Below are 102,644 nucleotides of genomic sequence, written 5' to 3' on the forward strand. Positions count from 1 at the left end.
TCGTTCCCCCTTGGTGTATCGTAGACAAGACTCGTTATCGCTCTTAGCGTCTCCCCTTCTCTGCGAGACGTAGTGCAAAGCGAGAAGACTGCTACCCCCTCACCGCTAAATATGTACGCAGTCAGAAAAGTATTGGATTTCCTGAAGTACTTTATATTCCCATATCTGCTTTGTGAATTTTGGGTCGCAATTTGGGAAACATAAGTTTGTAACGATTGATGAACTTTGAAATTATAGAGACGGATATTCAAGATGTTACCAGAAATATTACCTCAGCAGTCAAGGCTTGAGAGTATGCTGACTATGGGTGGCATAACAAATGCTAATGAGTCAAACTTGCGATTAGAGTCAACTTTGCAAGAATTACCCTGTTGGCAGGTTCACATCGAAGTAGAGCGTCCAGGTAATGATTTAGCTATGCTCTTTAAGCAAGAGCCTTTACTGCCGGGAATTATTTTAAATAATAATCAACAGTATGTGGGGATGATTTCGCGGCGGAAATTTTTTGAGCATATGAGTCAAACCTATAGTTTGGCACTATTTTCTATAAGACCAATTAAAATTCTTTACAAGTTTTTCCAGCAAGAGATATTAGCATTGTCTGAAGATATGCTCATTGTCAATGCCACTCAGGCAACTTTGCAACAATCACCTCAAATTGCTTATGAGCCGATTTTAGTGAAAACTTCGTCTGGAAAATATAAGCTCGTCGATTTTCATCAATTACTCTTAGCTTACTCTCAAATTCATGTCTTAACACTTGTTGAATTAAAGGAAGTAGAGGAACAATCTAGAGTCGCTAAAGTAGGTTTTCGTGATCTTCAACAGAACTATACGCAATTAATCCAGAATGAAAAAATGGCTGCCTTAGGACAACTCGTTGCTGGTATTGCACATGAAATCAATAACCCCGTCAACTTTATTGCTGGTAACCTTGTTCACGCCATCGAATACAGTCAAAATCTACTCAATCTTATTAGATTATACCAACAATGTTATCCTGAACCAGAAGCGGATATTAAAACTGCGATCGCACAAATTGAACTGGATTTTTTAAGTACTGATCTCCCCCATCTTCTCACCTCTATGGAGGTTGGCACCAAACGAATCGAGCAAATCATTCTTTCCTTACGAAATTTTTCTCGTCTTGATGAGTCTGAGAAAAAATTAGTTGATATTCATGAAGGTATTGATAGCACACTGTTAATTTTACAAAGTCGTCTCAAAAATAACCAATTCGGTGGAAGCATAAACATAATTAAGGAATACAGTGATATTCCCCAAGTTGAGTGCTACGCTGGATTACTTAATCAGGTGTTTATGAATATTTTGGCGAATGCCATTGATGCGATAGAAGAGTCATTAGCCATTAGCCATAACCTGCGCGAAGGCGAAGCACCTACTTCATCGCTAAGGGATAAAGGCAAAATTTGCATTCATACTCAACTCACTGATGACAAGCAAGTAATGATTCGTATTTCCGATAATGGCCCGGGAATCCCAGAGAGCATCCAAAACCGATTATTTGATCCCTTTTTCACCACTAAACCCGTTGGTAAAGGAACTGGACTAGGTTTATCTATCAGCTATCAAATTGTTGTAGAAAAACACGGTGGTCAGCTACAATGCATGTCAGCTATTGGCAAAGGGACTGAGTTTATTATTAAAATTCCCGTTCCACTTAATTATTAACAAGTTTAAAAAACAAGCCATAAGTAAGGGATAGATATTTTTATAAATAGTCAATATTGCCAGTTTTACTTCACTTAGATATTGAATTTCAACTATAAGTTCCTGCTGTTTCACTAGTCACCTTTACAGGTTCTGACACGATATCATCTATTTTATTAAACTCTCCAGCCCGCCAGCTATCTGTTGTATCTTTGATAAAACTAGCAATAGGGATCGCAATTAACAAGCCCAGCACTCCTCCCAATTTTGCCCCCAACAGCAAAGAAATTACCACCCACACGGGATTTAAACCAGTTAAATTACCGAGAATTCTAGGTGCTATAAAGTTAGAATTAACTTGGTCGATGGCAACAGCTACACCTAAGACTTCAACTCCTAACCAAAAGTTTTGCAGCGCCACCAACAAACTTACTATGGCAATACCTACTCCTGTACCAAAGGGGAAAAGAGAAAATAAACCAATACCGATGCCAAAAAGCAGAGCCAAGGGAACTTGCAGCGCCAAAAATGCCAGTGTAATTGTCACCCCCAACACAGCTCCCAATGTTGCTTGACCAATAAAGTAATTGTGGAAATCCTCTCGCAGTAATTCCCGTACTCTTAACCCAATGTTATGGGGAAACCACTGAAAAATTCCGTCCCAAAGACGTTCGCCGTTCAATATTAGGTAGATGGTCAAAACTACCGCCAGCAAGACGTTGAGGACAATACCAATGGTATCGACGGCAAAACCAAGAATTCTACCAGTGAAGGATTGCAGTTGATTAGATAATCGTTCAAGAACTTGGGTAAATAAACCACTTAAATTAATGGGAAGCTGTTGTTGACTTAACGCCCAATCTTGGAAAGCTTGCAACTGCTGAGTACCAGAATCAATCCAACTAGGCAAGATATTCGCTAGTTCGTTAAGCTGTTGGATAATCAGGGGAACCAAGGTGATGCCTAAAGCTACTAAAACCACTACAGTTAAAAGTAACACTCCCCCGATCGCTAGGTTGCGTTTCACCCCTTGTTCTTGGAGAAACTGGATTGGATAGTTCAAGACAAAAGCTAGTAGAATAGCTGCGGCAATAATGCTGACCAAGGGTTGAAAGTACTGTATAACCTGGAGTAATAGCCAACCGTTGAGAATAGCAATGGGAAATGCCAATCCTATAGTTAACCATCGCGGTAGTTTGTTTGCTGATTGCATTAGTGATTACTCCACAAGAGTTCTAACTTTATTTTGGCTTCAGTTTGGATTTATGAAAAAGCATATCGTCATCTAGGAGATCATGCTGCAATTGCAATATGGGCAAGCAGGGATAAACTGAGTTTATTGGTTTGTCTCTATAAAATCCAACATAATTCGTTGATGCATATTCCCCAAAGGTCGCACTTCACCAGCGTTTTGCGAATAACAGTTACCCTGGTGAATATCTTCTGGGGTCAATAACCCCATATCCCATCCTTCAGTCAAAACCAGTTGATTTAATTCCACTAAGAGTGGTGCATGAAAGACATGACGGACTACTCTTTCGTCGGGATAACAGCCAAATTCCATAAAGGGTGGTAGGTTGTAGCCGATTTCTTCTAAGATTTCTCGCTTCACAGCTACCTCTGGCGTTTCACTAGGTTCGACATGACCGCCAAATAGTGCCCAGTAACCAGGGTAGAGAATACCGGGGATGTTGTCGCGCAGCTGCATGAGAAACTTGTTATTTTGGTAGAGAATTGCGATCGCTACATGCACCGGTTTATTGTTCATATGTTCATTTTTAATTCCTGATTACTCTTCTTCTAGATAAACTTCCCCCAATTCTTTACCAGCTAAGGGGATACTTCGGTAGCGAACTTTACCCTTAATTACCACTTGTGCCCCCTCGACCAGATTCTTTTGATTGGTGACAACCCAAATTTTGCCAGTCGAGTCATTAATTTGATAAGCCCACTGCTTCATCAGAGGAGCTTGCTTTTCCACCTGACCTTGGATGTAAACTATAGCCTGATTGTCTTGTTCTGGTTTAATTTCTCGAATTGGGGTGACATTGCTACCAATTTTGAAATTACTCCTATTCAAGCCAGACGAAGTTAAACTACCACAACTACAAAGTCCTACCATCAATAAACAAATCAGCCCCAAGCGGTAGGGAATCATCCCGTGCCCGTACAAGAACGAAAGGGACAAATTTCTTGTTTGTTGCATGAAAGCCACCGATTGAGCAAATTTTTGCTTCACTGCTTGCTTTGTCGCCAGTTTCATCAGGTCTGTTCCCATCTATACTATTCTCTGCGCTTTCAGAAACACACTCTCAACTGAGCAAAAAATGTTCTGAATTTCATCCTTAATTCTTTATTCTTCAGATAACGCCATTGATCTGAGAAAATAAGCATTATGGATTTACTGTGAGAAAAACGCTACGACATCAAACAGGATCACAAAAGTAGTTAAAAGTCAAGAGTCAAAAATCAATATTTTAACTCTGGATTTTAGACTGTTGACTCCGCCTAGACCAGAAGCGGCTGAATTTTGACAAAATGGCGAATATAGCTGGGAATTCTCATGGAAACAAAAACTGCCAAACTCCTTGATGGTAAAGCAATAGCAGCAAAAATTCAGCAAGAACTTTCTGTTGCCATTACACAATTACAACCAAAAATTGGACGACCCCCTGGTTTAGCAGTGCTGATGGTTGGCGATAATCCAGCGTCAGCAGCTTATGTTCGTAATAAAGAAAAAGCCTGCGCTAAAGTTGGCATCGCCTCCTTTGGTAAGCATTTTCCCGCCCAAACTACCTTTGAGGAGTTAGAAGAGGTAATCGCTGCACTAAACCACGATGAACGGGTGGATGGAATTCTAGTGCAGCTGCCCTTACCTAACCACTTGGATGCTGTGGCTTTGCTACATCAAATTGATCCCGATAAAGATGCTGATGGACTGCACCCAGTTAACTTGGGGCGACTAGTACGGGGAGAAACCGGTTTACGCAGCTGCACCCCTGCTGGTGTGATGCGGCTTTTAGAAGAATATGAAATTCCCTTGCAGGGAAAACAGGCAGTAGTGGTGGGACGCAGTATTTTGGTGGGTAAGCCGATGGCACTGATGCTTCTAGAAGCTGATGCCACAGTTACGATCGCTCACTCGCGATCGCATGACCTCAAAACCATCACCCAAAATGCTGATATTCTAATTGCAGCAGTAGGTCATCCCGGACTGATCACTGCTGATATGGTGAAACCGGGCGCTGTTGTGGTAGATGTGGGAATGAATCGCGTCACCGATCCTAGTGGCAAAAGTCGCTTAATTGGCGATGTCCACTTTGAATCAACAGCTGCTGTAGCAGAATTTATCACCCCCGTTCCTGGTGGTGTTGGCCCTATGACTGTCGCCATATTGTTGCAAAATACATTTGCCAGCTATTCCAGGGCGGTAAGAGAGTGAGGAGTGAGGAGTGATGAGTTAAGAGTTATTAATCTTAATTCCTAACTCCTAACTCCTAACTCTTCATTTTTTCAGCGCCACAGCACCTTAAAATTGTGACGTATAAGACAAAAATCCCAAAATGTCAGGAACTTAAGAATGGTAGCAACTGATAACGTTCAAAAGACACCACCAGAGGAAGCCACGTTTAACTTAGCAGCTTATCTGAAAGAGCGACAAAAGCTTTGTGATAATGCTTTGGATCAGGCTATCCCCATCATTTATCCAGAAAAGATTTATGAGGCGATGCGCTACTCGTTATTAGCTGGAGGCAAGCGTGTACGTCCCATTCTTTGCCTTGCTACCTGTGAAATGATGGGTGGAACCATCGAAATGGCCATGCCAACAGCTTGTGCTGTGGAAATGATCCATACAATGTCGTTGATTCATGACGACCTCCCAGCGATGGATAATGACGATTACCGTCGTGGGAAGCTGACAAATCATAAAGTCTATGGCGATGATGTGGCGATTTTGGCTGGGGATGGCTTGTTGGCTCTCGCTTTTGAGTTTGTTGCCCTTCAAACCCCCCAAAGCGTTCAGAGAGAGCTAGTCTTGCAGGTAGTTGTCCGTCTTGGTCGGGCGCTGGGAGCAGCTGGTTTGGTCGGCGGTCAAGTTGTCGATTTAGAGTCGGAAGGTAAATCAGATATTTCCCTAGAAACGCTAAATTTCATTCATAAACACAAAACGGCCGCTCTTTTGGAAGCTTGCGTAGTTTGTGGTGGGATCATAACTGGGGCATCACCTGAAGATTTACAACGACTGACCCTTTATGCTCAAAATATTGGGCTAGCATTCCAAATCATAGATGATATTCTGGATATCACTTCTACTCAAGAGCAATTAGGCAAAACAGCTGGTAAAGACCAAAAAGCCAAGAAAGTGACCTATCCCAGCCTTTGGGGACTTGAGGAATCGCGCTCAAAAGCCCAAGAGCTAGTTAAAGCAGCTTGTGCGGAATTAGAACCATTTGGGGAGAGAGCCAAGACACTCCAAGCGATCGCTCATTTTATTATCAGCCGCAATAACTAGTACAGCTTTGCGGAATTTGTAATTCCTATACCGCAAGCGTTTTATTGATTTGGAATGGGTGGTTTATTTACACCATACTGTACTACTACCGCCCAGCGGAATTCACTCATTCAAAATTCCAAAAGCTTATTTGATCAGCTTTTAGGCTATTTTGAATCATTGGTCTGTTTCCGCCATGATGTACTAGGTTAATTTTGGATTTTGGGTTGAATCTAAATGTTTCCTCAACCGACAACTGCTGCTAATATTTACTAACCTAACCAAAATCCCATGCAGGACATAGGCAACATTTTAGACAACCGGGTGCTGCTGGTTGCTCTGGTAGCTTGTTTAATTGCTCAAGCACTAAAGCTCGTAGTCGAGATCATCAAACATCGCAAACTGAATGTACGTGTTTTGGTGACAACCGGAGGGATGCCCAGTGCCCATTCAGCTTTAGTTACAGCTCTAGCCGCTGGTGTAGGGCAAACACTGGGTTGGGCATCTCCTGATTTTGCCGTTGCGATCGTTTTTGCCATCATCGTCATGTATGATGCGGCGGGAGTTCGTCAAGCGGCTGGTAAGCAAGCTCGTATCCTCAATCAAATGATTGATGAATTATTTCATGAAAAACCAGACTTTAGTCAAGACCGTCTGAAGGAATTACTAGGACATACACCAGTTCAGGTAATAGCTGGGTCGGCTTTGGGTATAACTATCTATTGGTTAGCTAGGTCTGCTTATTAAGCTAGGGCAATGAATCTTTGTTTGAGCCACTATTTGTAATTGGTAACTGGTAATTTGTCAGCTGACAAATTACCACTCTGGTAGACCGCATCAGTATTTCAGCAAACTTAATATCACTACAACCGAACAGTTGAGCGCAGCAGAATCACCTTACGGCTATCTACTATACTTCCAACAAAACCGCCATTGTTCAGCTTCTGCAATGTGTTGTATGCTTCAGTTTGGTTAGTGGTATAAACTGCCAACAAGTAAGGGCGTTGTCCATAAGAAACAAAACCTACGTTACCTCCCACTACTTGCTGCACACTATTTACTAGTTCAGGACGATTGTAATAATCTACTAGCACTGCATAACCCTCTCCTAATGCTTGAGGATTATAAACTGTCTGCTGAGGTTGCTGTAGCTGTGCCTGTTGCTGTTGCCGCGGCGGCTGCTGTGCTTGTGCTAGTGGCTGCGCATCTGGCGTTGTTGGTCGAGTCGTAATGATGGCAGACAAGCCAACAATATTGCTGACATACCTTGCCCATCGATTGGCATCATCAATTTTGTTAAAGCCCCCAATCCGCGTTACAGTCTCGTTGAGATATTTGCAGGTAATGGTCTTCAATTCAGGCGGTAAGGCACTACGCAACTGCTTTTGATTATCTGCTGTGGGACTAACTACTAATAAAAGATACTCACCCGCATTTGGTGGTTGACAAAGGGGAATAGCTTGTTGGGCAAAGACAGAACTCATGCCACTAATCAAGCCTGCAATCGCTAATCCTAAAACACTTGGTAAAGTCTGAAATCTATGCACAAAAGTTAGATTATGTAAATCAAGGTGTCTTAGAAGATTTTATAAGAAAAAAGCTGAAAACCCAGCTACTTCAGTATGAGGATGAAAGGAATGTCAAAAAAAATATTTTGTTCTTACCAAATAAAATTGGGGAGTGAGGGGTTCAGAAGGGAATAGGCTACAGGTTACAGGGGACAGATTATTTTCTATTACCTGTAACCTCTCTCCTCAAGATTAGGAAACAGCAGCAAGCGATGCCAAGGCATCAGGTATTGTCTCAGAAGGAGCCTGGAATTCACCAGTACTGACGTACTCTAAGCGCAGTTTTAACCAAGTAATAAATTGGGGATTAGTAGAAATAATCGCTACTGCTGGTTGGGGACACTTTGCCTTTAGCTCTGTAAACTGAGGTGTTTCCAAGAAAGCTGGTTGCTGAACCAACCAAAAATCTATTTGTTTTTCTTGTTCGTGGTAGTGACGGGTGCGTTCTTTGAGAACTTCGTGTGTCGGTTCTTCTTCGAGAAGAAAGCGCTGACTGGCCAAAACGTAATAATATGTTTGCATTTTCATCCTTTGGTTGCTATGTGAATAATTTAAGGGCACAGCATTGCACTCTGTACCCTTAAAAACTAACTTTTGTGGGATTTCTTGAACCAAGAACTGAACGGACAAGCACTTCCCTGTTTTTGGGCATTTATCTGTTTGCCACCAGATGTTAGCTTTTCCAGGAACAGATTATTGTCGAAGTAGTGTTCCAAGGAAATAACCTTCAAGTCATCGGTAACTTTTGCAATGCTCATGCCGATAATTTCTACTGTCTCTCCAGTAGGTGCATGGCCTTTGTATTCTCCTTTAAAATGTCCCCAATGCCGCCACTTGAATGTGACGTTTGGTGGTCCTGAGAAAACCTCCAGCACTTCCCAAGGGAATCCTTGGGGAAATGTTGTGTGAAAGACTTTTGCAGATGATTCAAAGCTTTCTTCTGAAGCCTTGTAATGTTCTGAATCAGCCATAAATAGATTGTAAGTACCTTGGGCTGATAAATCTGCTGCTGTGTACTCTACTCCACCATTAGTACTCACGCGGAACTTATCATTCACAATAGATAACCACTGTTGTGGATTAGCTTTGAATGATACCTCCATCTCAAAGGTTCGCACTAAGTTTTGCACGATCGCTTCTAGTGTACCTTCAAGGTGATTATAGATACTTTCTTGAGCGAGATTCTCTTTTGAACGGGAATAATCAGGCGGTGTCTGATAACGCCACTCAACATCTGTGCTTTCTGCTATCACCTTATCCCGATCCTGTACCCAAAGCGGCAGGTTGTTAGACTGTGTTGCGCTCATAGAAGTTTTTGCTGAAGATTTGATCCCAATTTCTAGATTTCGCAGTGACAACCCCTCTAGGTTATAAGTTATAGTTTCTTCCCCTATTCCCTATCCCCTATCACCTGTCCCCTCTTATAGCTTGTTTCATCTCGCGGACTGCCCTTTCCATACCTACTAATGCTGCCCGACTGATGATGGTATGTCCAATGTTCAGTTCTTCCATACCTGGAAGCGCAGCTACTGGATAGACGTTCCAGTAGGTGAGTCCATGACCAGCGTTGACACGCAATCCTCGTTGAATTGCTTGTTCACACCCTTTAGCTAATATGGCTAATTCTCGGTGGCGATTTGTTTCATTCTTAGCCTCAGCATATTGTCCGGTGTGCAATTCAATAAACTGCGCCTGCACCTTGACAGATGCTTCAATTTGTGCTGGCTCTGCGTCGATAAATAAACTAACTGGAATGTTAGCACTTTGCAATTTATCAACTATCTCACCTATTCTAGCAATTTGCCCGATAATATCTAATCCACCTTCTGTTGTGACTTCTTCACGCTTTTCGGGGACTAAAGTCACGTAATCTGGTTTGATATCGAGAGCGATCGCTAGCATTTCATCTGTAGCGGCCATTTCTAAATTAAGATGTGATCGTACTGTTTGCCGCAACAGTCGCACATCCCTATCTTGGATATGCCGCCGATCTTCGCGTAGATGCACCGTAATCCCATCTGCACCCGCTAATTCTGCCAGCACCGCCGCTGCCACGGGGTCTGGTTCCACTGTCCGCCGTGCTTGCCGGATAGTGGCGATGTGGTCAATGTTAACGCCAAGTGTAGGCACCCCAAATTTCTCCCAAATCCACAGTCCTCAGAACTTGATTTTACCGGAAATAGCGGGAATTTTCCTTGAGGAGCTACAGACACATTAAATGCGATCGCAATATTTGTGAAACTTAATTTATTTAAAAATTTTGACCCCCGCCCCAGACTGATCATTGCTGTCGGACTTGCTGTATTAGTTACAGTAATCCTTCCACCTTGGCTGCACTTACCAACTCGCATTCTCTGCGCTTGGAACTCCGGTGCTGACTTTTTCTTAGCCGTAACCTGGTGGAAAATGATCAAGGCTACCCCAGAAAAAATTCGCCGTTATGCTGAAAATGAATATGAAGGACATTTGGCTATATTCATGCTGGTGATAGCTGCGGCTTGTGCTAGTGTTTTAGCGATCGGGTTTTTACTAACTGATAAAAAAGGGTTGTCAACAATTCTGCTTACCCTACATGTCATACTCTCAATTATGACTATTGTTGGTTCCTGGTTGCTAGTACATACAATGTTTGCAGTGCAATATGCACACAGCTATTACAAATATATTAGCCCTAATAATAGAGAAGAAATCGCCGGAGGTTTAGATTTTCCTCATAACGACTATCCAGACTATTGGGAATTTTTATATTATTCTTTTGTAATTGGCATGACTAGTCAAGTTTCAGATGTTGAGACGAGATCGCGCGATATGAGACGCTTGACTCTTTTACATAGTGTATTATCCTTCTTTTTCAATACCACCATTTTAGCTATGAGTATCAATATCATTGCATCCCTGATTTAAAAATCGCTTGACTCAGCCAAAAGTATGATTGTTTACTTCTCTACTTCCAGAAAGAGGAAATTACATTGCAAGTTTTTTTAACATGAAATTAACTTGAGATCCTCGGAGTAAGTTTATGGCTGATAAAACAATAAATGAATTGCCTGATGAAATTAGAGAACAGTTACCTGAACACGCGCAGCAGATTTTTGTAGCAGCATTTAATGCTGCTCAAAGTAATGGTATGAGTGAAGAGGGTGCGCGTGATGTTGCTTGGAATAGTGTAAAGAATGAATACGAACCAGGCAATGAAGGGAAATGGCAGAGAAAGCCTGAAGACACAGCTATACATAATAAAGCTGTTGTGTCTGGTGGTAATTAAGTAAATTTAAGCTTGGCATAGGTTAGAGGTAAGACAAAAATTTAAAGGGAATTCCATTCTTCCGAAGCGGGTATGGAATTCCCTTTCCTGTTTGATGATTTTTGCAAGATGATAGACATTTTGAACCAACTATAATTATTTAAATACTGGACTGGCTAGAAAAATTCACACAGGATATGCTGATTCAACAAGACGAAATAGCTATTCGTCTCATGCAAGATCAAATGCCTGATTATGAGTTGATGGCAAAATGGTTAACTGATGCACAAGTTTTGAAATTTTATGAAGGAAGAGTTGACACTCCCCGCACTAAAGTGACGGGGATTCTTGGTTCCCTGACTCGCCGTTAGACAGCAGGCTTGCGCCAACTGCCCAAGAGGGCAAATCTCCCCAAGCGTAGCTTCCGGTGTGCCCCACCGTAGTTAATCCAAGTTTGAGAATATTGATGCTAGCGTTTACGTCCCTATCTTCTACATAGTTGCAGTGAGGACAAACGTGAGTCCTTGTAGATAGAGATTTTTTGACCTTTTGACCACAGTTAGAACAGTTCTGACTTGTATTATGGGGAGGCACAGCAACCGTTACCTTCCCATATTTGTGCCCAAAATATTCTAACCATTGACGAAAAGTTGACCAACCAGCATCAGATATTGATTTAGCTAGATGTCGGTTCCTGACCATGCCTTTTACATTCAAGTCTTCATAGGCTACCAAATCGTTAGATTGGATGACGGAGTACGCTAATCTCTTGCAATACTCTTTTCGCTGCCTACTTACTCTTAAATGTTTACGAGCATACCTATTTCTAGCTTTGTGGTAGTTGGCTGACTGTTGCTTTTTGTCTTTCTTTTTAGACAAATCGTATTTTTTGGACTTCTTGCGATTAGCACGGTTTAACTGTTTTTCAGACTTACGGTAAAACTGGGGTGATGGCTCTACATTACCTTTGTTATCAGCAATGAAATACTTTAGCCCCAAGTCAATACCTAGCACTTGACCAGTAGGTTGAGTTTCAACTTTCTGGTCAACACTTATCGCAAATTGAGCGTAATACCCATCAGCGCGACGTACTAAACGCACACGTTTAATTTGCTTAATGTCGTAGTGGTTCAGGTCATAAGTTCCTTTTAGTTTCAAGGTTCCTATACCTTTCTTGTCTGAGAAAGTTATAGATTTACGAGTAGTAGAAAGCTTCCATCCAGTTGTTTTGTACTCCACTGAACGACAATGTTTCTTAAACTTTGGAAAGCCTTTTTTACCTTTAACCTTCTTTTTGCAGCTATCGTAAAATCTACTAATTGCGCTCCACGCACGTTCTGCCGCAGATTGCCGAGCCATTGAATTGAGTTCCGATGCAAAGGGAAATAAATCAGCAAGTACAGCACAATATTTATTCAAGTCGTATTTACTCAAGCCTTTAACATCCATCCACTGCCTTAAGCACTTGTTTTGGATGAATTGAGATGTACGGATAGCGTCATCTATCGCCCTATATTGCTTGTCTCTTCCTTTGATTTTAAACTCGTAAATTATCATGAAGGCTCGACCAACCAACTACATTCTTATCTTACCACAATTAGCATAACAATGCTGAATAAATTCAGCAGTTCGCTTATATCCCTCGAATAGAATTCGGGGGTTTTACGCATCACGCTTCATAATCCTTTTGATTTAGAAAGAATCATAGAAACGTACAAACCTATGATCAGGGGAGATGAGCCGGTTGTTCCGTGTCTGTTTTACTATCAAAATATTCCCATTGGTTATTTGCAGTATTGTGCGCTCAATGACTTATCGCAAATCGATAGACAATTGTATCATCTCGACCAAACTGATCATGTCTACGGAATTGACTTGTTCATAGGCGAAACCGACTATTGGAACAAGGGAATTGGTACAGAAATTCTGTCAGCTGTTATCACCTATCTTTTTGAACAGCGGCAAGCTCATAAAATTGTCATAGACCCACACGTTGACAATCCTCGCGCTATCCGCTGCTATGAAAAATGTGGTTTTGTGAAGGTAAAACTATTGCCCGCGCATGAACTGCATGAAGGAGAATACTCAGATTGTTGGCTCATGGCAATAGACCGAAAGAATCCATTGCACGCCTAATTTACGCATCACGACTGGGAAGTTGCTATGAGAGGATGTCACTAAATTAACTCGCGTGCTCCCAGTCACTAAGTAACTCATGCTGTTGTACTATTTTCTTGCATTTGCGGAATGGTACTTTAGGAGTACCAATATTCATGCCAGGAAAACACTGTTTTTTAGTCTTGGTGAGTCTATTTTCTTGTGCCGTTGAACTGATTTGTTGGGTTTTCATTGGTAAATAGATTTTCTGATTAAAACCTGAGCATCAATTTATAACATTAATTTTCAAACGGCAAATTCCACTTTAGGTAGGTTATTTTCTACAAATATTCTGGGACAATCTGATCGCTAGTGACTGTAGATTCCATTCCATGAGTCTTGCTCATGCTTGTTTAGTCATTACTGCTAAATTCACCACACATTCAGGAAATTGGCGTTTTAATGCTGGAAATACAGGACAAGGCGCTTGTTCTTGTAAATTCTCCGGTTTACTCCAAGTAAAGGGGGCTTTCTGCGCTGCTGACATCCATACCAAACGCTTTGCTCGTGTCATTGCAACGTATAGTAAACGGTACTCCTCAGATATTTTCAAGTGCTTTGCTTGTTCCCATGCTTGTGTGACATCTGGTATGGTAGTTTCTCCGTGGAGAGCAGCACGAATTTGGGCGCGGGCTACTTCTGATAAAGTAAAATCCCCTAAGAACTGGCTTTGGGGAGGAACCCAAAATCTACCAGGAATCAAGTTTTCGTGGAGAAAGGGAAGAAACACATAGTCCCAATCTAGCCCTTTGGCTTTGTGCATGGTAATAATGGTCAGTTGACCGCGACGAGTGTAACGTTCTTCCGAATCTTCGGTTTCTACTGGTTCAAACCGTTCGGAACTGACGATTTCACTTAAAGCTGACAGCATTCCCCCCATCGAACTATTGCCAGCTATTTGTTGGTTTACCCGTTCTGCGAGTTTGTCAGCAGTCGCCAATTCTGCTTGGTCGTAATTTAAGGTCAAGGCGAGAAAGGAAATTAGCTGGTACAAGGGCAATTCCAAGCGGGCGCGAAGTAAATTGCGACACAAACGAGCGGCTTTTTGGACTGTATCTGGCTGGGGTGCTGCTAGGGGGCCAGGATACAAAAATTCTTCTGGAAGACTAGCAAGGGCGTTAAGGTCTTGGGTAGGAATTAATTGGCGTTGTACTAATGCTTCTAATGCGGCTTTGAGGTAATCGGGGGAGTGGGGGCGATCGCAAAATTGCAGTAATGCTAAAATTTCTTGGGGCACATGGGAACGGCGATCGCGTTCTCCCACATCGTAAAGTATAATTTTATGCTCTTTGCACACAGATGCCAGAGCCTCTGCCAACCATCTTCCTTGGCGATTTTCTCGCACTAAAACCGCTGCACTATTTTGTGTTGGGTCTTCGCCAAATAACTCGATTACTCTTTGAGATAATAATTCAACGGTGTGATGAATATCACGCGGAGTATAAAGTTCCAGTCCTCGTCCTACTGGTGCTGGGTTAGCGTTATCTTGCGGATCGCCAACTTCAACAGGGCGAATTGTCTGCAAGCGAAATGGTACTTGTCGGTTGTCAGGAATCTGTTGTCCGTTATTCGTTTTTACTAAGGATTGATTATTGATCCATTTGAGGGCAAAGTTAGCGGCTTCAATGATAATTCTAGTACTGCGACCAGCTTGATCCATCGTTGCCAATCGTTCGATGCGATCGCACTCTTCGCAAAATTGCCGAAAATAAATCGGATCGGCTGGGGTAAAGGTAGAGTTAATCGCTTGGTTGGGGTCACCAACTCGTACTAGATTGAGTGAGGAGTGAGGATAGACGCGATTAATCGCGTCTGTACTGGGGAGTGAAGAGTCGCCATCACTGGCCAAAATTTCTAACAGCTGCGTCTGTAGGGGACTAGAATCTTGGGCTTCGTCTTCAAAGACTGCGAATACTTGGTTTTGCTCGATGCGACGGGCACTGTCGTTTACTAAAACGCGCAGGGCGGCTAAAATCATATCGTCGTAGTCGATGAAGTCACGCGATCGCATTAAGTTTTGATATTGCTCGTACAATCCCGCCGCTACGCTCAAAATTGCATATTCGTCTGTGGTTTGTTTACTCCACTCCCGCAATTTTTCTGGCGAGATTCCAGAACTTTTTGCTTCATGAATTACCGTATTAGCCAATTCTGGCAATACTTCTGTTCGCAGCACTGATTGGCGACGCAACCTTTCTGTCTCTTCTCCGTCAAATTGATGACCTTCTAATAACCGCAAATATATTCCTGGATTATTTGCAATCCATTGCTCTACGGCTGTCCTGATAAAGCGGTGACTTTGGGTTGGTGTAATTAATGTGACATTTTCTAGTTGCAAACCTGATAAATCAGGATGGCGGCTGGCAATGTTCAACGCTAAACCATGCAAGGTATAGACAAAAAAGCCCGTCTGAGGTAGCGATAATTTCTTTAGGTCTTTGCGAATCTTCGCTTTAATATTGGCAGCAGCGGAGCGAGTAAAAGTAACAACTACCAACTGACGGCGGGAAGATGAACGCTCATACTGACGGGCGATCGCGATCGCCGCCGCTGCCGCCATCCCAGTAGATTTACCCGCACCAGGAACCGCAGAAATAGCCAGGGGGCCAGATTCCCAGTCAGCCATTTGTTGTTGTCCAGGGCGTAGACTGTTGCGGATTGCTAGAATCTTATCCCGTAGAGAAGGAACAGGCGATCGCTCAGACAATTCTGAGGGGAATGATTCTTGAGCCACAGGAGCAGTAAATTTAGAATCTGACATCTCAAAATTTTATATTTTGAATAAATGTTAAATGTTATTTCCAAACCGCAGATTTAAGCTCATCCCATCCCCTTTTAGGGGATGGGATAACACGAAAGACTGGTAATATATCTATTTTTATAAATTCTTAATCCAAAATTACTATAGCAATCCTGAATCATTCATAAGAAACAAGACCCCCGACAACTTTTACGAAGTCGGGTATCTGTGGGTTGAAATTCTCACAAATTAAATTCCATCAACTTTGATTTTATTGGAACAGCAAATAGAAACCGATGTTCAAACTTTCCGCAAAATCTCAAAATCTAAAATTGAATTATTCGTCAATCTGCCAAGAATCCTTAGTTAATTCTTCATCCAGAATTTTCTTAGGGCGCACGATGATAATAATTTGTCCTAGTAGAGGAATTTCTGGTTCAGTGTCAAACCACTGGAAATCTAATTCACCACCATTTTCAACTACAAAATAGCTGGAGGCATCCCATTCTCGTTGGGCACGATCTACCACAACTACAACGGGGCCCGTTTGGCTTTGGGTTTGGATGGGGAAGCGATCGCTATTCGCTAAAATCACTACTGGATCTTCTGCTGCCAATAGTACTTGCCAACCTGGTAATGGTATCCAAGCTTGTTCTCCAGAAAACTTGACTAACCGAAATGGTTCAATTTCTGTCAATATCGGCACAGCTTGTAAGTCTTGCCGTGACAATGGCAACTCGCCTACCACGGGCAAAATTCGGGGTAATTGTTCTTCAAATTCTAGGCGGTAAAAGGGTAAAATTGGCGCTGGACGCTGGGGAGTAGTAGTAAAATCAGTCAGTAGCTGTTCGATTTTTTGTCTTGCTGCTGGCGTGTGAGCAAAGCGTAAACCTTTGGCTATTAGGCGCGATCGCTGTTGTAAATCTGCATTTTGGCGTGCCAGTTTCCAAACTTGATGAGCAACAGCATCTCCAGGATGGGCAGAAAACCCTTCTGGCAAAGTGCGGTAATAAGAGAACTCTTTAAGTGCTTTTGCTATATCCCGTGCCTCATCAGCATCAACGTTGTGGACGAAGATTAGTTCGGCGGCGGCAGCGCGTTCTTCTTGAGTAAGTAAACGCAGTTCGTATAAAACATCACTGCCGCGTGTGGTATAGTGCGATCGCGTTGCTTCCGATACTCCAAACTTTTCCAAAGAATTGTAAACTTGAGAACCAACAACCACCTGATTTTGTTGAATTGGCTCAAATCCAGTCGCCTCAAAAATGTCTTGGGGATTGTAACCGGTTTTTAGCAACAAGGCGATCGCGGCTCCCCATTCCACCCAGTTACCTTGTTTTTGCCTCAGCTTTCGGAGTAATTCTTGTGCTACATCGTTGGTAGCATTGTCTTCAGGATTCTGAGCGTTGGGTGGTAGATCAGTCATAATCGGAGTGCGAGCTTCAACTTGAGAGGTTGCTTAACACCTCATGAGCAAGTCTTATTCTAATCTATGAACTACCCAGACCTACTGTCTTGAGTTGAACTGTGGAAACTTACCTCGACTTGCCTCTGTCCGGAAACGAGGTTTTAAAGGAGTTTTAGTTTAAGTTGACACCAATGACAGACGTGCGTTGTATCCAAAGGAGTTTTGTTAAGGGACTTCCAGAAATTAAATTATCCAATTTCTGGACTTCACTACGACTATCCCTCCCCCTGCTCCCTGCTCCCTGCCCCCTGCCTCTATAGCGATGGTATATTTTTTTATTTGGAAGTCCCTAAGCTACCTCATCCATAATTAGGCTGATTTAGTTGGTTTTTCTAATGTAATTTTTTCTAATTCAGATATTTAGGCAGGGAGATTTTCTCTGTAGCACTAATTATTAACGTTTTAAAATATGCAAAATAACTCCGTATAAACCCTTGGCATTTTCTCGCTATTCTCAACTAAACTTGGTATGGAATATAACAAGAGAGTGAATATTTAAAGGAAATATCTTATGGATAATCCCAGTGTCGAAATTGATAAAGTCCAGTATCAAGTAATGACTATCGAACGACCAAAAAAGCTCAAAATCTTGGTAGTTGATGATGAGCCAGATAATCTCGATCTACTTTATCGCACATTTCGACGTGACTTTAATGTTCTGAAAGCTGATAGTGGGGTGAACGCCCTACAAGTTTTGGCAGCAGAAGGGGAGGTAGCGGTAATTATCTCCGATCAACGGATGCCAGAAATGAAAGGAACTGAGTTTCTCAGTAAGACTGTACCTCAGTTTCCCGATACAGTTAGAATAATTCTCACTGGATTTACTGATATTGAAGACTTGGTAGAGGCGATTAATGCGGGGCAAGTCTATAAATACATCACCAAGCCTTGGGACCCAGGTGAACTGAAGGCAGTGGTGCAAAGAGCAGCAGAAACCTACGACTTGCTCAAGCAACGTACAGAAGAGTTACGCCGTGCTCATGCTCAAATGGCGCTGCTGAGTGTTTTGGTACAGGTAACTCAAGCTGCTTCTAGCTTAGAGGAAACTCTGGCTCCAATTGCTAAGGCTGTGAGTGAGACTTTTGGAGCAGAAGGCTGTATCCTACAACTTACAGATGGAAATACTCTGATTGCAACTCAAGGAACTTACAGTGATACAGGTATAATAGAGAACTGGCTATCTCAAGACCCACTAACAAGGGAAGCGATCGCCACTGGGCAAATGCAAGTTTCCTTAAATGTACTTAAAGATACGAAATTAGTTGATACTATTCACTACCAGAACACAGGTGTGCAAGCACATTTAGTTATCCCAATTAGCTACCGTAATCAACTTTTGGGTGTATTGTCGCTACAGTGGAAACAACCCTGCACTTTGCGGGAAGATGAATTAATGCTAATTAATTTATCAGCGCAACTGGTGGCGATCGCTCTTACCAGTAGTGGCTGTCATCAAACCCTTGTGTAGTTGTCATTTGTCTTCTCTTACAAAGTTCTGAGCGGAGGAGACCTCCACTCAGACTTTGCGCTTTGTCAATTGTCCTTTATCCTTGGCAAATGACGAATGACCAATGACTAATGACTTATTGACCAATGACTAACGAAATACAGTCCATTTTTAACCGTATTGCTCCAGTTTATGACCAGTTGAACGACTGGTTGAGTCTGGGACAGCATCGGATATGGAAGGAAATGGCAGTGAAATGGAGTGCGGCTAAATCGGGTGATACTGCTTTAGATTTGTGTTGCGGTAGTGGAGATTTAGCCTTACGTTTGGCGCGGCGTGTGGGAGCAACAGGACAGGTCTACGGAGTGGATTTTTCCCGAAACCTATTAGAAACAGCTAAAGAACGCTCACATTGGCAGTACCCCCAACCTGTTGTTACCTGGATAGAAGCCGACGTGCTAAATTTACCCTTTGACGATAACCAATTTGATGCCGCAACAATGGGCTATGGTTTAAGAAATGTTAAAGATATTCCCCGGAGTCTCCAAGAGTTATACCGGGTTTTGAAGCCGGGTGCTAAAGCCGCAATTTTAGACTTTCATCGACCAAGTAATCCTCAGCTACGTGCCTTTCAGCAGTTGTATCTGGACGGTTTCGTAGTGCCAGTTGCCAATTATTTAGGCTTAAAAGAAGAATATGCTTACATCAGTCCTAGCTTAGACCGCTTTCCCATTGGGAGAGAGCAAATAGAGTTAGCGCGTCAAGTTGGTTTTGCTGTTGCCACACACTACCCCATTGCGAACGGTATGATGGGAGTGCTAGTGCTTAGTAAGTTAGGAGTTATTAGTTAAAAGTTATGAATTATGAGTAGTGATAAATTCTCATTTAAGATTTATCATTCCTAACTCCTAACTCCTAACTCCTAACTCCTAACTCCTAACTCTAAGCTCTAAACTCCTAACTTTTTTAATTCTTCCCTTGGACTGGTCTCATCTTTGGCTTTATGTGTCTCCCCCGGTACTGGGTGGAATTATTGGCTATTTCACAAATGATATAGCCATCAAAATGTTGTTCCGTCCTTACCGAGCAATTTACATTGCTGGACGAAGAGTACCCTTCACTCCTGGATTGATTCCCCGCAACCAGGAACGTCTGGCTCTGAACATTTCTAAGACAATCATGGGGTCACTGTTGACACCAAAAGAATTGCAAAATCTGGCGCGACGTTTGTTGCAAACAGAACGTGTACAAGCAGCAATTCTTTGGTTGTTGCGGCTGGCGATTGAACAAATCAAAACAGATAAAAACGAGAAAAGTGCTAAAATCGTCGCTGGAATTTTGCGGGATTTACTAGGGGAATCTTTGCCCCGATTACTCAAAGTTTTAGCGCGACGTGAAGACTTTTTGGAAGCGCAGATAAATCAAATTTTTGACCAGATATTGCTGGAATTTCAATTGAGTGAAGAACAAGCCACGCGGCTTGCTGATTGGTTGTTGCAAGCAGTTTTACCGCCAGATGTGCTGCGGCAGACGATAGTTGATTTTTTGACCGATCGCACAATTCAAATTATTGATGAAGGCTTCCGCGAAAAAACCAGTGGGACTTATTGGGTAGTAGCAAATTTGTTTGGCTTACGTAATACTCTTACACGGCTACGGACTTTTTGCTTAGATGAAAAAGAGGCTACCAATAGTCGCTTGCAGGAATTGACTCAAGATTTGCAAATGCGCGATCGCATTAGAAAATTACTGCAAGATTTATCATTACAAAACTTGCCAATGGGTACGGTGCGCCAACTCCGAAAGACCACCCGCGAAAGTGTCCGCCATTACCTGCAAAACAGTGGCAGCGATTTTTTACAAGGATTAACTGATTCTGTTGATTGGGAAAATATTGCTGTAGTGCTGCTGAATCGTCTTAGTACTTCACCTGTTGTCAGTACTTCTTTAGAAGTCATGAGTCAAGAGTTGGCTTTAATATTAGATAAGTATTTGGAAAAAGATTTAGAAGTAATTGTGGCGCAAGTAATTCCGATTTTATCGATAGATCAAGTAATAGTTGACCGGGTAAAATCAACTTCACCGGCTGATTTAGAAGCTGCTATAGAAGGAATTGTGAAAAATGAATTGCAGGCAATTGTAACTTTAGGTGGTGTTTTGGGTTTTGTTATCGGGTTATTGCAGACAGTGTTTTTAATATTAAGTCAATATTGATTTTGTGATTTTGGCTGTAAATTTTTATCAACTTATAGTTGCAAGTTGTCCAGATTGTGAATTGAGTGAAATTGAGCGATCGCTTCTTACTCGCACCTCTTCTCAAAAGGCGATCGCTCTCGTTTTGATTCAGAGCCACCCAGATTCATCGACAGTGTAATAATTACGAATTATGTTGACTCACCTTCTATCTCTGTTTGCAACAATTGTACATCTTCAATTGATAACCCAGTCAATTTTGCCACTTCCTCTAAAGGCATTTGGCTTTTGAGCAGATTAATCGCAACCCTCCGAATCCCCTCTTGTAAGCCTTCGGCTCTACCTTCGGCTCTACCTTTTGCCTGAGCTTCAGCCTCAATCTCTTGATAAATTACAGATTCGCGCATATTGTCTCTCCGCAATACTCTTTGAATTCACCCTTTCTCTAATACTAGACCAGCTAAAATTGCTGTGGCAGCTGCGACATTATTCTGCAACCGTTGGTCAGGAATCCCGATAATTTCCTGTGCTACTTCCTGTAATATACTTGCACGGTCATCTGTCCCACCCAACACCGCGAATGGAAATAAACCTGGATAGCGCAAAAATACTTCTGTTGGCTGTTCCCATAATCGAACTACCTCGAACTCGTGGCGAGTACCAGCAATGGTAAAAGTATTTTGTTGCACGAGTTCTGAGCTTGTTTCTTTAAGATAGATCACCACTTGACGCATCTGCTTTTGGGGAAAGCGGCGATACACTCGCAGCCGATAGTCAATCATGCGAAATGGCATATTAACATCGGGTTGAGTCTGAAACTCTAGGTGAAGCACTAGTTCTGTCGATTCCAATAAAATTAGTGCATCGGCTCGAATAGGTTCTAACGAGAGTTCAGAAGGACTTACAGCGCTTTTCATATAGATGAAGTACAGCCCGCCCCAACCCTCTCCTTGGCAAGGGGAAGGTGCGCTCTGGGCGCGGGTGGGGTATTTTTGTACCTCACTAAGTTGAAATCTGCTGTAACTCTGTGAGAGAAATTGGTTCTCCCAACAACCAAGTGGCAAAGTCAGTGGAAAAGTTTTCGGCGAGGAATTTGCAGAAGTCACTAAAAAGCTATTTTTAATGACGCAAAACTTGGAATTTTGAAAGAGCGATCGCTTAACTCAAAATCTGCGTCAAATCCAGCACAAACCCTGGTAATACATCCTCTCCAGACAAGCTAGTAGGCGATGTCTCCGACGGGCTACGCCTACGCAAAACCTCAACACACTGTCTTGGGCGGTAAATTTCCACCTGTTGGTTCTGCGGATCAATCAGCCAGCCTAAACGCACACCATTGTCACTGGGTTAACCATCTAACAATTACCATGCTTACTAGAAAGCTATTTTCAATCATGTAGAAATTTGTTTCACTGTTATCTGTCTGATAAGAGCAGATGAGAGTTTATGTTTTTCTCTCAGCTTCTACTAGCAGGACGCTGTATTCAATCACACCCTCTTATTGTTCTATTGACTTAGCGCATTTAGTCTAAATTTCCGACCCTGCCCTCGCCCAAAAGTAAAACAGAGTAAGCGTTATAGCTCTCGTTCAACGCTTATGGCATCATTTTGCTATGCTACTACTCTTTTAGTATTAAATTTTACATAAAATTTAAAATTCTTTGAGTTGAAGGCTTATATTGTAAATTTGATTAATATTTAGAGAGTATATTAAATGAAAGAAAGACAAAAAATCACTAAATTTAACGGAATATCAAAGTGGTTATCTAACTCAGTTAGTGAATCTGAAGATAAGTGGTACACACATCGTCTGCTCAAAGAAGATAAAAGCCAACGAGATATAATTTTCAATGAATTAATATTAATCGTTCAAAAAGCCCATGAAGATGCTCGATATCGTCTTCGTAAATTAGCAGGAAATTCTCTCGCTCCATTTGGAGATTTTTCAGAAAGCGATCCAAGCGATGGCTATCCTGAGCGTCTTCATAATCAGACGCTCAAAGGTTATTTTGGAGAGATATTTGCAGGAATTATTGCTGAAAATTTTGCTCCTTTTGGGCAAGATAACTGGGAAGTTCCCGCTTTTCTCTTTCGATTCCACCCAGTTGCGTTTCAGCATTTAGAATTTCTAAAGCAAACTGGAGAAACTGCAAAGCCACAACCTGGACGTACAGGTGATGATTGTCTTGCTTTTCGGCGTAATAGTAAAGGAGTAATTATTGCTTCTTTAATTTGCGAAGCAAAATGCACAGCCAATCATGACACAAACATGATATCTGAAGCACATATAAAAGCAAATAAATCAAGTGGATATCCAGTTGATATTCCACAACTTATTGATATTTTGCAAGATTATAATGATGATTTTTCTTTAAACTGGAAAAATGCTCTACAAGTTTTACAGCTAAAGGTAAAGCTAAACAAAGTTGATAAAAACTATGAGAGTTGTTATTTAATTAGTTACATATGTGGTCAACATCCTGTCAAAAAGCTAACTTGGCTCTCTCCTAAGAAAGTACACGAAAAATATACAGTAGAAAGAAGACTTGAAGCAGTAGAAATTCATCTTCATGAAGTTGAAAATATTGTTAAAACTGTCTATATCCAGCAGAAAGTTTCTACACTTTCAACGGATATTCCTGCTCAGACAGTTCAACAACCAGATGATACAGAGGTTGCAAAAGCAAACTCTGATGTCATAGTAGAAGAGGAAGTTCTGCAAAATGAGATGACTCAACCAAGTAACGAAGTCATTGCTTTAGCGACAGAACTACAAAATAGTCTGGCAGGTAGCAGGCTAACACCAGCAATTGCAAAACTTTATAGCCAACATACCAGGCTTCGCGCAGGAGAAGATGGGTTAACTGGGTGGCGAGAAGACGAAGCAGGTGAAAGATTAAATGACGCTGTGCGCCTTATTGAGGCTGCATTTATCCAGCGAGAAGCTGAAGATACTAACTGGCGTAATGGAATGCTACGGGCTGGTGAATTATTTGAATGGCTATCTCATCCCCGACTCAAGCTGGATCTTTTACCAATTCGTTTACTTGCAGCAGCTGTGTATGAACTTGCTGGTTATCCTGCTAGGGCTACGGGTTTACTTAATCAAGATGTAAGTGAGGGAATAGAGTCAGAAATTCTACGTTGTTTGCTAAAAGCTGATTTTCCCAGTTTATTGCAACGACTTACAGAATATTGGGCAACTGTAACATCATCAAATTTTCAAACTGAAACAAGTCTTTTTTGGGATGACACTGATACAGCTGCTGACAGATTTAACAAGTTGATTGTTAAAGAAACTGCTAGTTCTTTAGGAATTTTATGTGCAAAAATGCGCTGGGGAAATGAACCAAGATTAGAAAAAGCTATTGAGAAACTTTCTAACATTGCTAAGGTACTTCTTCATGGACATGATACTTATTCTTGGCTTCTAGGAAAATTGTGTGCTGAAGTTACGTCTATATATATACAAACTTCTCTACGGCATCATCTAGAATTAATTTCTCAGATGATTACTCCAAATGGTAGAAATTTCTTGGAGCGTTATTTACGCCAAAGTTATCAAAATCGTAAAGTTTTAGCATGGCGTTCTCAAATTTGTGGAATCGAACGACTAGCAACAGCAGAATCATTTGCGCTTTGTACTCCTACAGGTTCAGGAAAAACAACGATAGCTGAAATTGCCATTCTACAAAGTTTGTTTTTTGAAACTAAAAATTTTAACAACTTGAGTAGCTCTGCTCCCTTAGCAATTTACTTAGTGCCAAGCAAAGCACTTGCAACAGAAGTAGAATCAAATCTTTCTCGTGTTTTAAAACGTAGTACTAATAACAATGTGATAGTTACAGGTTTATACGGAGGTACTGATTGGGGGCCAACAGATGTATGGCTGACATCAGAACAGCCAACAGTTTTAATTTGCACTTATGAAAAAGCAGAAGCTTTGATGAAATTTTTAGGGACTCTATTTATCCGTAGAGTGTCGCTTATTGTACTCGACGAAGCTCATGCAGTTAAATTTGATGGTGCTAAAGATTCTTTGCAAAAAGCTGAAAATAGATCCTTACGTTTAGAGTCATTAGGGGCAAGACTGTTTACTTATGTAGAACAAAACCATAGCCGAATTATTGCACTATCTGCTGTTGCATCGGAAATAGAAGATGCATTAGCCGGATGGATAGAAAATAAAACCAACACTAGCCCAGCAAAGACAAATTACAGGAGTACACGCCAATTGATAGGCAGTCTTGAATGCCTACCAGGAAGAGGATTTAGAATAAGCTATGACTTACTAGATGGTAGAGGGTTAGAATTTCAAGAAGGAGGACAAGCTGACACACCTTTCATTCCACGTCCTTTCCCAGTATATCCCCCTGCTGGTGAATTAGAAACTGAAAAAAGTCCTGGAAAGCGTCTTCGCCCTCATCTTTTCTGGGCTGCTATGCACTTGGCATCTCCAGATGATAAAGAACAAAAAAGAGCAGTACTGATTTCAATAACACAGAAAATTGACGGATATGCTCAAGACTTTCTTGATCTTTTAAATAAAGAATGGGAAAACATATCAAAGCCTTTATTCTTTCAACCACCTTCAGAACCAAAAAAGGTTGAGATTTGGAATAAGTGTTTGCGTTCTTGTGAGGACTATTTTGGTACTAAGTCCCGTGAGTATCAGTTACTAGAAAAAGGAATTGTAGTACATCACGGAAAAATGCCTGGTTTGATGGCTAGATTACTGGTTGATGTAATAAATGCACGGATTGTACATTTAGTATTGGCAACCTCTACTCTTTCCGAAGGTGTCAATTTACCTTTTGAGACTGTGCTAATTCCCAACTTACAACGTTGGTCAAATAATGATAACAGGTATAGAGATATCAATTCTCGTGAATTTGGTAATTTAGTTGGACGGGCTGGAAGACCTGGATTTGGAACAGAAGGGCGTAGCTTAGTTGTTTTACCTGCAATAGAATCTATAGAGCAAATAAAAGATAGAAATGAAAAACAGAAGTTAACCAAAATTCGTAATCAATATCGTTCACTTGTAAATGATTTAACGATCCAAGAGAACCCAAGTAATAAAATTTATAATTCCCAAAGCCCTTTAGCCCAATTGCTGCTTCATTTAGAAGAACAATGGCGGCGTATTTTTATTCCTAATTCAGAAGGTATTTTCCTAACCTGGCTAGAGTTAACAGGAAACAATCGTACTGAAAATAAGCTTTATGACGATAATTTTATAAGCTGGCTGGAACAAACTGCGCCGCTTTCTTATAGCAATAATCTTTCTGAGGCAGAATCATCAGCTATTGAAACTTTAGATTCGCTCGATAGCATTTTACTGTCTGCAATTGTTGAAATTGAACAGCTAGCAGCTAAAGATTTAAACTCTAATGAATTGGAGGAGCATCTGCAAAAAATTTGGCAACGAAGCTTTGCTCATTATGCTAGCCTCGAACAAGAAAGATTAGAAAATTTATTTATTAGGCGAGGTAAGGCACTAAAAAGAGAAATTTATAAAGATTTGTCACAGCGTCGGCGCTTGTATCGTACTAGTTTACCACCACGTGATGGAAATCAGCTTTTAAATCTCTATCCAAGACTTAAAGAACAATTAGCAGTAGGTGGAAATTATGCCATTTGGACGGTAGAAGAACGCTTTAATTATATTCAAAATATAATTAGTAATTTAACCAGTTTATCGAAGTTCAAACTGAGTGACACGTCAGGAAACGTTACTTGGAATGAAATATTATGCTGGTGGCTTGAGCATGATACAGCATCTAAAAAACCTAAAGCAAGCCAAATTTCCAAATGGCATTCATATATTAGTCAAAATTTTGGATATCGATTTAACTGGGGGTTAGGAAGCATTATTGCACTTGCAATCGATGAAGCTTTTGGTGGTGAGTTAGTTGAATCATCATTGGAAAACTGGTCACAAACTGGGCTACCTTGGATTGTTTTCTGGATGAAAGAACTTATTGTATGGGGAACTTTAGACCCAGTAGCCGCATACTTACTTGCTAAAGTAGAAGATGTAACAACTCGTAAACAAGCTGAAGAATTAGCGCAAACTTACTATCACTACATTAGCGAAAGAGAATCGGAACCAAATGAGTATCTTAATGCAGTGAATATCAAAAATTGGGTAGAACAATCATTTTCCAGTGTTGATTTACCAAGTCCCAAACCCCCTAACCGAATTAATGTCAATTTGCTGAAAGATTTCAGTAAGGCTCCAAGTAAAAATTGGAGAGTAGTACCAGTAGAAATTGGGGATGATATTCAATGGTTTGATTTAGCAGGATTTCCACTCGCAATTTGCCAAAAACCTGAAAAGTGGCAGTCTGATTTTCTAAATACCTATGACTTCATGCTAGATGCGGAAAATCGATTTGTTTCATCAAGGGCTTACGTTTGATTCTGCAAAGGATGTTTTATCACCAAAGGCTCAATATATGCTTCTAAAGTATCTTTAACTTTAGAAGGTTGACGAACTGGAGCGATCGCAGAATAATCCGGTTTTACTGTCCAGTCGTAATGGCGAAGCAGTGTGGAAAGCACGATTTTCATTTCCATTTGGGCAAATTCCATGCCTAAACATCTGTGCGAACCATGACCAAAACCCATTAGTGCTAAAGGATGTTTCTTATCTTCTTCACGAGGTGGTGCAAAGCGATCGGGGTCAAAGCGATCGGGATCAGTATACAGTTCTGGTAGACGGTGAGTCAACATCGGCGAGATAGTCACAAACCAACCCGCTGGGATGCGATACCCTGCATACTCAATATCTTTAAGAACGCCACGATTATAGGCATACACCGGGGGATAGAGCCTTTCTGCTTCTTTGAGGACGTTGGTTAAATCTGGAAGTTGTTTGAGATAGGACAGATTAAGGGGATTATTTCCCACAACTGCTAATTGTTCTTGGCGCAGTCGCGATCGCCATTCTGGATGATTACCTAGTTCAAATATTACCCAACTCAGTAAAGAAGCTGTTGTCTCATGTCCAGCAAATAGCAATAGCAATGCTTCGTTGATTATCTGTGCTTCGCTCAATTTATTCCCGTCTTCATCAACAGCTGCTAGCAGTAATCCCAAAACATCTTTTGATTCTTCTAAGTTACCTTGCTCGATACGCTGTGCGATCGCTTCATGCAAGAAAGCCACTAACTTAGCCCTAGCATTTTGACCGCGACCATATAAAGTAAAAGGGACATTCCATTTCAATATCGCCATACTGCTCTCTAGCAGTTGTGTAAACCACTGACTAGTTTGCTCAACTTCGCTCTTATTCTGACTTCCCAGGAAGAGGCGAGTAGCAACCATCAGGGTAAGCTGGCGGAAACTAGAATTTAAGGGAATCGTTCTTTGTCCCCAATCTTTGAGGAAGTCTTGCACAATATTTTGGATGGTGTCGAAATATGTAGCGATCGCTTTTCCGTGAAATGCTGGATACATTAAGCGACGAGTGAGGCGATGTTCTTCCCCATCTTGTAATAAAATATTGTTGCCAAATGTTGGTTCTAAGAAATACCACCCGATCCGTGACGACATGTGTTCCGCCTGTTCCACCAGCACCAGTCGATTAGCATCAGGGCCAATTAAATAAGCACGTTTACGTCCCATGACGCTCGTCTTAAAAACGGAACCATGCTGCTGGAATCGTCGCCATACAAACAGGTCTAAATCCCGAAATATTTCCCAAGTCTCCCCTAAAATGGGCAAGCCATAGCTACCAGGCATTTCTTCGGCTGATTTTAGTTGCCGCATATTTGAGTACCTCCAGCAGGAATTAGCTACAGTATCTACTTAATTGTAAAGCGGAGTTAGGTTTTGCAAATCTAAATTACCAATCGCGGTAGAGTTTTTCTGCGTAGAACATAATCTCTTCATTTGGCAGTCTAATTTTTGGTTTTTGCCGAGGATACAAGCTCTCAACTGCACCTGTATCCTGTTCAATAACTGTGGCTGCTGCTTGTAAAACTGAGTTTTTAAATAGGAATTTCATCAAAGGATTGACGACTTTGGCATACATCAAAATAAACGTCTTAGTTATTTTTTCTGTTTCCGGGTAGAGAATATGAATTTGAGCAATATCACCAATAGGTGTTTTCGCAAAAAAAGCTGTAGTTGAAGGAAAAGCGTATTCTAGTCTGTTAGTAAGAGTTTTAGGGAAGATTCCCAAAACAGGATTTTTGAAAATTTCTCCTAGGGTGTTGTTGTCTCTCTTCAGTTCTTGTTTGACTGTGGCATAGTATCCTTTTTCTTCAAAAGAGCTTACATGACAATATGTAATTTTAAATAATTCTTTATGAGTACCATTTTGGTGGTTATAGTCATAGTTAACCATCAGATTAGTCAAAAAATCACCTTGAATACTTTTATCCCCAGTTACTCCGATGAACTCGTAATCATCGACAATTTTATGATGCAAATCTGGGATGGGCAATCTTGGCTCAAATCCAGCATAAGTCCAGATGCAATCATCGCTAATAATTAACTCTAACGGTTTGGTAATTGGCTGAGTGTCTTTTTTATCTCCTTGCTGTAGTCTGCCTTGTCCATCAAATTCTAGTGCATGAAAAGGGCAAGTAATAGTATCTCTTTCTTGACAAACCCAGCCGTCTGATAAGGGTGCTTGCATATGCGGACAGATGTTATCAAGGGCAAACACTTCGCCTTTTTGGTTTTGCCAAATGACATAATCCTGTCCATTTAATGTGATTTTATTAGGTTTATTCACTTCTAATATAGATTTGTGAGCGATTAACCAAGGCGCACCAGGTAAAATTGGTTCCATTTTTCCTCCAAAATATTGATAATTTCTTGAAAAATCGCTAGATGAGTTAGTAAAAGTCACACAATCTTGAAACTTAAAAGTTGTAGACAAGCTAGTGTCGCCTGTCCTACATCACTCTTTTGAATGCAAATAGGGATAATTAAAGTCTTGTCTGCAATGGATGAACTAACACTACCGGGCATTTGCTCGGCTCACTTTGGTTATTGCATTGCTGAATTGTGTAAATAACTAACTAATTTTTTAGTTAATAGATATTAATTTAATAAATTTCATCTTCTATGTCAACTACTAACCAATTTTTAGTTAATATATTTTCGTTATGATGATGGAGCAACGTGGGTCGTTCAACGCAGTCAAAATTCTCAGCTAAAAAGCCGCGTCAGGTGCGCGATGCAGAAGCGACAAAAAAGCAGATTCTCGATGCGGCGGAAGCGGAGTTTGCCAGAAATGGACTTCAAGGGGCGCGAACAGAAGCGATCGCTAGAGGTGCAGGTGTCACTACAGCGATGATTTACTACTATTTCCAGAGCAAGGAAGGGCTATATGAAGCTGTTCTGCAACGTCCGGCGGTAGAGATGCACGAAGGGTTTGAGCAGCTAAATCTGGATCAGTTCCCACCAGAGGAGGCGTTGAAGGTGCTTGTCAAAGGAGCGATCGCTTATGAAGCTGCTCACCCGCACAGAGGGATGCTTTGGTTTCAAGAAGCCAACCAAAACCAGGGAAAGTATTTTAAACAGGGGAATTGGCAAGAAAATTTTAGCTATCTCATCAAGATTTTAGAGCGGGGGATGGCTGAGGGTTGTTTCCGTCAGATTGATCCATTTCTCACCACTCTGCATATTATTGGGGTTTGTAATTTATACTTCAACGCTTACGAAAATATCAAGCATACTAGACCCGATTTGCAATTACTGAGTCCAGAAATGATTGAGCAGCATACTCAAGCAGCAGTTAATTTTATTTTGGCTGGTGTGCGACGTATTGGGGATTAGAGATTGAATATCGGGAAAATGCGTAGGCGTAGCCCGCCGTAGGTATCGCGTGCCAAAGCGTCATAATAAAAAACTAGAGGAAGTAACTGACTTTCTCTTTCTCTCCATTAAAAATAAGAGTAACAAGATGAATGCTCATAAAGTAGAGGCTGTTTTAAGTGAAGATGGAACTTTAATACTGCGGGGCTTACCTTTTCATGCAGGGGATGCTGTGGAGGTAATTATTCTCGAAGTTAAAACTCCACAGCCTCAAGAAGCACCACCTAGCCAGTTAAAAACCAATCTTTATCCAATGCGCGGGAAACTACTCCGTTATGATGACCCAACAGAACCCGTCGCTTTGTCAGATTGGGAATTCTTGCAATGATTATACTTGATACACATATCTGGATTTGGTGGGTTGACGATAACGAGCGATTAACTAAAAAACATCGGGAATATATAGAAGAATATCAATCTCAGGGTTTAGGAGTAAGTATTGTTTCTTGTTGGGAGGTTGCCAAATTAGTCGAAAAAAATCGACTGGTTTTTTCTTGTTCAGTTAATGAATGGCTGGAAACAGCTTTGGCTTATCCCGGAATACAGCTATTAAATTTGACGCTGCCGATAGTGGTTAATTCAACTCAATTAAGCGGATTTCATAGCGACCCTTTTGACCAAATTATTGTAGCTACAGCTATAAATTATGCGTGTCCTTTGTTAACCGTTGATACGAAAATCCTTAATTATTCTGGTGTGCTAACGCTTTCATAAACACTTTTACCTTGTATTGGCTATTGATGAAGATGAAGCTTGACTTACTAAAAGGGCATTGAGTTCAACTAAGTTGCCCACTGACCAGATATTCGGTACGTCTTCTCGTCGTTCACATAGAATTCACGAAAAGTATAGGAAGAATACTGTTGAATATCAAACCTAGTACTAGATAAGATTAATACGTTAACTTAAGAGTATTACTAATGAGTAACAATAATGACAAGAATCCAGCAGAAGCAGCAGGTTATGCAGCAGCAGGCGCAGCAGCAGGCGCGGGTGTTGCAGCGACAGTAGGGGGCATGGGTTTAGCTGTAGGTGGTACAGCCGTAGCTATTGGTGCTGCTCCTGTTATAGCCGCAGGTGCAGTTGTAGGGCTAGCAGCTTATGGGTTGAAAAAAATCTTCGGTTAATAAGTCTTAAACAGTAGTTAAAATTTGTTAAAAGTAAAACCGCTCAGAGGTATCTGGGCGGTTTTGTTTTTACTATTATCACTTTTCATGTTGTGTTTTTCGTCTGGTAAACGAATAGTTAAAATTGCCATTTTTGTTTAGATCCTAATAACTTATTCGGGTTTTAAGATTGATAAGTTAGGAAATAAAAATTCGGCATTTTGGAAATCTTTAATTACGAATTTCGCGCAGCACCATTAGCCTTCAACTTAGGATAAGCAATCCGTTTATGATGAAATTGTTGCCAAACATCTACAAATATCTGGGCAATTTTTGACATTTCTTCTCGTGTTAGTCCTGAATCAACGAGTTGATTGTCTTGCCATTTGGCACGTAGAATATTATTTAGCATTGTTAAAGCTTGCTCGGTGGAAACATCTTTAACCGATCGCTTTCCCTCTCCAGAGGGAGACGATCCGCGAAGGGGACGCTTACCTGAAGCCGATGCTTCGAGCGATCGCAGCGCCGCTTCGCAAGAATCTGCTAACATCACAATTCCTGTTTCCCGCGATTGGGGAATCGGGCCATCGTAGCGAAAATCTGCGTCGTCTACTGTTAAACTCGGATCTTCCTGAGCCATTTGCTGGGCTTGGTGATGGAAATAAGCAATTAGCATCGTTCCCTGATGCTCTGGAATAAAAGCTTGAATTGCTGTAGGTAAAAGGTGTTTACGCGCCATCACCAACCCTTCAGTTACGTGCTTTTTGATAATTTCTGCACTCTTCCAAGGGTCTTTAATCTCAGTATCATGTTTATTCGGCCCCCCCATTTGATTTTCAATAAAGCCAAGAGGGTCATGCATTTTGCCAATATCGTGATATAATGTGCCAGCCCTTACTAGTTCAACATTGCATCCTAGTTGTTTGGCAGCAGCTTCGGCAAGGGTAGCCACAAGCAACGTATGTTGAAAAGTTCCAGGAGTTTCAGTAGCAAGTCGTTTTAATAAAGGGCGGTTAGGATTTGCCAGTTCTGCTAGGCGGATTGGGGTAACTAAATCAAAAACTTTTTCTAGATAAGGACTCAAGCCTAAGGCGACAACACTCCAGCCTAAACCGGATAAAGCAAACAATCCGGCTTCTCGGAGGACGATATACCAAGTTGAACCAAATGCTTGACCAATTAAGATTTTAACAACCAGATAAATGCCGCCTTGAGTTAAAGCGATCGCAACACCTAATAATGCTAATTCTTCACGCGATCGTAATCGTTGTGCTATGTAACTACCTAATATTCCACCCCCTGCACCAGCTAAAAGCGCAGCCTTGCTCATATCCGAGCTAATAGCCAATATCGGTAACAGCATTCCTACAACTGTTAACCCTAAAGTGGGGCCGTAAAAACTTCCCAATAATAAACCAAGGGCGCTCCAGGTGGTATAAGGCAATCCTAGCGTGATCACTCCTGGAACACTCAGAGTCAGCAGTAACACCAACAAGCGATCGCGTTGTCGCAATTCGTAATCTACATGCCGTTCTACCCAGACAAAAATGCCAATGGCGATCGCAATAACGCCTGCTAACTTCAGCAACGCCTGCCATTTTACCTCCCGGCGAATCAGGTGATAATGCTCCAGCACCTCAAAGTTCCATGCAGTAATTTGCTCTCCTTTTTTGACAATCACCTCACCACGCCGGATCTTCTCCATCACAGGCGGCACTCCAGCAGCAGCCTTTTGAGCGTTTTCTCTTGTTTGTTCTTCATCGTTTTGCAGATTTGGCTTAAGTACAGCTAACAACAGCTTCTTTGCCAAAGGTTCAGCGGATTCTGGCACAAAGGTCTGCAATTGTAAACTCACCGCATCTTGTAAAATATTTTTTGGCAGTCCATGTGGGATGCCTTGTGTGAGAATCCGCTCTGCGCTCTGATGGATTCCCATTTGTGTTCTTTCCCATTCCACATCTGACAAATCCAAAAAAAGAGATTCCTCGTATACTGCTTCTGAGGTAACAGTCTCTAACTGTAAAAGTTTGGTATTGGCCTGGGTGTACCTTTGGCGGACTTGAGAAATTAGGGCAATCAGTAAAGACAAGTTTTTCTCAGAAGTTGTAATGAGGTAAGATTCTAGCTCGGCTTTTGCTTGAGTAAAGTCAGTGTTTTGAGAAAAATCAACTGACTCTGTTTTCTGTGGTGTTGGTGTTGTGCTCGGCTGGCGTTCCTGATTGGGTGCAGCTATTGATGATGGATGGGATGAGGCGGCGGTTCGTCCCGTTATTTTCCTCTGCTGATTTTTAGTATTTTCTATAGCCAACAGCAGTGCTTGCCATTCCGAGTCAGGGCAAGAGCGGAGGTAACGTTGGCTAGAGATGGACAAAACTAAAGGATCAAAAAAAGGAAAAGCTCCAGCAACAGCGCGAATTTCGTTGCCATCATCCAGAAGTTGTTGCAATTTTCCGTTGATTTGTTCATTCATTTGCGAATCAACCATCAACACTTGTAAGGAGCTTTTACTAACGGCTTTGCGCTCGGCTTCTGTTTTTTTCTGATCTTCGATGCTAGCTGTGTAAGGGGCTGTAATCGTTTGGGGTGCGGGATTCCCTACTTGGAGTTGGGTCTGGTTGTATAATTTATGCCCCATAACGCCTGTGAGGGACAGTACAGCGATCGCTAAAATTACCAAGGAACGCTGTTCATGTAACCAATCTAAACCGATTGTATAAATACTACTCTTAGCTTTGAGCGATTTTGCCTTTGACTGGAGCGCTCTTTCTTGTTTTCGGAGATGCTTACGGCGGGCTACACCTACGCTTTTATCATTGGTTTTTGAGAAAAATAAGATTACATTCTTAAGGGCAGTCCTTAAAAGTTCCCTTCTATGGCTTTTGCTTTTGGGATTTCTCATTAACTTTCCCTTACGGCGTAGTCCTTTGTACTGTCGCCGCCAGTAAGTCAATTGCTGGGTTAAGAACTGCAAAAATTGCTGCATTTTCATTATTTCTGCCTGTAATTGCTGACTTTGATAGCTCAAAATGAGACAATCATCAGGGAAGTTTGATCTGCTGCTATTGCAACTACGGTGGTGGAGGCTAGTTAAAGCTGATTTGCCACAATAGCTACCTACAGAATTAGTCCGAGGGTTTGCTGAAAAATTCTAGTATATAAGACTAATACACTATAAGGTGATTCTGCCCCAAGCCTTGTTAATTGAGATGTTAGCTGGATTTGCGCCAAGCTGTACGACTTAGTTTTTTTAGTATATTGGCTAGATTAGTAATTTTCGGCGTTTAATACCCGCACCGTTGTTCGGTGAAATATAGGATTAACGCGACCGAATAACGCGAGGAGCTGCGTAAACTGAAAGCAGAGCCACCTCACATTCCTCCTCTGTTAATTCCCTTGGCTTTAAAGCAATATCATACACTCCTGACCATACCGCCACAAATGCATCGGTCAATTCTAACATTTGGGAAAAGCTAGTTAATCCCCATGTTGGAGAATTTCTCTGTAACAGCAAGACTTGCCAATTTACGGGAATTCCGCTTATACCGTTATATGCTCCTGATAAAGCACCAGTAATTGCACTTATAGCCTGTGACTTTAGAGGCGTAGTATCTTGCACATTAAAATTGCTATTGTGAGTAGCCTGCAAAAGTGACAGGCGAAAGTCTTCCAAGGTACTCAAAAAGCAATAAAATGCCATAGCGATACTGTGACTGAATTTTTCTTCTCTAGCAAACTCAGCTTGCGCTCTTGACAATCCAGCCCCTTGCTCTAACAAACTCTGAACTTTTAATAATTTTTTTGGTATTGATGTCGGCGTTTCTCCGAGAAAAGAAATTATTTGCGGAATAAGGGTTAAGGGGTGGAGTTTTTCAGTTAGAGCAAGAGCGATCGCATATCCTACTGCTAGTGTTCCATCACGTACTACTAGGTCATCCTCCCAAATTTTTAGCACATGCAGCAAGTTTTGCCGGAGCTTAATCGGATTTTCGTGAAAAAAAAGTGCTACTGGTAGTGTGGCAATAATTATTTTTGTTGATATGTCATCAGCTGCGGCTATGTGAAGAGATTCTTGTTGCTGACGCCCTACCCAATCATCTAAATCTAATCTACCCAACTCAATCAAACTCTGGGTACCCAGAACCGCCATTCTGCCCAAATCTGAGTAACTCTGAGACTGTATTTTACCACCAGCGGCTAAACTTCCCCCCAGGAATGCTCCGAGTAAAGTACCTCTAAACCGACTTATAGGAGAATAACGCATATAATTTTGGATTTTGGATTTAATAATTAATCCAACATGAGTTCGATAAAACTCTCAGAAGTCTTTTGATTCAGCCCATTAGGCAAAAACCATATGAGCCGTTGAACTCACATTAATCCAAATTCCGAAACCTTCAACTTTAAAATCGATTCATTTTTCATCTTTTCTTAAAAAAGTTACCAAAGCTTGTAAGCCCAACAAGTAACTTTGGACACCAAAACCACTTATTTGCCCTATCGCTACAGGGGCGATGTATGAATGATGGCGAAAATCTTCCCGACGGTAAATATTACTCAGATGTACTTCTACTGTGGGTAAGTTAACAGCAGCGATCGCATCTCGCAATGCCACACTTGTGTGCGTATATGCCCCTGCATTAATCAAGATTCCCTGATATATTCCTAATGCGCCATGAATAGTATCTACCAATATTCCTTCATGATTTGACTGCACAGAAAAAACTTTCGCCTGTATCTTGAAACCCTCTTCTTCTAACAGGCGGTTAATTTCAGCCAGTGTCAACGAACCATAAATTCCTGGTTCTCGCTGTCCTAGCAAATTTAAGTTAGGCCCATGCAGTGCCAGAATGCTTAAGGGTTGCAAAGTCGAGTTCAGCACTTTTGGTCTAGTGGCGACGACGCGAGCGGTCATTCACAGGAATCGGAATCAATTCCGGTTCCGGTTCAGCCTCTGGCCCTAACAGGCTTTCAATTAACCTACGTGCTAATTCCTTAACCTTTTCCAGCACCTTTTCTATATAGTCCATGAACTGACCGCTCCTGAGATACTACCTCAATTTTTGATTAACAGGTACGCAGAAAATGGCATATTTTCGCACCTCTGGCTTCCAACCGGGCTGATACACAATCCCGTGTTTGGGACATAAGCCACTTCTAAAATTTGGCGTTGTGTTTTCCCTTACTTTTTAGAGTATCACACTTGCAACCTACTGAACTGCATCCTATCAAGGATGAATATAAGGGTCAAGAGTTAAGGATCGGACTTTGGACTCTTGACTTGCAATTAACCTTCTGTCACCTTTTTTTTCGCAGTGGTTGTTGACTTAGCAGTTGACTTAGATTTGGAACTCGTTGATTTACTCGTTTTGCGAGTCGATTTTGCTGTCGATGCTTTAGCTGACAACAAGTTCAGCGCCTCAGCCAGGGTTATATTTTCTACCGTTTGTCCTTCTGGAATACTCACATTAGTTTTGCCATGCTTGATGTAAGGACCATAGGGGCCATCGTAGATGTTAATTGTTTCTCCGTCTTCTGGATGTGTACCCAATTCGCGTAAGGCTGCCTTGGACTTGCTGTTGGTGGAACTGCGTCCCTTTTTTGGCTCAGACAATAATTCCAATGCACGTTCTAAGCTAATTGTCAATACATTGTCAGCAGCTTTAAGGGAACGGTAATCTTTTCCCTCTTTACCCTGGTCATGAACGACATAAGGGCCAAAACGTCCTAAACTTGCTTGGATTTTGCCACTAGTGACTGGATGAACTCCTAATGTCCGGGGTAGTGCCAACAGACCAACAGCCATTTCCAGGGTAACGGTTTCTGGGGTAACACCTTTGAGTAGGGAGGCTTGTTTCGGTTTGGGGTTTTCGTCGGTTTTGTCACCCAATTGAACATAGGGCCCGTAAGCACCAATTTTTACATAAATCGGTTCGCCAGTTTCGGGATGCCGACCTACCTGGTCAGGGCCTGTGGTTTTTTGCCGCAGCAATACTTCTACCTGTTTGGGGTCGAGGTCTGCTGGTGTCAGGTCTTTGGGAATTGAGGCGGTGATAACTCCCTCACCATTTTCGACCTCAATGTAGGGGCCATATTTACCAATGCGGACTTTGGCATCTAGATTCTCCAGTTCTACAGTCCTAGCTTTGGTGGCATCAATTTGACTTTCCCGTTCTTTTACCAGAGTTTCCAGCCCTTTCTCTCCCAGATAGAATTGCTGCAAGTAGGGTAGCCATTTTGCTTCACCTGTGGCAATGTCATCAAGGGTTTGCTCCATCTTCGAGGTGAAGCTGGGATCAACGATGTCCGGGAAATGTTTTTCCAGCAAGTCGGTGACGGCGAAAGCGGTGAAGGTAGGAATGAGAGCGTTACTCACCAAATGGGCATAACCCTTGTCAATGATGGTGCCAATGATGCTGGCGTAGGTACTGGGACGACCGATACCTTCGCTTTCCAAGGTTTTCACCAAAGTCGCTTCGGTATATCTAGCTGGCGGTTGGGTTTCGTGCCCGACGGCTTCCAATTCTGTACAATCCGGATGATCTCCCACTTTCAGATTGGGCAAAATTACTTCCTGATCTTCCAGTGCTGCTTCCGGGTCGTCTGAGCCTTCAACATAGGCACGTAAGTATCCTGGAAATTCAATCCGTTTGCCAGAAGAACGAAATCCAGCATCCTCAACTTGCAATTGCACAGTAATTTGAGTTTGCCGGGAATCAGCCATTTGACAGGCGACAGTCCGCTTCCAAATCAAATCATAAACGGCAAGTTCTCGACCGCCCAAAGCAGTTTCTTGGGGGGTACGGAAGGTGCTACCCGCTGGACGAATTGCTTCGTGCGCCTCTTGTGCGCCTTTGGATTTGGTGGTGTATTGCCGGGGTTGGGGACTAAGGTATTGTTGACCGTAAAGCTTTTCTACACAACTCCGAGCAGCTGCGATCGCTTGATCTGACAAATGCACCGAATCTGTCCGCATATAGGTAATATACCCCTGCTCGTACAAATTCTGGGCAACCCGCATTGTGTCACGCGCTGAGAGGCGCAATTTCCGGTTAGATTCTTGTTGCAGGGTTGAGGTGGTGAACGGTGGCGCAGGTTTGCGCGTCACTGGGCGTTCCTCCATGTCGGTAACACTCCAGGTTTTCCCAGTTAGGCGTTCCTTGAGCGCTACCGCTTGGTCTTCGTTGAGCAGCAAGACATTGCGACCTGCGGTAATTTGTCCGGTTGTTGCGTCAAAATCGCTGCCGTTAGCGATTTTGGTTCCTGCCAATGTGACCAACTGGGAAGCAAAGGGGGTTTTTTCCTTTGACAAACTGGCTTTCAAATCCCAGTATGTACCTTCATGGAAAGCACGGCGTTGGCGTTCCCTAGTGACTAAAAGCCGCACGGCTACAGATTGCACTCGGCCGGCGGATAATCCCCAGGCGATTTTTTTCCATAGCAGTGGAGATAGGGTATAGCCTACCAGTCGATCTAAAATCCGCCGCGTTTCTTGGGCGCGAACCAACTGCTCATCGATATTACGGCAATTTTTCAGAGCTTTTTTGATCGCCTCTTGGGTAATTTCGTGAAACACCATCCGTTTAGTCGGAACTTTCGGCTTCAGCAATTGGTATAAATGCCAACTAATGCTTTCACCTTCCCGGTCTTCGTCCGTTGCCAGAATCAGTTCATCTACATCTTTGAGGGCATCTTTGAGCTGGGTAACAATTTTCTTTTTGTCTTTCGGGACAACATACACCGGTTCAAAGTCGGCGTCCACATTTACCCCTAGCTGCGCCCATGATTCCCCTTTGACGGCAGCGGGAATTTCACTAGCCGACTGGGGGAGGTCACGCACATGACCCATAGACGCCTCCACCCGATAGCCTGATGGCAGGTAGTTGCGAATGGTACGAGCTTTGGTTGGAGATTCGACGATGACGAGAGTTGACATGGAAATTTCAATAAAAAGAATAGCTACTAAGCTAAACAGTCAAATTGAGGTAATTTTTGCAAATTGTCAAGATAAAAGGTCACGCTTAGGGCGGTGATTTAATCCTCACATAAACTGCCTGCTTGGGATAAAATATGCTGAACTTATTGCCCAGTCTATCCCAGAGGTTAAAGGAGGGGAACGCTGGGTGTGAAGTTCCAGCTATTTCAATCTTTAACTTATCTAACGCATAATTGGCGACTACAGTTTTCAAAATACCCCGCAAGAAGTGTAATTTCATTGGGGAATAGGGAATGGCGAGTGGAGACAAGGAAAATAACCAATGCTCAATGCCTAAGAGCTTGTGCCAAAATTAAATCAAATTTGAGAGCAAAAGCGAAGTAGGGTTTGTACCCATGTCAGGAAAGCAAAACCATGCGACCAATTCGTCAAGGTGATGTAATATTACTGCCTGTGCAGCAAATTGAAGGACAAAAAATACCTCACTTAACTTTGGCAGAAGGCAAAGTTACAGGGCACAAGCATCGCATTACTGAGGGAAATACAGAATTATACGAGAAAGATAGCACACTCTATTTACGTGTGTTTTCAGAGTTGGCATTGCTTGCCCATGAGGAGCATAAAGCTATTTCTATTCCCCAAGGTGACTGGATGGTGAATATTCAACGGGAATATGAGCTTGAAGGTTGGCGTTATGTCGCTGATTGAAAAGTTAACGCCTCAGTAAGAGGCTTTAATTCCAGTTTATCGCCAGAAGTGGAGAGCGATCGCGCTTTCAACTGAGCGGATTGATAAAGAAAAGGTAGAGGAAGTTGTTAAAGCTGCATATACAGCTATCGGTAAACAACAGCCGGAAATTATTTTTTGTAACAGTCTTGATGCTGGGTTTAAAATTATTAAAAAACAACATAATAAATTAAATTGGAATAGCATAAACTTAAACAACAAGTTTATTAACACATTTATTCAAATTTAACTAATACGGGTTTAAATTTTTCCTATCAAATAAATACGCAAATAATTAGGCAATTAACTATTTTTGAACGAGGTATTATAGCAGTTATCACTTGGGTGCAGTACAGTTTTGACCTCTCGCCAAACCTATCTCCTACAAGGAGAGAGGCTTTGAGCGTTACTCCCCAACGCTAGTAGGGAAGGGTCTGGGGGTTAGGTCTGTATTCCATGCAATTGGTAACCGCTATATTACAGTAGAATATGTATTATAAGATAAATTAAAGTCTAAAATTAAATCTAAAATCATTTTAGACCTTCTAGCCAGAATTTGCCAATAATTACAAGCTATTGAATTAGATTTTTGGCAAGAATACACGTTATTCAAAATTGATGCTGATGTTGATGAAGAACCAATTTATTTATTAAAAATGACTTGCCCTAGCACAAGTTTTATTCACGCCTTGCGAGTTCCACCGAGTATGAACTCAGCGCGTGAAGCAATTCGCTGGGTAAATTGGGGAATAGAACCAGAAGAATTTGCTGTGCAAACATAATTGCTTAAGGGACTTTCTGCATTTAGAAATTGTTCATCTAGTTAAAAAAATCTCACACATAGCTGTTTTTTATACAAACTAAAATAGAATTATACTGTCATAACCGTGAGTTAAAAACAACAAACCCCTTGAAGTCTAAGGATTTCAAGGGGTTTATTTTGATGCCAGGAACCGGACTTGAACCGGTGACACGAGGATTTTCAGTCCTCTGCTCTACCAACTGAGCTATCCCGGCTGGGGCTTTTGTGAGCCACGATTAATAAATGTAGCAAACATCAAAGAATATAGCAAGGCCTTGGAGAAAAATAATTTATGCAGCTTTCAATCTCAGCTTGAACCAGATGAAAACGGCTACAAATAGTAGAAACTGCACAAGAACAATACTCGGGCCAGAAGCAAGGTTGAAAATACCTGAGACAATGATGCCAGCAATGCTGCTGATGGAACCAACTATCACCGACATGATTAGAAAGCGGCTAAAATGGTGACTCATCAGTTTGGCGGTGGAGGCGGGAATAACCAAAAAGGCATTGACCAGTAAAACACCGACAGCTTTAATCGCTACAGCAACGGCGAGTGAAAGCAAGACCACAAAGACATAGCGGTACAATTGGACAGGAATACCTTGAACTTGAGCTACATCGGGGTTAAGGGTCAATAAAATTTGCTGCCGTAGAGTTGATAGTAAAAATATGCTACCTCCCACAAGTACCAGCAGCGTCAAAATCAAATCTGTGGTATCGATCGCCAGAATATCGCCAAACAGCACAGCCATCAAGCTGCCACGATATCCTTTTATTAGACTGGTAAGAATTATACCGATCGCTAATGCCCCAGATAGCACTATGCTCAATACGCTATCGCTACCTAAGTCGGTTTTGTCGATAAAGTAGAGGACAATAACGCCAAAAACTAAGGTAAAAGGTAACAGCATCCAAGTAGGATTTACTTGTAGCAGCACGCCTAACGCCACACCTACTAATGCTGCATGACCAACTGCGTGGCTGAAAAAGGACAACTGGCGCAAGGTGACAAAACTACCCAACATTCCACCAAGTATTCCCATTAACACAGCACCTACAATCGCACGCTGCATAAAAGGCAATAGGAATAACTCTACCAAGTCATTCCTATTTGCGATCGCAAGCCAAGCTATCTGACAATCATTGAAGAAATCTATAATTACTAGCATCTTTCATTGTTTAATTACGAATTATTTTAATGTTGATGCTGGTAGCGACTAAAACCTGGGCCATAGGTTGCTAACAGGTTTTGCGGTGAAAGGGCAATTTCTGGCTTACCAGTACAAACAATGCTTTGGTTTAGGCAAAGCACGCGATCGCAATGGCGATTTACCATATCAATATCATGAGAAACTTGCAATACTGTCCAACCCTCCTCACGCTTTAATTCATTTAGCAAAGCGTAAAAGTCTGCTGAACCTTGCACATCAACACCAGCAAAGGCTTCATCTAGTACCAACAGTTTCCGAGGCATTACCAGACAATAAGCCAACAAAACCCGCTTGAGTTGACCACCGCTAAGGGTACCAATAGCTTGATGCTGTAAATGATAAGCATCGGTTCGTCGTAAAGCTTCTACCACTGCTGCCGATTTTTCGTGGTCTTGTCTCCACAGCCTGGAAAAAAAAGAATCCCCCCTTTTACCTTGATTTACCCATCCCAGTCCCACTAATTCGCTGACGGAAATAGGAAAGCTGCGGTCAAAGATGAAATTTTGCGGCATATAGCCCAACAAAGGACGTAAACGCCCCAGTTTTGCAATTGGGCGACCCAATATTTCAATCGTACCAGCCCTTCGAGGTATCAAATCTAAAACCGCTTTTACTAGGGTACTTTTACCAGCACCATTGGGGCCAACTATGGCTGTATCTGTTCCTGGCAATAATTCAAAGGAAACATCTCGAACAGCTAGATAGCTGCCTTGATAGACAGTTAATCCTTCTACTTTCAAAATAGCAATGTCATTGGTCATTGGTCATTGGTCATTGGTCATTTGTAAAGGACAACTAGCAAACTTATTTACACGCCGTTTCTAGAGTTTGCAAGTTAGCTTTCATAGCCTTGAAATACTGCTGTGGTTCTGTTGCGCCAGTTTCTAATGAATCTAGCGTCTGCAAAGTTAATTTTAAATCTTGAGAGAGGGTGGTTAGTAATTTGTTATCTACTCCTGGTTCACTAAATAAAGCCTTAACTTTGTACTTTTTTACGGCATTGACTGCATTTTGCACATCCGTTGGTGAAAGTTGATCTTCGGGAATTTGCACCACAGCAACTTGCTTGAGGTTATAGCGTTTAGCTAAATATGGAAACGCGTCATGGAAGGTAATAAAGGTGCAACTAGGAGTTTTCTGCAAAGTCTGCTGAAATTCACTATTTAAACTTTCTAATTCTTTAATATAAGCCGCAGCATTGGCCTCATAAGTACCTTTATTCGCCGGATCGGCAGCAATTAATCCATCTCGAATATTAGTTACCTGCTGTTTTGCCAAAACTGGATCCAACCAAACGTGTGGATTCCCTTGGGCATGTTCATGGTCGTGGTCTTTTTCTTCTTTGGCCGTTTTCACAACGGGTGAAATTTCATTTAAAGGTTTAATACCTTGGCTAGCATCAATTTCAGCTAATTTGGTGTTCTGGGCATTTTTGACAGTATTTTTTAGAAACTCCTCTAAACCTAAACCATTTTTTACTAACACATTCGCAGTTGCGATCGCTTTGACATTTTCTGGTGTCGCTTGGTATTCATGTACCTCCGTACCAGGTGGCACTAGTATTTCTACATCTGCTACATTTCCAGCTACTGCCTTAGTAAATAAATATATCGGCAAAAATGTCGTCACTACTTTCGTTTTTCCCGACTGTGCCTGTGGGGTAGAGACAGCTTCCTGTGCTTGCGGCGACTGTTCGGAAGTTCTTCCCTGATTCGGATTCGATTCGCTACAGCCAGTAGCCATTGACAACATTAGCACAGCAATTATGGGCAAGATGCCGCTTCTTTGCCTGCCTGTTCTAAGCTCTCTGCAATTCACAATCACGGTCTTTTCTCCTCAAAACGGATGCTGACTCTGCCTGTGTCACAATCCCTATTGGCAATGAGACACAATTTTATATTTTAGACTATAATAATTCTCATTCTCATTTAAAATACATAATATCATTCTGAGTTTCCTGTGTAATGAGTAACAACAAAACTGTTTTAGACGGTACATCTTAGTTTTCCCTAAATAATTAGGATCTCTTGACTTTTTTTGTTAAAAAGTTTGCTTACTTCTGATAAGATTACTGACAAATATTTTCATAAAATACACGTTTTTTAAACGTGCTTTGGGTGTGAATTGGAGATCAGTGTGAGGAGAAAAATGCAAAAATTCTGTAGATATCTGCTAGTTAGTCCAGCAGTCTGCGGTGTAATGTTATTTGTAAATACTGCTACATTTGCAGGTGAAATATCCGGTAAATCTGAAATCAATCAACCGCAAGTTTTAGCTAATCCAGACACAGAAGTTCAGAACATAGCGCCAGATCAGACAATAGGGCAAGTTACCTCTGTGTCTCAATTTTCCGACGTACAACCCACCGACTGGGCATTCCAGGCATTGCAGTCCTTGGTTGAGCGTTATGGCTGTATTGCAGGATATCCAAATAGCACTTATCGGGGAAATCGGGCATTAACACGATATGAGTTTGCAGCTGGTTTGAATGCTTGTCTTGATCGCGTCAACGAACTAATTGCTACAGCCACTGGCGATTTAGTTAATAAAGAAGATTTAGCCACATTACAAAAGCTGCAAGAAGATTATTCAGCCGAACTAGCGACACTCCGAGGTCGTGTGGATGCAGTAGAAGCACGCACTGCTGAATTAGAGGCGAATCAGTTCTCAACCACAACCAAACTGCAAGGACAAGTTGTCGCAGTTGTCAGCGATGTTTTGTCAGGAAATACAGTCAACGGTGCGGAAATTACAGATGAAAATACAACTTTAGGGGTACGAGCACGGGTAGAATTTGTGACCAGCTTCACAGGACAAGATACGCTGTTCACCAGAATCCAGGCTAATAATATTCTCAGCCCTAACATTGGTACACCAGAAGGTAACTTATTCTTTGCTGGCGAGGATGGTACTACTAATGCTGCGATAGATGCACTGTTCTACAGATTTCCCTTGGGCGAAAAAACACAGGTTATCGCTATTGCTAACGCAGGTGCAGCAGACGACCTTACCACCACTGTCAATCTCTTTGATGGTGATGGGGCGTTTGGTGCTTTGTCCACCTTTGGTACACGCAACCCAATTTATAGCCAGATAGGTGGCGCGGGGTTGGGAGTAACCCACGAGTTCAGTGACAAATTAGCACTCAGTCTAGGGTATTTGAGTGGTACAGCGAATGACCCTACACCCAATAATGGTTTGTTTAATGGTTCTTACGGTGCGCTGGCACAGTTGACTGTTAAACCAAGCGATCGCATTACTGTTGGTTTAACTTACATTAATTCTTATAATCAACCATTACTCACGGGTAGCAATGCAGCAACTCTCACGCCCTTGGATTTAGATGCCGATGGTACGCTAGATTCCCGATTTTCCAGCAATTCTTATGGTGTGCAAGCATCCATTGGCATCACGGATAACATCGTCTTGGGTGGTTGGGCTGGATACACCAACAGCCGTACCTTGACTGGCAACCGTGGAGAAGTTGATATTTGGAACTATGCCGTTACCCTCGGCTTCCCTGACCTCGGTAAAAAAGGAAGTTTAGCCGGTATTATTGCTGGCGTGGAACCTAGATTAACAAATTCTAACATCGCAGGATTGGATAGCGATCCCGATACATCCTATCATCTTGAAGCGTTCTACCAGTATAAGCTGAGTGACAATATCACCATTACTCCAGGAGTCATCTGGTTAACATCCCCAGACCACAACAATAACAATGATGATGTTGTTATTGGTGCACTACGAACCACATTCAGTTTCTAATTTTTAAAATCTTAAAAGAAGACGCAAAGGATAAATTTGCGTCTTTTCTTTGGTATTTAGTCTCAAAAATAAAACTCAAAGCTAACGCCAAACCTAACTCCCAGCCCCTCAAGACCATGAAAGAGGAATGGAAATGAGGTTATCCAGATAAGAATGAAAAGTCAGTGAAGTTACTAACCATAGATGCTCAAAGTGTTTGTAGTGAGTTATCGGATAACCAATTTATGAGCACTTTAAATACAAAAAGACCAGCCTCCCACAGCTGGTCTATAAAATGTTTTTTTGCGTTGTCTTCTCAAGAGAGTTAAAACCCAATTGCGCGTTCCCAAAATGCAACGGGCAACTTTTCTTAACAATATTGTAACAGTCAACACAGACTTTTCGTGAAATTTCATCAAAAAAAGATACGAGCAAAGCTTAAAAGCTTCTATCTATTAGGATAATTCAGCTAATCACGGGGTATAGATGGGTGAGGTGAGGAGGATAAGGGAGTAGCGGGAGCAAGCGGGAAAAAACCAATGCCTAATGACTAATGACTATTTGTGGTTTTCCCCAGAGGATGCTCTCCTGCTTGTAAATGGCAATTCCTGGTTTTGCTCCTTTGGGTTTGTAGACATGTTTTAGCTGGGTATAAACTACTGGCACTTGCTCACTCTGACGAGCGCGACTGTAGTATGCGGCAAGATTAGCTACAAATTGCAAATCAGCTTCTTCTGCTACAGTACCTGGTTCTAGACGTAGTAATACATGACTCCCTGGAATTTCTTGAGCGTGAAACCATAGGTCATAATCCCCAGCTACACGAAACGTTAATTGGTCATTCTGGCGATTGTTGCGACCGATTAATACTTCAAAGCCGTTAGGGGTAACATAACGATGAAAGTTGGTGCTGGGGGGTTCGTTTGCACTGCGGCTACGGTATTCTGGATCTTCTAGATACTTTTGCCCAATCAACTCTTCGCGGATTTCTTCTAAAGCTCGCAAATCTTCTGCTGTTTGGTAGGTGTCTATTTGAGTGATCGCAGCTTCTACTTGTTCTAAATACTCAATTTCTGTCTGTACTTCCAATAGTAACGGTTCGACAGCAGCACGAGCGCGTTTGAGTTTTTGGTGCTGTTTATAAAGACTTTGGGCATTTTGGACAGCATTTTTATCTGGTTGGAGAGCGATCGCTACTGGCAAATTTGTATCAAAATCAGCAAGGATCATTTCTTTCATCCCCGGTTCCCAGTTTTGCAAGTGAGCCATCAATAAATCAGCTTTCTGTCGATACTCATCGGCTTGATCTGATTGCTGCAAGCGCGTCTTAAAGGTTTGAGCTTTATTCCGTAGTTTCGTGAGAATATTATTCAATTTCTGACTCAACTGATGGCGCAATTGGGAAAATAACTGTTGGTCAATTTGGTTACTGTAGTAGCGGTTGAGTAACTCTTGGATATCTTTGACCTTTTCAACTGCACCCCAACCCATTACGGTGTAGCCATCTTTTGTCCAAGCGGGTTGAAATTTACTGGAATTCAAAGCTTGCAGCCATTCTTGCCAGCGCTCAAACAACCGTCGCCAGTCGTCTGAGTTGAGAGTATCGGTGGATGTTTCTGGTGCGATATTTGCTTCTAGCAGCATTAACTCTAGCAATGCTGCACTCAAGCCACTATAACTTTTCAGCAATTGCCGCTTGATTGCTCCTGGCACTAAACTTACCCGTTCTTGCCAACGTTCTTGTGATTCGTTCAAACTGGGGACAGTCCCAGTCAGTTTTGGCGGTGTTTCATAAGGTTGTCCGGTTTGGATGGGACGGACACTAGATTGTTGCTGACTGACTTGATGAGCAGCAGTGATAATTATATTGTTGGCATCGGTGAGAATGACGTTGCTATACTTGCCCATGATTTCTGCATAGACATGATATAGGGCGCTTTCTCCGGGACGACGGGCAAATTGCAAATCAATAACCCGCTCCCAAGGGGCGATCGCTTCAATAGCTACCAGTGCTAAACCACTCAATTGGTGTATCAGTTGTTGGCTAAAGGTAAAAGTATCTGGCGATCGCGGTGGTGGATCGCCGATACAAATATGTGCAGCTTGGGGATGCCAAGAAATTTGTAGCCAATCTCGCTGTTTCAGGGTGCGTAATGCTATGGCAATAGTGTAGCGATCGCGCTGGTAAACCTGTTCTAAGCGTGATGGTAGCCAGTTAGCGCGGATTTCGCTACAAGCAGCTGTGAGAGTGGTAAAGTCAACTGGTTGCAAAGCGATTAGTTGTTAACATTCAAATGGTAGCGATCGCTATGCTTTTATCTTCGTTTAGTCAAAGCATAGCAGACCTCAACTATCATAGCGGTTACTTGGTTTGGTGATAGCTAATGTACTTCCAAACAAAAAAATATACGATCACTATAGAGGCACGGGGGCAGGGAGCAGGGAGCAGGGGGAGGGAAAGTCGTAGTGAAGTCCAGAAATTAGATAATTTATTTTTGGAGTTCCCTAACGCAAAAATCTATTATTCGGACAGACTCTTAGCATTTAGATGTTAACTTACCTTTTTATACATTTTTTAGTGTCAAGTTTTGTAAGCAAGCCTATAAAATAAACTAGCTAAGTAATTTCCACTAATTAAACTAATAATGGAAATCACTCAGCCTAGAGAAATATTTAGAATAAATGATTGAGTAATGGTGAGTGACGACTAGGAAAATAAAATTATTGCTTACTTCCAAGTTACTCATTCACCATTATCTGTTACGCAAGAGAATTATTTAGCAACCAAAACTGCCTGTTTTGCTGTTGATTGCACTAATTCGACTGTTGACTCCACTAGTTCTTTTGCTGTTGACTGCACTAATTCGGCTGTTGACTGCACTAGTTCTTTTGCTGTTGACGCTACTGGTTGTTGCTGCAACAGTTCGGTGTAAAGTTCACTCAGTTGATGTGCTACGCCATCCCAGCTAAACTTACTTTCGACGCGCTTTCTACCAGCTTTACCTAATTCGTCTCGCCACTCTGAATTTAAGAGAATTCGGTCAATGGCAGAGGCAAAGGCATCTACATCTTGCGGTGGTGCCAATAAACCAGTTTCTTCATTAACTACAGTAAACTGAAGTCCGCCGACATCACTTGCTACCACTGGTGTACCGCTTGCCATCGCTTCGATCGCTACGAGTCCAAAGGGTTCGTAGTGGCTGGGAACAACGCAAACATCAGCAGCCGCGTAATAAGTTGGCAAAATATCTTGACTGAGACGACCAGCAAGGGTGGTAAAGTCGCTCATTCCCAATTCGTTGATAATGCCCTCAATGCGATCGCGCTCAATCCCGTCGCTGTTACCTGGAGTACTACCACCACCAATAATTAACTGGAGATTCTTGGAGTCGCGTAGCCCAGACTCGTTTACTGCCCGCACCAAAGTTTCTATCCCTTTGCGTGGGTCAAAACGCCCTACATATAATACAACTTTGGCTTCTTTGTCAATTCCCAATTCAGCCCTGGCTGCTTCTCGTGCAATCGAACCAAACCGCTGAATATCTGTACCACAGGGAATGATGTCAATATTGCCTTTAGTGGAAACTAGCGATCGCATATGTTGCTGTTCTTGCGGACTTGTCGCTACAATTCGCTCTGCTATTTCCAACACCTCTTTTTCTACTGCTAATCGCTGACTGGCAATCAGAGGGATATCTTCTATAGTGTTGTACTTGACTGCTCCTAATGAGTGGTAGGTGTGAACCTGTTTACTCTCTTGGATTTTCTTTAACTCCATTCCCACCCAACTAGAGAGCCAATAGTTAGTGTGAACTAATTGGTATGTAAAGTCATTTTTTAATTGAAATTTGAGGAAATTATCTACAAATTCAGGCAGATATTCAAAAATATCATCTCGTGGCACAAACTCAAGGGGACCAGCTTTTAAACGAATAGTTCGACAATTCTCGCTATGTTCAACAATCGAGTCTTGCTCCAGACTCACTTTGCGAGTAAACATATCAACTTGCCATCCCAGCTGCGCTAGTGCTTCACCCACATTACGCACATAAACATTTTGTCCCCCAGCTTCTTCTTTCCCTATTTCAATCGCCGGGTCTCCGTGGACGGAAATCAAGGCGATACGTTTTTCGGTGGTAGAGTTCATAGTTTGTGTGTTGCTGATTTTAACAAAGTTTTAGGCTTTTCCAAGTTCGTGTATAGCACACTTGCCTAAATTGTTTAAGAACTTTGATTAATATTGATTTTAATTTACTATGCCTAATATTTTTTTACATCCTCTGCCAGAAGTATACTATTAGATTAAATACAAATATTTAATTTCTTTAGATATAGAAAATTTATATCTTTATATTTCATACTTCTGATAGATGACAATTATTATTTTTTATATGTCAACTCTAAATCATTAGTGAGAGACAAAACCGCTAAAAAGCTTATATATAAATGCTTCTAGCTCCCGTACTTTCTCTTATTTCAATTCGGATTGCTATATTAATTCAGCATATCTAATGCTTTTGATAGATAAATATTATGTTTTTCATCTTGTTTGTGCAGATATGATCCCATAGATACATGCATTAACGTGAGTTGGACGAAGCGAAAAAGCAGCGACACGCAGAGCATCTCGTTGAGAAGGTAGTTTTAAAAGTGAATAAGGCTAAACCCAGAGAAGACAGAGGCTCGTCTGGTGGGAACCGGGGAGGGTACGGTGGGGGCGGTGGACGTGGACGTTACTAAGTTTTTGTGGATGGGACAGGGTGATTGACAGTTTTTTATCTACTGTTTTCTGGAATTCGCAATCTAGCTTTTGTAGTCATCTTCAGAAAAGCCACTTATAAATAATGGATATAACTTGCCCTTGGGGAATATAACCCCAACGAAAGCCCAGCCTTTATGACTGGGCTTTTGAGTCTTGAGCGAGCGCAGCCAAAGAGCAGAGGGAAAAATGCTTTCAAAAACCACCTAGTAAGAAACTTCCTGACTGAATTTCTTACTTTAGTTCCCACAAGCCGCGCTATTAAATGATTTTGGTCGCCATTGTTTCGCACTGTTCTTGCTCGGTTGGAGCTTAATAGCTTCAGTACAAAAGATAAAATTGCCATTCATTTTACTACTTCAATTGCAGTATTAAAACCCACTTAAAAAAACGAAAATTGTACAGTAAGTTTGTATACTCCTTTGTTACAAGTGATTTTAAGTCTTCCTGCTTACTCAATTCCAGTGATCACCTGTTGAATCAAAGTTTTTGCAACACGCCCTTCAAACCTCTGTAATTTTTCAGATAACATAACTGTCACGGGGAAAATAAAATTGCCGTCATTTAACTCCAAAGTATTTTTAGAAGCTCAAGCCTGTTTAAAATTGGCAATTCCTTTAGCTGCCGCACAGTTATCTGAAATTGCCACCAGCTTTACTGATACGGTAATGATGGGTTTACTGGGGAGCAAAACTCTAGCAGCAGGAGCATTGGGTTTTACAACCTACATTGCCCTCCTTTGGATGAGTTCAGGTATGGTTTCAGCAGTGGGTGTACTCGTCGCGATCGCCTTTGGCGCAGATCAACTCCAACGCATTCGTAATATTGCCTGTCAAGGACTTTGGTTAACTGTTCCCTTATCGATTCCTATGATGTTGCTGTTGTGGAATATGACTCCCATTTTGCTGCATTTGGGGCAACAAGAAAGTAATGTCTTGCTCTCTCAGTCTTATCTACGAGCAATTGTCTGGGGCTTTCCAGCCTTGATTGGCTTTTCTGTCCTCAAAAACCTTGTGTCTGCCCTCAACCGTCCCCAACTGATTATAGTGATTATGGTAATTGGGGTAGTTGTTAATGCCATTGCTAACTACATCCTCATGTTTGGCAAATTGGGTTTACCAGCTCTTGGTTTAGCGGGGATAGGTTGGGCAAGTACCCTGACACTTTGGATTCAATTCGTCGCTGGAATGAGTGTTATTAGCTTAGACAAAGAACTTAGAACCTATCAATTGTTTGGTAATTGGTATCGCTTTAATACTTTAGTATTTAGTGAAATTATCAAAATCGGTTTACCCATAGCTTTTCTATTTGCCATAGAAATTAGCTTAAATACCTTTATAACCTACCTTATAGGTTATTTAGGTACTGTTCCACTTGCCGCGCATCAAATTGCTATCCAAACCGCACAAATCGTCTTTATGGTTCCTTTGGGCATTTCCTATGCCACCACCATGCGTGTGGGACAAAAGTTGGGAGAGAATGATCCAAAAGGGGTAAGACGAGCGGGATTTGTGGGAATGGCTTTGGGAGCAATATTCGTAAGTATCGTAGCTTTAATTTTTTGCGTATTTCCTAACTCCATTGCAGAAATTTATTTAGATCCGCAGAATCCAGAGAACGCAGAGGTTGTAAAACTCGCTATCACTTTGTTAGTTCTAGCCGCCGCTTACCAAATTTTCGATGGAACGCAAGTCATTGCAGGTGGAGCGTTGCGGGGATTAAAAGATACTCGCGTTCCCCTACTAATTGGTCTATTGTCCTATTGGGCAATCGGGTTAGGAAGTGGTTATTTGATGGGAATCTATTGGCATTGGGGCAGCGTTGGTTTGTGGTTTGGCTTGGTTTTAGGAATTTTATCAGCTGCTATGAGCTTAATCTGGCGTTTCTACAGTAAAACTACTACTCTGTTGCAACCCAAAAAGAATTAATGAAACAGCTAGATGTGAAAATATCTATATTATTTCTTCAAAAATAAAATTAGTTAAACATCTTACAATTTAGACTACTTTAGAAAATTGATAAATGTGGTCAATGATCGGCTGTTAAAACTGGATTTAAAAAATTCATTAGGCGTAAAATGGCAAGTTTCACCAGAATTCCAAATTATTACCAAAATTCTTGAAGATTTTCAGCAGAAGCTAATTCAATATACAAAGCATTACGCAGGCTATCCAGAGAACCTGACTTTTGACTACAATCCCCTGTTGCTTTTTTTGGAATATCACTTGAATAATGCTGGAGATCCATTCGTTCCAGGTGATTTTGGTCTTCAATCCAAAGAATTTGAACAAGAATGTATTTCTTGGTTTGCCCAGCTTTATGAACTCCAAGAATACTGGGGCTATGTAACCAGTGGTGGTACGGAAGGGAATTTATACGGAATTTTGTTAGGTCGAACACTCTACCCAGATGGAATTTTGTATTTTTCTCATGACAGTCACTACTCAGTTGCTAAAGCTGCTCATCTGTTAAGAATTTCTCACTGCGTTATCAACTCTCAACCCAACGGCGAAATAGACTACGAACATTTAGAACAGGAACTATCGAAGCGAAAAAATCAGAGTGCTATTCTCAACCTCAACTTGGGAACCACCATGAAAGGGGCTGTAGACAATATAGAGCGAGTCATTGGCATTATTGACAAACTCGACATTCGTTTTCACATTCATTGCGATGCTGCACTCGGAGGAATGTTGCTCCCGTTTATCGAGGGGGCACCGCAAATTAGCTTTAGGGACTATCCCATTGGCAGCATAGCGGTGAGCGGTCACAAGTTCATTGGCTCTCCTATTCCTTATGGAATTGTTCTCACTCGTGCTGAATATGTGAAAAAGATTGCCAAAACGATTGAGTATATTGGCAGCCCAGACACGACCATCACAGGGTCACGCAGTGGATTAACTCCCTTGTTACTCTGGTATGCCCTCAAAACTAGAAGTCAGTATTTCGAGCGGGAAGTTACAACCTGCTGGCAAAATGCCAAGTATCTGTATAATTGCCTGATTCAAATCGGTAAAAATCCCTTACTCAATGACTTTTCAACTACAGTCATTTTTGAAAAACCAGGAATAGAAGTCTGCCGGAAGTGGCAATTAGCTACCGAGGGCTTTTTGGCTCACGTTGTCGTCATGCAGCATCTTTCTATCCAGAAAATAGATGAGTTGATTCAGGATCTGTGTATGAACGAACTCTCAGACCAATGTATCCACCATATATTCCAAGACCAGGTGGAGAAAACACCGGAAAAAATAGCACTCGTCATGGGAGATTTAGAGTTTACCTATACAGAAGTGAACCAAAGAGCAAATCAACTTGCTAATGCTTTAAGAAACCTTGGGTTAGACTTTGAAACTCCAGTGGGCATCTGCTTGCGACGTTCCCCAGAAGCAGTAGTCGCCATTCTGGGAATCCTAAAAGCGGGCTATGCTTACGTCCCCGTAGATCCAGACTTCCCAAAAGCTAGAAAACAGTACATTATTGAAGATTCTGGCTGTGGAGTCCTGATAACAGAAAAGTCTCTGCTCCATACCCTTCCTCCCTTTCAAGGGCAGATTCTCTTAGTAGATGACGAATCTCTATCGCAACAAGAAAGCAGCAACCCTGACGTTGCCGTTACTCCTGATGCCTTAATGTACATTTTGTACACTTCCGGCAGCACTGGCATCCCCAAAGGCGTTTGTGGAATTCACCGAGCCACTGTCAATCGCTGCATTTGGATGTGGAATCAGTATCCTTTTACCGAAAACGAAGTGTGTTGCCATAAAACCACCCTCAACTTCGTGGACTCAGTTTGGGAGATTTTTGGGGCCTTGCTCAAAGGAGTAAAAGTCGTCATTCTTCCTCACTCCTCTAGCGCCAATCCTCAAGAAATGATTGGCTTTCTTCACGAAGCCAAAGTAACTCGCATCATCCTTGTGCCATCCTTACTACAAGTGCTGCTCAAGACTTCCTCTGATTTTGGAGAAGCCCTCCCCGCCCTCAAAATTTGGACGGTAAGTGGAGAACGACTGACACAAAATCTGTTACAGAAATTCAGAGCCAGCGTACCTCACGGGATTTTGCTGAATCTCTACGGAAGTACCGAGGTAGCGGGTGACGTTACCTGGGCTGAGTTTGCGGGGGATATAGGAAACCTAGAACGGGATGTCGCTATTGGTCAGCCCATCCTTAATGCCGAGATCCATATCTTGAATGAAAATTTGCAACCAATTTCTCCAGGCGAGGTAGGTGAACTGTGGATAGGAGGTGCCGTGCTAGCACGCGGATACCACAAAAAGCCTCAAGAAACCAAAGCTCGATTTATACCCAATCCGTTGTCTGGCAACGGTATTCTCTTCAGAACAGGAGATTTAGTAACCAGAAACAATAATGGCATACTGTACTATATCGGTCGGATTGACAATCAGGTGAAAATTCGAGGATTTCGAGTAGAGCTAGAGGAGATTGAAAAAGTCTTGGCGCAGTTTCACCCGGAAATCTCTAATGTCACCGTTATTGTTCAGGAAGAAAATGAAGCACTAGAAACAAAACAGCTAGTGGCGTTTGTTGTCCCTTCTACAGTTAATGTGGATGCAATGAAACAGTACGCCTTCTCCAAGCTGCCTCATTATATGGTACCAGCGAGGCTTGTTGCTGTAGATCAACTGCCTCTGACTGCCAACGGTAAAGTTGATCGCCAAGCCTTATCTACTATGAGTGGCTGGAGGTTTAGAGTCATAGATTCACAAAAGCTGCCTCAAACCGAAACAGAAAAGTTATTAGCAGACATTTGGCAGCAGATGTTTTTTGTTTCTCCTGTTAGCAGAAACGATGATTTCTTTCATCTGGGTGGAGACTCTTTGTCTGTTGTGTCTTTCCTAGAAAAATTGAAGCAGGAATTTGGGATACGCATTCCTCTTTTCAACTTTGTCAATGACTCATCCCTCGCATCTTTAGCAAAGCTTTTCGACGAAGCAAAACAGGTAATATTTTCTCCAGTATTTGAGGTCTGCTTAAGTGATGTTGAGATTGTCCCTTTTGAGGATAAATACCTCGAACAAACTGCAACATTAGTCAGTGAATCCTTCACGACAAGAAGCCCTTTAGAATTGGTGCTGGGTGTTAAGCAAGAAGAATTTTACATCTTTGCTCATCAAGTATGTAAAAAATGCCTCTCAGAGCAGTTATCCTACGTTGCGGTTGATAAAATTTCTAAAAATGTTATTGGATTTTGTTTGAGTGAAGATTTCGCTAGTTCCCGGGTAGAGAAATTTGAGATACCTGAGTTCTTTAAGCCAATTTTTGTTTTACTGGATTCTTTAGATCAATTGTATATCAAAGGTTACGGGGAGGTGAAAATAGGAGACATATTCCATGTTTTGATGTCAGGTACGTCTTCTCATGTAGAAGGTACTGCTATTGTCTTAGCTTTGGAAAAAAAGGGACTAGAAGTAGCGGCAAATTTGAATTACAAGCGTGCTGTGACAACTTGTACTCATCCTGTGACGAGCTATATTGCTCAAGAGTTAGAATATCAACGAAGATATGCAGTGCAGTATAAGTCTTTTGAGTTTGAAGGCAGACACATTTTTTCTAATATTTCTGCCCCTCATAAAGAAGCAGTGCTGTTTGAAAAAATGCTTGAAAAACCATTATTCTATTCACATATAGGGGTTCAGCCAGGATAGCTAGCTGCAAAATGGGAAACCTTGTAAAGTCTTGTAACGCAAAAAAGTAAAACCCTTGATATACGGTTGTTTCAATCCCAAAATTTACTTGACTTTTACGGTTGAAACATTCCCAAAAAAGTTTATTTATGGGCAAGTTGGTAAATCAATAAAACACGTTCTGCAACATTTATTTACAACGTGTCTTCTTTTGTGCATATCCCGGCTAAACCCCATATACAGGAAAAAATAATGGCTAGAATTAGAATGATGCACGCCAAGTTGCATAAAGTGCGCGTAACGGATGCAAATGTTAATTATGTAGGCAGTGTCACTATTGACAGTGAATTGATCGATAAAGTGGAAATTCTGCCTTTGCAGGAAGTGGAAATTTGGAATGTTAGCAATGGCAATCGCTTATCAACCTATGTTTTGCCAGGGGAACCTGGAAGTGGTGTCATTTGTCTTAACGGTGCAGCAGCTCATTTGTGCAATCCTGGAGACTTTGTAATTATTGCTGCCTATGAAGAATGCGATCGTGCTGAGGTATTCCGCACCGGATACGAGGCCCGAGTGCTGATTGCTGATGAACAAAATCGCTGTAAAAAGTTTTTCTACCAGACTTTGAATCCCAGCGAGGGAAAACTCCTATTTAACTCCGAGGCAACCGAAACACTAGCAAGCTCTAATTAAACTAGTTTTAGGCGTTCGAGTAGCATCCATAAAGTTACACAGAGCAATTTTTTGAGCCAATGTTGAGCAAAAGTGTTGCGAGGTCGCAACCATCAAAAACGCTTGTGGGACAACGCTTTCCTGTTTAATACTTTAGGTATTTCTTACCTTTTTCTTTCGCAAATCCTGAGATGAAGACGGTGAAAGTATTGAGCCGAAATGCGCGACGTGAAAGTTGTGCATCTCGGCTCAATACCTAACTGTCATGTTATTTAGCTCTCTAACCCACCTTCCGCACCCCCAAGTGTCACAAACAGAAATTACTGAGAGAAAAAAGGCAAGCAGGAATTATATAGATAGTTGATGAACTGGGTTACTCCTACATATTTGCATTTTTTGAGTTTGGTGATTGCTGGTTCTACTTGTCCGTGCCAAAGTTCAGCCTCAATGTCCACCAGGAATTTTTTGGTAGCTTGTATTTTATAGAGATTTTCTTTCAAATGATACCAATCTAAAATTTCTTGACGAATATTGGAGTCTGCTATTTCTGAAAATAGATTCCAAATGCCATCATGTCCATCTCCCAAGCAATAAAGGGTTTTACCGATGTTTTGACTGTTGATCCAATTAGTTACGGAGAGATTATCCTGAAAGAATGCTCCGTAATATATCCCCTGCAATCTTCCTGTTTTATACTCTTTCCAGTACGCGGGTTTTCCTTTCTCTTGAGAGCGTAACCGTACTTTTCCCCCATCCAAACATACCTCTGTTAATTTCTGCCTTACGTTCGGGGGGGATGTATCCACCTTCTGGACTTGGCGATGATAGGTACTATGACCTACTTCTATCCCGGTCATGACCAAGATGTCTTTTTCTGCATCTTGGAATGAAACGTTTGCTGCCAGTAATAAACAGCACTTTTCTAATAATGGGCTAAACCGCCTATATGGCTCAATCCCCATCCGCAAGGCTTGAAGTCTGGTGATAATTATTTTACCTACACAGCTTCTTATAGTTCGGTTGCGCCCTCTAGTCGTTCCCGTTTTTTCTCCGATAAAAAAAAGGCGATTTTCGGGCTGACGTGTTCCAGTACCTGATCTCGAACGGCTGTTTCGATTCCTTCAAAGGTTTCGATTTTTGAGGGTGGCGTGTTTTTATACAGAATCTTGGCGATGGCTTTTACGTGTGCATCCAACTGTTTTTATCTTCCGGGGTCATTGGCTTTGATCGTGGGATTGAACACAAATAATTCTCTCGAATTCTTGTGTTGATGTACAGCCCCGATTTATTCGCGAGTGTCACTCGCGAATAAATCGGTCTTTTCACCCTCTTTTTGCAAAATTGGGATGCTCCCTGTAAGTTATTGCCATCACCGCCATAAGAAGTATGCGCTCAAGTGAAAACCTCTGCCATAAGAGAGATGGTTTTATTTAAAGTGTTTTTTTAAATCAAGGTAATCCACAAAGACAAGCAAAGCTTACGATACAATTCTACGATACAATTCATAGATTATAGATTGAGTACGGCAAGAATGATGTTGTATCTTATTCCTTAATTGATGACTGATTTTGAGTGTGAAAGAAGTAAATTTGTTAGAGACTTTGCTATTAGCTTTCTAACAGATTGATATGCAATCAAGTATAACTGAGAAGAAATCAAAATAGTTCGCTGTATTTTTAGTGTAGAAATACCATATGGAGTGATTTTATTGATTATTAGGCTACTTATATTTGTGGGCTGTCTTAAAACTGTATTTTAATCAAAGGAGAATTTCACATGAGCATGATAACTCCAATAAATTTCTTCAATAAAGAGAAAAAAATAGATAAAAACTGAGAAATAACCGTCAATTATTAGTAACATTTAGGAACAAAATTTTAGTTAGTAAAACTCATTTAATTCATTAATTGTGTTCATTTAGTAACAACCAGTAGCACCCACTTTTTTTTACATTCGATTTTGTTTAAATACCGATATAGCTTTTAGTTTACCCCAGTAACATTGAGTTTGTAGTCCAACCTAAAACTTCTCAAAACCCTAAAAATCACAGAGAAAAAATGAAACTTTTAACGATCGACACCAAAAACAGTTGTTACGTTATTGACGCTAATGCAATGAACCACCTGCAACAAGATGTTGCTAGCTCTTTTACTTTGGAAAAAGGGACTTTTGATATAAAAATTACCAGTGGTCGCTATAGTTATGCTCAGAGCGAAACTGAAGGCGAACCTTTGGTTGTACTTTGGATATATGGGGTTGATGGTAGTACATTTATCAACAAAAACACAGGCACTGAAACAGGTGCAACTTGGACAACTTTAAACGGATATAACAAGAAGTTACAGTTGGAAGTCAAAGAGAAAGCTGTTATATGTGCTTTGTTCTTTGATGTGAATAATAGTGATAACAAAGGAGAGGTTAACCTTTTAGTTAGCAGTAGTAAACCATTTTTCAATCCTCAAACTATAACAGTTGATAGTAAGAAAAACTGTTACGTTCTTAATGAAAAAAGTCTCTCTAAACTGAAGCAACCAAATTCCAATTTTATTGAATTGGAACCAGGAAATTATAAGATAAAAATTCGTGAAAGCAACGCTACGTATTGGTCTTCCGAGCAGAAATTCCAATTAGAACCTTGGGCTTTGCTATGGATTAAAGATGGAAAATTTGTTTCTAATCTTACTGGTATTGAAGTTGCAGAAACTTGGTGTTCGCTCAATGGATTACAAGACGAATTCATTTTAGAAGTCAAAGAAAAAACTACTATTTTAGGATTTTTCTTTGATACCTACAAAGAAGATAACAAAGGACAAGTTGTTCTAGAAATTAACACAGTCAGTAAGGGTGTAGTAGACGAAGGCTATAACAAACAGCCGAGACCGACAGTAACAGGAGTGCCAGACGGTAATGTGAATGAAGACAAGGTTACTATTGTCAGCTCTGGTGGTGGAACTAGCAGTGGAGGAGGTCGCTTCAGCAGTGAGAATGGTTTCAGCTTCAGTTTCGATCAAGATCAGATGGAGCAAATGTGGCAAGAGATAGCAGCCAGGCTCGAAAGCTCAGTCAGCGTAACGGCTCAAAAAGACGAAAATAAACAAGCCTACTGGGAAGGTCTTGAAAAATCGATACTCAAAGGCTATCAAAGCCAAGCTAAGACACTTGCCATGCAGGTAGCACGGCTTGAGTTCATGATGAAGACTCTCATACAACAAACTGAGGAAAATTTTAACCAAAGCTTCCAAGGTTGGTCTAGTTACTTTAATAAAAATCTCAATGACTTGTTTATTACCAGAATTCCCAGAATAGTTAATGACCAGGTTCATCTGGCAATTACTGAACAAACCCAAGAAGTTAAAAACTTAGTAATTCAACAGATACAAATAGAACTCAATGAGCGTGTTGAGTCTGTCGTTAATCTGAAGATTACTAATCAAGCTCAAGAAATTAAGACTTCAGTCATTAACCAGATGTCAAATGACATTGACCAACGAATTGATAATGCAGTTAATGTCAAAATTACTAATCAATCTCAAGAGATTAACACTCAAGTCATTAACCAGATGTCAAATGACATTGACCAACGAATTGATAATGCAGTTAATGTCAAAATTGCTAATCAATCTCAACAAATCAGCAATCAAGTAATTCAGCAGATACAAAATGACATCGATCAGCGTGTTGATAGTGTCGTGAGCCTGAAAATTTCTGATCAAACCCAGAATGTTAAAAATCTGGTGATTCAGCAAATGCAAACCTACGTTGAGCAACGTATTGACAATGTAGTTAACCTCAAAATTGCTAATCAAGCCCAAGAGATTAACACTCAAGTTGTTCAGCAGATACAAAATGACATCGATCAGCGTATTGATGCAGTAGTTAACCTCAAAATTGCTAATCACACCCCAAACATTAAGAGCCTAGTAGTCCAACAGATTGAAGCTGATTTCGATCAACGTATCCAGTCTGTTGTTAAGCAATCTACAGGTAACAATGTTCAGTTAGTCGTTAATAATGTCGTCAACGAGCTTGATAATCGCATCAATGTCAACTTAAACAATAAAATTGTCAACTTCCGCAATGAAGTATCTACCCTCGTTAACAATGAGATTAACCAAAACTTCACGGAGTCTCTCAAAACTATGATTTTATCAGATATCAAAAAACAGCAGTTCTACATTGATATGCAGTCAATCAAAGCTGAGGTAGAGAACTTTTACGCCCGTTTAGGACAGTTTGAGAGTCAGTTATATTTTCGTATTGAACAGGGTGATACCCAACTTTATAATTGGACTCTCGAACAACTTATTGCCCTTCAAGGTTGCTTAACCGATCGCCAAGCTCTGGTTGAGATTTTTGAGGTCTTCGCCAGTAACCTTAAAGACGAACTGAATGGTGCTGAATGTGTTCATCCTAGTCGGTTTACTCCTTGGGTAAGAAGAACTTCGCAAGCACAATTTGAGCCTAAGCAGCCTCAGCAACTGCCAAACGCTTAATTATCCCAACTACAGATCTGACTTTTCACCCCACATTCCGCAGGTTAGTTAAGAAAGAAGATAATATTTTCGACAAGGAGCAGCTCTCATAAGAACAGATAAAACTCACTCTTTAGGCAGTATTTTGTTGTCTGAATTTGATTATCTCTGAATTCTTAGCCTGGAAGTAACAATCAGGGGCATTCCACCAATTTAGGATTTCGTATAATCGGCAATTGAAAGTCTTTCAACCTCTGCAAATGTCTCATTGCAGAGGTTGAAATTTGCTCATGAATGCTTGAGACAAGCCCATTAACTTGCACCAGCTTCAGCTACAGCTGCACCTTCTTCTGGTTTAGGCTCCTTCGCCTTCTTCTGGAAAATTTGGATTCCCGCATCAACCACCTCAAAACCATTTTCTGTTGGTTGACCGAGCTTACCCGATATAGCTCCAGCCCAGTCTCCAAACTCCGAAGCATTACTTTCAGCCTTACGCTAGCTTTTTGCGTTAATCAAAGCAGTGAAGACTACACCGTTTTGATCGGGTGAACGAAAAAAGGTGTGGGGAAGAGCTTAGTTTAAAAATTAAGCTTTTTGACGATTTTGGCGTAAATCGCTGAATTCATCTCGTTGAACTCACATTATATTAAATATTAAGTAGTGAGAATAACTGTTAAATATTGATGCAAAATCGGGTACTTTCTGGAATTTGCCTCGGAAAGTTTCAGATTATATTTTCAATCATTAATAAATTTCAGGAGCAAATCAGGTGTTTACTTCAACCTTACTCGCTGCTGCAACCACACCTCTGCAATGGAGTCCCACAGTTGCACTGATTATCATTATTGTTAATATCGTTGCCATTGCCTTTGGTAAATCTACCATCAAATATCCTAACGCAGAACCAGGACTACCCTCAGCCAATTTATTTGGTGGTTTTGGTTTACCAGCCCTTTTAGCAACTACCGCCTTTGGTCATATCTTAGGAGTGGGTGTTGTCTTAGGGCTGCATAACCTGGGAAGAATTTAGGTTATTACCCAAGTTAGCCTTTATTTGATGATTATTTTGTCTCCAGCTTTGAGCCAGAGAGTTAGTTCTCTGGCTCTTTTTTATTCAAATTGTCCTAAGATATTTCTTCTTTGCCTAGTAGGGAACTACTTTAGTTGACTTTACCTGAAATCCCTTGCTGACACCGTAGCGCACAGTCCTAAATTCCAGATGATTTGTACTTGGTGTATAAAGGGTATATTTTGCTCTACTAGGTATTCGTCCCACATTACCCACCCCAATGACTTGACGCGGAGAAATTTTCATGGTTTCGGGAAATGCTTGACTATCAAGAGTAGTTATGCTTGTAGTGATAGAACCTGCTTGCAATTGATATTGAAAAGCCAAGCCAGAACGACCGCAAAACAAGTTATTTGCTTGCATCCGCGATAGGCGATCGCACATGATAATAGGGTGAGTTTCTGGTGTCAGTTCCTCGTCTACCGCTACTGTTGTGGCGTGAATTAACAAACAATCCAGTTCAAAAAAACCAAAGTCTAGTGTTCTCAACCATTGTACCGTTTGGCGAGAAACAGACTCCCACAGCAACTTAACTGTTTCTCCCCCATATTTTGCCATCAAATCAGTCGCTTCTCCAGTTGGGCCAAGACCATGTAGGATAAAACACTGTTCTTCCCACCAACCTTTACAAATCAAAGGTTCTAACTCTCCAGGTTGCGGGTTACGCACCCGTTTTACTAACTTCTCCGTTTCTAGTCTGGGCCCGACCAAATCGCCCAAAATATACAAAGCCTCTACAGCAATACCCTGACGCTTAATATCTGTCATTACAGCTTCATAAGCTGCCAGATTCCCTTCAATACCACTTAAAATCGCCCATTTACTCATATCAATTTTGGTTTTTAGATTTTAGTTTAAAGATTGGGCATTGGGCATGGATTATTCTCATTGTCCCCTTGTCCCTCGCTCTTCTTTACCTCGTACAAACATGAGTCGGGTCATCAGCCCTTTCTGCAAATTCCAATCCTTGCGCCAAACGCCAAGCAAAAACTGGCGGTAAACCCTTTTCGATAATTGCCGCACAGGTTTTTTGATAATCGTAAGGTACTTCCCGCAAATTCACTTCTTGATTTTCTGTGTCATAAATCACATATGTCGCATTTGGTCGCCCGTGTCGAGGTTCTCCCACGGAACCTACATTAATAATTCGCTTGAGGGATGTAGTGAAATTGAGTAACTGTTCTTCTGCTGTCTCAGCTTTGACACTAACCTGTAAACTGCCTGCATCCAAGTTACGCACATAAGGTACATGAGTATGTCCACAAAATAGCACATCCGCTTCTGTGGAAAGTACTCGCTCCAGAGCGGCATAAGCATCAAGTTCTGGTAATAAATATTCGTGATTGCTGTGGGGGCTACCATGAACAAACGCCAAATTTCCCTCACGTAAACTATGGGGTAATTGCCTTAAGAATTCGCGGTGTTCTGAATAAATTTCGTTATTTGTCCACTCGTGAGCAATTTTGCCACGTTTTTCAGCCAATAACGAGGGATAAGTACAATCACAAGCATTCAGTCCTTCGACAATATCTTCATCCCAACACCCCGCGCAAGTAGGAATATCAAGGGAACGAATTTGTTCAACTACAGCATTTGGAGAGGGCCCATATCCAACCAAATCGCCAAGACAAAAGATTTTCTCAGCTTTTTGGCGATCGCTATCTAACAATACCGCATCCAAGGCTTCATAGTTGCCATGAATACATGACATGACCGCGATTTTCACTGTATACTCTCCTCAATTAAGATTTGTTTTACCTGTTCTTGGTATTGTGCGATCGCAGTTTCTGACAAATAGCAATCTTGCAAGGTTTGTCTAATTGCAGACTCATCCAAGTTTTGTCCCAATACTTCCATCCCACTGAAGCGCTGTGGTCTACCTTCTAAATGGCGTGGTAGGTCTAATTCTAAAAAATCAGTTGCCGAGATACCCGCCACAAAATCTGCGTATAGTGAACGTCCATCAGCAACATCAAAAATTCCCTTAGCACGGGAAACGTGGCCGTAAGCGCCGTGGGTAATTTCGTACCAAAATTCGTTTAAACTATCTTCGTCAATAACTTGACCACTGGTTGGCGCACGCCATAATTGGGTTTGGAGAATGCTGCTATCTACATCTGTGCCTGTGATAATTTTTTCTGCCCAAGTATGATATTCAGAATCTTTGAGGTGGGATGGTAGGATGGCGATCGCTTTGTAAGATAAGTTGTCTAATATTTGCTCAATTGCGCCTAATTCTAAGTAAAACCCTAGTTCAATATAGGCAAGTTCCGTAGCTACTAGCTGGTTGATAAACTCAACTTCTTGCCCATCCCCAAAGACTTTTAACTCTGGGAATTCCGCAGCCACACGTGTCTGATCAATAGGAATATTCCCAGTGCCAGGACTAAAATAAATTACGTTTTTACTAGAAGTGGTACTGGACATCTGTTGGCAAATCCAAGTAGTTTTGCCACATCCAGCCGGGCCAGCAACGACAGTTATGATTGGTACACTCATATACAAATGATAATCATTTTCAGTCAATTTGCAAATATGGGTGAGCAAATTTCTCCAGTGAATGCTGTAGAAGCTTTTCCAATACCAAAAGCCCCCATATGGGGGCTTTTATTACTGACTATGGCAGTGACAAATATCTAACTCTTAACGAATGTCCACTCTAGTATCTTGATAGGAGCTTCTTGTAGTGCTTGAGTTAGTTCGGCACTGCTTTCAAATTTCACCTGGGACAGGTCGCAGGCTTCGACGTTGACCGTGAATTTATCCTCTTGGAAGGGCCAGGGTTTGACAACAACCAAATTATCACTGCGCTGCATGATGTCATAGCGCTGACCTTCAGGGCCCTTACTAATTTCTAAAAACCGCTCATCGTCGGGTAGTTCTTGCTGACATAAAATGAGAGAAAGGCGATCGCACCATTGCATAAATGCATAGGCTGCATCTACTTGTTCCTTTTCGATGCCCAGTTCCTTGCGCCAACGTTGCTGATTTTGAAGTTGCTCATCTAAAAGTTTATCTAGTTCTGAAAGCTGACCACGACTTGGCTCATTTAAACGGCTGATGTGCATGGAAATGAGTAGAGCCACCCACCGTCCTCGGTAGCGGGCATTGTTTGCCAGATCAGCAAATTTCTTAACACCAATCTCTGCATCCTTCTTTGTGGCGAGAGTGAAGTCCTTTGGCGCACCTGCTTCAGTAAGAATGTCCTCTTCCCACTCTTTTTCTAGATCATCGTGATGGGAAATTGCAGCGACGGTTTCATATAACCTTGCTGGCGCATCTTTACGTCGCCACTGTCCTGCAAGTTGAGCTGCTAATAAAGCATGGGCACGATGATAAATGACTTCCCAACCATTTGGTGTGGCATTGACAATCACAAATGAATCTCCTGATTCTCAGTTTTGATTTTGAGTTGAATTAATTTCTGAATCCAGAAACGTCGGGATAAATATTGAAGAGGTGATCGCTCTGACTTCTTGAGTGTGGCTAAATTAAATATTTATAGCCATTTTCTATTAAGTCTAGGATAGTCCATTCTTCGTAGCGCAGAGATATATGTCCGAAACGCGTGTTGTATCCAAATGAATATCAGCAAATACTACTTGGCTTAGATTCCCGACTTCTTAGAGAAGTCGGGAATCTTGTTGTTTAAGAATAATTTAGGATTGTCATAGGTTGGACAAAGCTAAATTTCCCCTAAAAAATACCTGAGGGGGATAAGCTGTTACGCATTTAATTTGTACATTTACCTAATGACTGATGACTGATGACTGTTAACAGTCATCAGTTAACGACCATTAAGAGTGACTTTCTAACGGATTTGCAATGTATTTGAATGTTGGTTCAGAATTCCAAGGGCCACGCTCATCTTGACCATTACCATCTGTAGATAGGTTGTAGTAGAGAGCAACAGTTTCATCTGGTTTAATATTACCAAAGAATGGATCTGTCAACTTACCCAGCGAATCTAGAGCTTTCATAAACATCTGGGTATGAGAAATTTCTCGTGTTAACAGATGGACTAAAGTCTCTTGGGTTCCTTTGTCAGTTGCCAACTTAATCAATTCTTCGTAAGTCTGACGAGCACCAGCTTCAGCTGCAACGTTAGCTCTTAAATCACGCACTACATCTCCACCTTCATTCAAGTAACTTGCAGTCCAAGCATTACCCTGACTATCTAGGAAATGAGGCCCAATACCTCTGACAGCAAAGAGAGTACTCTTATAAGCCTCTGTTTGATCTGTATTCTTAGTATGAGCTTCGATGAGTTTACCAACCATTTCTAAATGGCTGAATTCCTCAATTGCAATGTCTTGAAGCATGTCTTTAATTCCAGCATTCTCGACATGGAATGATTGAACCCAATATTGAAGTGCTGCACTAAGTTCTCCAGTAGCTCCACCAAACTGCTCTAAAAGCAACTGAGCAAAACGAGGGTTTGGTTCACTAACGTTAACTGCATGAATAGGTTCTTTTTTGTGAAAAAACATACGATTAGACTTCCAAAAATTATGATGTAACAGAAGAGAAAGACTTCACTTGTATTTAAGTTATCAACTCTGAACCAAAATTCTTTCTATCAGATGGGATAAATGCTAAATCCAAAAGTTAGACAAAGGAAAAGATATTACATCAAAACTGGATGACATTTGGCATTCTTATGCTATAAACACCAAATAAAATTTTTTGTAATAGATGAATTAATTGATTATCAATATATAATTCTAAACTTGATTAGCAGTATAGCAATACAACATTAATCAATTGTTTTGTGCTATTTGATATCTATCTTAAGACATAAAAATTTTATCTAGCTTTTTGGAGATGCGTTAAAATAATTCGTAATTAGTTAAATCCCCTCAGCCATTATTTTAAAGGTAGATTGAGGGGATAATATGTAGCCAATATTTACAGAAGGAATATTAAATGGCGCGGGAAAATTTTGTCTCTCGCATTTTTGTGTGAGTATCAAAGATGACGGCAATATTTCTTACTAGTAATCTACCGATGTCGGTAATCTGAATCTGATTTTTTGATAAACTAACTAGACCATCAGCTTCTAGTGGCTTTAATGCCTCTAGCTCTTCAGAGAAATATTCATCAAAACTGATATTATATTTGTTTTCAACATCTTGCTTATGTAACTGGAAGTGAGACATTATACCCATGATTACGTCCCGCCTGATAATATCATTTTGAGTAAGCTTGACACCTTTGCTAACAGGTAAAGCACCTGCTGCAAGTGTCTGATAATAATCTTTTAATTCCTTGTGGTTTTGGGCATAAGCGTCTTCTAACATACTGATGGATGTAGAACCAAAACCAAAGAGTTCTGTTTCAGCGTGGGTAGTGTAGCCCTGAAAATTGCGTTTGAGAGTGCCATTACGTTGAGCGATCGCTAGTTCATCATTAGTTTTAGCAAAATGATCCATCCCAATAAATAGATATTGGTTATTCGTCAATTCTTCAATGGTCATTTTCAGAATCTCTAGCTTTTCCTCTGCTGGGGGTAGCGCCTCTTGAGGAATATTTTTTTGTGTTGGTTTTAGCCACGGTACATAAGCAAAGTTAAAGACAACAATTCGGTCAGGATCTAATTCAATAGTCTTTTTCAGCGTCTCCCGAAATGTATCGCGGGTTTGATAGGGTAAACCATAAATTAGGTCTACATTCACACTTTCAAACTTAGCTTCTTTGACCCAACTCATGACATCAAAGAGCATTTCTTCCGGCTGGACGCGATTTACAGCCACTTGAACTTGGCTATTAAAATCCTGAATGCCAAAACTAATACGGTTAAACCCAATCTCTCTCAAAAAGAAAATGTAGTTTTTATCGATATAACGGGGATTAATCTCAATTGAGATTTCTGCTTGTGGATCGATGTTGAAATGACGATTTATATTTTTCCATAACAATTCTACTTGGTGACACTCCAAGTAATTAGGAGTACCGCCTCCCCAGTGGATTTGCAGCACTTTTCTGTCTGGATCGATTAAAGCTGCGGTGTTTTTGATGTCTTGAACCAAAGACTCCACGTAAGGTTTAGCAATATTCTTGTTGTTAGAAATTACCGTGTTACAGCCGCAGAAGTAGCAAGCACTTTGGCAAAAGGGGATGTGGAAATACAAAGAAAGAGGAGTTTTGCGTTGATTCGATGCTGCGATCGCGGCCTTAAAATCAGTTTCAGTGAATGTTTCGCTTAACTCTGTAGCGGGTGGGTAACTGGTGTATCTAGGTGCGCGAGTGTCGTACTTTTGGATCAGATCCAGATCAAACTTGACACCAGGTAATAGAAAAACCATTTAGTTGCTTTCCAATGAATGAGGGGAGTTGGGAGTGGGGAAGATGAGGGAGATGAGGGAGATGAGGGAAAAAGCTAGGCAAACTTCCGCCACAGGGTAGCAGAATAATTACTAACTCCTAACTCTTAACTCCTAACTCCAATGACTAATGACTAACTTAATTAGCCGCAGTTACTTCAGTACTACCTGAATTTTGGGAACGAGTGAGGCTATTAAACAGAACTTGACCGAGTGCTTTAATTAAACTTCCTTCTAACTCTTGAGCCATCTGTAAATTGAACCCAAAGGCATTATTAGCTTCTGCAACAATCCGTTCTGCTGTTATATCATCAATAGGTAATGCATTTAATGCCTGACGATACTTATCCTTAAATGCCTTTTTGTCAGGAATTTGCTCAAAATTATAAAAGGATGTGCCTTCATAGCCAGAAAGCTTCAGGGTTGACTGAGCAACTTTTTGTAGCATTTGACCCCCAGAGAGGTCGCCCATGTAGCGAGTGTAGGTATGACCTAGCAATAAGGCTGGTTCACTAACAGAAATTTCCTGAATGCGGCCAATGTATCTCTGGGTAACGGGTGAGGCTGTAACTTGCTGCCTCCAATTATTCCCATAATAGAACACCATATCTTTTTCAAGCGAAGATTGGCGATTAAGTTCGGGGAAGTAAACCGCACTAATCACAGGATGCTCTACATGGCTCTTTAATGCTGCTTCTAGTTCGCTGTAAACGTAATACAAGTTGCTTAAGAACTTGGCGAAGCAGTCTCTATCCACAACTCCTTTCAAAAAACATTTCATGAATCCCACATTTTCCGCAGATGTGTGGGCTTGTTGAGTTCCAGAGCGCAGTTTGATGGCTAGATTACTACTCATTGTTGCTTCCTTCATGTTCAAGGGCAAGGTTTCTGGGCAGTCACCGACTCAGGATGCCTGCCAGGGCCAGCTAAAAGATTGTTATTCTAGGTTTAGAAAGGATCTGCATTACTCTATCTGGCAAGTACCACTGCCGATGCAAATCCCAACTATTTTTATTTCTACTAAGATTATTTAACTATTAATTTATATATAACTATAAAGATATTAGTATTTATTTAGGTTTTTCTGATTTTCACCCTTAGGCACATCCCACTTGAGTAGTAACAAAACTGGTTGGGGAATAGGCATTTAAACTCTCCTGAAACAATAGTTAATAAGTTTATTTCTCACAATTTGCTTTCAATAATTTAACTGATGCTTATAAACAGCTATTTATGCTTATATAACTTTTAAAGGATGAAATAATCAAAGGATTCTCATGGTTAAGTCTCTGGAAACCTCCGAACCTGAGTTGCTAAAACCAGGTGTAAAAGCGCCTGTTCAAGAAACATTATTAACACCTCGGTTTTATACCACTGACTTTGAAGCTGCGGCGCAGTTGGATATTTCGTCTCAGGAAGCTGAGTTACTGGCAATTGTAGAGGAGTTACGAGCAGACTATAACCGTCATCACTTTGTCCGTGATGAAGAATTTCAGCAGTGTTGGGATCACATTGATGGAGAAACGCGTGCCGCCTTTATTGACTTTTTGGAACGTTCCTGCACATCAGAGTTTTCTGGATTTCTGCTGTTCAAAGAATTATCGCGCCGTCTGAAAAACCGCAATCCGATTTTGGCGGATGCTTTTAATTTTATGGCGCGGGATGAAGCACGCCATGCGGGATTTTTGAATAAGTCAATGGCAGATTTTAATCTTTCTCTTGACTTAAGTTATTTAACCAAAAATCGCACTTATACCTTCTTTCCGCCAGAGTGGATTATTTACACAGTCTACCTATCCGAGAAAATTGGCTACTGGCGCTACATTTTAGTGTATCGTCACATGGAAAAACATCCAGAACACCAAATTTATCCCCTCTTTCGCAAGTTTGAGAGTTGGTGTCAGGATGAAAATCGACATGGAGATTTCTTTAAAGCGCTGCTGCGATCGCAACCTCAACTATGGAACAATTGGAGAGCTAGATTATGGGTACGTTTCTTTTTGCTGAGTGTTTTTGCTACTCACACATTGACAGTATTTGAACGCGCCACCTTTTATCAATCTATTGGGATAGACCCGCGCGAATATAATACTAGAGTCATTGAAGAGACGAATAACACCGCCGCACGGGCTTTTCCGTTGATTTTAAATACAAATCACCCAGAGTTTTTCCGACGGTTGGAGAAGTGTTCTGACCTTAATCTGAAACTAGCAGAGATTAACAAGAGCGATCGCTCACCAATTGTAAAATTCTGCCAAAAATTACCCTTAATAGCCTCCATTGTTGGGCATTTATTGCAGACTTACCTAATCAAACCTGTTGATGCTGAATCATTAAGAGGGACAGTTCATTAGACATCTGGTGAAAAAGAGACGTAGCACTGCTACGTCTCAATAAGGTTTCTAGATAAGGACTGAAGCAAAAATTTAACTTAACCTTATCCTTTTTTTGATTTGTTCTTAGTTGTGCCAAAACTTTTAATGCAATATCCTTTATTTTATATCTTCTATAAAAATCCAAAGAATTTTTGAAAAGCTTGACTGCTGATAGCTTTGGGTAATGTAAATCAGAGCGTCAATATACTTAAGAAGATTAATACCGGATTATTAAGACTTCTACGTGATATTGTCAAAACAGGTTTAAGGATTCAGCCTTTCTGTCTGGCATCATACTCACTAAATCAGGATAAACTTTATGTATCGATTCCAGATTAGTGGATATACGCAAACGGGCGAATCCATCGGTCTTGTCGGTTCTACTCCAGAGTTGGGACTGTGGGACATCAAGAAATGTGTCTACCTGCGTACAAGTGGCGATCGCTATCCTTTATGGTGGACAGATATAGAAATTGACATTCAGCCGTCTTTAGAATTGGGCGATGGTCAGAGAGTTGAATATAAATATGTGCGTCTCGATGCAAACGGCAATGCCCGATGGGAAAGTTTACTAGATACAAACCGCTGGATACCGATTGACCCTAACGATCATTCCAGCACGATTATTGTGGATGATGGCGCATTCGGTTATTTACAACCTTACCCCTTTGGATACATTGAGAAGTCGGCTGTCAGGATGCCCGTGCAAGAAGAGACTGAAAGACTCAAAATCGTTGTCATTGGCAGTTCCGTTGCATTAGGTCATAAAGCCTGGTATTTGAAAGGTTGGGTTTGGTTATTGGCACAGGCTTTACAGCAAAAATATGGGCATCAACTTGTGAATGTGTCCGAAGTGGGGGCGAATGTCAGCAGAACGATCGCTCGATTTCCCTGGTTTGTCACCCCAGAACAACCAGATATTGTAATCATTGCCCTGTCTCTAGGTAACGAAGGTTTAGCCTACTGTCCCCCTCACGAACGGCGGGCAATACAACGGCGGTTTGAAAGTGGTTTGCAGCAGCTGGTAAAAATGACGCGGGACATTGGGGCTATTCCGATTTTGGGCGGTGTCTATCCTAATGGCGATTATTCCCTGGAACATTACTGGCTGATCCGAGACACACACAAGCGGATGCTTCGTTGGGATGTAACCGTACTGGATTGGTTGGCAGCCGTGGATGATGGACAAGGACGATGGAAAGCAGGGACATCCTTTGATCCGGCTCATCCGAACACGGTTGGTCACAGCCTTATGTATCAGCAGATCGACCATCACTTATTCGACATCGACAAAGACGAATTGGCCAAAGAAAAACAACGCTTCCGACAACCGAATGAATTTCCCATCTACTTTGACAATGCAGGCTTTCATGTCTCTGTCTGTATGGAAGAGAAGCGTTTACGGATCATTAATCGATCACAATACAGCTACACGATCGCTCCCTATTGGCAGGAATTGCAAACTGCACTGCAAAGTAAGGCTGGATTGATACCGGGTATCTACATTACGAAGGATACCCAACCAGGGACGCTCCCCTTCTTTGCTGTAGAGGATGGCGCGATCGCCACAACAGTGAATATCCCCCCTGGTGCCGACTTAGAATATAGCGCCGCCTTCAATCTTTTTTCGCCGAACAACTCACAAGTTTTGTTCTATGACGGGCATCTGGGGATTTTGCAAGCGGACGAACGCCACCTCTGGGTGATTAACGAATCAGACAATGAGTACAACATCCAGCCGATGTGGACGGAGGTTTGCAACGCACTTAAAGCTATGCCATCGGGTATCTATGAAGATCCACTTCATCCCGATGCCCCTTTTCGCACCATGATGATTAGCAACGATGGGCTAGAAAGTCGGGTGAAAGCACCACCTAAGTCTGCGGTGTTTTTCCAATATAAATGTCAGTTATCGGATATCAGCCGTGTGGCCATTCTTCCTCTTGGCGATCGCTGTGCCGTCCGCATGATGCTGTATAAAATGGAGTACGATGGCCCCGCCTTTCCCTTTGATCTAACGCGCACCACCAATATTGCAGATGTTGCGGATGCGATCGAAAACGGTTTTTATGATATGTGGAACCCTGCCTTTTTACACTACAGCCCAGATGCAGGCAGAATCTACCATAGTAAATGGTCAGGTTTGTCTTTTGCCCATGAAGTTGAGGAGACAGACGACCCAACGAGCGATATGTCTCCTGTCCATGAACGGATGCGCGTTCGTTACACGGCACGTTCTGAAAGATTTTGGTACGCACTGCGACACTGCGACAAAGTGCTTTTTATTCGTACAGGAATTAGCGATCGCGGTGGTGTGATAGATTTGGTCAACAAGCTACAAAAACAATGCCAGGGGAAGCCATTTCATCTCTTGCTGCTTTCTCCCCAAAGCGATGATGAGTTTTTAGACCTTCCCAATGTGCTGCATTACAATGTCGAGTTTAATCCCGATCGCATGTATGACGATTTGGGACACTGGATGTACTGCACAGAGGTGATGCGAGGAATTCTGGATTCCCTTGGGGTGTCTAGTAAAAACCTCTTCTGGTGTCCGCCCAAACCTCCAAAGGGGTGAGGAATTAGGTAGGGGCGATGCCTACGGCTGGCTACGCCTACGCATTTGTTATTTCGGCGAACTCATTTGCTATACTGCCGACTGGATCAAGTTGTTGCTGGGTCTAGCAGTTAAGTAGCCAACAATACTGGTTTCGATGTAAACAGTTTCGCTCATCTGGTATTAAGCTGTTAACTTTCTAATGTTATCCGAAGAGATCACCGGGGATTCACTTAATTTTAAGGACTTACAAGGTTTAAAATTTCTAGGTCTAGTTCAAAGTTTACGATCGCTATCAGCAAAATAGCTCAACCACTGTCGGTTTAGTAACTTTCCCCATCGCGTTGCGCGGTAATTCTTCAACTATCAAAATTTGGGTTGGCACCTTATAAACTGCCAATCGTTCTTTTGCCCAACTCCTGAAAGCTTGTAATGTTAAAGGTTGTGAACCTTGCAATACTAACGCGGCACACACCCGCTCACCCCACTCTAGATCGGCAACCCCAACCACTGCACATTCCTGAATATCTGGATGCGATCGCAATACTTCTTCAATTTCTAAAGCTGAAACTTTATACCCTCCGGTTTTGATGATATCCACACTCATCCGGCCCAAAATTCGGTAGTTACCGTTCTCAACGACGGCGGTATCTCCAGTACGGAACCAGCCATCTTGGAAAGCTTTGGCGGTTGCTTGGGGGTTTTGCCAATATTCTAAGAACACTCCGGGCCCTTTAACTTGGATTTCTCCTGGTGTTCCTGCGGGGACTAACTCTCCGCTCTCATCTACTAATCTCACTTCAACTTCAGGTAGTGGCTTCCCCACATATCCAGACAACCGTTCACCATGTAAAGGGTTGGATAATGCCATGCCGATTTCCGTCATCCCATAGCGCTCTAGCAGAAAATGGCCGCTGATAGTCTGCCATTTTTCTAAAACTTGAACTGGTAACGCTGCCGAGCCAGAAACCATCAGGCGCATCTTAGCACAGCCTTCTGACATACTTTTTTGGCGTTCCTTAGAGGCCGTTTCCCAAGCAGCAATTAGTTTTACATAAATTGTTGGTACTGCCATAAATAGGGTTAAGTTACCATCACAAATTCGGTTCCAAACGGTTTCGGCATCAAACTTGCTCAACATCTGACACTCCGCCCCAGCCCATAAAGCACAAGTCAGTACGTTAATAATTCCATGAATATGATGTAGTGGCAGTATATGTAAAATGCGATCGCTAGATGTCCATTCCCAAGCGGTGATTAAGCTAGTCACTTGCGCTTGAATATTTTGATGGGTTGTAACTACACCCTTGGGTTTACCTGTTGTACCGCTGGTGTAGAGAATTAAAGCGCGTCTAGTGATATCCACCTCTGGAAGGCGGCCAATATTAGATGGGAGTGTTTCTGAGGTGAGGATAAATCGCAAATTGTGTTCTTGGGCGAGCGATGCCTGCGGCAGTAAACTACGCAGTATACCCTCAAAATCGGGATGAGCAACAATAATCGATGCTCCAGAATTAGTAATTACATACTCTAATTCTGGACGTGGATGGGAAACACACAGAGGTACAGCTATGCCACCAGCACGCCAAATCCCCCATTGAGTGGCTACATACTCAAACCCAGGCGGGATGAGAAAGGCAACTCGCTCCTCCTGTAAGTCTTCTGCATTCTGAAGAAGACTTGCAGCTATTTGACTGGAAGTGTAAAGCAAATCTCGATAGGTAAATGCTCCATCTGTTGTAGCGATTGCTGTTTTCTCGTTGTGTTTTTCAGCACGAATAATTAATGGGAGATTCACGTTTATTTACCGTTTTAGGGTTACTTTCTATTCCAACAATATTTTGTCACTTAATAGATGCTACAACCAACGTTGTTTTTTTGCATAAGTAATACTGCTAATTACAATTAATGCCATCATGCAGATCACAGCAGGATAAGCCCAAGGCTGATCTAATTCCGGCATATATTTGAAGTTCATACCATAGAAACCAGATATGAAAGTTATTGGTAAGAATATAGTCGAGAGGATAGTCAGACGATTAATTCGTTCACCAGTTTTGCTAGCAATATTATCGCGTTGAATTTCCATTAATTCTGACATCCAGGCTCTCAGAGATTGATATTCTTGCCAAAGTTTATCAACCTGATGAACTAATTCTTGATTGAATAGTTCCTTTACTGGCTGGGTGATCCATTGGAAATCTTCGTTATTCATAATAGCCATAAGTAACTTGATGCTTTGAAAATTACGTCGTCCCGAACGAGTAGATTGCCTCATGGTGGCAATTTTTTGGTATGTTGATTCATCACCTGATTTTTCTAACACTTCATCTTCTAAATCATCAAGTTTTCTAGAAATATAATCAAATACATTATCATAGTTATTCAAAACATATTTTAGAATGAGATAAAAAAGATAGTCAATTCCCAGACGTGGAATATCTGGAGTTCGCTTTTGTAAATTATTGGTTAGATTGCTTAAAATTTTTAATTCTGTAATCTCAAAAGTGATAATAAAATTATTTCCAACGACAATATTGCCACGCACAACCTCAAATTCGTTATTTTTTATTTGAGAAGTTAGAATTTCATAGCTGTCAAATAAACAATCTTCTACGTCTTCATCAATTCCTAGAGAGGAATGGTTAAAAATCATCTCAACACGAGATGGATTTAGTCCAAAGTGATTGATAATTCTGGCGGTTCCAGTGCGATCGCGGAAGTGAATACAGCGCAACCAAATATTGTGAGAACCATCAATTCTTTTCAGTACTGTATCGACATCACTACTGCTGAATAATTCCAGATTGTCTGGATAAAAAGTGAGGAGAGTTAGCATACAGTATCCTAATTGAGTCATAAGAAAATCTGGTAACTCATAGTAAGTAGTAAGTACTTTATCCCTGATTTTATAATCACTTTAGTGCTTATAGGACTTACGCACTGTACAAATACATCGTGATGTGAATTATCTAAAATAGGTTGTTTCAGGCTTTTCTTAATTATCCTGCGATCGTAAATAGACCATGCTGTGCCCTTACGAAAGATATGGTTTTTAACCTTCTCCCATATTTGGTATTTATTGTCAATGCGTAAGTCCTAGCTTACTACAAACTATATTGAGTTATAGCTCAATTTTTTTCTCTTTTCCCAGATTTAGGACGAGTATTTGGCCCTGGCGCTGACTTATTTTGCAGAATTGCAATTTCTCTTTGTGCATCTTGATAACTATCTTTTTCTCCTTGCTGTTGGAATAGTTTTGCAGCTTTTTTTAAATCTGCGATCGCTCCCTGTTTATTTTTCTGCTTGGCGCGAATCACACCGCGATTATAGTAGGCTAAGGCATTGTTAGGATTAATTGCGATCGCTCGTGAATAATCCTGATTTGCAGCTTTTTTATTTCCCAGTTCGAGATAGGCATTACCACGGTTGTTGTAAGCTGCTACATCATTAGGATCTAGTTTCAGCGCTTCGGTGTAATCTTCAATCGCGTCTTTATAATCTCCGAAAGAAAAACGGTGAATACCTCTGTGAATATAAGCTGCAATAAATTTAGGATCAATCTGTAAAATAGTGTTGTAATCTTCAGTAGCTTCTACTTTATTTCCCAAATCACTGTAAACATCACCACGATTCAGATAGGCTTCTATGTATTTGGGATTGATGTTAATTGCATCTGTATAATCTTTAAGTGCTGCATATTTTTGCTTATTAATAGATTGAGTTAAACCCCTTTGATAATAAGCTTTGGCATCACTAGGATTAATCTTAATGACTGTATCAAAATCTTGGATTGCTCCTTGTCTAAGTCGGAGGCGACGGCGAAGAATCCCTCGTTGTAAGTAGGCTTCGGTATACTGTGGCTTGAGAGCGATCGCTTTGCTAAAATCTCCCATTGCTCCTTTATTATCCTTCACTTGAGCACGAGCTAACCCCCGGCCATAGTAAGCATAAGCATTCTCAGAATTCAATTTAATCGCTTGGGTATAGTCTGCGATCGCTTCTTTGTATTTGCCTAATTCAGAAAAAGCAAATCCTCGGTCAAAATAGGCATTAGCATCTTGAGGATTCAGCAAAATGGCTTGGCTAGAATCTGCTTGTGCTTGCTCGTAGTCTCCTAATCGATAATAAGCATCGCCTCGCCGATTATAAGCTAGAGCATTTTGCGGCTCTAATTCAATCGCCTGATTGAAATCTTCAACTGCCCCTTCATAGTTTCCTGCCTCATATTTATTTACTCCCTCTTGGTATAATGTCTGTTGAGCATCACTTACAGGTTTTAGCGACCTCAATTGCCACGCTCCAACACCAAGTGTTATACAGCCAGCTATCCCCGTCAAAACTAGTAATAATTTTTTATCATGCTGTTTTTTCTGATCTTTAACATTTGTTAATTTTTTCAGATCGTCTAAAACTTCGGTTGCATACTGGTAACGCTTACGATAGTCAAAACGTACCATTCTATTGATAATTTTTACTAATTTCCTGTTAAATTTTGTATTTTTGTTACGCCAAACTATTTCACCTGTCAGCCGATTTTTCTGATTTCGCAAATTAGATATTTCGTTTGCAGGTAAACCTAGAAGAGCTGCGATCGCAACCATACCTAAAGCATATATATCACTGTTATATTTCAGGTTGCCGTTAACCTGTTCTATAGGCATATATTCGAGATTATCAACGGTATTAGTAATGGCTTCATTGAAATTACTAAAATCAACCAAAACTAACTTTTTATCTGACTCCCTGCGAATAATATTTGTTGGCTTAATATTCCGATGAATTACACCCAAGCTATGTACAAGTACTAAAACTTTTAATATCTCTGATAAAAGATTAATTACTTGATCTTCCCTCAGAGGTTGTCCCTGGATAATTTCGTCAGCTAAAGGATTACCGGGTATGAATTCTTGGACTATATAAAAATCTTCGTTTTCTTCAAAATAAGCAATTAGCTTCTGAATTTGGTCGTGTTCCTGCCCCAGTTTTTCTAAAGTTGCTGCCTTACTGGCAAACAAGCGGCGCAGGCTGGTTAAACTTTGAGGATTGCTACTAGGAGTATGTAACTGCTTAACTATAAATTGGCTGTCAGGAAGATTAGCATCCTCCACTAGATAGGTTTTTGCCTTTTCCCCATCATTTAGAGCTTTTAGTATTCGGTAACGTCCATCTCGTAAATGAATACGCATCAATATAAAAATGTAATTAATAAATTGCTTGATTATAGCTTACGTGTTATTACTGGTAACTATTTTTTAAAAAAAATATTTATTAAAAAAAAATCAATGCCAGAATGGCATGTAAAAGTACTAATTATTAGTTAATGCTTCATATTGCTAGTAATATTTGTCTTTGTTCAGCGAATATTACAGACTTAATACGCTTACATATTACCAGACTGAAGTAAAATTTGTGAGTTAAACTAGACTTAGTATAAAGAGGTAAATGCATAGGGGGGGGATATTTTGATCTGGACTCTTCAGCAATCCCACTCATGACACCTAACCCTCAAATGGGGTAAAAAAATAGCAGCTTGAATTATCCAAAACTCCATATAAAAAAATTGGAAATCAACGTATTTGGGCGAAAAAAAGGCTTGGTAGCTACTGCGAAGCGTCAATTACTCAAGGCGCTCAATTACCGTGACATAGCTGCTATTAATAGCTTAATTGTAGAGTGGCAAAGAATTTTGGGATCGGAAAAGTTAACTGATTTGATTGTTAATGAGGTAATGGTCGAATGCGACTCTGACAGCCACAGTTGGTTTTGTCAAACTTTTATTGGACAAGCTCAATATGAACAGATGGAGGAAAAAGCTCAAAGTAACGTCTTTCAAATTTTAGTGAGTAAAGGTTTGGAACCGGGCAAGGACTTTAGCTCTGGGTCTGATCGCAGTATCATCATAGGCGATCGCGCCAAGGAAATCTTACTTAGCCAATTGCCGCAGGAGGATCAAGCATCATTTGAGGCACAGTTAGAAACCTCGTTAATCTTAGATCCAGTTACCACCATCGAACAACAGTTGGGGTGTGCATTTTTTAGCAATTTGACTGAGATTGCCATCCAACAAATGGAGATATTGAGTAATTCTCAAGCAGCAGCTTATTTAGGAGTGTTGTTGGCTGGATTAGTGTCGCGTCATCCTCAACTTAAGGATGCAGACTTTCCCACACGATTTATTGTCAATACTCTCCAAGGACTGTCTCAAGAACGAGCAATGCTAATCTTGAACGATCCAGAGACAAATCCTCAGTTCGATGAACTTATTATTTTTGGGCATTTATTAGCAGCAATGGGAGATAAAGAATATTATCGCATTGCTGAGGAAGATGGTGGTATTAGCCTCGAACAACTCAAAAAACTTGATTTAGTTTGGTGTGGTGAACGTCGGCTTTCGGAAATGGTAGCCATGATGGAAAAATGGCATTTCAAAAATAGATAATCAGCAATTCCAAATTCCAATTTTAGTTCTACGCTGGCACGACAAATTTTTCACTACCAGCTAGTTCAAAAGCAGCATGAATAGCTTGCAAAGCTTTAACACCTTGCTCTTGTGCCACGACACAACTAATTTTAATTTCTGAGGTGGCAATCATTTGAATATTAATTTGGTGTTCGGCCAGCGCTTCAAACATTTTTGCGGCAACACCTGGTTGTCCCACCATACCTGCACCGACAATACTCACCTTAGCGATCGCACTATCTAAAACAACTTCACCCCATCCTAACTCTGCTGCTACTTGGGTGAGCATTTCTTTTGCACTTTCACCGTCGATCCGCGAGACTGTAAAGGCAATATCTCGCCGAGGAACACCATCAATCACCCGACAGCGCTGAGATTGAATAATCATATCAACGCTAATATTATGTTTCGCTAATAGTCCAAACAACTTCGCCGCCATCCCCGGCCGATCTGGCAATTGGCGAATAGCAAGACGCGCTTGGTTCAAGTCTAAGGCGACACCACGAACGGGGGGAGATGAAGAAGACAAGGGAGAAAAGGGAGAGGGAGAAGACAAGGGAGAATTGTCTTCAATGATTCTTCCTCCTTGTCCCCCTTGTCCCCTTGTCCCCTCTTCCCCTGCCTCAATTTCAAAGGCGCTGCGGAGTGCGCTGACGGCGCGATCGCATTCGGCTGCATCGACTACGCAACTTACTTTCACTTCGCTGGTGGAAATCATCTGGATGTTTACGCCAGCTTCGGCTAAGGTGGCGAACATTTTTGCAGCTACACCAGGACGGCCAATCATTCCTGCGCCAGCGATGCTGACTTTGGCAATGTTATGTTCTACCATTACCTCGGCTTCGTCAGATTTGGGGTTAGATTGATTTCTTAGGGCTGGGGCGATCGCTGCTGCTACTGCTTCTGCCCGTTTTAATATGGGTGTTGTAACTGTAAATGCAATGTCATTACTGTTACCTTCATGAACTGACTGAATAATCAAATCTACGTCTACTTTTTGTCGGGAAATTTCGCCAAATAACCTTGCTGCTACACCTGGTTTATCGGGTACACGCAACAAAGCAACCTTCGCTTGGTCAGTGTCAAATTCTACATTATCTACTGGACGGGCAATTTCCAGATTGATCAGCGATCGCCCTTGGGGTTTAGCTGATGTCACCCAAGTACCGGGGGCATCTGTCCAGCTAGACCTGACAACTAGGGGAACACCATAGTTACGAGCAATTTCCACAGCGCGGGGATGCAGTACTTTTGCGCCTAAGCTAGCTAGTTCCAACATTTCATTGCAGGTGATGGCATCCATCAACTGGGCTTCGGCAACTAAGCGGGGGTCTGTAGTTAAAATCCCTGGTACGTCTGTATAAATTTCACAAAAATTTGCTCGTAATGCAGCTGCGATCGCTACCGCTGAAGTGTCAGAACCACCACGTCCCAAAGTCGTAATTTCCATTTCTCCGGCACTGGAAATGCCTTGAAATCCTGCTACTACAACTACTTTTCCGGCATTTATGTGGCGGCTAATGCGAGTAGTTTCAATATGTAAAATCCGAGCGCGGCTGTATTCAGCTTCGGTAACAATTCCTACCTGAGCACCAGTCATCGAAATTGCGGGTTGTCCGAGTTCCTGCAAAGCCATACTCAGTAAGGCAATGGTTACTTGTTCGCCAGTGGAAAGCAGCATATCCATTTCCCGGCGGTTAGGATTTAGAGAAATTTCATTAGCTAGTTTGACGAGTCCATCGGTGGTTTTGCCCATTGCGGAAACCACTACAACCAGAGAGTTTCCAGCTTTAACGGTTTTGTAAACGCGTTGTGCAACAGCTTGAATACGTTCGACTGAACCGACAGATGTACCACCGTATTTTTGAACTATGAGCGCCATAACTTTTAGTCAATCAATTGTGTCTGCTTTGATAAATGCCACCGCCGGGCCAGGAAACCTTGAAGGCTTATATAGTTTACTAAAGATGTTACTGCAATAGCTTTATCATGGTTTAGTTGATGGGCTGTTTACCACAACCCTGAATTCGATGAATGCCTTGCTCCATATGGGCAACAAGCTAAACACCGGAAAGTGTCAAACTAAACATAAAGTCTATATAAAAGCAACAAACTCAAACTATGACTCAGCAACCAACTGATCTAGATAATAAAGCTGTATTTGAGCACTTGTGGGGAATTACAAAGGAACTTTACCAAAAACTGGAGGCTCGTTTTCAGTTACATCCAGACTCTTCTACACAAGATTTACAGCAATACCGCAGTCTCGATGGCAATATCAACGGATCGCTGACCACTTTTTCTGGACAAGAAATTGACTGGCTAGTTCATTCGTGGTTAGGAAACCCTGAAAAATCAAACTTTAGCACCATGCGTCTCACCACTTGGTTGAAGTCGCATATCCAGGTTCCTCATTTGGCTTTTGAGTTTGGCACACTACCGAATATTTTCTTTTATATAGATTACGTTCCCCGGACTGAGCTTTTAACCGATTTGGAATATCTCGATCGCTATTATGAGCCAGTTAACCAAACATTCTTAAAGTTGCAAGACGATTCGCGCCTAAAAGTATTTACCAGCAAAAGTGTATATGTTCGCCTATTTCAATCGCCTGTGAGTTTATGCTATACCGGCGCACCTACTTTTGAGACCCTTGAACTAACTCGCACACTTGCACATGAAACCCTTGATCGCTGGCTAACTTGGGTAGATGCAGCTGAACCTGTACCAGAAGATGCACGGGAAGCTTTGGCGGCTCGTGATTTGTTGGTACGCCGTACCAGTGCTGAACGTGATCCAGGTAATAAATTTGCCGCACAGATGTTTGGGTCTGAATTAACAGATAAACTTGTACGATCGCTCTGGGGTGGTGATCGAATTAGTCATTAGTCATTAGTCATTGGTCATTAGTCATTTGTCCTTAGTCCCATGCCCCATGCCCACTAATCCAGAATCCTACCGCGCTTTAGCACTGCAAGTTACCTGTCATGCAGTCAACCAAACAAGCGATGCCTCCGGCGGGCTACGCCTACGCCAACAAGCGCGAGCGCTCATGCAAAACTCCATCAACCGCCTAGCTCAACAAATTGCTGCCAGTATCGCTTTCATCGGTTTCGATTGTCGGTTAATTGTACTACCAGAATATTTCCTTACTGGTTTTCCGATGGGAGATTCTCTAGCAGGATGGGCAGAAAAAGCTTGTATAGAAATGGCTGGTGCTGAATATGAGGCACTTGGTAAGATTGCTCAAAAGCACAAAATCTTTTTAGCTGGTAATGCCTACGAAGTTGACCCCAACTTTCCCGGATTGTACTTTCAAACCTGCTTTATTCTTGACCCTTCTGGCTCAATTGTCTTGCGCTATCGGCGGTTAAATTCCTTATTTGCTCCCACACCCCATGATGTTTGGGATAAATATCTTGATTGCTATGGTTTAGAGGGAGTTTTCCCCGTAGCTAAAACGGAGATCGGTAATTTGGCAGCTTTAGCATCAGAAGAAATTTTGTATCCAGAAGTGGCGCGGTGTCTAGCGATGCGAGGAGCAGAGATTTTTGTCCATTCCACCTCGGAAGTATACAACAAAAGCCTCACCCCCAAAGACGCGGCAAAAATCACTCGCGCCGTTGAAAATATGACATACGTAGTTTCTGCCAATACCGCAGGCATCGCTAATATTGCTATCCCCATTGCTTCGGCTGATGGTGGCTCTAAAATCATTGACCATCGCGGAATCATTTTAGCAGAGACAGGTGCAGGCGAGAGTATGGCAGCATTTGCCGAGATTGACCTAGCCGCATTACGCCGCGATCGCCGCCGACCAGGGTTAAATAATTTACTTGCACGCCAACGATTTGAACTATACGCCGAAAGTTATCGCCAATCACACTTTTACCCACCTAATACTATGCTGAAAGGAGAAGTAGACCGCAAACACTTCCTCCAAACGCAGCAAGCCACCATTGAACGGTTAGCCAAACTGGGGATAATTTGAATCGGGGAATGGGGAGCAAATCAATTCAAAATTCAAAATGACGCTCGCGGACTCGCTAACGCTGCGCTAACAAAATTCAAAATTAAAGAACTTCTGCCTCGTCTTTCTCAATGCCCAATGCCCCATGCCCAATGACCAATGACTAATGACTAATCCAATAGAAGTCCGTAATCCCCGAACTGGCAAATTTGACTATGTAATTATCCCGCCGCCTCCAAGGCTGCTGGCACAGCAATGTAAGCGCACCCGCAGAGGGCAAGTTCGCTGGCAGCAACTAGGTTTAGAGGGAAGAATTGAAGCCTTACAGCAGTGGAAGGAAGCGATATTATCTGGGCGCGATCGCTTAACTGAGGCTTTGGTAAATGATACAGGAAGATTATCGACCTCAGTATTGGAAATAGATTCTTTTCTCTCTAGCATTGATCGCTGGTGTAAGTTAGCACCGGAATTGCTGCAAGACTCGGCAAAAAACACAGCAATTCCGTTTATCGCCTTGCAACAAACATCCGTTCCTTATCCCCTAGTTGGGATAATTAGCCCGTGGAATTTTCCGCTGTTGCTATCTACCATTGATACCATTCCAGCATTACTGGCGGGTTGTGCCGTCATTGTCAAACCCAGTGAAATTGCTCCCCGCTTCGTAGCACCACTGAAAACAGCACTCAGCGCCGTTCCCGAATTGCGCGACGTATTAACTTTTGTTGAAGGAGCAGGCGCAACCGGATCTGATTTGATTGAGAATGTAGATTTGGTGTGCTTTACAGGTAGTGTGGCGACGGGGCGGAAAGTAGCAGAAGCGGCTGCTAAACGGTTTATTCCGGCTTTTTTGGAATTAGGAGGAAAAGACCCTGCGATCGTTTTAGAATCAGCCAATTTAGAATTAGCAACCTCAGCAATCTTATGGGGTTCCGTCGTCAACACCGGACAGTCGTGTTTATCAATTGAGCGGATTTACGTTGCTGAATCAATATTTGAAAAGTTTTACCATCAACTAGTAGCAAAAGCTTATCGCCTTCAGCTAGCCTACCCCACAGTTGAAAGTGGAGAAATTGGCCCCATCATTGCCGAAAGACAAGCAGCAATTATTAGCGGCCATCTTCTAGATGCAGTTGAAAAAGGAGCAGTAATTCACTGCGGCGGTGTAATTGAAGATTTAGGTGGGGGTTGGTGGTGTCGTCCGACAGTTCTCACACAGGTTAATCACTCCATGAAAGTGATGACCGAAGAGACTTTTGGCCCCATCATGCCAATAATGCCTTTTTCCACAGTAGAGGAAGCAGTGTCTTTAGCGAATGACTCAATTTATGGATTGAGTGCTGCTGTCTTTGCTTCAGAAGCCGAAGCCTTAGAAGTTGCCCAGCAGATAGATGCAGGTGCTATTAGTATCAATGATGCTGCGCTTACCGCCATCATGCACGAGGGAGAGAAAAACGCCTTCAAATTCTCTGGTATGGGAGGGTCACGCATGGGTGCAGCAGCGCTGAAACGGTTCATGCGAAAAAAAGCTATTTTGATTAAAACTAACGCGACAAATGACCCTTGGTGGTTTGAGACTGGGGAGTGACCAATGCCGTCATCACTATGCAACTCATTACTGTAAGAGGTTGTTTGAAAAGTGGTTGGCTGTGATTTTAGGTACTCAGAGATCCCCCCTAGCCCCCCTTAAAAAGGGGGGAGCCGGAATCAAAGTCCCCCTTTTTAAGGGGGATTTAGGGGGATCTAAAAGTATTTAATACATTACTAGGGACTTTTCAAACATCCTCTAACCAATGGCATAGGCGTAGCCCGTCGTAGACATCGCCTCTGCCACAGTTTCGTCTATGATAACCAAAGCACCTGGAAGAACTTTCATAATTTTGGTTCAGAACACAAGTTCATTCGTTCAGAACACAAGTTCATTCGTTCAGAACACAAGTTCATTCGTTCAGAACACAAGTCTATTCGTTCAGAACACAAGTCCATTCGTTCAGAACACAAGTCTATTCGTTCAGAACACAAGTCCATTCGTTCAGAACACAAGTCCATTCGTTCAAAACACAAGTCCATTCGTTACGCCAAGTTATTCCAGCGATGATTAAAGCCGTCTTTGACAACCTTCCTCACTGCCCACTCATAATATGCGAACATAATTAAGGGACTTCCAGAAATTAAATTATCCAATTTCTGGACTTCACTACGACTATCCCTCCCCCTGCTCCCTGCTCCCTGCCCCCTGCCTCAATAGCGATGGTATATTTTTTTATTTGGAAGTCCCTAAGTTGTAGCTGACTACCTGCACAGAGATTTAAAATGGATACCATTGCAATCTCTGTTCTGAATCGCCTAGTAGATGCCACAGTAGAGATTCCTGTTTGTAAAAGTATTACCAATCGGGCATTACTCGTCACGGTCTTAGCGCCAGGTAACTCGATTTTAGAAAATGCCTTATTTAGTGAAGACTGGCATTTGCTGTCACTGGCTTAAAGATTCCAGGCATTGTAATAAAAGACCCTGGTTGGTTGTACAGCGAAAACTTTTCCCGATTAATTTACTCAATTTTTCCAAATGTTAAAACAATAAAAGGTGAATTGCAATGTCAAATATTCGAGAAGGAATGCCCGTACTTGCCCGTCATGAAGGAGATTGGGTAGGAACTTATACAGTAATTGATACAGCGGGAAAAATCCTTGACAGCTACGAGTCTCACTTAACCTGTCAATTTCCAGAAAATGGCCCTCATCCCTACTATCAAATTAATCGCTATAAATGGTCTGATGGTAAACGAGAAGAATATGAATTTCCAGGAATCTATAAAGATAATAAGCTTTGGTTTGACACCGATCGCATAGACGGAAAAGCCTGGGAAGCCGATGATTCGATTGTGATTTTGTGGTTTAGTTATAAAACAAACCCAGACATGAGTTTATATGAAATGATCTATATTAGTCCTGACAATAACAATCGTGCCCGCACTTGGCATTGGTTTAAGAACAACAAAATTTTTCAACGCACTCTAATTCAAGAAGAACGGGTAAGATAGTAATTTCTGTTCTCAAAGATCATCAATCATCATTCTCCAGTCCGCGCAGGCGGACTTTGTTTGTGTAGCCACGACTTACAATCGTTAAGCTTTCATCTCAAATTTCAACTTAGTAAGGTACACGCATGGCAAAAGGTGACAAAATAAACTTTTCTACTCCTAGTGGTTTCCCAGAATTTCTGCCTACTGAAAAGCGTCTAGAATTATATTTGTTAGATATCATCCGTAGAGTTTTTGAAAGCTATGGATTTACGCCCATTGAAACACCTGCTGTTGAACGTTTAGAAGTGCTGCAAGCTAAAGGTAATCAAGGTGACAATATCATCTATGGCATTGATCCCATATTGCCACCAAATCGCCAAGCCGAGAGAGATAGATCGGGCGAAACTGGTTCGGAAGCCAGAGCTTTAAAGTTTGATCAAACAGTTCCATTAGCAGCGTATATTGCTCGTCACCTGAATGAATTAACTTTTCCCTTTGCCCGCTACCAAATGGATATGGTTTTTCGGGGAGAACGAGCAAAAGATGGGCGTTTTCGTCAGTTCCGCCAGTGCGATATTGATGTAGTTGCTCGTCGTGAACTCAGCTTGCTCTATGATGCTCAGATGCCTGCAATTATCACTGAAATATTTGAAGCAATTAATATTGGTGATTTTTTGATTCGCATTAATAATCGTAAAGTTCTTACAGGTTTTTTTAAATCAGTAGGAATTACTGAAGATAAAATTAAATCGTGTATTGGTATTGTTGATAATTTAGAAAAAATTGGTGAAAGTAAAGTAAAACAAGAGTTAGATAAGGAGGGAGTTTCAGGAGAACAAACTCAAAAAATTATTGATTTTATTAAAATAGATGGTTCCGTTGATGAAGTATTAGATAAGCTCAAGCACCTCGCAGAAAATCTATCAGAAACGGAGCAATTAGCTCTGGGGATTGCCGAATTACAAACGGTAATTGCAGGTGTGCGTAATCTCGGAGTTGCCGAAAATCGTTTCTGTATTGATTTATCCATTGCCCGTGGTCTTGATTACTATACTGGTACAGTTTACGAAACAACCTTATTAGGACATGAAGCTTTAGGTAGTATTTGTTCTGGCGGTAGATATGAAGAATTAGTTGGGGTATTCTTGGGTGAAAAAATGCCTGGGGTAGGCATTTCTATAGGATTAACTCGCTTAATTAGTCGCTTGTTAAAAGCTGGTATTCTTAGTACCTTAGCTGCTACACCAGCCCAGGTGATGGTAGTGAATATGCAAGAAGATTTAATGCCAACTTATTTAAAAGTTTCGCAACATCTGCGTCAGGCTGGAATTAATGTTATCACTAACTTTGATAAGCGCCCTTTGGGTAAACAATTTCAGCTAGCAGATAAACAAGGAATTCAATTTTGCGTAATTATTGGTTCTGAGGAAGCAGCAGCGCAAAAGTCTTCGCTGAAAGATTTGAAAACAGGTGAGCAAGTAGAAGTGCTACTAGTAGATTTGGCTGAGGAAGTTAAAAGAAGGCTTGCATCATAAGCTACGAAAGTTCTAAGGGTAGCGACTGTCTTGAAAGTCGCTACAAATATTTTATTTTTCTAGAGTAATAAAAGAGCGCTAAGAGGTTGTTTGAAAAGTGGTTGGCTGTGATTTTAGGTACTCAGAGATCCCCCTTAGCCCCCCTTAAAAAGGGGGGAACCGGAATCAAAGTCCCCCTTTTTAAGGGGGATTTAGGGGGATCTAAAAGTATTTAATACATTACTAGGGACTTTTCAAACATCCTCTAAAGAAGTTGGTCAGTCAGCTAGGGGTTAAGATAGGTTTTATATTTTATATAGGAAACTTGGATTGGGTTTCACCTTAATCAAGCAAAAATATATGACAATTCTCAACGCTCGTAATTTAACCTTAGAAGAAGTTCATCGTCTGTTTGGCTTTCAAAAACATTACAATGACTCATTTTCTAACTACTTATCTCTGGAACCTCTCACGGAAGTAGAACAACAGGAACTCAAACAAATTCAGCATGATTTTGATAGATACCTGACAGCAGGGAAAGTTTCTTAAGGTCAGGTAAAGTTCCTTGCAGCTGCTCCTTTACTAAGATTAGCTGGTTTTTATCGCTATCCTATCGAGATTGTTTTAAAGGAGAATATTGCTGATATTGAAGTTGAAGATGAAGATATCCTAATTAAAGAAAGATTTGATATTTTAGCTATTAGTAAAGCTAAACATACAAAACTTCAAAAATATTTTTGGGTACTGTTAATTGAATCTAAAAATAGCCAAATTGATATATCAACAGGTTTACCTCAGCTACTCACATACTCTTATAAAAATTTAGATAATCAAAAATCAGTTTGGGGATTAGTGACTAATGGTAGAAGTTATCAGTTTGTCTATATCGAACAAGGAAATCCCCCAATTTATTACCTGTTACCAGAATTAAATTTGATGGGAAGAGAACGTTCAAGTCAGTTGCTACAAGTTTTAAAAGCAATTTGTCAGCTTTGAAAGCATTGATGTTGAAGTTCGGTACATTAACGATGAAAATCAATAGACATAAAGCACTCGACAGGAAAGTTTTACCCAAGTATTAAGGCAATATACAAGTCAAAGCAACAATTTATGAGTCAAGCCATACCCAAACTAGTAAGCTTTGAAGATTTTACAGCGTGGCGGCCCGAAGGCGGAAGATACGAATTACACGATGGCGTGATTGTTGAAATGCCCCAACCAACCGGTGACCATGAAGATGTTGTTGGCTTTATAGCTAGAAAACTAACAGTAGAATTTGACCGATTAAATTTACCTTATACAATCCCTAAAACTGCGCTGATAAAACCTTTTAATTCGGTATCTGCTTATTCCCCAGATGTGTTGATATTAAATCGTCTGAATTTAGTGAATGAGCCGTTATGGAAAAAAGAATCAACTGTATGTTATGCGGCATCAATTCCCTTAGTAGTTGAGGTAGTTAGTACCAATTGGGATGATGACTACTACACAAAACAAGGTAAATATGAGGGTATTGGAATTCCTGAATATTGGGTTGTAGATTATCTGGGTTTAGGCGCTAAAAAGTTTATTGGCAATCCCAAACAACCTACTATATCTATTTATCAATTAATAGATGGTGAATACCAATTTACTCAATTTAGAGGTACTAATCGCATCGTTTCGCCTACTTTTCCAGAGTTGAATTTAACTGCCGAACAGATTTTTCAAGCTGGAGGTTTCCCAAGTAGTTAGAGGATGTTTGAAAGGTCTTTTTGTTGGTGGCAAAACGTTTTAGATCCCCCTAAATCCCCCTTAAAAAGGGGGACTTTAAGAAGCTTTCCCCCCTTAAAAAGGGGGGCTAGGGGGGATCAACAAGTGCCTAAAATAACAGCTAACCATTTTTAAAACAACCTCTTAAAAATATTGAGAAAGCTTTTTTACAAATTGTCAGACTTTTTAAACACGGAAATAAAAATTACCATCGCACTAAATCCCAGCCTCTAGCTGTTTATGCTATTAGGGTGAATAATAGTAATTCCTTCAACTTCTAGAAAGTCTTTTGGGTTTAGAGTCAAAATATGACTGATGCTATGGGCAAGCACTACTGCTTGTATGCGTAAATCATGGGTGCGTTTACCTGAAATTTTATGAGTTGTAGCGAGGCCAAACCAAAGGTGAAATATATCTGGTGTTTCTTCTAGCCACTCAAACTGATTTATTAGCATTTGCAACGAGAGTTCGGTTTATTCTGGTGTCCATCCAAATCCATTTACAGCTACAGGACGAGTGGCTACAACCCAAAATTCAATTAAAACTTGAGATGTAATAAAACATCGATGGTTATTAGATATTAGATACCTGATTGTGCGATGGACAAGATTGTAATCGGGTGAAGCTATATCCCTGGAGCGTAACAGGATATTAGTATCTAATAAATAATTGGTCATACTTCATCATCGTAGATATTTTCTCGACGCAAAGCTTCATCATCAAGGTTGACATAACTTTTTGGTGCTGTATCTATCCACTCCTGCCAAAGTAATAATCTCTCTGATGATGTTTTAGGTTTACTAGTTAGTAAGGTTAAATTCTTGTTACTAAGTTTTTCTTGAAAGAGTTTTTGCTCTTCGGGGGAGAGGTTTAGTACCACTTCTACAAGAGAATTAACAAGTTGTACATTCATAGTTATTTATACAATTCACTGGGTCAGTCTATGCGATGGGCTTTCGCCTTGCACTGATGCTGCTTTACTATAATACTGACTATTGCTTCTGCCATACAGCAAAAGACATAGCTAATTTCTCGCAGACTTTAAGCGAACGTTTATAAGCTTTGAGCGATGAGTGGAATATCACTGCACGCCCTTTTGATTAAAGTCAAAAGTCAACTTTGAAAGTAATCGCAAAATCCAGGACAAATGAAACTACCTTGGGATGAATGGGAAGCAAGTAACCATGAAATAGAAAAAGTAGCGAGCAAATTTATCTTTGCTAATTGCTATGACACCCAAAAAGCTAGCATTGTACTACAAGCACAACAAGAAGACGTTTTTTTGCCACAGTGCCAGGTAACGGAAACGTAGAAACCGCAATACTTCGTGCTAAATGACTTGTTTGTGAATCTTCACAATTTCCTGTAAGCCTTATATGTTACAGTTTACAAGTCTCGACGCGATAAAAGAAGAGACAATCATAAAATCACAAATCTTACTCGAAGCAGCAACGGGAAGATGTCCCTGCGGAGAATTTGTTGTGAAGGCCAGGTCTGAGTATATCCGCCAGTTTTTATTAAAAAACACTTCTTTTCGCCATCCGACGCGATCGCCAAACTTTTCGTAGTCTTTTCCAACGTTTTCCCAAATTCGCTTTTGCACACTAAACCCAAAGTGCCCATTGCTGTATTTTACCCACAGTTGGTCAATGGTGCGTAAGTCAGTGCAAGGAAAATTATTAATAGATTCAGAACTAAGCCAGCCTTGTGATTTTCTGCCTGATGCTTCGAGCATAACAGCCAGAGTTTCTTGATCCGCCTCTTTCCACTGTTTAGCTTTAAGTAAATCGCGCAACCGCCTATAGTCTACACCTTTCTCAGAGGGAAGATCGTTAGCAGTAGATTGCTGTTGTAGTCGCAGTCTCTGTGCTTCTTCTTGTTCTCGTTGTCTTTGCAGCCTTTGTGCTTCCTGTTGTTCCCTTTCTAGTTTAAGTCTCTGTGCTTCCTGTAGTTGTTGGAGTATTTCTGCTTGTTGCTTTTGTACTTCAGCTTCATTATGTATTGGGGCTACATCGTCATCTTTAAGGTTCAGATATTGCTGCAATTTCTTCAAACCCGCTTTAGCTTTTTCCCCTAACGGATATCCTTGTTCATCTACTAACTCGGTAAAGGTTTGCTTGTATTGATCCAGATTTTCTCTGTATTTACCATAAGGTTCTAATATTTTGTCTCGAACTGTACGAGCTTCTTCATCAGTTAATCCTAGCTGTTCTTGTAAATGCTTCAATATTTTGGATTCCACTAAAGAAATCTCGCCATCATCTGCAAATTCTTCAACCTTCTGGCGATACTCAGCTATGGCAGTTTCCTTTGTTGCCAGTGTCAGTTTCAGTTTACGCTCACTTTTCAATTGCCCAGCAGCAGCTCTAATTCCCTGAGCTACGTTTGTGAATGCATCGTCTCGATTAGTACAAGAGGTAACAGGTTCGGCATCTTTGGGCAAAAATTGCAGTTTAGCAAAGGGTGTATCACTCCAATCAACCCTTCGCAGAATAATCGGGATGACACGAGCTTTTCCCGTATTGTGACGTTCTATTGCTGTGGTGACTTCAATCTCCCAGCAATAATTAGAAGCGATAAAGTCTGAACTGATAAGTAACAGAATGATATCGGCGGTGTTTAAATTCTCATTAATTTGGTAATCCCACTCCTCTCCAGGTAGTATCTTGCGATCGTCCCAGCTTGAAATCACACCTTGGCGTCTCAAAGTACTTAGGTGATTAGCTAGTTCATCCTTTAGAGATTCGTCTTTATGTGAGTAAGATAAGAAAAGCTTTAAAGGTTCCTCTAGCATTTTTGGTCTAAGGAGTAGGACAAATCACGCTTTAAAGACATTATAGTGTTTTTAGCTGATTTGCTTGAGAAGTAAGCCCCTAAGCCCGATCGCAATATACTTCACCAAAGCTATGATCAGCATGAATCTCAATTACTAAATCAACCACTGTCGTATCTTTTACTAACGGCTTGATGAATAATTCTGGGTGAAGCGATCGCCAAAAATAATTGACAAATTGCTCTATCTCTGCATTGCTCATTCCCGATTTACCCGCAGCAATCATCTGCTGTTCTGCCTGTTTGCGCCACTCCAAAGAACATCGGTAATCGGTGGGATATAGCACAATTAAACTGTCTAATCGCTCCCATAATGGTAGATAATCGTGGAGGCGAAGATTCATATCACGAGCAAATGCTCTATCTTCATCTGTGAGGATTGGCGGCGGTGCAGTATCAAATACATCTGCGTTAATTGGTCGCACACCCACAAACCAGCCTTCAAATAGTACTATATCTATATTTGTAACCATTTCTGGATTAGTGCGATCGCCAGCGCCTCTAAAAGCAGATTTATCAAAGCGGGGAATCATCACTGGGCTTTGCAACTGGCGGATTTTATCTAGTACATTTAAACCTAAATCTACATCGTGGGTTCCTGGTGGGCCGCGCCAAATCAAGCGGGGATCTTGCTGTGTTAAAAGCAAGCGATCGCTGTAAGTTTTATATAAGTCATCCAAAGATAAACTCACAGTCCGGTATCCCAACTGATCGAGAATCAAGCTAAGAACCTTGGACATTGTGGTTTTACCAGTGCCTTGTCCTCCCAATATTCCTTGAATCAGGGGGCGTTCTAACTGTTGGCGCTGCGATGCTAGTGTGATTCCCAAAGGCAGCCACAAGTCCCACAACACCTGTAACATTTCCTGGGGTTCGACTTTGAGGCTAGTTTGGCAGAATTGGCTAAAAGCTGGTAAGACAGATTTTAGTAAATGCGATCGCTCTTTTATCACTTCATCGACATTTTCCGGCGTGATCCCAAAAGCTTTAGCCCTCAACCTATCTGCTAATGCCGCTTCTCTTGCTTCCTGCTTCCCTATCTCCCTCATCTCCCTCATCCCCCATACTACGATCCCAACTTAAAGGCTTCGAGAAACAGGCTGTAGGTGAAACCAACTTTGAGGAGATTTAGTGAGTCTACCAAGAGCGATCGCCTAGCGAAAAAGCTCTGACTGTAAAATATCCTACTAGTAATTTCAGTCAATACTACTAAAAAACCAGCTACCACTATGTCTAATTCTGCCCGTTGACCGGCTGTAGTGGAAGCTGCGTTTCCCAGAAAAAAACCGAACAAAAAACTGATAATTAGTAACGATAGTCGCCGCCAAGGATTTAAAAACCATTGCCCCAAGCGTGTAGCAATGGCATCTAATAAGTTATTGAGACGAGTATTTTGCATTACAAGGGCTTCTAGGGAAAAGTCAAGATATCTTGAAATATCTCTTATATTAAGGAGGATATTGGTTTTAGCATCAGCTTGTTTGTTAATATTATAATTATGTCCTGGGCTTCGAGTGTTGATTGAAATTTGCAAATCATATCATCATTTAGGGAAGTACAGGCCCTTCAAAGAGTGCTTATTCTAACGCAAGATGAAATATATATCTTAGATTTATCTAAGGGTTTGGCAAAAGATGCCTTGCTGGGTCATGAATTGGCTTTGCTTAGTATCTAATTTTCTTGTTTTTATCCAAGCCTACGGTCAAGATGCAAAGCAATGGGTGTCTGCACTACTCGTTTGTTAAACATCAAGAAAATAATTTTCTCCAAATATTTTCTAATCAAAATGATATTTATAATACATTTGTATCCCTAATTTTAGGAAAGCCTATATTAGGCTACTTTCTATGATTCCCTTTTGTGATAATAGGCTACTATTTGGTCAAGCCTAGACAAAATATTTATTTCTAATAACTATCAATATGAAATCTTCCGTGTATCGTAACGTCGGTGTTACAGCTTCTTGCTTGGGACTGCTTATTGCTCTGGTGGGATACTTTGGAGTGAGCGTATCCTTTGAATCCACAAACCCAGATACATCTTCACAACTGCCAACTGAAACTAACCAGTGGGAGGCAAATTCCTCTACACCCGTTTCACCTGAAAAAGGTATTTCAGCTAGTCTATCTACTCCAGCAACTACCCCAACCAATCAAGTAGAACATAGTATTAGAGAGAATACTTATCCTGTCTTGGCAGAGCGTGATAAATCAGCAAGCATTGCCAAGGATCAAGGAACTTTGCGAATGAGCAATCAAACAAATCAGCCTGTACGGTTGGCTCTACTGGCGCGACAGTCGGTAGCAAAAGGCTCTAGTACTAAACAGGCTAACCATGATGTACCGGCACATTGGGATTTTGCTCCCCAAGAAGGTAGTGAGAAGGGACTGATTTTATCCCTACCTCAGAATAATTTAAAGTTGGAGAAGGGAGATATTTTAGTTGCTTTTGCACAAGATGGTTCCCGTCGTTACTGGGGTCCCTATGTTGTCGGTGAAACTCAATTACCTAAATGGAATTCCCAAAATAGGGAATGGCAACTAGTACTGAGTCCATAGTCCATATTTAGTAGTACTGAAAAAGTAATACAGCTGGGCGTAAATTCAGCTACTTTGAAGACAAAGGGTTTAAGCCATTTGTCTTCAAAGTGTTATGTGTTGGAGAAGTTTTTCTGGCGACTTTGAGCAACTGGCGTTACTGAACAGGAAAAAGTGTAGAGTACTGAGGAGAAGAAAATTGTTGAATTTAAAACTCCGCAGAACAAAAGATAGATAACCAACGACTATTGATTAGTGATTGTTGACTATTGACTAATGAGAATGAAATTGAGTGTTAAGCACACTGTTGATGAGTGGTTCAATAAAATAGGAAAGAATCCAGCCCTTGGTATCACTGTATCGATTTTGTGGTTGATAGTGATTGGCTGGATCGCTTTTGGCTGGAATTTGGGCAACACTGGCTTGATTGATGAGACAGAGCCGCTGTTTGCCGAAGCTTCCCGCCAGATGTTCGTCACAGGTGATTGGATTACCCCATTTTTCAATGGTGACACTCGTTTCGATAAACCTGCTTTAATTTACTGGTGTCAGGCGATCGCTTATGCAATTATTGGGGTGAATGAGTGGGCAGTACGCCTTCCGTCAGCGATCGCAGCCTTCGGCTTAGTTTGTTTAGGTTTTTACACCATACAGTGGTATTTCGCTAGACAAGACGAATTAGATCAAGTTTCACGTCCTACTCGCCGCTACTTAACATCTTTTATAGCAGCAGCGCTCATGGCACTTAATCCCGAAACCATTATTTGGGCGAGAATTGGTGTCTCTGATATGCTGCTCACCGGATGTATGGCATCAGCTTTGTTATGTTTCTTTCTAGGGTATGCAGGGAAGGGAGGGAGTAGGAAGCAAGGGGGCAGGGAGCAGGGGGAAAATTCCCCTGCCCCCTACCCCTCTGCCTCTTCTGCCCTATTCCCTAATAAGTGGTACTTAGCTTTTTATGTGCTGATTGCTGGCGCAATTTTGAGTAAAGGTCCAGTGGGAATTGTTTTACCAGGGCTAATTGTTGCCGCCTTTTTGCTTTACGTGGGAAAGTTTCGAGAGGTGTTGCGGGAAATGCGCCTTCTCGTTGGTGTATTGATAATTTTAGGTTTATCAGTGCCGTGGTTTGCTTTAGTAATTTGGCGCAATGGCTGGAATTATATTAATGCCTTTTTTGGTTATCACAACCTGGAACGGTTTACAGAAGTTGTTAATGGTCACTCAGCACCTTGGTATTTTTACTTTTTAGTAGTGCTGCTGGGTTTTGCGCCCTACTCAGTGTATTTACCACTCTCTATAGTAAGACTAAAGTTTTGGCAGCGATCGCACTGGCGATCCCTTGAACGTTTTCAGCAGTTTGGTTTATTTGCTTGGTTTTGGTTTGCTAGCATTTTTGGTTTTTTCAGCATTGCTGTTACCAAACTCCCTAGCTACGTATTGCCTTTAATGCCAGCAGCAGCCATCCTGATAGCCCTGTTGTGGAGCGACTTTTTCCAAGATACAGAGGCTAGGCAAACAATTCCTGTTTCCTCCTCTCCCACTCCTCCCGTGTCCCCCTCTTTTCTCCGAGTGAGTGGTTGGGTGAATGTAGTGTTTTTATCAGTTCTGGCAACAGCACTGTTTAACATAACCCACATATTAGGTACTGATCCAGCTATAAGTAACTTCCACGAACTAATTCAACAATCTGGTTTACCAGTAATAGCCGGTGTAATGTGGCTAGTTTGTGCCGTTTTAGTTGCGGGTTTCTTATTAAGTCGCCAATGGAATTACGTTATCGGCATTAATTTACTAGGGTTTGTAGCATTCTTAATTTTTGTGTTAACCCCTGCTTCGTTCTTTATAGATCGAGAACGTCAATTACCTTTAAGGGAATTATCTGCGGTCATCCTAGAAGCAAAACAACCAAATGAAGAATTGATTATGCTTGGATTCAAAAAGCCTAGTGTAGTCTTTTACAGCCACATCCACGTCAATTATTTAAGATTTCCCCAAGAGGCTATAGAGCATATTCAAAACCAAGCTGCCAAGGGACTACAACCTCCCTCGCTGCTGCTGTTGGCTGAACAGAAAAAGTTTTTACAAATGGACTTACAGCCAGATGATTACAAGAGTTTATCAACCAAGGGTGCTTACAACTTGGTTCGAGTTCCTTTTAAGAAAAAGAAAAATCAAAAAATAGACATATCTTGATTAGAGATTGGGGATTGGGGACTAGGAAAGATAAGTATGTAGATTTATATCCCCACCAATCTTAAAAGAATTTTTCCCCAGTACCCAGTACCCATTAACATTTGTCATTGTAACCATTGACAGCTAAGGCTTGATTGATCTGGTTTAATAGGTCTTCCATTGATATCGATCGCGGTAATATTTGAGTAGCGATCGCACCAACAACAGTTTCTATCGATGCCAAACCATTCTTCTTCTGCTTGTCAATTTCCTTATAAGCTACCCCAGACTGGAAACTGGTTTCTGGGCGATTTAATCGCTGATTCAGTACCAAAATTGGTGGTAACTTTAAAGGTGAATCTCCCAATGTCTTCAGTGCTTTGAGCACGTCTTTGTGGATAGCGGATTCTCCTAAACAAATTAGCAGTAAGTCAACGCTTTGGTGGCGAATTTGTTGTAACACTTCTGCCCAACAGGGACTCATCGCTGCTTTGAAACCTGCTGTTTGTAGGTACTGAATTAAAGCTTGGAACCACTCAGACCCCCGTTCAGCAGTTTCACTACTAATTGAGCAATTTTTTGCTGTCCGATAACCCTTAACTGGCTTGCGTCTTACCTGGGGAAAATCACGCAGCATTGTTAAATCCACTACCAAAATGTTAGGAGGGCAGCAAATACCAGAAGCAATTTGCAGTACAGATAGTAAGGCATCTGTTTTCTCAGTGCGACTGCTGTTATCTTTAGCAAATGGTGTTAAGTAAGGAAATACAGATAGCCCTGGTATTTTAGAAGCTATTAAGGTAGTTGCAACATCGCAAGTAACCAGTGGTATTGCCGCCAAACGCGAGTGCTGAATTAGTTGTTGCAGATACATTTGGGCGGTGGTACTTTCGACATCTAACAAAATGACATCAAATTGCCATACCCGCGCTAAAAGTTCTGCCTGATCTAGGTCATCTACTTCAATCACCCGGTGTTCTCTAAGTGAGGGGTGGGGATTGACCGATTCCAACTGGGGATTCACCAACCTGAGAATTCGCAGTGGGGTTTTAGTTGGGATAATAGCGCTGTTGTTTAACCCTTGCTGCGGAACTGCTTGTGCAGTACATAATTTTTCTAAAACTGGTGCTAATACCTGATGCTCTACTGGCAAGCTTAAGAAACCATCGGCTCGATTAGCAAATGCTTGTTCCTTTTCGGCTCCCGTCGCTGTCACAATTACAGATATATGACGGGTTGCGGTGTCAGATTTTAGTAAAGTCAGCACATCCCAGCCTGATAGCAGGGGTAACAACGGATTCAAAAATATCGCAATTGGTTGCAAGCGCCGAGCTTTTTCGACTGCTTCTGTCCCTGATCGCGCAATCACAACCCGATATCCTAAACCTTTGAGTTGTTCGGTCAAGTCTTCAATATATCGGGCTACTGCCTCGACTACCAAGACCAACCGTTGCGAACTAGCAGGATGATGTTGTGTGGGGGTGCTAACAGACTGACGAGCTGCTGTGGGGTTTTCCCGTGTCGGTTGGTATCGTGTCTCCTCGTCTTCTCTGATTCCCATATCTGGTTCAGAAAAGCCTGTTTTTGGAGGACTGGGCGGCAGAAGTAGTGTAAATTGGCTACCTTTTCCTTCACGAGATAAGAAACTGACATCTCCTCCGTGGAGACGAGCCAAGGCCCGAGTTAATACCAGCCCCAAACCAGTACCTTCAAATTGGCGGGTGAGGGGATTTTCTAGTTGTTGGAATTTTTGAAAAATTAAGTGTTGCTGGTGTTCAGGAATGCCAATGCCTGTATCCCAAACTGTAAAGGCAATCCATCCTTCCCAACGACTCACCCGCAGCCCAATTTCGCCAGATATTTCGGTGAATTTAAAGGCGTTGGAAAGTAGGTGTACTAACATCTGGCGCAAGCGCAGTTCATCTGCCACTATTTGGTCTAAGCCTAGTTCAATGGAAAGGCAGAATTGGGGAGCAGATGAACGAGCATTTTGTTGAGTTTGGGATGTAGCTTTGGTAGTTTGAGTGTGGATGGCTTTGGCTTCCGATAGGGCGCGATCGCACACAGCACTAATTTTTACTGGCGTTAGCGTCAAATCCATTTGTCCCGTTTCCATGCGGGTCAAATCTAAAATGTCGTTAACCACACTCATCAGATGCCGTCCGCTTTGATGAATCAGTCCGGCATAGCGGGCTTGACGCTCGTTGAGTTCTCCCAACTGCTGATCCACGAGCAAGCGCGATAATCCCAGAACGGCAGTTAGGGGAGTTTTGAGTTCATGACTAATACAAGCTAAAAACTCGTCTTTCAACCGATTTAGTTGAATTAAATCGGCATTCTTCGCTGCTAGTTCTTTGCAAAGCTGTTGCTGTTCAGTGACATCAGTAGCTAAAACTAACCACAAATCATTGCTGAGTGCAACCTCAGACTCAGCACTCATAACTTTAAGCTCAGGACTATCTAAGGGAATTTTGGCAAACTGCCAGATTCGCTCCTGACCATTTTGCACTTCGACAACGCAGGTACAAGTACCCACCTGACTATCCAAATAGCACCGACTGTATACAGCATCATTCGATGCTTCTTGCTGAGTCAGTTTTTCTTCACCACCATGCTCATTTTCCCTACCATTGGGATGAACCTTGATTGCTCGTTGGGCGGCATATTCTGGTTTTTCGGAGCGGTTAGGGACAAGTATTGCTTCCACTTGTTGCCTAACTCCTTCTGGATCTTTCAATGCTCCTAATTGCTGCCACCAGGCGGGATTTCGTGCTACCACCTCGCCAGTACCAGTTTGCAACATTAAAGGCCAAGGCAGTCTTTCTAGCAACTGTACTAGTGGCTGATGTCCCAACGACTTGGGGTTATTTGGCATCTGCATACCAACATCGTACTCATGGCGATGCTCAACAGACGACCCCTGGATGCCTGAGCTTTGTAACCCAGCCATCCGTTCCTTAGCCAACAATCGCAACAGACGTGAACTATCTAGCAGCCCCAAATATTGACCATTGGAGTCAATCAGTACCCAATCTAAGTTCTGCTGTTTTTCGGACTGTGGATAACACAAGTGCAAGCTTAATTGCTTTACACGTTCAGAAGCTGATATTGTCTGTATTGGCTCAATTAGACCTTGACCCCAGGTAGTGAGTGATTGCTGTAAATTTAAATTTTTATCGTCACGATGTGCTAATAATTTTTGGATTAAACGGGCAGAATACAGCAACCCTATGGGGCATTGCTGTTGATTCACTACTACCAAGCGATCGCACTGCTCTTGCTCAAAAATCTCCAACACCACTGCCAGAGAACTTGTTTGGGGGCAGCTAGGTACGGTTGCCTGAAAGTCATAAAGCGGGTAATCTAGCATTAACATAGGGCTTTTGGGGTCATTCTTCCTGTGGAAACCTCCGGCATTTCCATCTGCCAATTGTTGATGGTCTTTTCGCCTGAAGCCATATCCTCTAAGAAGACTCATATAAGCAACTCTGGTTATTTCAACGCCATTAAAACAACGGGATTTCCCCTCACGGACACTTGCTTGCGGACGAGTGCATTTTTCCCAGAGGCGACGTTTCTCATTTCTAGCAACTAGCCTCCCCAGTGTCTTACTGGTATTTAAACTCCTCATCGATAGCGACAGCTAAAACAATTATGGCCCCAAAGATTCGCTTTAGAACCTTGAGGAATTATAATGATTTGGAAAGCGACAAACCTTTAAGTTCGTTTAAGTATCTTATCAAGGAGCAAAATAAAATAATCTATCTATTTACATACATAGATATGCAAATAATAAGTTAGCTAGTGTGTCTTGCTATTCCGATAGATACCTCATCATCAAAAACCGCCTAAGTCTTATTACTCAGTTGCTGCACTCGGTTGTTGAGTGGCTAGCACTATCTGCTAACACAGAGCGTTATTTTGGGTTTTAATCACCAGTTTACTGCACACCCAGTATTACCCTAGCAATGTTACCCAAACTTATCAGCCCACGTTTTTTGCTCAGGGTGATCAAGGAGATATATTCAAGAATAAATGTTACAGGACTTACGCAACTGGCACAGAGCGATCGCTAATTAATAGTACATAAGTATTATTTAAATCTGATTCCGAAAGCCTTGTATTCGTAATAAAAGTCGGTGTGTTGGAAGCAAAGTATAAAATATTC

Annotated in this window: 78 protein-coding genes, 1 tRNA gene and 7 pseudogenes; 40 read left to right on the top strand and 46 right to left on the bottom strand. The window is 41.5% G+C overall.

What is annotated here, in order from left to right; genetic code table 11:
• The first annotated feature begins 294 nt into the window (after window positions 1-294).
• Window positions 295-1,692, top strand: a complete 1,398-nt coding sequence (locus tag H6G92_RS14470) for a sensor histidine kinase (protein WP_190894440.1) — start codon at window positions 295-297, stop codon at window positions 1,690-1,692.
• Window positions 1,693-1,780: 88 nt separating this feature from the next.
• On the opposite strand, the gene H6G92_RS14475 is transcribed toward H6G92_RS14470, so the two are convergent.
• From H6G92_RS14475 to H6G92_RS14485, 3 genes are all read right to left on the bottom strand, one after another.
• Window positions 1,781-2,884 (bottom strand): AI-2E family transporter, encoded by a 1,104-nt coding sequence (locus tag H6G92_RS14475; RefSeq protein WP_190894376.1) that lies wholly within the window; start codon window positions 2,882-2,884, stop codon window positions 1,781-1,783.
• A gap of 123 nt (window positions 2,885-3,007) precedes the next feature.
• A complete protein-coding gene (locus H6G92_RS14480; protein WP_190894377.1) occupies window positions 3,008-3,439 on the bottom strand; it encodes an NUDIX hydrolase in 432 nt (143 codons plus the stop codon).
• Between the two features lie 21 nt (window positions 3,440-3,460).
• A complete protein-coding gene (locus H6G92_RS14485; RefSeq protein WP_242059130.1) occupies window positions 3,461-3,934 on the bottom strand; it encodes a hypothetical protein in 474 nt (157 codons plus the stop codon).
• A 300-nt stretch (window positions 3,935-4,234) separates the two neighbouring features.
• On the opposite strand from H6G92_RS14485, the gene folD reads away from it, so the two are divergent.
• The 3 genes from folD (at window position 4,235) to H6G92_RS14500 (ending at window position 6,910) form a co-directional block, all read left to right on the top strand.
• On the top strand, window positions 4,235-5,113 hold the full coding sequence (folD, locus tag H6G92_RS14490; protein ID WP_190894379.1) for a bifunctional methylenetetrahydrofolate dehydrogenase/methenyltetrahydrofolate cyclohydrolase FolD: 879 nt from the start codon (window positions 4,235-4,237) through the stop codon (window positions 5,111-5,113).
• A gap of 138 nt (window positions 5,114-5,251) precedes the next feature.
• The gene (gene crtE, locus H6G92_RS14495) at window positions 5,252-6,184 is read left to right on the top strand and encodes a geranylgeranyl diphosphate synthase CrtE (protein WP_190894380.1); all 933 of its coding nucleotides are present in this window, start codon (window positions 5,252-5,254) and stop codon (window positions 6,182-6,184) included.
• A gap of 270 nt (window positions 6,185-6,454) precedes the next feature.
• The gene (locus H6G92_RS14500) at window positions 6,455-6,910 is read left to right on the top strand and encodes a divergent PAP2 family protein (protein ID WP_190894381.1); all 456 of its coding nucleotides are present in this window, start codon (window positions 6,455-6,457) and stop codon (window positions 6,908-6,910) included.
• A 116-nt stretch (window positions 6,911-7,026) separates the two neighbouring features.
• Here the strand turns inward: H6G92_RS14500 and H6G92_RS14505 are convergent, their stop codons facing one another.
• The 4 genes from H6G92_RS14505 to H6G92_RS14520 form a co-directional block, all read right to left on the bottom strand.
• The gene (locus H6G92_RS14505) at window positions 7,027-7,710 is read right to left on the bottom strand and encodes a hypothetical protein (RefSeq protein ID WP_190894382.1); all 684 of its coding nucleotides are present in this window, start codon (window positions 7,708-7,710) and stop codon (window positions 7,027-7,029) included.
• A 213-nt stretch (window positions 7,711-7,923) separates the two neighbouring features.
• Window positions 7,924-8,253 (bottom strand): MgPME-cyclase complex family protein, encoded by a 330-nt coding sequence (locus tag H6G92_RS14510; RefSeq protein WP_190894441.1) that lies wholly within the window; start codon window positions 8,251-8,253, stop codon window positions 7,924-7,926.
• Between the two features lie 65 nt (window positions 8,254-8,318).
• Window positions 8,319-9,038 carry a SnoaL-like polyketide cyclase gene (locus tag H6G92_RS14515; RefSeq protein ID WP_190894383.1) on the bottom strand — a complete coding sequence of 240 codons (720 nt, stop codon included), beginning with the start codon at window positions 9,036-9,038 and terminating at the stop codon, window positions 8,319-8,321.
• A 100-nt stretch (window positions 9,039-9,138) separates the two neighbouring features.
• Entirely contained in the window at window positions 9,139-9,861 is a 723-nt protein-coding gene (locus tag H6G92_RS14520; RefSeq protein ID WP_190894384.1) for a pyridoxine 5'-phosphate synthase, read from the bottom strand.
• Window positions 9,862-9,966: 105 nt separating this feature from the next.
• Between H6G92_RS14520 and H6G92_RS14525 the strand changes: the two genes are divergently transcribed.
• The 3 genes from H6G92_RS14525 (at window position 9,967) to H6G92_RS14535 (ending at window position 11,346) form a co-directional block, all read left to right on the top strand.
• Window positions 9,967-10,635, top strand: coding sequence for a DUF1345 domain-containing protein (locus tag H6G92_RS14525; RefSeq protein WP_190894385.1), 669 nt, complete (start codon window positions 9,967-9,969; stop codon window positions 10,633-10,635).
• A gap of 115 nt (window positions 10,636-10,750) precedes the next feature.
• Entirely contained in the window at window positions 10,751-10,996 is a 246-nt protein-coding gene (locus H6G92_RS14530; protein ID WP_190894386.1) for a ChaB family protein, read from the top strand.
• A gap of 176 nt (window positions 10,997-11,172) precedes the next feature.
• The gene (locus H6G92_RS14535) at window positions 11,173-11,346 is read left to right on the top strand and encodes a hypothetical protein (RefSeq protein ID WP_190894387.1); all 174 of its coding nucleotides are present in this window, start codon (window positions 11,173-11,175) and stop codon (window positions 11,344-11,346) included.
• On the opposite strand, the gene H6G92_RS14540 is transcribed toward H6G92_RS14535, so the two are convergent.
• Window positions 11,306-12,532 (bottom strand): RNA-guided endonuclease InsQ/TnpB family protein, encoded by a 1,227-nt coding sequence (locus tag H6G92_RS14540; RefSeq protein ID WP_190894388.1) that lies wholly within the window; start codon window positions 12,530-12,532, stop codon window positions 11,306-11,308. The two genes, H6G92_RS14535 and H6G92_RS14540, sit on opposite strands and share 41 nt — an antisense overlap.
• A gap of 123 nt (window positions 12,533-12,655) precedes the next feature.
• On the opposite strand from H6G92_RS14540, the pseudogene H6G92_RS14545 reads away from it, so the two are divergent.
• Window positions 12,656-13,111: pseudogene (locus H6G92_RS14545) on the top strand (GNAT family N-acetyltransferase); the annotation flags it as partial.
• A 46-nt stretch (window positions 13,112-13,157) separates the two neighbouring features.
• Here the strand turns inward: H6G92_RS14545 and H6G92_RS14550 are convergent.
• The 3 genes from H6G92_RS14550 to H6G92_RS14560 form a co-directional block, all read right to left on the bottom strand.
• Window positions 13,158-13,325 (bottom strand): hypothetical protein, encoded by a 168-nt coding sequence (locus tag H6G92_RS14550; protein ID WP_190894390.1) that lies wholly within the window; start codon window positions 13,323-13,325, stop codon window positions 13,158-13,160.
• A 150-nt stretch (window positions 13,326-13,475) separates the two neighbouring features.
• A complete protein-coding gene (locus H6G92_RS14555) occupies window positions 13,476-15,893 on the bottom strand; it encodes an ATP-dependent helicase (protein ID WP_190894391.1) in 2,418 nt (805 codons plus the stop codon).
• Window positions 15,894-16,209: 316 nt separating this feature from the next.
• Complete coding sequence (locus tag H6G92_RS14560; protein WP_190894392.1) at window positions 16,210-17,298, bottom strand: RuBisCO accumulation factor 1; 1,089 nt, start codon at window positions 17,296-17,298, stop codon at window positions 16,210-16,212.
• A 553-nt stretch (window positions 17,299-17,851) separates the two neighbouring features.
• Here H6G92_RS14560 and H6G92_RS14565 point away from each other — a divergent pair.
• The 4 genes from H6G92_RS14565 to H6G92_RS14580 all read left to right on the top strand — a co-directional run bounded on the left by H6G92_RS14565 (window position 17,852) and on the right by H6G92_RS14580 (window position 21,161).
• The gene (locus tag H6G92_RS14565) at window positions 17,852-18,808 is read left to right on the top strand and encodes a response regulator (RefSeq protein ID WP_190894393.1); all 957 of its coding nucleotides are present in this window, start codon (window positions 17,852-17,854) and stop codon (window positions 18,806-18,808) included.
• 125 nt (window positions 18,809-18,933) lie between these two features.
• Complete coding sequence (ubiE, locus tag H6G92_RS14570; RefSeq protein ID WP_190894394.1) at window positions 18,934-19,638, top strand: bifunctional demethylmenaquinone methyltransferase/2-methoxy-6-polyprenyl-1,4-benzoquinol methylase UbiE; 705 nt, start codon at window positions 18,934-18,936, stop codon at window positions 19,636-19,638.
• Between the two features lie 127 nt (window positions 19,639-19,765).
• Window positions 19,766-21,001, top strand: coding sequence for a DUF445 domain-containing protein (locus H6G92_RS14575; RefSeq protein WP_190894395.1), 1,236 nt, complete (start codon window positions 19,766-19,768; stop codon window positions 20,999-21,001).
• A 10-nt stretch (window positions 21,002-21,011) separates the two neighbouring features.
• Window positions 21,012-21,161, top strand: coding sequence for a hypothetical protein (locus H6G92_RS14580; RefSeq protein ID WP_190894396.1), 150 nt, complete (start codon window positions 21,012-21,014; stop codon window positions 21,159-21,161).
• 10 nt (window positions 21,162-21,171) lie between these two features.
• Here the strand turns inward: H6G92_RS14580 and H6G92_RS40840 are convergent, their stop codons facing one another.
• The 3 genes and pseudogenes from H6G92_RS40840 to H6G92_RS14590 all read right to left on the bottom strand — a co-directional run.
• Window positions 21,172-21,387 carry a hypothetical protein gene (locus tag H6G92_RS40840; protein ID WP_199344821.1) on the bottom strand — a complete coding sequence of 72 codons (216 nt, stop codon included), beginning with the start codon at window positions 21,385-21,387 and terminating at the stop codon, window positions 21,172-21,174.
• Window positions 21,388-22,000: 613 nt separating this feature from the next.
• Window positions 22,001-22,093: pseudogene (locus tag H6G92_RS39415) on the bottom strand (Rpn family recombination-promoting nuclease/putative transposase); the annotation flags it as partial.
• A gap of 45 nt (window positions 22,094-22,138) precedes the next feature.
• A pseudogene (locus H6G92_RS14590) lies at window positions 22,139-22,321 on the bottom strand (Uma2 family endonuclease); the annotation flags it as partial.
• A 373-nt stretch (window positions 22,322-22,694) separates the two neighbouring features.
• Between H6G92_RS14590 and H6G92_RS14595 the strand changes: the two are divergent.
• Window positions 22,695-27,404, top strand: coding sequence for a DEAD/DEAH box helicase (locus H6G92_RS14595; protein WP_190894397.1), 4,710 nt, complete (start codon window positions 22,695-22,697; stop codon window positions 27,402-27,404).
• Here the strand turns inward: H6G92_RS14595 and H6G92_RS14600 are convergent.
• Window positions 27,395-28,756 carry a cytochrome P450 gene (locus H6G92_RS14600; protein WP_190894398.1) on the bottom strand — a complete coding sequence of 454 codons (1,362 nt, stop codon included), beginning with the start codon at window positions 28,754-28,756 and terminating at the stop codon, window positions 27,395-27,397. The two genes, H6G92_RS14595 and H6G92_RS14600, sit on opposite strands and share 10 nt — an antisense overlap.
• A 76-nt stretch (window positions 28,757-28,832) precedes the next feature.
• On the bottom strand, window positions 28,833-29,786 hold the full coding sequence (locus tag H6G92_RS14605) for a Rieske 2Fe-2S domain-containing protein (RefSeq protein ID WP_190894399.1): 954 nt from the start codon (window positions 29,784-29,786) through the stop codon (window positions 28,833-28,835).
• Between the two features lie 335 nt (window positions 29,787-30,121).
• On the opposite strand from H6G92_RS14605, the gene H6G92_RS14610 reads away from it, so the two are divergent.
• The 4 genes from H6G92_RS14610 to H6G92_RS14625 all read left to right on the top strand — a co-directional run bounded on the left by H6G92_RS14610 (window position 30,122) and on the right by H6G92_RS14625 (window position 31,944).
• Window positions 30,122-30,778 (top strand): TetR family transcriptional regulator, encoded by a 657-nt coding sequence (locus tag H6G92_RS14610; protein ID WP_190894400.1) that lies wholly within the window; start codon window positions 30,122-30,124, stop codon window positions 30,776-30,778.
• Between the two features lie 127 nt (window positions 30,779-30,905).
• On the top strand, window positions 30,906-31,145 hold the full coding sequence (locus tag H6G92_RS14615) for a hypothetical protein (protein ID WP_190894401.1): 240 nt from the start codon (window positions 30,906-30,908) through the stop codon (window positions 31,143-31,145).
• Window positions 31,142-31,531 carry a type II toxin-antitoxin system VapC family toxin gene (locus H6G92_RS14620; RefSeq protein ID WP_190894402.1) on the top strand — a complete coding sequence of 130 codons (390 nt, stop codon included), beginning with the start codon at window positions 31,142-31,144 and terminating at the stop codon, window positions 31,529-31,531. Before H6G92_RS14615 ends, H6G92_RS14620 begins: the two co-directional genes overlap by 4 nt.
• 206 nt (window positions 31,532-31,737) lie before the next feature.
• Window positions 31,738-31,944 (top strand): hypothetical protein, encoded by a 207-nt coding sequence (locus H6G92_RS14625; protein WP_190894403.1) that lies wholly within the window; start codon window positions 31,738-31,740, stop codon window positions 31,942-31,944.
• 214 nt (window positions 31,945-32,158) lie between these two features.
• Here the strand turns inward: H6G92_RS14625 and H6G92_RS14630 are convergent, their stop codons facing one another.
• The 5 genes from H6G92_RS14630 to topA all read right to left on the bottom strand — a co-directional run bounded on the left by H6G92_RS14630 (window position 32,159) and on the right by topA (window position 39,856).
• Window positions 32,159-34,912 carry an HD family phosphohydrolase gene (locus H6G92_RS14630; protein ID WP_190894404.1) on the bottom strand — a complete coding sequence of 918 codons (2,754 nt, stop codon included), beginning with the start codon at window positions 34,910-34,912 and terminating at the stop codon, window positions 32,159-32,161.
• A 327-nt stretch (window positions 34,913-35,239) separates the two neighbouring features.
• The gene (locus H6G92_RS14635; RefSeq protein ID WP_199344823.1) at window positions 35,240-36,184 is read right to left on the bottom strand and encodes an ADP-ribosylglycohydrolase family protein; all 945 of its coding nucleotides are present in this window, start codon (window positions 36,182-36,184) and stop codon (window positions 35,240-35,242) included.
• A gap of 150 nt (window positions 36,185-36,334) precedes the next feature.
• Entirely contained in the window at window positions 36,335-36,835 is a 501-nt protein-coding gene (gene aroQ / locus H6G92_RS14640) for a type II 3-dehydroquinate dehydratase (protein ID WP_190894405.1), read from the bottom strand.
• Window positions 36,810-36,950 carry a hypothetical protein gene (locus tag H6G92_RS14645; RefSeq protein ID WP_167407621.1) on the bottom strand — a complete coding sequence of 47 codons (141 nt, stop codon included), beginning with the start codon at window positions 36,948-36,950 and terminating at the stop codon, window positions 36,810-36,812. The genes aroQ and H6G92_RS14645 overlap by 26 nt, the downstream gene beginning before the upstream one ends.
• Before the next feature lie 257 nt (window positions 36,951-37,207).
• Complete coding sequence (gene topA / locus H6G92_RS14650) at window positions 37,208-39,856, bottom strand: type I DNA topoisomerase (protein WP_190894406.1); 2,649 nt, start codon at window positions 39,854-39,856, stop codon at window positions 37,208-37,210.
• A 414-nt stretch (window positions 39,857-40,270) separates the two neighbouring features.
• Here topA and H6G92_RS14655 point away from each other — a divergent pair, with 414 nt between their 5' ends.
• Together H6G92_RS14655 and H6G92_RS40290 are read left to right on the top strand one after the other, a co-directional pair.
• Window positions 40,271-40,564: a hypothetical protein gene (locus H6G92_RS14655; RefSeq protein WP_190894407.1), complete on the top strand. Its 294-nt coding sequence runs from the start codon at window positions 40,271-40,273 to the stop codon at window positions 40,562-40,564.
• A 674-nt stretch (window positions 40,565-41,238) separates the two neighbouring features.
• Window positions 41,239-41,364 (top strand): hypothetical protein, encoded by a 126-nt coding sequence (locus tag H6G92_RS40290; RefSeq protein WP_277926745.1) that lies wholly within the window; start codon window positions 41,239-41,241, stop codon window positions 41,362-41,364.
• Window positions 41,365-41,526: 162 nt separating this feature from the next.
• Here H6G92_RS40290 and H6G92_RS14660 read toward each other — a convergent pair.
• From H6G92_RS14660 to H6G92_RS14675, 4 genes are all read right to left on the bottom strand, one after another.
• Window positions 41,527-41,599, bottom strand: a tRNA-Phe gene (locus H6G92_RS14660).
• Window positions 41,600-41,674: 75 nt separating this feature from the next.
• Window positions 41,675-42,556 (bottom strand): metal ABC transporter permease, encoded by an 882-nt coding sequence (locus H6G92_RS14665; protein WP_190894408.1) that lies wholly within the window; start codon window positions 42,554-42,556, stop codon window positions 41,675-41,677.
• 26 nt (window positions 42,557-42,582) lie between these two features.
• Window positions 42,583-43,359 carry a metal ABC transporter ATP-binding protein gene (locus tag H6G92_RS14670; protein WP_190894409.1) on the bottom strand — a complete coding sequence of 259 codons (777 nt, stop codon included), beginning with the start codon at window positions 43,357-43,359 and terminating at the stop codon, window positions 42,583-42,585.
• A 43-nt stretch (window positions 43,360-43,402) separates the two neighbouring features.
• Complete coding sequence (locus tag H6G92_RS14675; RefSeq protein WP_190894443.1) at window positions 43,403-44,350, bottom strand: metal ABC transporter substrate-binding protein; 948 nt, start codon at window positions 44,348-44,350, stop codon at window positions 43,403-43,405.
• A 396-nt stretch (window positions 44,351-44,746) separates the two neighbouring features.
• Here H6G92_RS14675 and H6G92_RS14680 point away from each other — a divergent pair, with 396 nt between their 5' ends.
• On the top strand, window positions 44,747-46,366 hold the full coding sequence (locus tag H6G92_RS14680; protein WP_190894410.1) for an iron uptake porin: 1,620 nt from the start codon (window positions 44,747-44,749) through the stop codon (window positions 46,364-46,366).
• Window positions 46,367-46,888: 522 nt separating this feature from the next.
• On the opposite strand, the gene H6G92_RS14685 is transcribed toward H6G92_RS14680, so the two are convergent.
• Together H6G92_RS14685 and H6G92_RS14690 are read right to left on the bottom strand one after the other, a co-directional pair.
• Window positions 46,889-48,616 carry an Rqc2 family fibronectin-binding protein gene (locus H6G92_RS14685; RefSeq protein ID WP_190894411.1) on the bottom strand — a complete coding sequence of 576 codons (1,728 nt, stop codon included), beginning with the start codon at window positions 48,614-48,616 and terminating at the stop codon, window positions 46,889-46,891.
• Window positions 48,617-49,256: 640 nt separating this feature from the next.
• A pseudogene (locus H6G92_RS14690) lies at window positions 49,257-50,492 on the bottom strand (glycosyltransferase family 4 protein); the annotation flags it as partial.
• Between the two features lie 497 nt (window positions 50,493-50,989).
• Between H6G92_RS14690 and H6G92_RS14695 the strand changes: the two are divergent.
• The 4 genes and pseudogenes from H6G92_RS14695 to panD all read left to right on the top strand — a co-directional run.
• Window positions 50,990-51,085 (top strand): annotated as a pseudogene (locus H6G92_RS14695) (RNA-binding protein); the annotation flags it as partial.
• Window positions 51,086-51,658: 573 nt separating this feature from the next.
• Window positions 51,659-53,032, top strand: coding sequence for an MATE family efflux transporter (locus tag H6G92_RS14700; protein WP_190894412.1), 1,374 nt, complete (start codon window positions 51,659-51,661; stop codon window positions 53,030-53,032).
• A gap of 96 nt (window positions 53,033-53,128) precedes the next feature.
• Window positions 53,129-56,770: a histidine decarboxylase gene (locus tag H6G92_RS14705; protein WP_313889966.1), complete on the top strand. Its 3,642-nt coding sequence runs from the start codon at window positions 53,129-53,131 to the stop codon at window positions 56,768-56,770.
• Window positions 56,771-57,001: 231 nt separating this feature from the next.
• Entirely contained in the window at window positions 57,002-57,442 is a 441-nt protein-coding gene (gene panD, locus H6G92_RS14710; RefSeq protein ID WP_190894413.1) for an aspartate 1-decarboxylase, read from the top strand.
• 332 nt (window positions 57,443-57,774) lie between these two features.
• Here the strand turns inward: panD and H6G92_RS14715 are convergent.
• A pseudogene (locus H6G92_RS14715) lies at window positions 57,775-58,639 on the bottom strand (ISKra4 family transposase); the annotation flags it as partial.
• Window positions 58,640-59,478: 839 nt separating this feature from the next.
• Between H6G92_RS14715 and H6G92_RS14720 the strand changes: the two are divergent.
• On the top strand, window positions 59,479-61,914 hold the full coding sequence (locus tag H6G92_RS14720; protein WP_190894414.1) for a hypothetical protein: 2,436 nt from the start codon (window positions 59,479-59,481) through the stop codon (window positions 61,912-61,914).
• A gap of 748 nt (window positions 61,915-62,662) precedes the next feature.
• The gene (psaK, locus tag H6G92_RS14730; protein WP_190733200.1) at window positions 62,663-62,923 is read left to right on the top strand and encodes a photosystem I reaction center subunit PsaK; all 261 of its coding nucleotides are present in this window, start codon (window positions 62,663-62,665) and stop codon (window positions 62,921-62,923) included.
• Window positions 62,924-63,037: 114 nt separating this feature from the next.
• Here psaK and H6G92_RS14735 read toward each other — a convergent pair whose 3' ends face one another.
• The 7 genes from H6G92_RS14735 to H6G92_RS14765 form a co-directional block, all read right to left on the bottom strand.
• Complete coding sequence (locus H6G92_RS14735; RefSeq protein WP_190894415.1) at window positions 63,038-63,790, bottom strand: metallophosphatase; 753 nt, start codon at window positions 63,788-63,790, stop codon at window positions 63,038-63,040.
• Between the two features lie 85 nt (window positions 63,791-63,875).
• Window positions 63,876-64,688, bottom strand: a complete 813-nt coding sequence (locus H6G92_RS14740; protein ID WP_190894416.1) for a metallophosphoesterase family protein — start codon at window positions 64,686-64,688, stop codon at window positions 63,876-63,878.
• Window positions 64,685-65,461 carry a CobW C-terminal domain-containing protein gene (locus tag H6G92_RS14745; protein WP_190894417.1) on the bottom strand — a complete coding sequence of 259 codons (777 nt, stop codon included), beginning with the start codon at window positions 65,459-65,461 and terminating at the stop codon, window positions 64,685-64,687. Before H6G92_RS14745 ends, H6G92_RS14740 begins: the two co-directional genes overlap by 4 nt.
• 137 nt (window positions 65,462-65,598) lie before the next feature.
• The gene (locus H6G92_RS14750) at window positions 65,599-66,339 is read right to left on the bottom strand and encodes a DUF3891 family protein (RefSeq protein ID WP_190894418.1); all 741 of its coding nucleotides are present in this window, start codon (window positions 66,337-66,339) and stop codon (window positions 65,599-65,601) included.
• 420 nt (window positions 66,340-66,759) lie between these two features.
• A complete protein-coding gene (locus tag H6G92_RS14755) occupies window positions 66,760-67,452 on the bottom strand; it encodes a manganese catalase family protein (RefSeq protein WP_190894419.1) in 693 nt (230 codons plus the stop codon).
• A 432-nt stretch (window positions 67,453-67,884) separates the two neighbouring features.
• Window positions 67,885-69,267, bottom strand: a complete 1,383-nt coding sequence (gene hemN / locus H6G92_RS14760; protein ID WP_190894420.1) for an oxygen-independent coproporphyrinogen III oxidase — start codon at window positions 69,265-69,267, stop codon at window positions 67,885-67,887.
• Window positions 69,268-69,424: 157 nt separating this feature from the next.
• Window positions 69,425-70,141, bottom strand: coding sequence for a biliverdin-producing heme oxygenase (locus tag H6G92_RS14765; RefSeq protein WP_190894421.1), 717 nt, complete (start codon window positions 70,139-70,141; stop codon window positions 69,425-69,427).
• Window positions 70,142-70,562: 421 nt separating this feature from the next.
• Between H6G92_RS14765 and acsF the strand changes: the two genes are divergently transcribed.
• Together acsF and H6G92_RS14775 are read left to right on the top strand one after the other, a co-directional pair.
• Entirely contained in the window at window positions 70,563-71,639 is a 1,077-nt protein-coding gene (gene acsF, locus H6G92_RS14770) for a magnesium-protoporphyrin IX monomethyl ester (oxidative) cyclase (RefSeq protein ID WP_190894422.1), read from the top strand.
• A gap of 340 nt (window positions 71,640-71,979) precedes the next feature.
• Entirely contained in the window at window positions 71,980-74,235 is a 2,256-nt protein-coding gene (locus H6G92_RS14775) for a DUF1796 family putative cysteine peptidase (RefSeq protein ID WP_190894423.1), read from the top strand.
• Window positions 74,236-74,509: 274 nt separating this feature from the next.
• Here the strand turns inward: H6G92_RS14775 and H6G92_RS14780 are convergent, their stop codons facing one another.
• The 3 genes from H6G92_RS14780 to H6G92_RS14790 form a co-directional block, all read right to left on the bottom strand.
• Complete coding sequence (locus H6G92_RS14780; protein ID WP_190894424.1) at window positions 74,510-76,012, bottom strand: acyl-CoA synthetase; 1,503 nt, start codon at window positions 76,010-76,012, stop codon at window positions 74,510-74,512.
• A 60-nt stretch (window positions 76,013-76,072) separates the two neighbouring features.
• Window positions 76,073-77,053 (bottom strand): magnesium transporter CorA family protein, encoded by a 981-nt coding sequence (locus H6G92_RS14785; RefSeq protein ID WP_190894425.1) that lies wholly within the window; start codon window positions 77,051-77,053, stop codon window positions 76,073-76,075.
• Window positions 77,054-77,345: 292 nt separating this feature from the next.
• Window positions 77,346-79,403, bottom strand: coding sequence for a serine/threonine-protein kinase (locus tag H6G92_RS14790; protein ID WP_190894426.1), 2,058 nt, complete (start codon window positions 79,401-79,403; stop codon window positions 77,346-77,348).
• Between the two features lie 374 nt (window positions 79,404-79,777).
• On the opposite strand from H6G92_RS14790, the gene H6G92_RS14795 reads away from it, so the two are divergent.
• Window positions 79,778-80,656, top strand: a complete 879-nt coding sequence (locus H6G92_RS14795) for a hypothetical protein (protein ID WP_190894427.1) — start codon at window positions 79,778-79,780, stop codon at window positions 80,654-80,656.
• Window positions 80,657-80,684: 28 nt separating this feature from the next.
• Here the strand turns inward: H6G92_RS14795 and H6G92_RS14800 are convergent, their stop codons facing one another.
• On the bottom strand, window positions 80,685-82,559 hold the full coding sequence (locus H6G92_RS14800; RefSeq protein ID WP_190894428.1) for an aspartate kinase: 1,875 nt from the start codon (window positions 82,557-82,559) through the stop codon (window positions 80,685-80,687).
• Window positions 82,560-82,798: 239 nt separating this feature from the next.
• On the opposite strand from H6G92_RS14800, the gene H6G92_RS14805 reads away from it, so the two are divergent.
• From H6G92_RS14805 to H6G92_RS14840, 8 genes and pseudogenes are all read left to right on the top strand, one after another.
• Window positions 82,799-83,566, top strand: a complete 768-nt coding sequence (locus H6G92_RS14805; protein ID WP_190894429.1) for a red chlorophyll catabolite reductase — start codon at window positions 82,799-82,801, stop codon at window positions 83,564-83,566.
• 46 nt (window positions 83,567-83,612) lie between these two features.
• Window positions 83,613-84,668 carry a nitrilase-related carbon-nitrogen hydrolase gene (locus H6G92_RS14810; RefSeq protein ID WP_190894430.1) on the top strand — a complete coding sequence of 352 codons (1,056 nt, stop codon included), beginning with the start codon at window positions 83,613-83,615 and terminating at the stop codon, window positions 84,666-84,668.
• A 145-nt stretch (window positions 84,669-84,813) separates the two neighbouring features.
• The gene (locus tag H6G92_RS14815; protein ID WP_190894431.1) at window positions 84,814-86,232 is read left to right on the top strand and encodes an aldehyde dehydrogenase family protein; all 1,419 of its coding nucleotides are present in this window, start codon (window positions 84,814-84,816) and stop codon (window positions 86,230-86,232) included.
• Window positions 86,233-86,957: 725 nt separating this feature from the next.
• Entirely contained in the window at window positions 86,958-87,131 is a 174-nt protein-coding gene (locus H6G92_RS14820) for a hypothetical protein (protein WP_242059133.1), read from the top strand.
• Window positions 87,132-87,240: 109 nt separating this feature from the next.
• Window positions 87,241-87,687: a DUF3598 family protein gene (locus H6G92_RS14825; protein ID WP_190894432.1), complete on the top strand. Its 447-nt coding sequence runs from the start codon at window positions 87,241-87,243 to the stop codon at window positions 87,685-87,687.
• Between the two features lie 125 nt (window positions 87,688-87,812).
• Window positions 87,813-89,204 (top strand): histidine--tRNA ligase, encoded by a 1,392-nt coding sequence (gene hisS, locus H6G92_RS14830; protein WP_190894433.1) that lies wholly within the window; start codon window positions 87,813-87,815, stop codon window positions 89,202-89,204.
• Between the two features lie 339 nt (window positions 89,205-89,543).
• Window positions 89,544-90,179: pseudogene (locus H6G92_RS14835) on the top strand (restriction endonuclease subunit R).
• 114 nt (window positions 90,180-90,293) lie between these two features.
• Window positions 90,294-90,917, top strand: a complete 624-nt coding sequence (locus tag H6G92_RS14840) for a Uma2 family endonuclease (protein ID WP_190894434.1) — start codon at window positions 90,294-90,296, stop codon at window positions 90,915-90,917.
• 248 nt (window positions 90,918-91,165) lie between these two features.
• Here the strand turns inward: H6G92_RS14840 and H6G92_RS39425 are convergent, their stop codons facing one another.
• Genes H6G92_RS39425 through H6G92_RS14850 form a run of 3 tightly spaced genes read right to left on the bottom strand, consistent with a single transcriptional unit; the run spans window position 91,166 to window position 91,848 of the window.
• Entirely contained in the window at window positions 91,166-91,390 is a 225-nt protein-coding gene (locus tag H6G92_RS39425; RefSeq protein WP_242059134.1) for a type II toxin-antitoxin system VapC family toxin, read from the bottom strand.
• 18 nt (window positions 91,391-91,408) lie between these two features.
• Complete coding sequence (locus H6G92_RS39430) at window positions 91,409-91,612, bottom strand: hypothetical protein (protein ID WP_242059135.1); 204 nt, start codon at window positions 91,610-91,612, stop codon at window positions 91,409-91,411.
• Window positions 91,609-91,848, bottom strand: a complete 240-nt coding sequence (locus H6G92_RS14850; RefSeq protein ID WP_190894435.1) for a hypothetical protein — start codon at window positions 91,846-91,848, stop codon at window positions 91,609-91,611. Before H6G92_RS14850 ends, H6G92_RS39430 begins: the two co-directional genes overlap by 4 nt.
• A 234-nt stretch (window positions 91,849-92,082) precedes the next feature.
• On the opposite strand from H6G92_RS14850, the gene H6G92_RS14855 reads away from it, so the two are divergent.
• Window positions 92,083-92,247 carry a hypothetical protein gene (locus H6G92_RS14855; protein ID WP_190894447.1) on the top strand — a complete coding sequence of 55 codons (165 nt, stop codon included), beginning with the start codon at window positions 92,083-92,085 and terminating at the stop codon, window positions 92,245-92,247.
• 60 nt (window positions 92,248-92,307) lie between these two features.
• Here H6G92_RS14855 and H6G92_RS39435 read toward each other — a convergent pair whose 3' ends face one another.
• The 3 genes from H6G92_RS39435 to H6G92_RS14875 all read right to left on the bottom strand — a co-directional run bounded on the left by H6G92_RS39435 (window position 92,308) and on the right by H6G92_RS14875 (window position 95,166).
• The gene (locus H6G92_RS39435) at window positions 92,308-93,729 is read right to left on the bottom strand and encodes a GUN4 domain-containing protein (RefSeq protein WP_242059136.1); all 1,422 of its coding nucleotides are present in this window, start codon (window positions 93,727-93,729) and stop codon (window positions 92,308-92,310) included.
• Between the two features lie 79 nt (window positions 93,730-93,808).
• Complete coding sequence (locus H6G92_RS14870; protein WP_190894436.1) at window positions 93,809-94,816, bottom strand: glycerate kinase; 1,008 nt, start codon at window positions 94,814-94,816, stop codon at window positions 93,809-93,811.
• 17 nt (window positions 94,817-94,833) lie between these two features.
• Window positions 94,834-95,166 (bottom strand): DUF565 domain-containing protein, encoded by a 333-nt coding sequence (locus H6G92_RS14875; RefSeq protein ID WP_190894437.1) that lies wholly within the window; start codon window positions 95,164-95,166, stop codon window positions 94,834-94,836.
• Between the two features lie 523 nt (window positions 95,167-95,689).
• Here H6G92_RS14875 and H6G92_RS14880 point away from each other — a divergent pair.
• Window positions 95,690-96,325 (top strand): hypothetical protein, encoded by a 636-nt coding sequence (locus tag H6G92_RS14880; protein WP_190894438.1) that lies wholly within the window; start codon window positions 95,690-95,692, stop codon window positions 96,323-96,325.
• Between the two features lie 255 nt (window positions 96,326-96,580).
• A complete protein-coding gene (locus H6G92_RS14885) occupies window positions 96,581-98,497 on the top strand; it encodes an ArnT family glycosyltransferase (protein WP_190894439.1) in 1,917 nt (638 codons plus the stop codon).
• A 94-nt stretch (window positions 98,498-98,591) separates the two neighbouring features.
• On the opposite strand, the gene H6G92_RS14890 is transcribed toward H6G92_RS14885, so the two are convergent.
• Window positions 98,592-101,852 carry an ATP-binding protein gene (locus H6G92_RS14890; RefSeq protein ID WP_190894446.1) on the bottom strand — a complete coding sequence of 1,087 codons (3,261 nt, stop codon included), beginning with the start codon at window positions 101,850-101,852 and terminating at the stop codon, window positions 98,592-98,594.
• Window positions 101,853-102,644 lie beyond the last annotated feature (792 nt).

It is taken from the genome of Nostoc foliaceum FACHB-393, from assembly GCF_014698505.1.
GTDB classification, from domain to species: Bacteria; Cyanobacteriota; Cyanobacteriia; order Cyanobacteriales; family Nostocaceae; genus Nostoc; species Nostoc foliaceum_A.

Bases quoted from the DNA above. Each gene is read 5' to 3' on its own strand.
- H6G92_RS14825 (WP_190894432.1), top strand. From the start codon at position 87,241: ATGTCAAATATTCGAGAAGGAATGCCCGTACTTGCCCGTCATGAAGGA.
- H6G92_RS14680 (WP_190894410.1), top strand. From the start codon at position 44,747: ATGCAAAAATTCTGTAGATATCTGCTAGTTAGTCCAGCAGTCTGCGGT.
- H6G92_RS14655 (WP_190894407.1), top strand. From the start codon at position 40,271: ATGCGACCAATTCGTCAAGGTGATGTAATATTACTGCCTGTGCAGCAA.
- H6G92_RS39425 (WP_242059134.1), bottom strand. From the start codon at position 91,390: ATGCTAATAAATCAGTTTGAGTGGCTAGAAGAAACACCAGATATATTT.
- H6G92_RS14875 (WP_190894437.1), bottom strand. From the start codon at position 95,166: ATGCAAAATACTCGTCTCAATAACTTATTAGATGCCATTGCTACACGC.
- H6G92_RS14815 (WP_190894431.1), top strand. From the start codon at position 84,814: ATGACTAATCCAATAGAAGTCCGTAATCCCCGAACTGGCAAATTTGAC.
- H6G92_RS14485 (WP_242059130.1), bottom strand. From the start codon at position 3,934: ATGAAACTGGCGACAAAGCAAGCAGTGAAGCAAAAATTTGCTCAATCG.
- H6G92_RS40290 (WP_277926745.1), top strand. From the start codon at position 41,239: ATGACTTGCCCTAGCACAAGTTTTATTCACGCCTTGCGAGTTCCACCG.
- H6G92_RS14810 (WP_190894430.1), top strand. From the start codon at position 83,613: ATGCCCACTAATCCAGAATCCTACCGCGCTTTAGCACTGCAAGTTACC.
- H6G92_RS14720 (WP_190894414.1), top strand. From the start codon at position 59,479: ATGAAACTTTTAACGATCGACACCAAAAACAGTTGTTACGTTATTGAC.
- H6G92_RS14820 (WP_242059133.1), top strand. From the start codon at position 86,958: ATGGATACCATTGCAATCTCTGTTCTGAATCGCCTAGTAGATGCCACA.
- H6G92_RS14805 (WP_190894429.1), top strand. From the start codon at position 82,799: ATGACTCAGCAACCAACTGATCTAGATAATAAAGCTGTATTTGAGCAC.
- H6G92_RS14840 (WP_190894434.1), top strand. From the start codon at position 90,294: ATGAGTCAAGCCATACCCAAACTAGTAAGCTTTGAAGATTTTACAGCG.
- H6G92_RS14560 (WP_190894392.1), bottom strand. From the start codon at position 17,298: ATGACTGATCTACCACCCAACGCTCAGAATCCTGAAGACAATGCTACC.
- H6G92_RS14735 (WP_190894415.1), bottom strand. From the start codon at position 63,790: ATGAGTAAATGGGCGATTTTAAGTGGTATTGAAGGGAATCTGGCAGCT.
- H6G92_RS14800 (WP_190894428.1), bottom strand. From the start codon at position 82,559: ATGGCGCTCATAGTTCAAAAATACGGTGGTACATCTGTCGGTTCAGTC.
- H6G92_RS14530 (WP_190894386.1), top strand. From the start codon at position 10,751: ATGGCTGATAAAACAATAAATGAATTGCCTGATGAAATTAGAGAACAG.
- H6G92_RS14535 (WP_190894387.1), top strand. From the start codon at position 11,173: ATGCTGATTCAACAAGACGAAATAGCTATTCGTCTCATGCAAGATCAA.
- H6G92_RS14550 (WP_190894390.1), bottom strand. From the start codon at position 13,325: ATGAAAACCCAACAAATCAGTTCAACGGCACAAGAAAATAGACTCACC.
- H6G92_RS14765 (WP_190894421.1), bottom strand. From the start codon at position 70,141: ATGAGTAGTAATCTAGCCATCAAACTGCGCTCTGGAACTCAACAAGCC.
- H6G92_RS14665 (WP_190894408.1), bottom strand. From the start codon at position 42,556: ATGCTAGTAATTATAGATTTCTTCAATGATTGTCAGATAGCTTGGCTT.
- folD (WP_190894379.1), top strand. From the start codon at position 4,235: ATGGAAACAAAAACTGCCAAACTCCTTGATGGTAAAGCAATAGCAGCA.
- H6G92_RS14565 (WP_190894393.1), top strand. From the start codon at position 17,852: ATGGATAATCCCAGTGTCGAAATTGATAAAGTCCAGTATCAAGTAATG.
- H6G92_RS14850 (WP_190894435.1), bottom strand. From the start codon at position 91,848: ATGAATGTACAACTTGTTAATTCTCTTGTAGAAGTGGTACTAAACCTC.
- H6G92_RS14500 (WP_190894381.1), top strand. From the start codon at position 6,455: ATGCAGGACATAGGCAACATTTTAGACAACCGGGTGCTGCTGGTTGCT.
- hemN (WP_190894420.1), bottom strand. From the start codon at position 69,267: ATGGTTTTTCTATTACCTGGTGTCAAGTTTGATCTGGATCTGATCCAA.
- H6G92_RS14510 (WP_190894441.1), bottom strand. From the start codon at position 8,253: ATGCAAACATATTATTACGTTTTGGCCAGTCAGCGCTTTCTTCTCGAA.
- H6G92_RS14635 (WP_199344823.1), bottom strand. From the start codon at position 36,184: ATGCGTTATTCTCCTATAAGTCGGTTTAGAGGTACTTTACTCGGAGCA.
- crtE (WP_190894380.1), top strand. From the start codon at position 5,252: ATGGTAGCAACTGATAACGTTCAAAAGACACCACCAGAGGAAGCCACG.
- H6G92_RS14630 (WP_190894404.1), bottom strand. From the start codon at position 34,912: ATGAAAATGCAGCAATTTTTGCAGTTCTTAACCCAGCAATTGACTTAC.
- H6G92_RS14600 (WP_190894398.1), bottom strand. From the start codon at position 28,756: ATGCGGCAACTAAAATCAGCCGAAGAAATGCCTGGTAGCTATGGCTTG.
- H6G92_RS39430 (WP_242059135.1), bottom strand. From the start codon at position 91,612: ATGACCAATTATTTATTAGATACTAATATCCTGTTACGCTCCAGGGAT.
- H6G92_RS14620 (WP_190894402.1), top strand. From the start codon at position 31,142: ATGATTATACTTGATACACATATCTGGATTTGGTGGGTTGACGATAAC.
- panD (WP_190894413.1), top strand. From the start codon at position 57,002: ATGGCTAGAATTAGAATGATGCACGCCAAGTTGCATAAAGTGCGCGTA.
- H6G92_RS39435 (WP_242059136.1), bottom strand. From the start codon at position 93,729: ATGCTAGAGGAACCTTTAAAGCTTTTCTTATCTTACTCACATAAAGAC.
- H6G92_RS14605 (WP_190894399.1), bottom strand. From the start codon at position 29,786: ATGGAACCAATTTTACCTGGTGCGCCTTGGTTAATCGCTCACAAATCT.
- H6G92_RS14785 (WP_190894425.1), bottom strand. From the start codon at position 77,053: ATGCTAACTCTCCTCACTTTTTATCCAGACAATCTGGAATTATTCAGC.
- hisS (WP_190894433.1), top strand. From the start codon at position 87,813: ATGGCAAAAGGTGACAAAATAAACTTTTCTACTCCTAGTGGTTTCCCA.
- H6G92_RS14790 (WP_190894426.1), bottom strand. From the start codon at position 79,403: ATGCGTATTCATTTACGAGATGGACGTTACCGAATACTAAAAGCTCTA.
- H6G92_RS14475 (WP_190894376.1), bottom strand. From the start codon at position 2,884: ATGCAATCAGCAAACAAACTACCGCGATGGTTAACTATAGGATTGGCA.
- acsF (WP_190894422.1), top strand. From the start codon at position 70,563: ATGGTTAAGTCTCTGGAAACCTCCGAACCTGAGTTGCTAAAACCAGGT.
- H6G92_RS14870 (WP_190894436.1), bottom strand. From the start codon at position 94,816: ATGAGGGAGATAGGGAAGCAGGAAGCAAGAGAAGCGGCATTAGCAGAT.
- H6G92_RS14645 (WP_167407621.1), bottom strand. From the start codon at position 36,950: ATGGACTATATAGAAAAGGTGCTGGAAAAGGTTAAGGAATTAGCACGT.
- H6G92_RS14775 (WP_190894423.1), top strand. From the start codon at position 71,980: ATGTATCGATTCCAGATTAGTGGATATACGCAAACGGGCGAATCCATC.
- H6G92_RS40840 (WP_199344821.1), bottom strand. From the start codon at position 21,387: ATGCGCGAATCTGTAATTTATCAAGAGATTGAGGCTGAAGCTCAGGCA.
- H6G92_RS14555 (WP_190894391.1), bottom strand. From the start codon at position 15,893: ATGTCAGATTCTAAATTTACTGCTCCTGTGGCTCAAGAATCATTCCCC.
- H6G92_RS14470 (WP_190894440.1), top strand. From the start codon at position 295: ATGCTGACTATGGGTGGCATAACAAATGCTAATGAGTCAAACTTGCGA.
- H6G92_RS14880 (WP_190894438.1), top strand. From the start codon at position 95,690: ATGAAATCTTCCGTGTATCGTAACGTCGGTGTTACAGCTTCTTGCTTG.
- H6G92_RS14480 (WP_190894377.1), bottom strand. From the start codon at position 3,439: ATGAACAATAAACCGGTGCATGTAGCGATCGCAATTCTCTACCAAAAT.
- topA (WP_190894406.1), bottom strand. From the start codon at position 39,856: ATGTCAACTCTCGTCATCGTCGAATCTCCAACCAAAGCTCGTACCATT.
- H6G92_RS14670 (WP_190894409.1), bottom strand. From the start codon at position 43,359: ATGACCAATGACATTGCTATTTTGAAAGTAGAAGGATTAACTGTCTAT.
- H6G92_RS14595 (WP_190894397.1), top strand. From the start codon at position 22,695: ATGAAAGAAAGACAAAAAATCACTAAATTTAACGGAATATCAAAGTGG.
- H6G92_RS14615 (WP_190894401.1), top strand. From the start codon at position 30,906: ATGAATGCTCATAAAGTAGAGGCTGTTTTAAGTGAAGATGGAACTTTA.
- H6G92_RS14625 (WP_190894403.1), top strand. From the start codon at position 31,738: ATGAGTAACAATAATGACAAGAATCCAGCAGAAGCAGCAGGTTATGCA.
- H6G92_RS14540 (WP_190894388.1), bottom strand. From the start codon at position 12,532: ATGATAATTTACGAGTTTAAAATCAAAGGAAGAGACAAGCAATATAGG.
- H6G92_RS14855 (WP_190894447.1), top strand. From the start codon at position 92,083: ATGAAACTACCTTGGGATGAATGGGAAGCAAGTAACCATGAAATAGAA.
- H6G92_RS14885 (WP_190894439.1), top strand. From the start codon at position 96,581: ATGAGAATGAAATTGAGTGTTAAGCACACTGTTGATGAGTGGTTCAAT.
- H6G92_RS14515 (WP_190894383.1), bottom strand. From the start codon at position 9,038: ATGAGCGCAACACAGTCTAACAACCTGCCGCTTTGGGTACAGGATCGG.
- H6G92_RS14745 (WP_190894417.1), bottom strand. From the start codon at position 65,461: ATGAGTGTACCAATCATAACTGTCGTTGCTGGCCCGGCTGGATGTGGC.
- H6G92_RS14890 (WP_190894446.1), bottom strand. From the start codon at position 101,852: ATGTTAATGCTAGATTACCCGCTTTATGACTTTCAGGCAACCGTACCT.
- H6G92_RS14755 (WP_190894419.1), bottom strand. From the start codon at position 67,452: ATGTTTTTTCACAAAAAAGAACCTATTCATGCAGTTAACGTTAGTGAA.
- H6G92_RS14675 (WP_190894443.1), bottom strand. From the start codon at position 44,350: ATGTTGTCAATGGCTACTGGCTGTAGCGAATCGAATCCGAATCAGGGA.
- ubiE (WP_190894394.1), top strand. From the start codon at position 18,934: ATGACTAACGAAATACAGTCCATTTTTAACCGTATTGCTCCAGTTTAT.
- aroQ (WP_190894405.1), bottom strand. From the start codon at position 36,835: ATGACCGCTCGCGTCGTCGCCACTAGACCAAAAGTGCTGAACTCGACT.